Origin of the sequence: Candidatus Liberimonas magnetica (assembly GCA_020523885.1) — a bacterium.
Lineage (GTDB): Bacteria > Elusimicrobiota > Endomicrobiia > Endomicrobiales > JAFGIL01 > Liberimonas > Liberimonas magnetica.
This window is the reverse complement of the sequence record JAJAPY010000002.1, coordinates 115,344-230,686: the sequence shown is the minus strand read 5'-3', so window position 1 is coordinate 230,686 and position 115,343 is coordinate 115,344. Positions and strand designations below refer to the sequence as shown.

The following is a 115,343-nucleotide window of genomic DNA, read 5'->3' as shown; positions in this document are numbered from 1 at the left end:
TACTTATTTTAAGTTTCTTGTCAGTCAAATCTAATTTAAATTTGACTTCATCTATATTTTTCCTGTAAACAGACAAATTATTGCAACTCGCATTTAAATTCAAGTTTGGGTTGTCATAAGAACCAGACAATTTAAAATCTCCGGAAGTCGTACCTGAAACATGAAACGGCAGTTTAATTACTTTATTCAATAAAGATAACGGCAGGGATCTTAAATTTACTTTAACATCAGGATTTGGCCATATCCGGCCATTTAATTCCGCAAAGCTTTTTCCTGATAACATCTTTATATTTTGAAGTGATATCGTTCTATTTGCATAAGAGATAATCCCTGAATGGTTAAATAAAAATGATCTGTATTTTGTGTTATTTGCAGAATAATTAAATGCTACAATAGGAGACGTCAGACTTCCTACTACCAAGGCTTTCCCGTTCAATTTACCTCCGGCATCTTTTACTATGTTTCCAATAGGTATATTTGTAAATATCAAATCACCGTGTAAGGCTTTACTCCTAAAGCTTAAATCCAGTTTCCCAGTTGACAAAGTGTGCCAATTGTAATTTATAACTTCAAGTTTATCTTTTGTTAAAACAATATTAGCTAAAAAAGGTTTATTTGGCCATTTATTTACTTGAATGCCTTCAGATTCAAGCTTTCCATTAAATTTCCAGTTATGCGCATTATAATAATCACCAATTACCGTTAAATTGCCGTTTATCATATTCTGTTTCAAATAATAATTATGACAACTCAAATTAATCCGGCAATTATCCTCCTGTGAAGAGAGATCAATCCCCCCGTTCCCGGTTAAGGTCCCTTTGTTATTGTAAAAAGAAAGTTTTTGCAAAGAAACCATATCTTTTGACATATCAAAATCAATTATCCCATCACCTAAATTATCCTCACCCCAAAAAATATCTTTTAACTTAACGTTCAGCTTTCCGGTATTTTTTGACGAAAAAGCAAGCAAACCCGAAACCCTGCATTTTAGCGGAAATTTAACATCTAACAAAGGCAGAATGTTCTCAACTTTAAATTCGTTAAAAGTCATATCTACATCCCAATCTTTTTCATTTTTCCAATTCCCCTGGAAATACCAGTCTTTACCTAACGATTCAGATTTTAGCTGCCATTGTTTATTCTTTTCTATCAGCTCAGCCTTAAATGAAGCTTCATCATTACTGTTGGTCTTTAGACCAGCTGCATTTAAATTTATAAATGAATTTGACTCGGTCAAGTTCCCTTTAATTGAGATATATCCCTTTAACGGTTCAGAGTATTCTAAAAACAATACAGGAAATTCGCTTAGAGACAAATTAGTGACATCTATGTTAAGGTTCAAAGGGGTCAGCTTTCCGGTTATTTTGCCCGTTATATTTTTCCTGTCTTTTAATACTATAAAAAGCTCGTTTAGGTCATCCAAAGAAAGATCTACAATGTATTTTGTTTTAATTGAGCTCCCCTTACAGGTCAGTTTCCTGTTCTTATCATATTTGCACTCAAATTGTGTGCTTCCCAGCAGAAACCTTCTATACACTAAATCGAGCACATTTATTCTGCCGGTAAGCCCAGCCTCATCTACATTCCCGTCTAAACTTATGCTTCCGCTCATTAGTTTATTTAACTTTGAAAAATCAATAGCTGCCTTATACTTCAGATCATTGAGATTAGCACCAAACACGTCTATCTTAAAACCAAGACTTGAAACTTCTGCTTTTATTGCTTCTTTATCAAAAATAAAACTCCCCGTAGAGTTGTATATATCAAATGTTTTCCACTTTATTTTAGGCACAAAAACATTCATTTTAAATTGATTTTTGTTTGTATAATGGCAGGAAGCGCTCATATTTATCTGGGTATCATTTCCCGATATATCCACATCTATGTTTCCTCTTACGGCAGCCTTGTTATTTTCCATTTCAAGCTTAATAGCTAGTTTTTGTTGCCCAATCAAACCTGACAGGATAAATATTATTTTATCGTCTATTCTAAATGAACCTTCGCTGTTTTCCAAATCAAAATATTTATTCCGTACATTCCCTCCGCTCCAGGTTATATCTATACTGGGGAATTTTCCGGACATATCGCCCTTAACTTTATCATCTTGTCTGAAATTAAACATTTTTTGACCCGTAAATAAGACAGGCTTTTCAAAATGGATATGCTCTATGAAATTTTCTGGGTTTTTAGGTGTTTTTAAGAGTTCTACGGGGTTAATATAGACAATTACTTGCGGGCATTCAAGCACATCACTTACTTTTAAATTTTTTATGATAAGCCTGTTTACGAATTTATAATCTATCCTATCAAAGCTTATTTGCTGGTTTTGGATTATATTTAAGGCTGATTTTACCCTTGATTCAAGAAAAAACAGCCTTATATTGATAATATAAGAAAGAGATACAAATAGAAGCAGGATTAACGATATTGTGCGTATTTTCTTCCACATTATTTTGGGTCTACGACCTTGATTACACAGATTGAACTTCAGATTATGACTTCATTAGGGTTAATTAAGTGAAATCCCTTTAGGGTCACCGATTACACTGATATTAAATCTGTGTAATCTTGCCTTTATCTGAGTAATCAAAGAGCAATGAGTTTTTCAGTGCCCCCTATTTATGAAGCGCATTCAGTTCTATCTTTTGGCTTAAATTCCAAAACTTTTGCTTCATGGTTTAAGGTCACAATAATATTGATCTGAGGATCACCGGGGTTATGAGCGAACTTATTGGATAGGATGTACTCTGAAAGAGGGTCTTCAACATATCTTTGTATTACTCTTTGAAGAGGCCTTGCCCCGTATTGAGGGTCAAAACCTTTTTCCAGGAGATAGTCCTTCGCGTCCTTATCCAGTTCCAGAACAAAACCGTGCTCGGCTATCTTGCTCTTTCCTTTTTCAAGCATTAAATCCAATATTTTTATCATCTCTTCTCTTCCTAAGGGATGAAAGACTAGCGTGTCGTCTATCCTGTTCAAAAATTCCGGGTTAAATGTCTTTTTCATTTCTTCGGTTAATGTTTCTTTAATATTCTGGTAATCGTGCCCGACATCTTCCTGGACCAAAAAGCCTAAAGATTTACCTTTTGATATAAGCCTGGCTCCCACGTTTGAGGTCATTATCAATATTGTGTTTTTAAAATTAATCCTATGCCCGAGATTATCGCTTAAGAAACCGTTATCCAACACTTGCAGGAGTATATTAAAGACATCAGGATGCGCTTTTTCTATTTCATCCAAAAGTACAACAGAATAGGGTTTCCTTCTTACTTTTTCGGTCAATTGCCCGCCTTCTTCATAACCCACATACCCCGGAGGCGCACCTATGAGCCTTGAAACAGTGAACTTCTCCATAAATTCCGACATATCAACTCTTATTAGGGAATTTTCATCACCGAATAAAAATTCCGCCAAAGCCCGTGCTAGTTCGGTCTTTCCTACTCCGGTTGGGCCAAGAAAAATAAACCCGCCTATAGGTTTTAAAGGGTCTTTCAGTCCTGTCCTGCTTCTTCTTACGGCCTGAGCTATAACCTTTATCGCTTCATCCTGTCCTATGACCCGTTTTTTAAGGTTTTCTTCCATGTGGATCAGCTTTTCCGATTCTTTTTCTGTCAACCGCATTACAGGTATCTTTGTCCACTTTGAAACCAGGGAAGCGATATCCTCGGCGCTAATAACCGGCCTTGCTTCGTCTCTTGTGCTGCGCCATTGTTTTTTTGTATCATCCAAGTCTTTTCTAAGGTCTTTTTCTTTATCTCTTAGATGTGCGGCTTTTTCATATTCCTGTTTTGCTATTGCTGTTTCCTTTTCCATAGTGACTTTATTTAATTCTTCTTCTTTCACCTTAAATTCCTCAGGAGGCTGTGACGTCTGCAGCCGTGCTCTCGCCCCTGCTTCATCTATCAGATCGATGGCCTTGTCCGGCAGGTACCTGTCAGAGATATATCTATCCGAAAGTTCTGATGCCGCAATTATCGCTTTGTCCGAATAATGGACTTTATGATGATTCTCATATTTTTCTTTTAGACCGTTGAGTATCTTTACTGTTTCTTCGACACTTGGCGGTTCTACCATTATTGGCTGAAAACGCCGTTCAAGAGCGGCATCATGTTCAATATGTTTCCTGTATTCATCCAATGTCGTAGCTCCTATGCATTGAAGTTCGCCCCTGGCCAGGGCAGGTTTTAACATATTGGAAGCATCTATGGCTCCTTCTGCAGCACCGGCGCCTATCACAGTATGAAGCTCGTCAATAAAAAGAATTACCTGATTTTTCGTCCGGCGTATCTCTTCCATAATATTTTTCAATCTCTGTTCAAATTCTCCTCTGTATTTTGTTCCTGCAACCACTGAAGCAAGGTCAAGCGTCATAACTCTTTTATTATTCAATATTTCAGGCACTTCACTGGAAGATATTTTTTGAGCCAGCCCCTCTACTATCGCTGTTTTTCCGACGCCGGGATCGCCTATTAAAACCGGGTTGTTTTTAGTCCGCCTTGAAAGAATCTGAATTAAGCGCTCTATCTCGTCTTCTCTTCCTATAACGGGGTCTAGTTTTGACTCCTTGGCTAATAAGGTGAGGTTGCGCCCGAACTCATCAAGCGTAGGAGTTTTAGTTTTAGATGTTTTTGTCCCGTGATGTTTATTGTTAGCTGTTTCAGATTCCTGGTCTATTATGTTCATAAGTTCTTGTCTTACGTCATTGATCTTAACGGATAAATTCTCTAAAACCCTGGCCGCTATGCCTTCTTCTTCGCGCAGTAATCCCAATAACAGATGTTCCGTGCCAACATAAGTGTGGCCAAGGCTCTGGGCTTCTTCAACAGCCAGTTCAAGGACTTTCTTGGCCCTCGGAGTAAACGGTATTTCCCCCAAAAGCATGATGTTGTCTCCGGTACCTACCAATTTTTCCACTTCAGCACGCACCCTTTTCAAGTCTACTCCGATGTTGTATAAGACTTTGGCTGCCATTCCTTCCCCAAGAGCAACAAGCCCGAGTAAAATGTGCTCAGTCCCCACATAATCATGATTTAACCTTTTGGCTTCTTCCTGAGCGATTATTATTACTCTCTGTACCCTGTCCGTAAATCTGCTTGACATGTTTTTTACCTCACAAGTTATAGACTACAGTCCACAGACTTCAGGCAACAGACTGAAAAACTTATTCTTTTTGCCTTTACTCTGCAGTCGGTGGTCTAAAGTCTGATGTCTATTTCAGTTCAATCTCTGCCGTATTACCATAGCCCGCACAATATCTGTTTCTTCCAAAGATAAGGTTTTTTCCGTTACCTGCTGCAAATGCGCGGGCTGAATAATCATCAAAAGCTTATTTATGGCTTCCTGATCCCAGGGAATATCCAGTCCTATGTTCAATCCAAGTTTGATCTTTGACAACAGGGACATGGCTTCCGATAAACTGATGCTTCTTGCATTTTTTAAAATCGCTTTTGCCCGGTAAACCTTGTCTTCAGTCAATAGGGCTGTTCTTCCGTGCCTTAATTCGTTCCTGGCATTTTTTTCGTAGTTTATTATAGCACTTACGACATGTTCAACGGTTTTTATTACTTCGCTCTCAGTCCTTCCTAAAGTCGGGCCGTTCGTTATCTGGAACATATCTCCGAGCACTTCAGTGTTTTCTCCGTAAAGACCTCTTACAACCACTCCCAGTTTTGCCAGTTCCCTGAGCATCGGCTCTATCTTATCAGCCAATATGAGCCCGGGTAAATGCACAAGGCATGATGCCCTCATGCCGGTTCCGGCATTTGTCGGGCAGGCAGTAAGAAATCCCCACTGCTCAGAAAAGGCAAACCCAAGTTCCTGGGATAACTTATTGTCTATCGTATCTATCACCCTTGCAGCAGCTTCCAAATTTAAACCCGGCAGTATCGATACGAGCCTGAAATGGTCTTCTTCATTAACCATTACAACTACCTTTTCGTCACCGCTTATAATCAGGCCTCTTGGTTTTTTACTTGCAGCATGGTCATACGACGTTAAATGCCTTTCAATCAACAATTCCAAGTCCAACTGGTCAAGACCCGGGAAATATAAAACTTCAGGGTCGGTCAACTCATCCTGTCGTTTAATGATACCTGCTGAGCTCTCCCAAATATTTTCTAAAACGGCGTTGTTTGCCCTCCAGGGAAAAACTTTATAATCGAGGTTCCTGGCAAGCCTTATTCTAGAAGATAACACTATATCGTCTTTAGGGCCGGGCTCTATGCTTCTTTTTAACTGCTTGTTCAGGTATTCTTTTAGTTTCATGTTTATGCCGTTTATTCAAAAGAATCTTCAGTCCCTTCCGGAGGGGCTCCACTTTTTTTTATTTTCTTTATCATATCTCTGAGTTCCGCAGCCTTTTCAAACTCCTCGTCTTTTATAGCCTTGCCAAGCTCTATACGCAGCCTGCTAACTTTGTCGCTAGAAACAGGGATTTTGATTTTTGCCTGCTTGCCTATATGTTTGATGCTCCCATGTATCCTTTTTAGGAGCGGTGAAAGCTGCATTTCAAAGGATGAATAACATTTTGAACAGCCCAGGCGGCCCATTTCTTTGAATTTAACATAACTTAAGCCGCAATTCGGGCAAACTATCGATTTTGCAACCTTATGCCCGGGTATTTCCCAATCACTGAGGTTAGCTAAAAGATCAACTATTGAAAAATGCGGTTTTTCAAGTGAAAATTCTATACCTTGCTTTTTTGCACATTCTTCGCAAAGGTTTAGGTTCATAGTTTTACCATTTACTATGCCGTCTAGATGTATGTTAGCTTCATTATTGCGGCAGATATTGCATAACATAACTAACCCCAAATGCAAAATGAAAATTGCAAAATACAAAATTGTTGTATCTCGCAAAGGCGGGATTAATTTAAATGGTCCGCTATAGCGGACACCTAAATTTTACTTTTTACACTTTGCATTTTGCATTTCCTTATATAGCTACACCCGTTGAGTTTGCCAATTCCCTGAACAACTCTATTAATTTCAGGGAATATATGCCGGGATTCCCATCCCCTATCAACCTTCCATCAAATTTAACTACAGGAATAACCTCCGCGCCCGTACCTGTTAGGAAGCATTCGTCAGCTGTATAGATTGTGTAAGGCGTAAAGAGCTCTTCACTGACCTTGAGTTTAACTTTTGGCGCAAGCTCTATAACAGCCCCTCTTGTAACACCCTCAAGCGCTCCGGCTGAAGCAGGAGGAGTAATAAGCTTGTCCTTTTTAATGATAAAAATATTGTCCCCGGTACACTCAGCTACATAGCCCTGGGCATTAAGCATTATAGCCTCCTGAACACCAAGCCGTGTAGCTTCTATTTTGGCAAGAATATTGTTTAAATAGTTAAGGGATTTTATGCAGGAGTTTATAGCCTGGGGTATGTTTTTTCTGGTTGAGACAGTGGCTATCTCAAGCCCTTTTGTATACAACTCTTTCGGGTATAGAGTAATCTTATCTGCTATAATTATAATCGCCGGACCGGAACATTTAGGACCGGAACATTTTTTCGGATCAAGGCCTAAATCGCCGGTTCCCCTGGTAATAATTAATCTTATATAGGCGTCCCTTAAGTTATTAGCTCTTAAAGTCTCAAGTACGGCTTCCTGCATTTCTTCTATTTTTATCGGTATCTCAAGCATTATAGCTTTTGCTGAATAGAAAAGCCTCTTTAAATGTTCTTCCAGCCTGAAAACCCTGCCGTTATAGGCACGGATGCCTTCAAAAACACCGTCACCGTATAAAAGGCCGTGATCAAAAACAGATATTTTTGCATCGTCTTTTTCTACCAATTTCCCATTCAGGTAAATCTTCATTTTTATCCTCCAAAAATCAGTCAAGTTTTTTAATTTTTTACTAAAACACCGTCGCTCATTTTAATAATCCTGTCTGCTTTGGCTGCAAGCTCAGGATTATGAGTTACAAGCACCAGCGTTATGCCTCTGTTTTTACATTCTTCAAATATAATTTTCTCTACTTTTTCACCCGTAGCCCTGTCAAGGTTACCCGTAGGTTCATCCGCAAGAAGGATACTCGGGCTGTTTATCAAAGCCCTTGCTAAAGCAACTCTCTGCTGTTCTCCTCCTGAAAGTTCCGACGGCAAATGTTCTGCCCGATCCGCTAATCCAAGCTTGTCAATTAAACCTGTTATTTCATCTTTCATCCTGACCTGATTTTCCCATACTGGTATAGTAATGTTTTCAAGGACGGTGAATTCGGGCAAAAGATAGTGTAGTTGAAACAAAAACCCTATTTTATTCTTACGTGCACAGGAGCGTTCTTTATCGGAGAGCATTGAATAATCCTGTCCGTCAAGCACTACTCTTCCAAGGCTCGGTCTGTCCATTAAACCCAATATGTGCAAGAGAGTGCTCTTTCCTGCACCAGACGGCCCTACGATAGCTACAGTCTGGCCTGAGTCAATATTTAAATCTATTCCCCGTAAAGCGCTGACTTCGACTCCATGTTCCAAAGAAAATGTTTTATGAAGGTTCTCAGTAATTATATTCACTAAATTAACCGCCTAGGGTGGATAATTTAAATGAAAAATGAAAATTGCAAATTGCAAAATTAAGGTATTCACCTTTGGCGAATAATTCAAATAAGTCCGCAACTGCGGACACCTTAATTTTACATTTTTCATTTTGCATTTTTCATTTCCTATGTTCTAACCGTATCTTATCGTCTCTATCGGGTCAAGTTTTGTTGCCTGATAAGCCGGATAGATCACAGCTATCATAGTTATAAGTAACGCTGCTATCAAAATGCTTAGCACATCGTTCGGCAGTATCCTTACAGGCAATGTGTCTAAGTAATATACGTCCGCAGGCAAATGGATAAACTGGTATTTTTTTAATACCAGGCTTATGCCTACCCCTAAAAATAAACCCGAAAATATTCCGGTCAACCCTATAATAAGGCCTTCATAAAAGAATATTTTGCCTATCCTGTACCGTTCAAGACCGATCGCAGACAGAATGCCTATTTCTTTTGCTTTCTCAACGGTTAAAAGGAGCAGGTTTGAGATAATGTTAAATGAAGCTACAAGTATTATAAGCGTCAGGATTATGAACATCATTATCTTTTCAAGTTTTAATGCAGAAAAAAGGTTCCTGTTCATCCTTTCCCAGGAACGCACGCCATACGGGTAAGATAAACTATCTTGAAAGTATTTTTCCAGCTTAGATGCCTCATTGGGGTCTTTTATCGAGGCACCTATTCCGGTTACGGACCCATTTATATCAAACAATTCCTGGCTTGTTGAAAGGAGAATATAGGCAAGGTTATCATCGTATTCATACATCCCGGAATGGAATATCCCAGCTACTTTGAATTTTCTCATTTTAGGGACAACTGCAAACTGACCCGGAGACATAAGTATCACGTCATTACCGGTTCTTAATCTCAACTTATCAGCTAATTCCTTGCCGAGGATTATTTCATCACTTGCCAGGTCATTTAAAGGTTTCTCATCTTCAATTAAAAGGCCTTTTATATCAACAACTTTGTTTTCCATCTGCCAGTCTATGCCTTTTATTACTGCTCCGTAAGTATTGTCGTTGTTCCTCAAGATTATCTGGCCGTAGACAAACGGAGCGGTTGAATTTACTTCCTTGTTTTTTGACAGGCTTTCTTCGATTTCCTTATAATCATTGAAGCGATAGGAATTTTCTTTAACAACTACCAGATGAGGCTGAAGCCTCAATATCCTTTCTCTTATATCCTTATGAAAACCGCTCATAACCGCCAAAGTTATTATAAGAGATGCAACCCCTAGTGTAATTCCGCCTATCCCTATGACAGTTGTAAGCAGGGTAAATACACCTTTTCGGCGGGCTTTTAAATATCTTAAAGCGATAAATAATTCTAAAGGTGCCATAGTGTTTAATCCTTAAAGTTAGGCCAAAGATAACCTAAATGCAAAATGGAAATTGTAAAATGTAAAATTGCGGTATCCCGCTTTGCGGGATCAATTTTAATACGTCCGCCATGGCGGACACCTTAATTTTGCATTTTTCATTTTGCATTTTGAATTTCTTAACTTTATTTAGGCTATGGCCTTAGTGTAGGGAAGAGTATTACTTCACGAATAGAGTCGGTATTTGTAAGTGTCATTACCAGCCTGTCTATACCGATCCCTAAGCCTCCTGTTGGAGGCAGCCCATGTTCAAGAGCAATAACAAAATCTTCATCGTAAGGCTGGGCTTCGTCGTCACCCTTAGCCCGGGCTTCCATCTGCAGTTGGAAACGCCGTTTCTGTTCAACAGGGTCATTGAGCTCCGAAAAAGCATTGGCTATTTCTTTTCCGTTCATAAAAAGTTCAAAACGCTCGGTTATACCCGGCTCATCATATCGGGATTTTGCGAGCGGAGAGTATAGAGTCGGATAATCCGTAACAAAAGTAGGACCATCTAATTTGGGCAGGACCAGTTTATCAAAAACTTCATCCAGGACTTTTTTGCCCGGCATATCCGAAGGTATATCAAGCCCGAGTTTTCTTGCGGTATCAGTCATTTCTTTGGTTTCAAGAAGCGGAATAAAATCTATCCCGGTATTTTCTTTCAAGGCATCGAACATCTTGACTCTTTTAAAAGGAATGCCCATTTCAATGCCCAAGACCTTTGCGGCAGCAGAAATCAGATCTTCAGTGAGCTTCATCATATCTTCATAATTTGCATAGGCCTGGTATATTTCAAGCATAGTAAACTCAGGGTTATGAGAGCGGTCAATGCCTTCGTTCCTGAAATTCCTTCCTATTTCATATACTTTTTCAAGCCCGCCTACCACGAGCCTCTTCAAGTAAAGTTCAGGAGCTATGCGAAGGAACAGGTCAATATTCAAAGCATTGTGGTGCGTTATGAACGGCTTGGCAGCTGCACCTCCGGCTATTGTCTGCATGACCGGGGTTTCGACTTCTAAGAAACCGCGCGTATTTAATTCCTGCCTGATAGCAGTGATTAGCTGGCTTCGCTTGATAAAAACCGCTTTTACTTCCTGATTTGAGATGAGGTCAAGGTACCTCTGCCTGTACCTTGTCTCAACATCCTTTAGTCCGTGCCATTTTTCCGGTAAAGGCCTCAAAGCCTTTGATAACAAAACCCAGCTTTCGACTTTAATACTTAATTCTCCCGTCCTGGTCCTGAAAGGGAAACCTTTTAATCCAACGAAATCTGAAATATCCACCAGGTTTTTAAACGTATTGAATGACTCTTCTCCTATATCGTCTTTCCTTATGTAGAATTGCATCTTGCCGGAAAAATCTACGATATCTGAAAAACAGGCTTTTCCCATTTCCCTTCTTGAGATTATCCTTCCGCAAATATTAACGCTTTCAGAAGACATTTCACCTGTATTAATTGCCTGATAGCGGCTTAAGATATCTGCTATCTGAGTGCAATTATTATATCTCGAAGGGTATGGATTGATTCCTGAGCTCTTTAATTTTTCAAGCTTCTGGCGCCTTAACTCTATAATCTGATCTAACGGTGTTCCTGCAGCGTTATCCATATTTTTATGCCTTTCCGGGAACTATATCGTCAATTAAGTTATTTATTTTATTTTTCAATACTTCCGGATCAAATGGTTTATCTATAAAAGCCAGGACATTTGACGACATCTCGAACAGGTCTCGCATCTGCCCTTTTGCCGACAAAACCACTATCGGTATATTCCGGGTCTTTTCATTATCAAGCATTCTTGTAACAACTGTATAACCGTCTATATCGGGCATCATCACATCAAGTATGATAAGATCAGGTTTTATAACAGTCTGAGACGAGGGCAATATACCAAGTTTTTCCAATACGTCTTTTCCGCTAAAGGCACTATGCAATTCATAATTTTCGTTTTTTAACACAAAATTAAGAAGCTCAACAACATCTTTTTCATCATCTACAATCATTATTTTGAACATAACACCCCCTAAATTTAAAAATGCAATTTAGATTGAAATTATACCCAATTTTTCATTAATTGTCAATTAGAACAGTCTTTTGCAGAATAATTCAAGTAGTACAGGTTGTTAATGTCAAATTAGCTTATAAAAGACATCTATCAACCTTTTAATAAAATTATTTGAAATTTAAGGTGTTTTTTACTTGTTTTTTAATTTCCAGTCAAGGTAAGATGTAATGAAAGGGTCTATACCGCCGTCCAAAACGATTTCTGCTTGAGCTATCTCTTTATTCGTGCGGTGATCTTTTACCAGCTGATAAGGCATAAATACATAGGAGCGGATTTGATGCCCCCAGGCGATCGCACCTTTTTCGTCGTAATGTTTTTCCGTAGCTTTTCTTAATTTTTCCTGTTCTAATTCGTATAGTTTCGCTTTAAGCAGCTTCAGGCATTTTTCCTTGTTTTTGTGCTGGGACCTCTCGTTCTGGCATTGCACTACTATATTTGTAGGCAAATGAGTTATCCGTACCGCAGAATCTGTCTTATTTACATGCTGGCCGCCATGCCCTGACGCCCTGTAAGTATCTATTCTAATGTCCTTTTCTTCTATTTTAATCTCTATATCATCTTCTATTTCGGGAAGAACATCAACTGAAGCAAACGAGGTATGGCGCCTTTTATTTGCATCAAAAGGTGATATACGCACAAGCCTGTGCACACCTATCTCCGCCTGCAGAAACCCGTAAGCATACTCTCCTTTTATAATAAGGGTCACGCTTTTTATGCCGGCTTCCTCACCTGAAAGTATATCGATGATTTCGAATGAAAAGTTTTTTGCCTCAGCCCAGCGCAGATACATCCTAAGAAGCATCTCAGCCCAATCACAGGACTCCGTGCCCCCTGCTCCTGCATGTATCGCCAAAATAGCGTTGTTAGTATCGTATTCTCCGGACAACTTTGTCTCTATCTCAAGTATTTTGACCGTATTTTCAAGTTTTTTTATATTTTCTTCTATTTCTGTTTTGATCTGCTCATCTTGTTCTCCTGCATTTAATTGGTCCAATGCATTTATATCATTAAATTCTTGATTTATTTTTTCCCATTGGCTGGTTATTGCCTTAACGGTTTTTAGATGTTTTAACAGCTGGCGGGCATCTTTGGAATTGTTCCACAGGTCAGGCGCAGAAGCCTTTTTTTCAAGTTCCTGTATTTCTTTTTTCTTTTTTTCTATATCAAAGAACCCCCCTTAAATGCTCTACCTGCGCTTTTAGATTGTCAATTGACATTTTTACCCCTTTAGTATAGAAAATCCTATACTTGATTTCAGTTAGTCCCGGAAGGGGCTAATTTGTTTTTAAATAACTTTAATTTCCTATTTATGAAAGTAGAAAAAAGCATTATTAATGTTATTAATATACAGAGTTTAGAAAATAAATCGCCCCAACGAGTATAAAACGTTATTTTTTTATTTGGTTCTATCCGGCTGATAAAATAAGTTGTAGTTAATATAGGGACGATTTTACTTATTATACCGTTTGGTTCAACTATTCCTGAGACCCCCGTGTTGCCGCAAACAACTATAGTCCGCCTGTTTTCCACAGCCCGGAAGACATTCATCAGAAAGTGCTGCATAGGCGCAGAAGTTTTAAAATACCAGGCATCATTGGTTTGATTTGTAAGCACTTCGGCGCCATTTAACACTGTTTTCCTTACGATATCTCCGAAAAAATTCTCCGAACATATCGTTACTCCCCAGATCACTGATTTTACGGAAAATGTATTTAATTCATCCCCGCGGGTAAAATCACCTAGCGTATTCAATATGCTGAAATAAGGTTCTAAAAGCTTTCTAAACGGTATGAACTCGCCGAACGGGACCAGGTGGTTTTTTTTATGCCAGCCCAATATTTCTCCTTCTGAATTGAACAAAATCACGGAGTTATAATAATTCAAGCCGCCGTTATAGTAAGGAGAACCTACAAAGTGATACGTCTGGGTATGCTTGGCTATTTCATTTACCCATGAATACAACAAGGCATTTGAAGGCAGGTATCCGGGTACGGCGGTCTCAGGCCAAATTACCAGGTCGGGCTTGTGTTCCGAGGCTCTTGCGATAAGCGAATTATAAGTATCTATGATCTGTTTTTCATAGGCCGGGTCCCATTTTTTGTATTGATCGATATTTGCCTGTATGACCGCCACGCTTATATAGGGAGGCGATGAGTAACGGTTTATGATCAATTTTGAATAACCAAAAACAAGGGCAGCCAAAAAAACACATATTAATATATAAAAAGAAACCCATTTTCTTGTCTTAATAAACTGATATATGCCTACATTCACCCAAATAAGCAAAAAAGAAACTCCGTACACTCCGGTGTATTCGGCGACCTGTATGATAGGCAAAAACTTCCACTGTGAGTACCCTAACAAAGCCCACGGGAATCCTGTAAGAAGGTATGTCCTTAAATATTCCAAAGAAACCCATAAAGCCGCAGCAAATAATGAAAAACGGAAGACCGACCGGTTGGTACGTGCAGCTCTAAGAAGAGATGCCCATACCCCCACATAAAGCGCCATATAGCCGCTTAAAAGGAATAAGCAAAGGCTTGCCTGGACGGAAGAATTTGTATTGAATTTTATTAAGGGATAAATCCAGTAAATAATGGAGGCATTTGCGACAATCCCGGAAAATAAACCATAAAAAAAAGAACCGGCTATGCTCTTATTTGAAATCACCATCAACAATGGTATTAGTGCGATCCAGGCAAACAAATAAAGGTTTGGCTTAGGGAAGGATAAAAATATCAGAATTCCACTTATTAACGAAAGCGGTATATTCTGATATTTCTTTAATATATCTATCATAATTAATTTAATTTATGGCCGCCACAGCGGGAACCTTGATTTTTAATTTTTCATTTTGAATTTTTTATGGTTTCTTGATCCCATCGCTTAAAAGGACGGCTTCAGCTATTTCCCGCATGCTACGGCGCATATTCATTGCCTGTTTTTGCAAGAACCTGAAGGCTTCTTCTTCTGCCAGGCCTCTTTCCCTCATAAGGATACCTTTGGCCCTTTCAACGATTTTTCTTGTCTCAAGCGACTCGCGCGTTACTTTTGATTCTTCAAAAAGCCTGGTGTTTTCTATGGCTATCGCCGACTGGATCGCTATGGTCTGCAGGACGTTTATTTCTTCTTCGCTGAAATTGTGTTTTTCGGTCGTATAACAGTTTATGACCCCTACAGGTTTGTCCTTTACCAGCATCGGGACTGCTATCATAGAGCATAAACCTTCTCTTCTGGCTATCTCGGGATAATTATAGTTAGGTTCAGTTGTAACGTCCAGGACAGTCACCGGCTGTTTTAGTTCCAGGGCTTTGCCTGAAACCGACTGTCCGACTTTTATAGGAGGTTTTTTCGTGTAGTCTTCGGAGAGGCTTTGCGTGGCTTCGATCTTAAGCTCATGCGTCTTTTCATTATAAAGCATAAGCGAACAGATCTTTGAATTCATTGTCTGGGCAGTCATCGTCACTATCAACTGGAGTATCTCGTATAAATATGTGTTTGAAACTATACTGCGGGATAAACGTGCGATCGTTTCAAGCTGTTTGGTTTTTTTATTTGAAACCTGCAGGAGTTTTGTTTTTTCGATCGCGCCGGCTATCTGGCTTGAAATGCTTACAAGAAGATTTGACTGTTTATTAAAATCGCGCCGGCTTTTATTCTGCAGGTTTATTACCCCTATTGTTTTTGAATTCAAAATAATAGGAGCGGATAATATAGCAGCGAACCTATCTTCCGGTAAATTAGTGAATATTTTAAATCTTGGGTCTTTGAACGCATTTTTTTGTAGGGAAACGGGTTTTTTATGTTCTGCAACCCATCCGGTAATACCTTCGCCCTTCTCTAGAATCAATTTTCCCAAATGAAACGGGTGAGGAGGCCAGGCGCCTGAAAGCACCAATTTAGAATCTTCCAAGAGATAAATAAAACAGCTGTCGCATTTCAAAGTGCTCGCAAGGACTTTTGCTATCTGCTGCATCAATTCATTTAAATTGGTAGATTGCCCTATTATCTCGATTATCTTATAAAGGAGCGCAATCTCGATTTTTAAATCCTTAACGCTTGTTGTTTTTGCCTTTTTTGTTTTCATTATTTTATTCTCTTTTTAAATTGTGGTTACTACGAACTATGAACTAATAACTGATTTTCTACTTGCCGCAGCATTTTTTGTATTTCTTCCCGCTTCCGCAAGGGCACGGGTCGTTCCTTCCGAGTTTAGCCGGCATTGTTACTTCTTTTGAAACACCGCCGGCCCCAACGAGTGTTTTTTGTGCAGCAATATTCATTACATTCCCGTTCTGCGGGTTTCCTGCTATCCGGTTTACAGGGATAGGAGCACGCCTGAGCGGCTCATGAACAAGTTGAAAACGGAAAATGTATTCTATAGTAGCTTCTCTTATCCTGTTCATCATCTGCTCAAACATAGCGAAGGATTCTTTCTTATATTCCACGAGCGGATCTTTTTGCCCGTAGGCTCTTAAACCAATACCTTTTTTTATCTGGTCAAGGTCGTATAGATGCTCTTTCCAGGCAGTATCTATCATCTGAAGGAGTATCATTCTTTGGACCTGATGTAATATGGGCACGGTCAATTCTTTTTCCCTGTTACTGTAGGCCTCATTAACTTTTCCTTCGACTAATTCCTTAAATTCTTCCGGCTTCATATAATTTAACTCGTCTTTAGGAATATCCAGCTTGACCTGAAAGGTCCTTGTAAGCCAGGCACTCAGGCTTGCCATATCCCATTGCTCGGGATATAGTTTCTCGGGTGCCCAGATGAACAGTTTGTTATCTACCGATTCCATGAGCATGTCTTGAACTGTCTGAGATATATCTTCTCCTTCAAGTATCTCGTTCCTGAGCCTGTAAACAGCTTCTCTCTGTTTATTCATAACGTTGTCATAATCTAGGAGCTGTTTTCTTATATCAAAGTTCATACCTTCGACTTTTCGCTGTGCGTTCTCGATGGCTTTGCTTATCCAAGGGTGCTGAATCTCTTCGCCTTCCTGCATTCCAAGTTTCTGCATGAGCCCGGAAATCCGCTCGGAACCGAACAGCCGCATCAACTCATCTTCCAGAGAAAGGTAAAAACGCGATGAGCCGGGGTCACCCTGCCTTCCTGAACGGCCTCGCAGCTGGTTATCTATTCTTCTTGCTTCATGCCTTTCTGTACCAAGGATATGCAGGCCCCCTGCACTTATAACGAACTTCGCTTCTTCAGGGTCTTGAGGATTCCCCCCCAAGACTATGTCGGTGCCGCGGCCTGCCATATTAGTTGCAATCGTCACAGCGGCCTTTTTCCCGGCCTGGGCTATGATCTGGGCTTCCATTTCATGGTATTTGGCGTTTAAAACCTGATGCGGCACGCCTTTACGCCTCAGCATTACAGATACTTTCTCGGATTGATCGATAGAGCGTGTACCGACAAGGACAGGCTGGCCTTTTCTCCATAATCCCTCGATGGCTGTAACTATAGCTTCATATTTTTCTTTTGTCGTTCTGTAAATAACATCAGGGTGGTCTTCCCTTATCATAGGTTTATTAGTAGGTATATCAATGCAGTCTAATTTGTAAATTTCCCAGAATTCACTCGCTTCAGTTATGGCTGTACCCGTCATTCCTGCCAGTTTTTTGTACATCCTGAAATAATTTTGGAAAGTTATGGTGGCAAGGGTCTGGTTCTCTTCTGCTATTTTCAGATTTTCCTTTGCTTCAACAGCCTGGTGAAGCCCTTCAGACCACCTTCTTCCGGGCATGAGCCTTCCCGTAAACTCATCTACGATTATGACCTCGCCGTCTTTAACCACGTATTCGACATCACGGATCATGAGGTTATGGGCTTTTAGCGCTTGAGTGATATGGTGTACCCATTCCGACTGTAAATCATCATAAATATTTTTGACTCCCAGCAGTTTTTCTGCTTTTGCCGCTCCCTGCTCGGTTAAGACTATAGAATGGTTCTTTTCATCAACTATATAATCATATCCCACTGTCAGGTCAACACCTTCATATTTTGCTTTTATCTCTTCGGATTCAACTATTTTTCTCCCTTTTAAATGAGGAACTACTCGGTTACAAATATAGTATTTATCCGTAGATTCTTCCGCAGGGCCCGATATTATAAGAGGAGTCCTTGCTTCATCTATCAATATCGAGTCTACTTCGTCGACTATCGCAAAGTTAAGGTTCCTTAAGACCCTGTCCTCCTTTGAGATGACCATATTATCGCGAAGGTAATCAAAACCTATCTCATTGTTCGTAACATAAGTTACATCACACCTGTAATTGGCCTGGCGGTCTATGTTTTCCATGTCATGCTGGACAAAACCGACAGTCAACCCCATAAACTCATATATAGGCCCCATCCAGTTCCTGTCGCGTTTTGCAAGGTAATCATTCACGGTCACGACATGGACACCAAGCCCGGATATCGCATTTAAATAAACGGGTAAAGTCGCTACCAGAGTTTTTCCTTCACCTGTTTTCATCTCAGTTATTTTCCCTTGATGCAGAATGATCCCGCCTATCAGCTGAGAATCAAAATGGCGCAGGCCTATAGTCCTTTTAGAAGCTTCGCGAACGCAGGCAAAAGCTTCTGTTAAGATATCATCAAGGGTTTCGCCGTTTGAAAGCCTTTTGCGAAACTCATCGGTTTTAGCTTTTATTTGCTCGTCGCTTAACGCAGTTAGCTCTGGCTCAAGAGCATTTATAGCATCTATCCTAGGTTTCATTTTTTTAAGCATTCTTTCGTTCTGCGAACCGAAAATGGAATTTAAAATCATTTTTAACATATTTTTATTTTTTTCCTTTATATCTTGATTATTGATTGCAAATTGGTTTGGTTAATTTGCTGAGGGACAAAAAAGTGGAGCATCACTTATGATGAGCTGATTCTAACCTGCTTATACGCTTTTCGTGTTCTTCAATTTTTATATCCATTTCATTTATTCTATGCGTATTAACAACAGATTTGCGCCCTACATCTATAACATCGCGTGCAATATTATCTACCGCTGAAAGTATTTTTTGGACATCATCTTTAGTTGCCATTGTCTCCTTTATAATTTTAATATCCTCAGTATTGGATATAATCGCAGCAGCCTGATTTTGCAATGCTAATTCTACCTTGTCAAATCTTCCATCTATCTTTTGGAATCTTTCATCTACCTTGTCAAATCTTACATCTACTTTGTCCAACCTTCCTTTAAACTCATTTTTTGTTACATGATCATTATTTTTAGGATTCTTATCTTGCTTAGGCATACTTTTCTCCTTATAGAGCATTTTGGCATAGCGAAATGCCCTAAACTCTTTTAGGTTGTTTATTAATATTTCTTGTTGAAAATTATACTTCTTTAATAAGTTTTTGTCAAAGTTAGGAAACATCTAGGCTTTAATGAATTTCTGACTCCAGCTTACGGAAGAATATTTGTTATTTACAAGGTCATTTGCGAGTTTATTTTCTTTATCTGAAACTGAAGAATGCATTAGTTGCATTTTAAATACATTTTTCAACTCTTTTCTTAATGAAGAACTTAATTTATTTAAGTCATATTTACCTGGTAAATGTAAAGAACCCTGCTGCAATAGGATTTTTCCTGACCTTCTTTGACATGAACCTACAATCTTTTCTCCGTTTAAATGCAGGTCATAGTTGAACATTGTATCGACACAAACTGAATTTTTACTTGATACAAAACCATATTTAATGAACTCTGCGTTTATTCCGATATATATTAAAGCAGACCTTATAGTCGAATGCACGGCTTTATAGCTTTTTTCCTGTTCGTAAACATACGGCCAGTCAGAGGAGTTGGTAATCAATGAATAAGAAACATCGTTTTTATGAAGGACCGCTAAACCGCCGGTGAGCCTTCTTATGACCGGTAGTTTATCTATTTTACACCTGTAAAGGTCGGCATCATATATTTCATTGTATTTCTGGAAATATCCTATAGTTAAACAAGGCTTTGCCCAAGTATAAATCCTGAATACGGAGAATGGAGGTTTTGATTCTTTGCATATACTAAATAATGCCTCATCAAGGGCTATATTATAATAACCGTTTTGTTTTTTGCTTATGATGAACCTGCACTGTTTCACGATGTTCCCTTAATTTAATATTGATATTTTTCGAGATTCAAAATTCGGATTTGACTTTATATCGCTTTTTCTTCTTTGAGCATTTTTCTTTTATTCTGTATCCCGCCTGGACCGGAATACCCTACCAGACCACCTTTAGAACCTATTACTCTGTGGCATGGTATAATAGGGGCAAAAGGATTTTTTTTAAGTGCAAGCCCTACTGCACGGAAAGCTTTCGGCCTGCCGATTTTTACTGCAAGTTCTTTGTAAGACAGGGTTTTCCCTTTCGGAATTTTACTGCATGCCAGCCAAACCGCCCGATAAAATTTGGGATATAACTTCATTTTGTCTAATATTCGTTGCGGAATTTTCATTTAAGTCATTTACTACGAAGCCACATAGTTGGTTCACCGTTTTCTTTTTATGTTGTATATATTCATCTTGCCGGATTCATCAGTATAAGTATATATTTTGTTTGAATACCTGTAGTCCTGATAATTTTTGTAAACTTTCTTTATATAACCTCTTGTCTCGTCATACGGAGGCACATCATGGTATTTAAGGACAGCTTTCGGCCCTGCATTATAGGCGGCTAAAGCTTTTTCAAGGTCCCAATCAAATAATTCAAGCATATACCTTAAATATTTTGTACCACCGTAGATATTTGCCTTTGGTTCATAGGAGTCTTTCACTCCCAAACCTTTTGCAGTATCAGGCATAAGCTGCATTAATCCGCACGCTCCTTTGCACGACAAATTCCTTACATTAAAATTGGATTCTGCTTTTACTACAGCCTTTATAAGCGCCGGGTCCAGGTTATGTTTCCTGGCAGCATAACTTATTATCTCGTCATATTTTGTGTCTTCCTTACAGACATTTAGTTTACCCATTTCGGCTTTTAAATTATACGCGGTTTTGTTCTCATGCTCATTTCTGGAATAGATAATTGTTTTACTTATTTCATCCTTTGTAAATTTTATCATGCACTTATTTACATATAGCCAGTAGTTCCCGTCCGGCGACCTGTTAAAATCACCTTCAAATACTTTCCCGTTTTTCAGCACTAACTTACCCATGTCAGCAAAAGAATCCGATAAATTGATTATTAAAATCATGATTATTAGTAAATATCTCATTCTTTATCTACCCAACAGTGACACTGTTTTTGCCTTTACTTTTACTTTCATACATAAGTTTATCGGCCCTTTTCATCAGAGTTTCATTGGTATCTTCTTTTCCTGCAATGCTCGCACCTGCAGATATAGTTACGGTTATTATTTCAGATGAAATGACTAACAACGATTTTTCGATAAGCAGCCTTAATTTATTGGCGATTGCGGATAATTGACCCTCGTTAACATTTATGATAACTGCAACGAACTCATCCCCGCCCCATCTTCCCAAAATATCAAAAGTCCTGAGGTTCTTGCTCAATGTTTGTGACACCATTGCCAAGACCTTATCTCCTATATCATGGCCATACTTGTCATTTATGACCTTAAAATCATCTATATCTACGAACAAAACACCAAAAGGGATATTATACCTTATAAGCTCGGCAAACCTGGTGTGGAGGTTCATTTCGACGAAACGCCTGTTCCCTGAATGGGTCAACGGATCAAAAAGTATGAGTTTTTTTAGTTCATCTATCTCTTCAATGGAATCGACCTTACCGGAACGGTCTTTAAATATTTCAGCAGCTCCTGTTATTGCACCCTTCTCATCTCTGATCGGAAGCACTATTACGGAAACCGGTACCCTATAACCGGTTTTGTGAAGCAAATAAAGTTCTCTTTCATATTTTACGCCCGTATCTATTGTTTCAAAAAGCGGGCATGTTGAGCCGCACTGGTTAATACCGTTTTCATCTATATGCACTAGGATATTATCACAGCAAGGCTGGCTTAATACTTCAGTGCTCTTGTAACCGGTTATCAGCTGGGCTCCTTTGTTCCAGAATATTATCTTCCTGTCTTTATCGACCAGGTACACTCCGGTATCGATATTGTCAAGAAGCTCGTAAACAAATTCTTTTTTCATCATTACCCCTTTCGTGACCTATGGTTCCCTATCATTACAGGGTACCTGCACTTTTATATTTTTTCCCTTAACAGCTTATGATAACTGACAGCGAAGCGGTGAGCTTCATCCCTGATTTCCTGTAAAAGCAATAAAGGCTTTGAAGACCTGTCAAGTTTAACAGGCTCATCCCTGTTCGGCAAAAATAGCTCTTCTTCTTTTTTTGCAAGGGCTATCACAGGTATCTTTAGATTCAATTTTTCCAGGCTTTTTATCGCGCTTGAAAGCTGCCCTTTCCCTCCGTCGATCAGTATCAGGTCAGGAAACCCCCTGTTTTCGGCTTTTAGCCTGTGATACCTTCGATAAACCACTTCTTTTATCATTCCCGTATCATTGGCTCCTGTGACGGATTTTATTTTGAATTTCCTGTAGTTTTGTTTATCAGGTTTAGCGTTATGGAACCTCACCAGGGAACCCACTGAATTTGTGCCTGAAATATTTGAAATATCGAAAGCTTCTATAGTTATCGGCCATTTCTTGAGCCCTAAAACATCTTTAAGTTCTTTAAGGACATCCGTTACTTTTAGAGATAAGCTCATATCCTGAGGTTTTATCTCCCTTATAGTTACTTTTTCGTTTATCAGCTTTATCGCTTTTATCCTGTCCCTTATTTCCGAAGCTTGTTCATAATCCAAGCTCTTGCTTGCAAGTTTCATCTCTTTTTCCCATTTGCTTAGAAGCATTCCATATCTGCCTTTTAGGAAGGTTTTTATCTCGTTAATCTTTTTCCGGTAATCTTTAAACGTGATCTTTCCTACGCACGGGCCCGGGCACTTGTTTGATTGAAGATAAATACATGATTTAACCTTGTTCATATCCGGCAATGACCCGGCGCTGATATCCAGTTTGCAAGGCCTGCATTTAAAGAACCTGTAAAACCACGAGATAAGTTTCTTTATCTCCATCACATGAGGATAGGGCCCGAAATATTCATTCCCGTCATCTGTCTTATTCCTTGTCAGGACCAGCCTGGGGAAATCTTCTTTTGTCGTAAGTTTCAGGTACGGGTAGGATTTATCGTCCTTCCACATCGTGTTGAAATACGGCTGATATTGCTTGATGAGATAGTTTTCTATGATAAGCGCTTCGCTTTCACTGGATGCAAGTATAAAATCTATATGCCTCAGGAAAGTCATCATTATGCTTATTTTTGTGGTGTTGTCCTTTTTAAAGTAGGAAGCTACCCGCTTCTTGAGGTTTGAAGCTTTGCCGACGTATATTATCTTTGCTCCGGCATCTCTCATTAGATATACGCCTGGAGCACCCGGTATATCTTTTAATTTCATGAAAACCTCATTTATATCTTAATTATTTTTCTCAATAGCTTATAAAAATGCTTTGATTCCTCTATACCAAGGATCCACGCCAGGATAAAGTAAGCCGCGATACCCGACAATAAAGAGACGAACATCCCTATATACATATGGTTCATAAAAGCCACAAAAGCCAGGTAGTAACATACAACAGCCATAATAAGCCCCGCTATCCCGGCCTTCACGGAAGTTAAAAAGAGCTGGCTTATATCTATTACCTTTATCTTTTTCTGCAGATAGTACGCCAGAATAATAACATTGAACCAGGAAGAAATAGAAGCTGCCAGGGCAAGGCCCCCTACACCCATGGGGTGCATGAGCCATACAGACAGGATTATGTTGATGACCATTGCCACGGCCGCTATCTTAACCGGGGTTTTTGTATTTTGAAACGAATAGAAACCGTTTGCGAGCACTTTTGAGCCTGCATATGCCGGAAGGCCCAGGGAATAATAAAAAAGCCCGGAATAGGTAAGCATAGAACCCTCAAGGTTAAAATTCCCCCTTTCGAACAGGACCCTTGTTATGGGAAGGCCTATCACCATCAAACCTACGGCTGAAGGTATTAGTATAAAAAGTATGAATTTCAGCGAGTAGTTCAATGCGTTCTTCATAGACTCCAGGTCGTTGGTCGCTATGGACTTAGCCATCGCCGGAAGGGATACACTCGCAAGGGCAAGCCCGAAAATGGCTAGAGGCATCTGCACGAGCCGGTTTGAATAATAAAGAGCTGTAATTGAACCTTGCACAAGAAATGACGCACAAATCGTATTTACAAAAGTATTTATCTGATCAACGGATATACCTATCATTGCAGGGAGCATCAGGGCTGAAACCTTTTTCAAGCCCGGATGGTTGAAATCAAGCTTGAACCTGATCTTCCAGCCTAAAGTTTTTATCCTGGGCCATTGGACTAAAAAATGCATGAGCCCGGCAACCGTAACGCTGTACGAAAGCCCTATTATTTTATCATCAGGAGATAACAACGGTGCAATGCCGATTATAAATGCGATCTCAGCTATACTCAGCATAGCAGGCGCAACAGCCGGCAGAAAGAATGATTCAAGGGTGTTCAATATCCCGAGTGCCAGGGCTGCAAGGCAGACAAACAAAAGATAAGGGAACATTATCCTTGTAAGCTGTATGGTGAGGTCCAGTTTTGCCGGGTCTGATTTAAAACCCCAGGCTATTAACTTCACTATTTCGGGTGAGAAGAGCATACCCAGCAGTGTAAGCACGGTCAGAACAAAAGTAAGGACAGTAAAAGTTGCGTTTAAAAACTCCTGGGTCTCTTCTTTTGACTTGGTGTGGTAATATTCGCTGAAAACCGGTATAAAGGAAGCTGAGAAGGAACCTTCGCCGAGAACCCGCCGTAAGAGGTTGGGTATCCTGAAAGCCGCATAGAATGCGTCTGCGGCAAAACCAGCGCCAAACGCATGAGCTACCAGCATATCCCGGGCGTAGCCTAATACCCGCGATACAGCCGTACCGACAGCGACCTTGCTTGCCTGGTGAGTTAACTTTTCCATAAATTTATAAACCCTAAACTCTAAACCTTAAACAAATCCAAAATTCAAATAACTAAAAGTAAAACTCCGCCAGAGTCTGACGGCTTCTTTACTACGTCAACAACCTGCAAGTCGCCTTTGGCGACTGCCAAGCCATCCCTAAGCAGAAGCTTGGGGGTTTAACTTGGCGTACTAAAAACAACTGGATATTTTTTTGTCCCGCAAAGCGGGATGAATTTATTTAGAGTTTTGGATTTAGTGTTTAGGATTTTGATTTAATTCAAGACTAGAACTGTTAATATTACTCTTGAATGGTACAAACTGTTTAGTTTTTTGAATTTAGGGTTTGAGTTTGTTCTTCAACACCCATTAATATATCAAAAAACTCTCTTATGGCTCCATATCCGCCTTTTGTTTTTAATACTATATCCGATATTTTTTTTATTTTTTCATTGGCGTCGGCTGGGCATACAGAAAACCCTACATATTTCATTGCTTCCATATCATTTATCTCATTTCCTAGGTAAACTACACCTTCCCTGTTTATTTTATTTTTTATCAGGTAGTCTTTTAGCGAATATAATTTGTTTTCGACAGTCTGGATTATATCTATGCCGAGCTTTTTTGCCCTGTTTGAGACTATATGGTTTGTTTCAGCTGTTAATATCAGCTGAGGGATGTTCATCTTTTTGATTAAAATTACAGCCAGGCCGTCACTCCTGCTGACCGTTACGTATTCCTTCCCGTCTTGATCGATCATAACCGTATTATTCGTCATAACCCCGTCAAAATCATAGATTATTAGCTTGATGTCGTGTACGTTCAGTTTCATTTTATTACCCTCTTTTTGACATTACCATGACGTGTTATTTACCTGAACAGATTGTATTTTACTATACAATACAGAGCTCTAAAACCATCTATCCAACCTATTTTCTTGCCTTCTTCGTAAGTCCTGCCGTGATAAGATATTCCTACCTCATAAATCCTACATTTAGTTTTGGCTATTTTAGCAGTTATTTCTGGTTCAAACCCGAACCTGTTTTCCTCTATTTTTATTTTTTTTATTATATCGCTTTTAAATACCTTGTAGCATGTCTCAATATCTGAAAGGTTTATATCTGAGAACATATTTGACAGCAGGGTTATTAGCCTATTCCCTACAGAATGCCAAAAATACACCACTCTATGCTCAGATCCGCTGATAAACCTGGAGCCATAAACTACATCAGCAAGGCCGCTTAATATGGGTTTTAGTAATTTTTGATATTCTTCAGGATTATATTCCAAATCTGCATCCTGAATAATCACCACGTCTCCGGTTACAGCTTCAAAACCTTTCCTTATTGAATAGCCTTTCCCCATATTCCTTTCATTAAATAATACTTTTATATTATTTTCTTTTAAAGCCGCAATCATTTCCCTTGTCCCGTCACTGGAGAAATCATCTACGATAATTATCTCTTTTTCCAGAGGGACAGCCTGCACCCTTCTTAAAATCTCAAGCAGTGTGTTGACCTCATTATAAACCGGCACTACAACCGACAGCTTCATTCTAAAAACTCCTTATAAAAAGTCATTGGTGCCCTTAGAAAAAGACAACGAGAAACACAGAAATTGATTTCAAACTTAAAACAACCGTCATTCCCGCAAACAGACTGTGTCATAATTCAGTTTTGGTGTCATTCCTGCGAAAGCAGGAATCTAGTTTCCTATAATAATAAGAAAATGTAAGGAAATTGTATCAAATTTCAATTAATATATGAAGTGGAACCCATTCAGCTCATTTAAATTTTGTGACATCCCGCTATCCTTAACATTCATTCTCCGACCAATTCGGAGACTTTTATTAAGGCGGGACAATATTTACTTTTTTATTGGCCCTAATTCTTCTTTGGCTTTTTCGATCGCTTTATAGGCTTTTTCAAAACCTGGGTCAAGCCTTATAGCGATCTCCCATATTCTGATCGCATCCGAAGTTTTACCCTGTGCATACAGGATCAACCCTTCGTTATACTTTTTCTGTGCACCTTCACTATTAACTTCAGTTTCGGATTGTTTTGTAAATGTCATCGGCCTTATTACGGGCTTTTTAGAAACAGACTTTGATAATTCGTTTAATGACCCTTCTATTAACCTTTGAGCTTTCTCCTGCCACTGGATCAACTCTTTAAATACATGCTTTCGGCATATATTTAACACTTCTTCCATTTTCTTAATGCAATTCACCCATTTTGACGAGTTATAATCCTCTAAACCGCTTTCATAAATGTTTTTAATCTGGCCTTCTATTTCGTTTTCTTTGCTCTGTCTTTCTATATCGTTCAAATACCCCTTTACTTTTGCCAAATACTCTTTCAATTCATCGGCTTTGGGGTTAATAGCAAGGGCTTTTTCCCATTCATTCACAGCTTCTTTCAATTTTTGTTCCTTATAATAAACAAAAGCTTTTGCATAAGATACTTTTTCAAGGTCTATAGCTTCGTTATCTTTGGATTCATTATCCATCAGGACATTTATCTTTTCATAATATTCTTTTGCTATTTTATATTCCGGGTATTTCAAGATAAGCTGGCTGAATTTGTCGGATGCAGTCAAATATTTCTTCTTCTTAAAATACCTTTTTGCAGAAACAAATATTGACCTTATCTCTTTTTGATTTTCTTTTTTCAACTCTTTGTTTTTTTCTAAAGCCTTCTTAGCCTCATCCATAAGAGAAGTTTCTTTGACTACAACAGGCTTTGAAGCGGGGGTTTTTTCATTCTTTTCCCAGTAATACGAGAGCCCTATCCTGTGGAAAGTAGCATAGTCAACAAAATCTGCCGCATAATTCACCGCATAGCTGTTATTATTAAAACCTATCCCTGCAGTCATATTACCCTTATAATAGCCGCTTCTTAAATAAATTTTATTAAAAAACGCATACTCCAAACCTATATAACACTTTACAGCATCCTCTTCATCTGCAAAATCTGTATATATCCCTAAACTATCATAAGAAAACGGCCTTGAATAAACCGGAAGGTTTAAAGAAAAACCTAACCGATATACCGGGTTATATACCTCTTCATCGGAAATCATTGTTATTTTCGGTTGAACTAAATTTTGAATGTTAAAACCTATGTTTATTCTGCTTTGATTTTCATCTATAACAGGCCCATTGAACCCCTTTGAAGCTCCGAAATCCGCGCCAAAAGATCCGCCCCTGTAATTATATAGCATCAAATCCACATATTTGACGTTTAAACCGACATTTATCATGTACAGTTTTTTAAAAGTCTTGGCAAGCGCAACTGAATAAGCCCATTGTGAAGTCCTTATTCCTTCAGGCGCGTCATTAATATTCTGCCTTATTTCAACATTACCGCTCCTTAGACAAATCCCGGATATCGCCAGGTAACTGTCGTTTTTTAAAGGAATACCTGCACCTAAAAATCCGTAACTACTTTCATCAAAAAGGCTATAGAATGAAGCGTCAAGGTCATAGTTATTCATGTTTGCTATTAAGGCAGGATTGTAATATACAGATGCAATGCTATCCAGGAAGGACGTACCCGTGTCCCCTCTTCCATAAGCCTCAACAGACGGGCCGTGGGATAGAAATGTTGAACGAGTATCGGCAAATGATACACCGGCATTGATTATGATTATAGATACTAGAATTGTGAGTTTATTGTATTTCATACTATTTTATTATTCGTTTAAATCATTAAAACCATATCTTGACAAAATATTATTTTCATATTATAATATAATAACAAAGGAGGTTACAAAATGTTAAGAAAATTGGGACAAAATTATCAAATAGCATTGCCTAAAGAAATTATTAATAGCCTTCATCTGCATACTAACGATTATATTGATATCAGCATTAAAGAAAATAAGATAATCATTGAGCCTCAGCTTGTAATCCCGAAAGAACAAGCCTACTTCTACTCAGCCGACTGGCAAAAAGATGAAAATGAAGCAAGCCAGGATATTAAAAAAGGCAAAACGACCAAGACCAGAAACCTTAAAGAGCTTTTCAAAGAAATTGATAAATAATGCATATAGAAGCTACCCGCACTTTTATTAAATTCTATAAGAAATTGCCAGATGACATTAAAACAAGAACCAAGAAAACACTGGAATTGCTGCAACTTAACCCAAACCATCCATCCTTAGGAAATAAAAAAATGGCAGGGCAGGAATCCATCTTTGAAATAAGGGTTTCTTCTAACTACCGCATAACTTATCAAATAATCGGAGACACTGCATACTTGCGAAAAATCGGAACTCACGACTTACTGCGCAATCCCTAATAACTACCTGATTTATTATTTAATAACCAGCATCCTGCAATTATTTCTTTCTTTACGGTTTGGATACTTTTTATCTATAATACATACATAAGTTCCGTTGTAAAGCAGATTACCTGAATCATCCTTACCGTTGTATAATATTTCATTTGCCCCGGCGTTAAGATTATCAAACAAGTTACTCCAGCATAAATCTCCCAATTCAGTATATATTTTTATATCTGCTGAACCGCTTTCAGCCATGTTAAACACTATATTTGTTGCCTGAGATTTTGCGGGATTAAATGGATTAGGATAATTAAAGGCTTTCTCAACCAGGTTTTGGCTCACTGTTGAAAATGAAAACACCGAGCTCTTTGTAGTAACTCCATACTCGTCAAGGGCTTCCACCTGCCAGTAATAAACCATATTAAAACCAAGATTTTTAAGCTCGTAGGAACAGCACACATCGCTAGACATAGAAGCTTCTTTTAAAGTTTTTTTTACAGGTGCACCGCCTGAATAACCGCTCTGGTAAACCAGTATTAAGTTATTAGGGTCAGTCCCTAAATACAGATTATATTTCAATGCCCCACCTTCGGGGTCAGAGGAACTCCATTTAAGAACTACTTTTGCATTGGGAGTTACGATGTTTCCCTGGTAAGCCTCATTCTTTACGCTCGCAGGTTTTGACTTTACAACAAAACTGCTCTGAGCCATTTCATAGTCCTGCTCTAAAATATCGTTCTTTACAATATATTTGTAATAATATTTGCCGCACAGCAGAGCCACCTCTTTCTGGTAAAGTAAGGAGTTGTTCTCTTTACCAACATAATCAAGTTTCAGGGTAATCGTAGAAGATTGAGCCTGCCAGTAGAGCACTTTAGGATAACCCGATGAAACCGCATTATTGTATACATCGCAATAAAGTACCTTGAAAACAACGTTTTCTTCGCCGTATACGCACACAAAATAAGCCCGGTTTTTTAAAGCAAGAAACTTGGGCATTCCCTGGCATGGATAGTAAACCCAGTTTAAGAAATCGTATCTTACCTTAAACTCCTGTGATTCGGAGTCTTGGCTGGTTTGTCCTATTAGAGTATCTGACCCTATCCAATCGGATTTCTGTTCCATCTGCGCAGGCCCCAGATTCCCCGTTACCCCTATTTCCCCGTTTTTCTGCTCTTCACTAACCCCTGCAAATAAATAACCGGAAATAAACAATAATAATAGCAGTAATATATTATTTTTCATGATTTTAATTGTTTACAATTTCGTTAAATATCTTCAAAGTTTCCCTCGCTGCTTTTTCCCAGGTAAACAGCTTTGCTCTTTCAACAGCTTTCGATGATAAAGTTTTTTTTAAGTTTTCATCAGTTATCAGTTTATAGATGGCATTACTCATTTCGTTTATATTGGCCGGATCAATCATTATGCCCGCATCGCCGATTACCTCCGGCATGGCTGAAGTATTGGAGGTAACTACAGCACACCCGCAGGCCATAGCTTCAAGAAGCGAAAGCCCGAAGCCTTCAAATAGTGATGGAAAAACAAAGACATTCGATCCGCTCAAAAGTACCGGTATGTCTTCGGTTTCAACGTATCCTGAAAATACCACTTTATCGGCAATACCTAATTCTTTAATAAGAGTTTCAAGTTTGTTAAACTGGTTTCCCTTTGAGCCGGTTATCACAAGCTTATGTTCTATCTTATGCTTCTTTACACAATCTGCAAAAGCATTTAAAACTCCTGTCAAATTCTTTCTAAACCATGACAGGCTGCTTGTATTTATTATATATTTGCCTGATATCCCGTATTTTACTTTGGTTTTCTCTATTAATTCTGTATCAGTTATTTTTCTGAACAATTTAAAATCACAGCCCGGATAAATCACCGATATCTTTTCCGGGTTTATACCTGCAATTTCAACGATATCCTTTTTTGTGTCTTTAGAAATTGCTATTATCCTTTGTGCTCTTTTCATATGGATATACTTTGACAGATAGTAATGTATTTTTGCATGAAGGGATATACTCTTTGAATAATAATGAAGCCCTAAATCATATACCATCATCACAGTCTTTGGACTAAACGGCGGAATCATCTCTTTAGGCATAAACAACAAATCGAACTTCTCTTTATTCAGTTCAATAGGCAGCCCAAAATATGACCAAAACTTGGGATACTTTACATATCTATGCTCAAAACTAGGAGAATCTATTTTATGAACATAAGGCTTATTTGCAAAAAGTATATATGAATTCGTTTTGTCAATTTCAGCGATGGCTTTTAACAAGTTATACGTATAGTACCCGATGCCGCCTATAGTTTTTTCAGTTAATGCTTTTGCATGCACAGCTATTTTCATATTTGACTCAATTAAGTCGACAACACTATACTTTTTAAATTAATGAATGTTTGCCTTACTTCCTTCAACCTAAAGTAAGAAAATGATAAAAATATAATCCATAAAGAAATCGCATATAATATATGCCCGTTTTTTGTTAAAAACCAGACGCATACTGCAATTAAATAACCCGAAAATAAGTTAAAACCCACGCTAAACCATACTAATTTGCCATAATTTCTTATATAATAAACGAACAATATAATACCGGATTGAATTGCTATTAAATAAGCAAGAGGTAAAGCAAATTGCTTTAGACCCATAATCACAAATATGCCCATTGCGGCCCAATATGCTAAAGCTTGCACCAATGTTTGTTTGAAAATAACATTTGCTTTACCCAATGAATAAAGCGCTGACATTAATGTCATTAATATGGCTGATTGTGTAACAGGTAACGCTGTCAGGATAATTATATCATCAAGCCCAACCCATTTTTTTCCATAAAGCAGGGGTGCCCACCAGGAAGAGAAAGACGCAGTGCCTAAGATCAAAACAACGTAAATCATTGATAATGATTCAAGTAATTTATTTACATAGTTATTGAATGACAGCATGTCATTTTGCATCCTTGAAAGAAAAGACATAAATACCCTGTTTAGTATAGTTGATAAAACGCTGGCCTGGCTTACAAGCATTAAAGCTTGCTGTGCTATTCCCAAAGCGGCTGAACCTGCAAAAGAGCCCACGATCAAAGGCGGAGCCAGTATTATTAACCAAGAAGTAAAGTTAGCCGAAACGATTGGCATTGCCTTATTAAATATTTCTTTAATTCTTGTGAAATCAAAAGAAAATGTAAAGTGCATATTTTTTAATAAAACAAGATATAACAAGGGCAGAAGCCCTCTAAAAACATTTCCTACAACCAATCCCCCTGATCCCTTTTGAATAAATACCATAGAAACCGCAATAGTGTTGAAAGCAACTATTTCCAAAAGTTCTACAATGGAAACATTTTCATAACTCATCTTTCTTTCAAGCAGTGCAAGAGGAATCCTGTTAAGAGAATATAGATAGCCGCCAACTGCAGCAGAAATTATCAACGGATAAATTATCTTGTTTTTATATATAAGCACAAATATCGGGCCTGCAAAGATTACCGCTAAAACTATAATTACTAGTGCGATAACGTTTTGAAGGGTGAATGCTGCATTTAAATCTTGCTGAGAAGGTTCCTGCTGTGCTTGAATAAAGAATATACGCAATCCCCACTCCAGCAATTCTCTTATTACAATAAAAACAGTATATGAAATAAAATAAAGCCCCATTACCTCAGGCCCGAAAAATCTCGCTAAAACTATACCGCCGCCAAAATTAATTAAAAAAGAAAACAGGTGCCTAAAGAAAAGCATTCCGGCACCTTTTGCCGCCAGACGTTTTAAATTGATATTGTTTTGATTGTTATCCATATTTTAGTAAGTTGTTAACGTTTAATTTTTAAATACAACACGCAAAATAAAGATATACTCAATTTTTCCAAATACCTATTAGCAAAGCCTTCGCACTATCTTTATATTCTATAGTTTTTATCTCATTCCATTCATTTTTTTGGCACCATTTGTTCGTTTCGTCATCTTTGACAAAATACCAGACATCATCAAATTGTATTTTTTTTCACTAATCATATTGTCTAGATTTTTATTTAAACCTACAGGCAACGTGACAACAATATCTCCTCCAATATTTATCATTGATTTAAGGTTTTTTATTGCCTTAATTATCTTATTTTCATCATAAACTTCCCCATAATTATATCCGATATGTTCCAGTGTCGAAATACTTACTATCAAATCATATTTTTTGTCAGAAACATAATCAACTATGTCTTTTTTTATTACCCCTCTTCGAACAATTTCATATTCGTCTAATACATCATGATTAATCTTAAAGTAATGAGATAAAACATTCCCAACTTCCAATATCTCCTTATCCTTATTTTGCTTTACCATATCCCATACTATTGGTATTTCAATAGTTCTCTCGTTTCTCCAAGTTGTATTATACCAGTGATAAAAATAATTGTATTCTTTAGTATTGAAATTAATTCTATCCGACTTAAATATTCTTAAATACAATTCGTAAACCATATTAATAAATGTATTATATAGTCTTTTTACGCATTCTCCCTCTTTTATTGCTTTTAATAATTTAAACATTATATCTCTCATGTTTTGTTTCTAAAAAAGAATTTCAACTAAATGCATTATCAGTATTAGTATAGTATTAGTAAAATTTTCCAAGTTATCTAGTATTTCCCATTACTTCATTTTTAGGTTTTCCCAATTTATTTATTTTTAAATAAAAAATTGTTAGCATACGGCTTTTTGCCTTCAAACTGATGAATATCTGGATTAAATTCAGATATGGGATAAAGTTTCTTTCCTAAGATAAACTGACCTTCATAGCCTAATCCTTGTAAAAAAATAAACACATCTTGCATTTTATGTTTTGTTAAGTGACGTTTCTCGCATTCAAATAATAAAATAGGTTTGCCTTCCTTTATTATATCAATACCACCACGAAAGACTTCCAACTCATGCCCTTCTACATCACATTTAATAAATTTTATTGGCCTATTAATTTTGCCTTTGAAATAATTGTCCAAAGTATCAACAGGGACATTGTATGACTTATATTTTTTCCTCGGTTCAGATTCAAAAGTAGCACACTGGGAATGTTCCTGTCCATCCTCTGCTATAATAAGCTGCATTTCCCCTATTTTTGATGACATTCCTTTTTGTTCAATTATTACCCTGTTCTTATGCCAAAATGGCAATGATTTTCTTATATAATCTGTAAAAAAAGGCTGCGGTTCAAAAACATATACTTTTCCTTTATCTCCAACCTGGTTAGCCATCCAAAATGTATACCCGCCAAAATGAGCACCAATGTCAACAACTACATCACCAGACTTTATGTACTTTTGTAGACAATTTATTTCTCCAGGGTCATAATCGTATTTGTATCTCAATCCACGTAAAATATATCTTAATTTTCCCATTTATTTCCCCATATCTTAATATTTTTTTACAGCAACTGCATTTAAAGCACCACAAAATAGCAATAAAACTGGAATATTCAACAACGATTTTTCAATTAAAGTCCACATATCAGGATAATAGTTAAACATACCTTTTATTTTTGCAGGTAAAAAAGAGAGGTTTTTTGGCAAAATATTTTCTCTTCCTATCTTTACAACATCAAAACCATTTTCTTTTAATTTTTCTTTCATGGATGAAAGAGTATATTTTATGGGATGGCAGCTTTTTTTTCGTAAAGTGGCAATAAATTCAGTATAAGAATATTTGTTCGGCAAACGATAGATGAAAAAATATCCATTTTTCCTTAAAATCCTTCTAATCTCTTTTAATGATTCTTTTTCCTTCTCTACATGTTCTAATACCCCGCAGGAAAGCACCGCATCAAAAGAACAATCATCAAAAGGGAGCTTTACAGATTCATTTGTGACTATAGGTTTAACATCTAGTTTCTTCATAATCAACTTTTGAGAATTATCCTGAAGTACATCATAAGATATAACATCAAACTCCATCTTTCTCAACAAGAATGTCATGTGCCCATATCCACAACCCCAATCAAGGATTTTTACTTTTGGCAAAGGCATATATGATTTTATTTCTTCAGCCATTGACAAATAGTTATTGATTGAAAATTTAGAAGTTAAATTGTCAACATGGTCGTTCCCAAGAGACTTTTCTTCTATCGCTGTGTCATAGATAAATTGAATTAATTTATTTGCTTCTATTTTTGATAACATTTATTACTCCTTTATAATTTCATTATAAAACATAATGCATAGTATGGCGGAACAGTATTATTATTTTCAGTAGTAGTAAATGAAAAACCATGCTTATGATCTATTGGAGTAGCACTACCAGCAGTACCAACATCTAAAGTACATGTTTTATCCGGATTACCTACAGTTCCATTATAAGTATGAGTATGTGTAACATTGCCACCTACACCACCTACGCTGTAACTTGAACCTGCACCTACTATAAACCTATCCCTTAAATCCGGCGTTCCATTTGCACCGTTGCATAGTGCCCAGCCGGAAGGAATGCTTGCAACGCTACCGGACCACATTATTATCGAACCTGCAGGTAGAAGGTCGTGACCGTTTTCCTGAAGCTTGCCTGAAGCGCTTATATTCCCGCTAGCAGATAAGCTTCCTGCAGTGACGCTGCCTGTGACGGTGGCATTGCCTGTTGCATTTAGATTTCCGCTTACGTTTGTATTGCCGTTTACGTTTAGTTTATAGCTCCCTGGCGAAGTGCCTATACCCACGTTTCCACTGTTGGTGATTGTCATTACGCTGCTGAGCGTCTCGCTGCCTAAATTTGCCGAGCCGGTCATAAAGTCAATTCCGTTACCGCTTAATAACACAGCAGCAGGGTCTATACAAGCATTATATCCTGTCCATACTGTAGTATTTCCGTTATTCGTATGACGTGCATTATGTGATATATATGTATAATAAGCAGGTCCGTTACCAGTGTCACCGTTATTTTGAAATCTTCCCCAAAAACCATATGTACCGATACGTTCAGCGCTGTCATTGCCTGATATTTCCAACGATGTACCATAAAGACTTGTTGCAGTTACTGTTCCGCTTACATTTGTATCGCCGTTTACGTTTAGTTTGTAGCTCCCTGCCGAAGTGCCTATACCCACGTTTCCGCTGTTGGTGATTGTCATTACGCTGCTGAGCGTCTCACTGCCTAAATTTGCCGAGCCGGTCATAAAATCTATTCCGTTACCGCTTAATAACACAGCAGCAGGGTCTATACAAGCATTATATCCTGTCCATACTGTAGTATTTCCGTTATTCGTATGACGCGCATTGTGTGACATGTATGTATAATAGGCAGGTCCGTTCATAGTGTCGCCGTTATTTTGAAATCTACCAAAAAAACCATATGTACCTATTCGTTCAGCGTTGTCATTGCCTGATATTTCCAATGAAGCAAAAGTTTTAGTTCCGACTATGGTCTGATCGCTCGTTGTGTATACACCATTTGTAACTGTACCTGCATTCCCGGATACATTCCCGGTCACGTTTCCGGTTATTGTACCTGAAACGTTTACGTTACCTGATACGTTTAATTTGTAGCTTCCAGGGTCAGTTCCTATGCCTACGTTCCCTGATGTGTTCCATATCCCGCTGCCAGGAAAATTTGTATTTGCATTAAACGTCTGCGCTGCTGTCCATATGTTCGCACTACCGAGGTTTAAAGCAAGCGTATACGGATCAACATTTGTGCCAGAGCCACTTCTTGTAAGTGTAGCGTTCGTTGCATTGAGCACTTCATTACCTATAACTTCACCTGCAACTACCTGTGTATCCACATACTTTTTTGTTGCAGCATGCATGTTAGCTGTAGGCGTATCAACTATCACCGTGCCGCTAAAACAGCCATTTCCTGCTACGTCAAGGTTATAAGCAGGGCTTATGTTCCCTATTCCCACCTTACCAGTACCATTTGGCATTAAGAGGAGATGTTGATTTGTCCCTGTTATAATCGAACTTGATTTCATGGTTCCGTACACCTCAAAGGATGCAGAAGGCGCGGTAGTATTAACACCTATTTTACCGGCACTATCTATGGTTATTCCCGGATTTGCACCTGTCCCTGAATACGTGTATATCTGCAGCTTGGTTGGAATATATGAAGCTCCTGCCCCGCCAACCTGTGATGCCTTTATCACACCGCCATAGCCAAAACTTGAACCAGTGTTTACACCTTCAAATAATATGTTACCAAGTACCTGCGTGTCTATAGTCTGCTGCTGGGTACCTATTGTGTCTGTATTGGATTTCCTTAGGGTAAGAGCGCTTGCCGTTGTGCCGTCATCATAGGTATCTATCCCTATACCGGCTGAAGCATTTGACTTGACAGCATTTAACAACAGATCAGGACTGGTTGTGCCAATTCCTATGCTCCCGCTGAAATACTGGTTTACTGCCCAGGTGTTAGCATTGCCAAGGTTTAACGCCACTGTGTAAAGATCACCGCCTGTGCCCGCACCGCTGCGCACAAGCGTTGCATTAGTTACATTAGTTATTTCGTTTCCGACTACTGTATCCCCGCTTGCTGCCACTGTATCGTCCACATATTTTTTTGTCGCAGCCTGGCTGTCTAAAGTTGGCGCAGGAACTACTGCTCCGCCGTTAAAAGTCTGGACTGCTGTCCACGTGTTTGCATTACCAAGATTTAAAACAAGTTTGTACGGGCTCACGTTTGTCCCTACTCCGCTACGCGTAAGTGTTGCATCTGCAGCATCCACTACCTCGTTTCCTATAACCTCGCCTGCTACCACCTGGTCATCTACATACTTCTTGGTTGCCGCATGAAAGTCACTTGTCGGCGCAGGAACAGTTACGTTGCCAACAAACCTTGCCGTACCATTTACATCTAGTTTATATGAAGGAGCAGTCGTGTTTATACCTACGTTTCCCGTGCCGTTCGGCATAAGCAGTAAATGCTGGTTTGTACCTGTTATTATTGTAGTTGATTTTATAGCTCCGTATACTTCAAGAGCATCTTGCGGTGACAGCGTTCCAATGCCCACTTTGTTGTTGAAATATTGGTTGGCTGTCCAGTTATTTGCATTATTTAGGTTTAAGGCAAGCTTATACGGGCTGGCGTTTGTACCTGCTCCGCTTCGCACAAGCGTTGCATCAGAAGTGTCGACTACCTCATTTCCTACTACCTCACCTGCTACTACCTGCGTGTCCACATAACCTTTTGTAGCTGCATGCATGTTAGCTGTAGGAGCAGGAATAACTATCGGCATCGAAAACCTGGCTGAACTTGATACATCAAGAGAATACTGCGGATTGGTTATACCTATTCCAACATTTCCAACACTTCTATATATGCTGGTTCCGGATTCTGACCATACCCCTGCCCCGGTTATAGCTGAATCTACATACTGTTTTGTGGCTGCATGGCTATTAGATGTGGGATCTGCCACGGTTATTGGTTGGGTAAAACGTGCTGTGCCAGATACATCAAGAACGTATTGTGGATTAGTTGTGCCTATCCCTACGTTGCCGGCTGAAGAAATAATGGCATACGTACTAGTGCCTATAACAAAATATATTGAATTTCCAGTACTTTTTTCAATATCTTCAGAGGTTCTGGCATGAAAAGCGTAAGCTTGTGCAGTTAGCTTGGTTCTTGGGGATAAGATTTTGTCCCCTACAACAAGTTCTAGCCAAAAGTCCTTACAGCGCCAGTCAATATTTGGGGTTAAATCATATGTAAACGTCCCGCTTGATATCTTTACATCCACCGGCCCGCTAGACCAGGAAGCCACCCCCCCTGTCTCTGCCGGGTATATGCTAAATGTTAACGATTTCGTCCCGCTTATAGGCTGTCCGTATGACCTGATACTGCCTGTATAAGTCAGCTGGTTTGGAACAGCTGACTGCATATCCATTAGAAAAGTGAAACTAACGAAAACAGTGGTAACTATTAATAAAACTTTAGCTTTCATGCAAACCTCCATGAACTCAAACTATAGGTTTATTTTTAGAATTTTGGATTATCCTAGCATAAATTCCCATTATAAACCAGAAAAATATATCAAAACTTATTGAACAAAACGGGTAAGCAAAGAGGCCGGCAACAAGAAATGCCGGAAGCATACAAAAAACAGCCAATACAAATGATTTGTTTTCTTCACTATCGCTGATATTCTTCTTTAAATAGTAATACCCAATAAAGATAAGCCATAAAATGAATATAACTATTATCGCCAGGCCAATTATGCCGATTTTAAGTGCAATAGTAAAATATAAAGAGTCAATTAAATCGTACGTTGTATAATTTTTGGGTACATCAAGCTTTCCATCCAGTCCGATACCTAAAACAGGGTGTTTTATGACTGCTTTTGCGGAATCTATATACAGGTTCATACGCCCGATATCATCATGTTGACCTTTAATTAGCCCATTAAACCTTGAAACAAATTTCTGAGGAAGCCCCGTAAAAAATAGGCCCAACAGAATTATCGCTGAAAATACAACTATTTTTTTATAGTTAACCTTATATTTTCCGGCTAACAAAAGCATCACACCAACTATAAATATCCCTATCATTGTTGTTCTTGACATTAAATAAAACGGATAAACCAACATGGTTGCAAAACCGACATAAATAATCACTATAGGAATAGACTTTTTTAAAGATTCATAGTAGGATAGAAATAAAGGTATGCATAGAAGTATTACCCAGCCAAGATGGCCAAAGCCTCCCATCAAATCAGCAGTACGGGTAGGAACAAATCTCTCCAAGTACTGGTTATAATGCGCATCATAACCGATTTGTTTGCCCATAGTCTTAAATTTCATATATTCATGTGTATAAATTTTAGCAAAGAAAGGGTTTTCAATAACAAGTATGCTTAACAGGGCCACAAAAAGAAAACAGTAAAATATTAAAACTAAATACGCAGAAAGTTTTTTTGCAGGATAAAGGTTGTATGATATCAAAAATGCGGTTATAGTAAAATATGAATAAATATGCCTGAAGAATAAATGTTTATTTGATATTCCGTGCAAATAAATCTGTACAATTGAAATGATTAACAAATAGACAAGAAAAACAAGGACTATTCTATTGTTAGAATCCTTTATCAATTCTTTTCTATTTTTGTATTGTATCAAGAAAAAGATGATAAAAATCCCGAATGCTATATCCGTTATTGAAATGCTAATGCCATAAAAACGAAGATTGTATTCTCTCGGAATTAAAAAAGCTGCACTTAAAAGTATGTAGGTTAATGTGTTAAAAAGTTGCATTTCAAGTTGGGTTTGACCGTGCTGGGTTTATTTTGTGTTTTTTATTATTCCATCCCATCTGTTAGAAAGTTTTGACATGCCGATAATCAAACGTAATACTCTTTGGGAAGTATTTGTAATTGTATATTCATAAGGGATAGGATTGCTTGATATCTTTTTTCTCTCGCTCACAACGGCCTTGATCGCTTGTAAGATTACCTCGCTGTCTATACCGGTCAAAACAATGTTTCCTGAGTCCATTGCTTCAGGCCTTTCCATGGCATTTCTCATGGTTATTGCAGGAAATGAAAGAATTGAGGATTCCTCGCTTATTGTTCCGCTGTCAGAAAGCACACAAAAAGAATTCATCTGAAGATTAACATAGTCAAAGAATCCAAAAGGTTTCAGGAAAGATATCTTATTTTCAAGCTTAATATTTCTTATTTTTTCAAGGTGTTTTTTTGTCCTCGGGTGGGTTGATACGATTACCGGATACCCAAATTCCTTTGCAACTAAATTTAACGCTAAAACTAACTTCTTCAAATTTTCCTCATTATCAACGTTCTCTTCTCTATGCATGCTAACAACAAAATATTTCTCTTTCTTGAGCTTTAACTGGCTGAGTATCAGTGATTTTTCAATTTTAGCTAAATAATGATAAAGCACTTCTTTCATAGGAGAACCCGTTAAGTAAATCCTCCTGGGATGAAGTCCTTCACTTAAGAGATTCCTGCGGGCATTTTCCGTATAAACCAGATTAAAATCGCTGATATGGTCAATTATTTTTCTGTTTATTTCCTCCGGAACATTTTGGTCGAAACAACGGTTTCCTGCCTCCATATGATAAATAGGTATCTTCAGCCTTTTTGCCATTATCCCTGCCAAAGCACTATTAGTATCGCCGAGTATTACTACGGCATCGGGTTTTTCCTTTAAAAGTATTTTTTCCGATCCTGATATTATTTTGCCTATCATATCACCTAAGGAACCGCTCCGAACCCCAAGGAAATGATCCGGCTTTCTTATGCCAAGGTCCTTAAAAAAAATCTCGTTAAGTTCGTAATCGTAATTTTGGCCTGTATGTACTATAACATGGTCGGTAAATTCGTCAAGTTTTGCCATTACTCTGGCAAGCCTTATAATTTCCGGCCTGGTGCCAAGTATTGTCATTACTTTTGTTTTTTTCACTTAAACCTCCAAATAATTTGTATCCGGTTTGTTCGGGTCAAATATCTCATTTGCCCAGAAAAGAGCTATCATTTCATCATCTCCGGTATTTTCAATTGAATGAGTATAACCTGGCGGAATATCTAATACTACTAGATTTTCCCCATCTACATCATATTTTATTACTTCCTTTTTATTAATATGCCTTAACTTGATTTGTGCTTTTCCTTTTATAACGCAGAATTTCTCAATTTTGGTATTGTGATAATGGTTCCCTCTTTTTATGCCTTTTCTTGAGGTTGATATGAATACCTGGCCAAAATTACCTGACTTTAATAACTCAGCCAAATCACCCCTGTTGTCGCTCTTTTTTAATAACGGATATGAAAAATTGTTTTTTTCCAGGTAAGACAAATATGTTGCATAAAGGTATTTTGTAAGCTCGTCAGAAAGGTCAGGTATTACCAGATTGCTTCTTATGTCTCTTATTTTATTTAACCTTTCGGCAAGTTCACCCAAGGTTATTTTAAATGTCTTTTTCATGCTGTAAAAACAGTTATCATAATCATTATCTTTCCTGGTCATTAAACTTATTAGTTCGCTGACAACATCATCAATATAAACCAGCTCTACAACCTTGTTGACATCCGAAATTGTGATATCAATATTATGAGAAATATTATAACAGAATGTTGCTACAACGGAGTTATAGTTCGGCCTGCACCATTTTCCAAATACATTGGTTAACCTGTAGATATAGGTTTTCGTATTATTTTTTTTAGCATATTCTATTAAAACATCTTCAGCTAACTTCTTGCTTATCCCGTACGGATTCTGTAATGTGGCTTGATATGAAGAAGACAGAAATATTGGAATGCTTTTTTTATTATCCTGAAGAATTTGAATTACGCTTTTTGTCAGGTCAGTATTACCTGTTTTGAATTCTTCTTCGCTTTTTGGCCTGTTAATCCCTGCCAGATGGTACACAAAATCAGCATCTTTAAGATATTGCTTTAATTTATCCTCGTTGTCTTCAACATCGAACTTATATACCTTTAAATCCGCTATTCTCGACAAAGCCTCAACCAGGTTTTTACCTATAAATCCGCCTGCACCCGTAACTAAAACAGTTTTCATAAAATTTCCTTATTTTGCCAGAGCTTCTTTTACATAATCAATTTTTAATAATAATTCCTTTATTTCTTTAACATTAAGTATTGTAGTGTTGTTGGAATTATAGTCGTGCTCCTTGGTAATTTGCTTTTCACCTTCAACAAAATATTTGTTGTAATTAAGGTCTCTTGTATCTACGTAAATCCTGTAGTAATCCCCTAAATCTTCTGACTTAGCCATTTCTTCCTTATTAAGAAGCGTTTCATAAACCTTTTCCCCATGCCTTGTCCCGATTATCTTAATTTCATTCTTTGCATTAAACAACTCTAACAAAGCAACCGCCAAATTGTGTATCGTACACGCCGGAGCTTTTTGAACAAAAATATCACCCTGATGCCCATTTTTAAAAGCATACAGGACAAGGGTCACTGCACTATCTAGTGACATCATAAACCTTGTCATGTTAGGGTCAGTTATAGTCAATGTTTTCCCCGCCTTAATTTGCTCGATAAAAAGCGGAATAACCGAGCCTCTTGAAGCGATTACATTGCCATATCTTGTACCGCATAAAGTTATTTTCTTTGCATCAACAGTGCGTGATTTTGCAACCATTACCTTTTCCATCATGGCTTTTGACATCCCCATAGCATTAATAGGATATACTGCCTTATCAGTACTTAAAACTATAACCTTTTTAACTTCATGAGCTATGGCAGCATTAAGCACGTTCTCTGCACCAAGAATATTCGTCCTCACTGCCTCTATCGGGAAGAATTCGCAAGATGGCACCTGTTTTAATGCTGCTGCATGAAAAACATAATCAACTCCCTGCATGGCATAGTGAATACTGTTATACTCCCTTACGTCTCCTAAATAGAATTTCAATTTATCATTATGATAATACGTCCGCATGTCATCCTGTTTTTTTTCGTCTCTTGAAAATATCCTTATTTCTTTTATTTCGCTGCTCAAGAACTTTTTTACTACTGCATTGCCGAATGAACCAGTGCCGCCCGAAATCAATAGTATTTTATCTTTGAACATAAACCTTCCTCCTAATGTCACGATTGAACATTTATTATACAACTATTTCAGAAACTCTTTCAATACTAGGGCCATAAATCTTATATTTGTAAACAGGTATCTTGCCCATAATCTTCTGGGTTCCTGTATAAATCTGTACAGCCATTCCAAGGCCAGTTTGCTTACCCATTTAGGGGCAAGCTTGCATTTACCAGCTATAATATCAAAACACCCGCCAACGCCTATTGATATAGGCACATTCATTTCAGCCAGATTTTTAGAGATAAATATCTCCTTCAATGGGCTGCTCATTGCTACGAATAATATATCCGGTTTTTTATCTTTAATATCTTTTATGATAGCACCGGTATTGTTTAAATCAAAGTAGCCGTTGTGCTTTCCTACAATATTTATATTTGGGTATTTTGCCTTCAAGTTCTCTTCTGTTTTAAGAACTACTTCTTCTGAAGCTCCCAGTAAGTAAATTTTGTATTTTTTATATTCTGCAACAGGCATAATATCAAGCATTACCCTTGAAGCGCTTACAGGCTCTTTAACCGGTTTTCCTAATAGTTTTGCAGCATAGTATACAACGTAACTGTCTATAGTCAATAAAAATGTATTTTCATATACTGCTTTCAGATTGGCGTCTTTATTGGCTATGGTAACAAGCTCTGATGAGAGGCTGAAAAACATACGCGGTATCCTTTCTTTAATTAATTCTTCTATAAGAACAATAGCCTGGCTTAATGTATAATTACGAAAAGTCAGCCCAAACAACATGAATTTATTGTCTTTAATATCCATAATGATTTAAAGCGCTAAAGATTTATATTTAGATTTTTATAGTTTAATATTTCATTAAATATATTGCCGAGGTCTCTGCAATATTTGCTTTTTGAAAAGCGTTCAACCGAGGCTTTCTTATTATTTGCCGTTATCCTTCCCCGCAGCTCTGCATCATTTAAAAGGTACACTATTTTTTCAGCCAAAGAATCTACGTCCCCAGGCCTTTCTACAAACAGGCAGTTCTCGCCTTCCTTAAACATCTCTTCCAGTGCTCCTACCTTATTTGTTATTATAGGTAATCCGTAGGATGCTGCTTCAAGTGCCACAAGGCCGCATCCTTCTGAATACGGGGTAAAGACAAAAATATCCGCTTCAGTAAAAAATATGCTCTTATCTATTTGCGAATAATCTGTTATTATTTTAACATATTTAGTAAGCCCGTTCTCTTCGACTAATTTCAATATCTTCGAATACGCATGGTCCGGTTCAGGCACGAACACTAAATTCCTCTCAATATCGATTGGCTGGCCGCAAAGGATGAAGTTAACAGGCTTCTTATACTTGCTTAGCACTTTAGGTATAGCTTCAACAAGGTCCAACGCTCCTTTAGCTTTTGAGATATAGCTTAAATAGAACACGGTCAACCCTGTTCTAACGCTATTGCTGTTATTCCCTCCGCATGAAAACCACTGGCTGCTGCCAGGGGTTGGAGTAGGCGGTAGTCGGGAGGTCGCGTCATCGAAGGAGCCTCCGGCTCCTGCCGGAGGAGCTCCACTCTGTTCTGCTTTTTCTTTTTCAATGTCGGGGACACAGTTATATAAAGTAAAGATCTTATCTCTGGTTACATACTTGGCGAACTGGCTTTTAAATTTATCAGCTAAAACTATTAAAAAGTCCACCTTCTTCATTACAAAGTCGATATATTTCCTGAAAAACATGCCCTGAAACTCATAGAATCTGTCAAAATTTCCGCCGTGAAAATGTACGCATAATTTTCTGCCCAGGACTCTTGCTATTAAAATAAACGCTGAGTCTCTTAAAAACCCTATTCTGTTCTGGGCAAGCGGGATGTACACGAGGCCAGGCAACTTTATCAAATTGAGCAACAAGAATCTGGCTATGTTTATGATGTTATTGTAAATATTGGACAGGTCAACCTTGCCTTTAAGGTCAGTCCTCTTTTTCTTTAGCAAGGAGATAAAAATCAGGTTAAACTCTTCGTTTAAGTTCCTTGAGTTTATTATTACCTCTGTCATTTTAGCGGTCCCTTCCTGGGGTGGAGGCAAATAGCCGACAATAAGAACATTAGTTTTATGTTTATCTTGTGCCATTAGATTCCATTATTCTGTATAAATTATATTTTTTTATAATAAGTGCCGCAAAAACAGCATAAGGCATAATAAACTGAGGATATTCCAGCCAATTATCGAATAAAAATAATATTACAAGATATAAAGTGAAGATAACTAACCCATCCGCCGCCTTATTATCATAAGCGCTCTCTATTTTTGAATATGAATTTAATGTTTTAATCAGTTTTATAAATAGTATTATGACCATGAACATGCCTATAAAACCCAGTTCGCCATAAATTGACAACCAGGTTGAATACGGCTGGTTAGCAACTCCATCAGCAGAATATTTTGGCCAAAGAGGCATTATGTATTTTTTTGCATAATAAGAAGGGGTAACTGGAATGACCTTTGGCTGATGGACAAGATAATTCCCACTGACAATTGCCGATGCTCTGCTTGAATAATTGCCCGGGCCAACGCCGAATAACATCGCCGATGGCAATTCTTCCGGTAAATTCAACAAAGTACTTTTATATGCTATCACTTTTCTTGGAACATACGCGCTTTCAGATATAACAGAATTAGAGGCATAAGCAATAAGATTAATAGAGTAGTCAATGTTTTCTTTCTGCATCACATACAAAACCGCGAAAATACAGATTCCTGCCAAAACAAAGAATAAATATATCTTTTTTATTTTAGTAAAAACCAAAGCATTTTTTAATATTTCAAATGCCGTATATAAAAAGATGACTATAAAACCGCTTGCTATGGAATGCATCCCTGACGGCAAGAACCAGCCTGATAATCCTAATACAGCTATACTTATATTTTTCAGTGTTTTTCTAAAGAGACAAACCGGAAGCATCATAAAAAACAGCATCGACAGCTTTACGCCTAATATATGAGAATTCCATTTAGTAAACAATGTACCTGCAAAATTATCACCTGCGCCTAAAGACATAACAAACGGGTTCAGAGTCTTAAATCCCGACCAGGCAACCATCTGGTAATACCCTACAGGTACTTGAATGAGTGTCAGAAAAACAAAGAACTTAAATATTCCCTTATAATTGACTTTCTCTATATCTATTAAAAAAACTGCCAACAGTGTCATAAAAAAAGATCCATAAGTAGAGATTGCAGCCACAAGGTTGTTTATATAGGAATAATTAATAGTAAAACTGAAAATAAAATAAGCATAAAATATCAATACCCATTTAACAAACCACAGCGAGTATTTATCTACTTTTAAAATAAATTTTGACTTTAAAATAATGATAGATAAAAGTAAATACGGCCACAGATAACAAAAAGCCTGGAATGGTGTGAAAGATATTAATATCGTTATATACAGTAACATATTCATTTAGTATTTAAATTATAGTACTTTATTTTTCTGTAATGTTTTAATAACCCTATTTTGTTCAAAAGAATTAACAGGTAAGATTTTACGTACATTAAAGTAAAATAAAAATTGTTCTTGAAACTTAGTTTATAATACATCCCGGCAGCTTTTTTGAATTCCGACCAAGTATATGCATAACTATTAGAGCTTGTGCCATATAACTCAGCCTTTGACAGGATCAAGTCCGTATAAATAAGCTTAAAATTGTGCCCCTTGCCGTTTATAATACGCAACAAGAACTCATAATCGGCTGCTATCCTAAATCTCAGATCGTGGAGCCCAAAGAGTTCAAACAATTTCCTGTTATAAAATACGGACTGGTGGCAAACAAACATTCCCTTCCATATTCTTGAACTATCAATTTCCTTGCCTGCCAGGTATTTTATGCTTTCAACTTCGCTGAATTGCTCGGACCTACCGTAAACGATTCCAGTATTTTCGTTGAAAAGCCTTGCAACATCATTGAGAACATTATCAGAATAAAACAGGTCTCCAGAGTTCATAAAATTGAAAATATCGCCGGTTGACATCAAAATGCCTTTATTCATAGCATCATAAATACCTTTATCTTTCTCGCTTACCCATTTAGAGATATGTTTTTCATATTTTTTTATTATCTCAACAGTATTATCCTGAGAGCCGCCGTCTACGATTATATATTCAATATTAGGATACTTCTGCTCAATTAAAGAATGTATAGTTTTTTCCAAACCACCTGCATTGTTATAAGTTACGGTTATAACTGATACTTTTAACGTTTGATAATTCATATTTTATTGATATGCTCTGGATGTGTCCTTTAACCTTACAAACCCAGCACTTTTAAACCTGCCCCAACTTTTCTTTTAAATTCGCTAAATGACCTTACTTTAAGAAGTTCTTTTAAGATGTAATATGGCCTTATATAAAAACTTTTATACGCCTCTTTAAGCAATTCCGTAAGTTCTGAAGTAGTTAAAGTTTCCTGCCAGTATTCAGGCTGAAATTCTTTAGTAGGTTTTGAAGCAAATTCTTGCCAAAAATCTTTTTTAAATACCCCCTTTTCTAAACCCTGTTTATACAGCGGGGTGTCAGGAAACGGGGTTGTAATCGTTATATGGACAAAGTCAGGGTCAAGTTCTTTTGAAACTTTAATTGTTTCAAGAATATCCTCCCTTGTTTCAGTAGGAGAGCCTATCATAAAATATGCCAACGTAGAAATACCTGCATCCTTAGTCATATTAAAGGCTTCTTTTACCTGGCTTATGGTTATGCCTTTATTTAGTATCTTCAAAACCCTGTCAGTACCCGCTTCAACACCGTAATGTATCCTCTCGCAATTAGCTTTTTTTAGTTTTTTAAGAGTTTCTTCATCTATCATATCTATCCTTGCCCTTATATCCCAGCCAATTTCAAGCTTCCGGTCGATTATTTCATCGCAAACGTCCAAGACCCGCTGTCTATCAATATTAAAAGTATCATCATACAAAAGGAATTCATTGATACCCATTTTAATACAGGACTCCATTTCGTCAACAACGTTTTTTGCAGAACGAGCCCTGAATTTTTTCCCCAAGTGCGGCCTGTTACAAAAAAGGCACTGGTACGGGCACCCGCGGCTTGTTATCATGGTGGTTACAGGAGAGCGTTTTGCCATAAGAGAAGAATACTTCTTGTATGGGGTCAAATGCCTGGCAGGAAAAGGTATGCTATCAAGGTCATTTAGAACCTTTGGCTGGCCTGTACTGATTATTTTGCCATTATTTTTAAATACCAGTCCGGGTATGTTTTTTAGTTTATCAAAATTCCCGATGTTTTCAATTAATTCAACGAATGAACCTTCTCCTTCGCCAAGTACAAGCATATCGACCTGCGGCATATTTATAGTTTCATTTGGATAAATATATACATGAGGCCCGCCCAACACGACTATTATGTCTTTTGAGGTCTTTTTGACTATGCTGGCGGTTTTTATGACATCTATCAGAGTAAATGTCATAGCAGTTATGCCTACTATATCAGGCTCTTGTTGCCTTATAACTTCCTCAATACCGCTATAGTTTATTTCTTCCGCTTGTGCATCTATAACACTTACATTATGTTTAGTAAACTTTTCAATACATGACGCAATGTATAGCAAACCTATCGGAGGATTAAATCCTCTTTCTTCATCTATTATCTGTGGATTATTCCCAATTTTTGTATTTTCTGCTGGAGGGTTAATAAGCAGTATATTCATTGTTGTAGTCTTCTGTTTATTAGATCTGCAATCATCCCTATGGCAAGTATCTGTAATCCGGAAACAGTCATAAGTATAGAGCTTTTGTTAACACTGTGAAAAAATATTACATGGTAAGTTGCAATTAATGCGCCAATAATAATAAGAGGTAGGCTTATAGGCAAAAACACCTTTAGAGGGTTAAAATACATTATCGTCCGAACGATTAGTTTAATAAAAGTAAGAGTATCCTGGAACGGCTTTATTTTGGATTTACCGTTTCTTTTTTTATAACTTATTGGCACAAATTTAACAGTATAGTTATTATTTAACATTGCCAGCGTAATTGTAGTAGTAAAAGAAAAACCCTGAGGCAAGAGATTGAAATATTTTAAGGCAATGTCTCTACTAAATATCCTTAAGCCTGAATTTAAGTCTGGGATTGTTATGCCGGAAAGATAATTGGCAAGCTTACTGAGTGCCCATTTCGCGGGCCTTCTTGAAGCTTCTATGCTGGCTTTAGGCCTTTCACCGACAACCATATCAAAGGATTCTATATATTCCAACATTTTAGAGATATCTTCAGGTTGATAGGTCCCGTCCGCATCTATTATCGCTATAAGGTTGTTTTTTGCCTTTCTTATACCGGTTTTTATCGAAGCTCCGTAACCGACGGTATAGGTATTAGAAAACACTTTGGCGCCGCATTCTCTGGCAATTTTTGCGGTAGAATCCGTTGACCCATCGTCAATTACTATCACTTCGTCAATATCATTTATATGTTTTACTTGTTCTAACACTGCTCGTATAGCAATTTCTTCATTACAAGCAGGCATAATAAGCGACATTTTGATTTCCATATTTACCTCTTTTACCTCGCTAAGGACAGGTCAAAACAACTTACTCTATTAACTTTAAATTGTGTATATCCCTTATTAGCGATTATTATGTTATTTGAAGGAATATTTTTAGGCCCAAGATCAAATTCTTTACATCTGAAACAGATCTAACCGACGAAAGTATTTTAAGCAAATATCGCGGCCTAAGGTAGAAGTCTTTGTATGCCTGTTTTTTCCATCTATCCAGTTCTTTGCTGGTTAAATTCGGCAATTCCATCGGAGGCCTTTGTTTAGAAACAATTGCATAATCATTCCACTTTATATCAGCCCTCAAAAAACCAAGTGTTTTTGCTTCATTATAAAAATCAGTACCTGGGTAAGGAATGGCTATAAAAAATGCGGCAGTATCAAGATCCAGTTCTTTAGCGAAGGCAATTGTCTCCTTTATTGTTTCAACGGTTTCGCCAATATAGCCAAGCATAAATCCGCCCACGATTTTAAGCCCGGCTTCTTTGGTTATTTTTACAGCAATTCGTGCCTGATCCAGATTTGCACGTTTGTTCATCTTGTTTAATATAATTTGAGAACCTGATTCAAATCCGTAGCTGATTTTCTTACATCCGGATTTTTTAATCATATCCAATATTTCTTTGTCAACATGGTCAACACGAGATTGACAAACCCATGAAATCTTAAGATCATGCTTTATTATTTCCTCGCATAAAGCGAGCAGCCTTTTCTTGTTCCCCGTAAAAAGCTCATCGTGGAAAGAAAATTCATTAAGCCCATATTTAGTAATACACTCTTCAATTTCAGCAACAACGTTTTCTATAGATCTTGAACGGTATTCTCTTTTCCATGTGCATTCAGACAAACAAAACCCGCAGTTGTAAGGGCACCCTCTGCCGGTAATCATATTCGTTGCCTTTCCGCTCCCAACTTTTTTTGTTGGAGGCAGATAATACGCTTCTATCGGCAATAATTGCCTGGCAGGAAATGGAAGTATATCTAAATCTTCTATAAACTTCCTTTCTTTTGTAAATACAACATTGCTGTTCTCCCCACGATACGCAATACCGTCTATATTTGAATAATCTTTTGAACCAGATTCAATAGAATCCAGCAACTCTATCACTGTGAGCTCGCCTTCTCCTATAACCACAAAATCCACATCATCATGAGACAATGTCTCTTCCGGAAGAGAAGTAGGATGCGGCCCTCCTAATATTACATTTGTTTTTTGATCAATACTTTTTACTATGCGGCATATTTTCAATACTTGTTCATAAGCCGGAGTAGGCGATGTTATACCGACTATATGAGGCTTGTATTTAGAGATATTCTTCTCGATAGTTTCATAATTCAGAGATTCTCCCTCACAGTCAAGTATATTAACAGTATTCTTGGGCCTTTGCTGCATAATATATGATGCGATATACGCTAGATTGAGAGGAGCTGCCTTGCCTCCATGGCCTACAACGCCTCCGTAATTAGCAAAGGGAGGATTAACTAATAGGATATTCATTTACACACCTCATTTCCTTTTTACAATAACAAAAATTGATATACCAAGGATCTTATTAAGCAAAGCACTGCTGTCTAACATTTTCAAAAATGGCAAAATAAACACCGGTGTTTTATTTGGAGGAACCAAACCAACTGTAAACACATCTGAAAGGCAATACTCCCCGTCACACAATTGGTTTAGTAAATAATTTTTTGAAATCTTTAATGTTCCCCTCTCTTCTTTTTTTACAATACTGAATAAAAACACCATAGGGTTATACCTGTTTGGTTCACAGCATACAACATAATTCCTACTTACTCTTTTCATCTCCTTTAGAGCTTTTCTAATACTGGTTTCATCCAGATGGTGTAACAGGCCGGAACAAACTACTATATCAAATGATTTATCTTCGAAAGGTAAAGCGGTCACATCCCCTAAAACAAGGTTTTTACATGGATTTATCCGTAGCATCTCCTTAGAATAGTCCAAACCGACAACACTGAAACACTTTTCTAAATAATATGTTAGAAACCCATTTCCGCAACCTACATCGAGTATCTTTGTGCCATTAACACCTGCGTTCAGACCCTTCAAATAATATGTTATCTTGGAATAAATATATCTAATTACCGGATGCTCTGGTTTCCTTCTTTTTTCTTTTGAACTTTCCCAAAACTTTTTTTGAAATTCCAAATCCATTAAAGGGGCTCCTCTATTTGCGGAATAATAAGTAACATATTAATTATTGCATCCTTTTATCTATTAAATCTGCAAGCATACCTATTGCAAGTATCTGCAACCCAGAAAGTATTATCAATACTGAACTTTTGTTGATAGTCTGGTAAATTATTAAATGAGCAATAATTATTAATCCACCCATAGAAATAAGCGTTAAACTTATTGGCAAAAATATTTTTAACGGATTAAAATACATGGTTGTTCTGATAATCAATTGAATAAAATTCAGTGTATCATTCATTGGTTTAATCTTGGACTTTCCTCCTCTTTTATGATAGCTTACAGGCACATATTTAACGATATAATTATTACTGAGTAATGCGAGAGTAATGGTTGTAGTAAAAGAAAATCCTGCAGGCAAGATATTGAAATATTTCATAGCAACATCTTTTCGGAAAATCCTTAAACCTGAGTTTAAATCCGGTATTTTTATGCCGGAAAGATAATTTGCAAGTTTGTTTAGTACCCATTTAGCGGGCCTTCTTGAAGTTTCTATGCTCGATTTATTCCTTTCTCCAACTACCATATCATAGTGCTCGATATATTCAAGCATTTTAGGAATATCTTCCGGCTGGTATGTTCCGTCTGCGTCAATTATTGCTATAAGGTTATTTTTTGCTTTCATTATCCCATTTTTTATAGATGCTCCATAGCCGATGTTGTATAGATTTGAGATTACTTTTACGCCACTCTCTCTGGCAATCTTTGCCGTAGAGTCTGTTGAGCCGTCATCAACAACTATTACTTCATCAATACCGTTTACAGAATTAATCTGTTTTAATACGAGTTTTATCGAAACCTCTTCATTATATGCTGGAATTATCAGCGATACTTTATTATCCATTTTGTTTCTCCTTTATGCTAAAACTTTTAAGAAATAATGATAATTATTATTCATAACTTTTATGGAATAGCTAAAACTTACTGTGTCTTTGTATCACTGATGTAATCAATAGCTCTTTCTCTAAACAAATATGCTGCGATTATAAGCAGAATCGGATATATATGCAACAACATTCTATTTACACTTAGATAGTTATGCCAACTATACTGAGCTAAAACGTCAGACAAAGGCGGAAACGAATATATTAGTACCTTAACCATAAAATAGCAAACAACATAAATTACATATAATAACAGCTCTTTACTTATAAATAAGTCCCTGTTAGAAACATATTTAATAAGTATTAGCGCAAATATTAGTACCCAATTTATTCCCCACAAATCAGGCTTTTTCATATAATAAATATTTGAAATAATGCTTTTATAGATGTTAGCTATAGTATTTGTGATGAATAGTAAACCTTTTGTATTGATATTTAAAGAATACCATGCAAACAATAACATTAAAATCAATAATATTATTTCTATTATCCCTCTGCCATTTTTTAAGAATAATAATGTTTTAAACAGTCCTTCTTTTAATTTATTTTTATATTTGTTTATCAAAAATACTGCAGTTGTAAATAATAGCATATATAATAATTGAGGATATGACTTTACACCCAACAAATGCCTTAATACAAAGTAAATTCCGAAAAATATTAGAATAGAGATACTAAAATAGAGCATCTCCTTGTTTTCAATGTAATCCTCAATACAGTAATACAATACAAACACCAATAAAGGAAAAACGTAAATTATGGCTTCTAACCGTATTAATAATGCCGTCGAAATATAAAAGCCCGTTAAAAACAAAGAAATGTCTTTTCTATAAAGTTTCGTAATAACCATAACTGCGCCAACAGTTATATAATAGGTATATATCGAATTATTTAATGCCGTATTAACTAATGCAGATACAAAAGGAGTTGTTATAAAAAGCAATGCTATTAAAAATGATAATGTATTAGATACTAATGTTTTTAAATTCTGATAAATATAAATCGTTAAAGAAAGGCTAAAGAATATAAAAAACATTTCAAAATAATTTAAAGAAAATATATATCTTAAAGAATACATTAAATAAGTAAACGGCGGGTGAATGCCGCCCAAGAGCTTATAAGGGACCAACTTATAAGGGAAATAATTTGGTAGCAAAATACTGTTACTAGCAGCAAATACTTTTCCAGGTCCGTCGTAACAAATAAAACTATCATGGGTGTACTCAAATATAGGCAGATACCTTACAATGAAAGAACAAACGCATACCAGTAAAGAAAATACTGATAAATGTAAAATTATATTTAAAACATCCTTTTTATTGTACACACCGAAACGTACATGGGAAATAATAAAAAATATACTTATTGAAAATAAAATATAAAAATACATAAATGGCACGTTTATCGGCAATTTAAGAAAAGACAAAAACAACAAAAGATATACTATCACAGCTATCCCTGTTGCAAAACTCAATGACAACATTAAAAGAAAACTATTCTTTCTGCAGAAAACCAGCAAGAAACTATAGCCCAATAGATATATACCGTTATTTACAATAAATTCCATTCTTTCGCCTTATTTTTACCTAGAATAATATAGTACCCTGCATATGTACCCGGGTGACTTGAAATAAATAAATAATTAACTTTTTCGTCATTTTTTACTATCCTGACCGCCCCTCCGCCTCCCCAGCCTGCCAGTTCAAATAGATCATTTTTGCATTCTTTTGCTATCTTTTCTTGAACATCAAAAGGAATAAAAAAATTATAGCTTTTAATGCTCAGTTTTATGGGAAATGCATAGTAATATAACGGAAGTTCATACGCAAAACCACCTTCAGCAAATGGGATGATGAGTTCAGTTTTTTTATTCTTTTCATTTATATAACCATTATTTAAAACGTATCCTATACGAATACCGCCACCAATTGGAAGTCCAGCTGCACCATAGGTTAAATAAAACGGTATATATCCGTTCTCTTTAATATGTTTTTGTTCTACCTTAATATTCTTTATTGCAGAAACTACTATTCTTAAATAGCTGTTATAATAGATATTAACAGAAATCAAAATCATAAAAAGCACATAGATTTTATATTTATTCATTATCTCTAATATTTTTGTTATCACGCACTTATACATGTTTATCAATACTCCTACTATTTTATAATGTTTTTTACTCTGTTCCATATTAAGCTTGCTGTAATATGTAAACTAACTGCTAATAATACCAAAATTGCAGTATTGTACAATCCTGCTTCCTTTAAGACAAATAAACGTTTTTTTATGGAATATAAATATTGAATGATGTCTTTAAATAATAGGCCTCTTGCCCTTCCCAATACTGAAATATAGTTATAAATAGTTAATTTAAGAAAAAAATAAATATTCGACAAAAATGATTTTTTATCGCGTTTCAAAATATCGATACTGCTGCTGATAAGCCTTTCTCCAGCTATCATGTATTGGTCAACATTTGTGTTTGATATACCCCATGCATCTTTATGAACGCGATAGTAAACTAAAGGTGAATTTATATGTACTATTTTTTCAAGTTCGCTTGATTTTAAAAGAATCATGTATTCACAATATAATCCTCTTCCATCCTTATCTTTGCTAAGATCTTCAAGCCCGCCTATGCTCTTTAAATAGTTTGTGTCAAAAACCCCCATAACACCAATTGCCTTTAGCTTACCTTTGCAATATAAGTTAAGAAACTCATAACCTTTGAACTCCTGAGGTTCGATTCTAACGGGTTGTTTTGGCTTTAGAATATTATCATATATAAGGTCATATGAAGTATAAACACAAGATGGGAAATTATAATTTATTAACGATAAATTTACCGCTTCTAAAAATTGCGCCGAATACAGGTCATCATCTGCTGTCCAGGTAAAGTATCTGCCTTTGGCTTGGGAAAGCAGGAAATTCTGATTGCCCAATTGACCAAGATCTTTCTTTTGATTTATGTAACGTATTCGTGCATCGAAAATCCCTAGATTATCTGCTGAAATTGTTTTATCAGGATTATTATTGCTGACAATAACTTCAAAATCAGTAAAAGTCTGATTTAATATTGAATTTAGAGTTTCTTTTAACATATCTACCCTGTCAAAGGTTGTTACTCCTATAGAAAATAATGGTTTCTGGATATTTGTTTCCATCTATATCAAGCTTTGCAACTCATACGAAATCTGTCATTTTGACGAGCAAGGCGAGGAGAAATATTTTAAAAGTCAAGATTCCTCGTTACCTCGGAATAACAGGCGACATTAAAAATTCCCATACATTTAATTAACACCAATTATCGTTTTTAGAGCCTTACATACATATCTGACTTTTTCTTCTGTCAAATTTAATCCACATGGCAAATTAATTCCCCACGGGCTGATCTGATAGCTTATTTTGTTATATTTTCTAGCCTTTTTCGCTTGTTTGAAATTATTATACGCAGGCATTGAGCTTAGCGGATAAAAATACGGCCTGCAACTAATTTTCTTTTCTTCCATAAGTTTTATTAACTGTTCTTTTTTAATTCCAAATCGCTTGTCCAATATAACTGTCACCATCCAATAGGTATTTTTTGTCCCTTTTTCTTCATAATTTAGAGTAATACCTTTACAGTCTGATAGGTTTTTCTTATACCAGGAAAATATTCTAATTTTCTTAGATAACAATTCTTCCACTCGCTCCAACTGTGCCAATCCCAAAGCCGCCTGCATACTAGACATTTTATATTTATAGGCGATTTCGGTATTCCAGAACATTTTACCTTTCGGCCTACGCCCATGGTCCCTTAAGAAAAGGCTCCTCTGGTAAATATCTTCATTATCAGTAACCAACATCCCGCCTTCACCAGTAGTTAAAGTTTTAGAACCATGGAAACTAAATACGCCTATATCTCCCATACTGCCTGCTTTATGTCTTTTATATTCGGAACCTAAGGCTTCAGCTGCATCTTCAATAACTGCAATCTTGTGTTTTCTGGCAATTGCGAGTATCTTATCCATATCAGGCATATTTCCGTACAAGTCAACAGGAATCACTGCCTTTGTCCTTTTGGTTATGTTCTTTTCAAATGATTCTGCAGATAAACACCAGGTTTTTTCATCAATATCGGCAAACACAGGGGTTGCCCCTACATATGTAACCGGAGCACAAGAAGCGATCCATGTTATATCAGGTACAATAACTTCATCGCCTTTTTTAATGCCCAAAGACAGCAAAGATAAATGAATTGCGGAAGTGCAGGAAGGCAATGCTATGGCATATTTTACGCCTAAATAACCGGCAAATGCCTTTTCAAAACGCAGATGGTACATATTGGCATTTCCATACCAGGCATTTGTTACGGCATCTTTTACATAATTGATTTCTTTCTTTGTTATCCACGGCCCGGATACAGTTATTTGATCCATATTCACTCCTTTATGCATTTCAAGAAGCCGTCAGGAGCTTCTGTTATAAGCAGTTTATTTTCTATTTCCTTGTCAATCTCAAACCTGTCATTTGTTTTTAGGAATTCCCAAACAGCTGTCTTTGGGTTATTACCTTTATCCCATGGGCGGTCCGGGAAAAATCTTTTGGGCATGTCTTCAACATTTGTATCAAAGACTATCAGGTAACTCCCTTTTTTAACTAAAGGTGAATATAGTTGCAATTCTTTTAATACATGTTCATGCGTGTGCATTGAATCTAAGCATACAAGCACACGTTTTTTGCCTTTAGCGAATTTTCTAACCTTCCTGATTATATCATCAGCGACTGAAGAACCTTGGATCATTGTAATTCGTTTAAACATCTTATGTTTTTCTATCTCGACTCTATTGTGTTTTCGAATGTCTATATCTATTCCCAGGACTTTTCCATTACCGCCGATTAATTCAAGCATGGAAGCAGAAAATATCAATGAACCACCATGCGCAATACCTGTTTCAATAATTAAGTCTGGCTTTATTTTCCATATTATTTCCTGTAATGCCATAGTGTCTTCTGGATGTTGAATTATTGGCCTACCAAGCCAGTCAAAATTGTAAGTAAACTTATGTTTTGCCGCTCTTATCATAAATTCGCTTACATTTTTCCTGAATTCTTTATCCTTAGCCATTTCTTTTACATTCTCTTTTCTTTCTAGGTTGAACCTATTAACCGGGTCCATTTTGCTTTCCAGATTAACACAGTTTAATTCTTTTCTCATTTTTTTTAACATTTCTTTTATTTCTCCTTCATAATTTGGGTTTGTTATTATTATATTTTTAATTAAATTATCTTTTTTTAGTGTTTCTGGTGCTTTGATAAGTTTTCCTGTAACTGCCGTAAACCTGTTCTGCTTTTTCTTGTTGATGTCTATAACAAATTTAATCTTTTCTCTAGATTTATTATCTAGAGCATTTAACAAAATAATGCCTTTGGCAGCTGCTCCCCATACCGCAAAATATTCCTCTTTACCTGAATCTTTAATAATGTTAATAATTTCTTGTTTTTTAAGCAATATGTTGCTAGAGAAATTAGATAATGATTCTTCAGATAAAGACTGTTTTTCATTGATTTTTAAAGAGTGCCCTTTATATGATGCAATAACAACCAGATTTTGTCCATTAAAGGTATTAAAAATAGCATCAGTTTTTAAATCTAGATTTTCCAAAAGATATTTCAGCGAATATTTTGTAAAATAATTACAATGTTCGTAGTATATGTCCCAGTAAGCTTCATTTTTTAAAATCCAGTAAAAATCAGCAAGCTCTATTATAATTTTTGGATTATTAGCTCTGTCAATGCTTTCTAGAATGCTGTTTAAAAATATAAAGGGCTGGTCTATCTGGTCCAGTACATGCCTTATTATTACAAAATCAGCCTTAAATTTGTTCCTTTCTTTTTTAAAGTAACACGATTTAAAAATTACGTTAGCTGATTTAATGTTTCCATCATATGTAGTATCGTAACCAAAGCCTTTTGACTTTGTAGTTTCGCATATTCTTTTTAAAAAAGCGCCTTTACCGCATCCTATTTCAAGAATTGTCTTATTCTTAAGATCCCATTTTTGTTTATACGCGTCAATAAGGGAATCCATGTATTTTGTATAGCATTCTGAGTTGCTTTGTTCGTTATCATATCCTTTATTGTATTTCATTAAGCTTGAATCAAATAAAGAGTTAAAAACTATTGTGCATCTTGGGCAATAGGTTAATGCTATATTTCCCTTTTTACAATTAGCAGCTTTTTTGTAGGATTCGTATGTAACATTCTGAAAAATAGGGATATTTTTTAATGTATAAAAAGTAAATAAATTTTCTTTGTTTGAACAAGAAGGACATTTATTAAGCAAAAATTACATCTCCTTTGGGTTCTAATAATTCTTATTATTTATTAACGGCCAATTTTTGTCTTTTTGGGAAATCACTGTTGGTTTCTTTATGGGCCAATGGATAGCAAAAGCAGGATCATCCCACCTGACTCCTGAAGCGTGTTTAGAAGAGTAATATTCAGACATAAAATACTGCATATAACAGTTATCTGTCAGGGTTTGAAACCCATGCGCAAAGCCTTTAGGTATATAAAGCATTCTGTACGGAGCAGTTGTTTTTGAGCTGTCAGCAGACAATTCTATGGCGTACCATTTATGAAATGTTTTGGACTCCGGTCTAAGGTCTATAATTACATCGTATACTTTCCCCTTTATGCAACTAACAAGCTTTGCTTCCCTATATGGAGCTTTCTGATAATGCATTCCACGTAGTGTCCCTTTCTTTTTATTAAAAGAGATATTGCACTGGACAATAGGGAAATTTAAACCATGTTCTTTGAACTCTTTTCGGCAAAAACTGCGGGCAAAAAAACCTCTTTCATTTTCAATAGGTTCTAATTCAATAATATAAGCCCCTTCCAACTTAGTTTCGACGAACTTCATTTATAAACCTTCACTTCGGGTATAGGAACTATAAATTTCCCACCCCAATCCTTGATAAAAGACATTTGCTCCATAATTTCATCTTTAATATTCCATGGCAAAATTAAAATATAATCCGGTTTGTCTTCCTTTATTTTATCCGGGTGCCTTATCGGTATATGGGTTCCAGGTAAATATTTGTTCTGTTTATGGGGGCTGCGATCTACAGTGTAATCAAGAAAATCTGCCCTGATACCGCAATAGTTTAGAAGAGTATTACCTTTGGCTGGTGCGCCATACCCGACAATTTTCTTTTTATCATTTTTTAATTGAATTAAACACCGTAGCAATTTTCTTTTTGTTTCTTCAACTTTTTTTCCGTAACCATAATACGTCTTTAAATCCAATAAGCCGAAAGATTTCTCTTTCATTAACAATTTAGCAACATTATCCGTAACTATTTTTGATTTATCTTTTTTATGTTTGCTGTAAATACGCAGCGAACCGCCATGGGTAGGAATTTCATCAACATCAAAAAGTTCAAAACCATGGGATTCGAACAATTTATTAACTGTGTGAAAAGACAAATACGAAAAATGTTCGTGATATATGGTGTCAAACTGATTCTCTTCTATCATCCTGAGCAAATGCGGAAATTCCATTGTAATAACACCGTCGGATTTTAATGCAATTTCAAGCCCTTGAACAAAATCATTTAGTTTGGGATTATGTGCTAAAACATTGTTTCCAATAATTAAATCTGCCAATTTACCTGCTTCTTTCATTTTTTCTGCGTACGAGGTATCAAAAAATGTAATATCAGTAGGAATCCCCTTTTTTATTGCGACATCGGCAGTGTTTGATGCAGGTTCTACCCCACGCACAGGAATGCTGTGCTGTCTGAAATATTGTAACAGGTAACCGTCATTACTTGCGATTTCTACTACAAGCGAGCTCTTGTTAAAACTAAACCGGTTGACCATCATTTCTTCATAATTTTTGCAATGCTCTAGCCAGATATTGGAATAGGACGAGAAATAAGCGTATTCGGATGAAAATATATTTTTTGCAGTTTCAAATTCTTCTATCTGAACCAAATAACATTTTTCGCAGACATAGACATCTAAAGGATAATACGCTTCCATTTTATTTAAATCATCTTTTTTAAGAAATGCATTGGAAAGAGGAGAGTTTCCAAGAGATAAAAAAGGGACGTTTAATTCATTATCGCAGATTCTGCATCTAGCCATTGGTTTTATTCCTAAATTCTAAATATTTATTTATATTATCAATCCGCTGACTAAAAACTTCTTTAGTATTTAACCCGTCAATCTTATATTCATCTATCGAGAATTTAACTGCTTGCTTGAAATCTAAGACAGGATACCAATTCAATTTACTTAAAGCTTTTGATATATCAAGATTTAAAAGACCTGCTTCAGAGTTAGTACTTGTCTTTTTCTCAATAATGTATTTACCACTTCCCCACTGCCTGATAATTTCTTCAACAAATTGCCTAACGGAAACCATATTTTTGGACAAAGGGCCAAAATTCCATGCACCTGAATATTTTTTTTTATCGGTGTATAAAAGCGAACCAAGTGCAATGTATCCGCTTAGCGGTTCTAAAACATGCTGCCAGGGGCGTACAGATTCCGGATTTCTGACAATGACCGGTTTATTCTTTAGTAAAGCACGCATACAATCAGGAAATATCCTGTTATTTGCCCAATCTCCGCCGCCTATCACATTTCCTGCTCTTACGGATGCAATATTAGAGGTATGTTCCTGATAAAAAAATGAACGCATATAAGAAGAAGTAATTATCTCAGCTGCACCTTTTGATGCACTATATGGGTCTTTTCCGCCCATCGGATCTATTTCGCGGTAACCATATATCCACTCATGGTTCTCATAACATTTATCGCTTGTTATATTGACAACGGCTTTCACCGATTTCGTATGTCTCACAGACTCAAGGAGATTTGCAGTACCTAATACATTGGCTTGAAAGGTGTAAAGAGGGTCTTTATATGAATCTAACACTAATGGTTGTGCGGCAAGGTGAAATACTACATCGGGCCTATATCTTGAAAAAACTTTTGATAGTATCTGGTAATCTCTAATATCTCCATCAATATGAGTTATTTTCTTATTTAACCCGCAAATCACATAATTATCGTTTTTGGTTTTTGGCGGAAGCGCAAAACCCACAACATTTGCACCAAGACTCAGCAGCCATATTGTAAGCCAGGAGCCTTTAAAACCGGTATCTCCGGTAACCAAGACTGTTCTATTTTTATAGATGTTATTAAATATATTATTCATTTCCATACCTTCCAAAATGCATTATTTTCAGCCCATAACTTATTTAAATAATCCACATCCCTTAAGGTGTCCATGCATGCCCAGTAACCAGTGTGTTTATAAACCCTCAGTTGCCCGTCACGGGCGACCTTTTCTAAGGGGCCTATTTCCAAGTCACACTTATCATCTGATGATAAGTATTTAAATATACCTTTTTTAAAAACAAAAAATCCTCCATTTACAAATTCTGAACTGTTTTTAGGTTTTTCATTGAACGCTTTTACATTGTTGCCGTCAATTTTCAGCTCTCCAAAGCGCGAAGCAGGATTGATCCCTGTTAAAGTTGCTAACTTCCCATGGCTGCGGTGAAAAGCCAAAAGTTTATTGATATCCACATCTGCTACTCCATCCCCGTATGTCATCATAAATTCATCGGTATCTATATATTTTTCCACCTTTTTAAGGCGAGCTCCTTTAAGCGCCTTTTCCCCTGTATCAGCCAGAGTGATACGCCAGCCTTTTTCCTTGCCTGATTGGTGGATAAAAGATTTTTCCGGATGCCCGAGTTCGAGGGTTAAATCATTGTTCATCAGTTCATAATGATAAAAATACTCCTTAATCATTTCACCCTTATAACCCAGGCTAAGTATGAAGTCCTTATGTCCGTAGTGGGCATAAATCTTCATGATGTGCCAGAGTATAGGATGATGGCCGATGTTCACCATCGGTTTTGGACGAAATTCAGTTTCTTCCCGAAGACGAGTCCCTAATCCACCGCATAGAATTACAACTTTCATTTTTATCTCCTAATTGCTATTTTAATTGCCTTTGAATTTCAACAGCCCTTTCTTTTGCAATTGTTAATAATTCTTGTATTTCGTTAATAATATTTTTATTTTCAGCTAAATTATTTTGCTCTAACGAGTCTTTTAAGAGATCATATATTTCACTAATCCGTCCTTCATGATCTTCTACAGGCAGCAATATTTCATAAAGTAATTTATGGGTACTGTTTCTGACACAAATCTTTATGGGTTTTGATTTAAAATCACAAGGGCCAGGGCCTAAGTGCTCCATTATTACATATTTCCTACCGGTATCTACTTTAGGATCTACAGGTTCTCCACGAAATGCGTTTGGAATTTGAACATTTAAAAGGTTTAATAAAGTAGGCAAAATATCCAACGAAGAGTACATACCTTCCATTTTGTTTGCCTTAATGTCTTTGTTGACAAAAGCTACCGGGACATGATAGAGCTCATCATAAAAGTCTCTTGAGATATGAACGTTTTTTCTGATAGGCCATTCGGTTGAAGTATGGCCATGATCAGCCGTTAATACTATTAGAGTATTATCCAGGAGATCCCTATCTTTAAGCATATTTATTAGCCGCCCGACCTGAATATCTGTATATTTAACTGAAAAATCATATAAAGGATTACCGTAGTAATTATTTTTTTGTGAAGCGATCTCTGAGTATAATTCACTCATACACACAACTTCTTTTTTCACCATCTCCTCACCATTCGGAATATCATACGACGCAAAATTTAACTCATGGATATCTGCAGTATGCATCCATGCAAAGAATGGCTTATCTTTGGGCATCTTATCTATCCAATGTATAAAATTATTGAAAATATATGCTGCAGTCTGGAACTGAACATATCTATTCTGCTTAAAGACCACCCTTCGTAAGGCGTTTCCAACTGCTTTTTTAGACGCTCTTCCTTTAATGAACGAAACCACGTTATAAATTAAACATTTAATAAGCAGTATTCTTAGATATTTATCTACATTAACAGTCTGAGGATGGGCCTTCCGAACTTTAACTATCTCAAGGATCTTGTCAAATATATTTTCTTTGTTATTTAATAGGTCCAAGATATATTTTTTGTGGCCAGCATCGTATTTTATTTTAGCGCTTGTTAAAATATCTATAATACCAGCATGGTCATAGTTATGCAATAATAAAGATGGCAATAAATTATCTTTTTCAACACTTTCCTTCATAAATTTACAATACATTATCATATCCGGGAATAACACACTTAAATATTCTTCAAGAGCCTCTATACATTCTTCTGTAGATTTTTTCCCGTTTTTCAACATATTTGAAAAATATGGAATGGTGTCTCCAACATCCGCAAGGAAACGTATTAAGTCAAACAATAAAAACACATCATCATAACCCCGGCTGTATTTTGAGGGAGACCTATAATAATCATCAAAAAAAATACTGGTTCTATAGCCTTCTTTCTTAAAAACCTCTGCTATGGTGATTTCTCTGCCGCTAATACCACACGCATAACCGCCATTATCAAGAGACATAGTTGATGTTGTTAATGTAGGATAAGCAAACTCCGTTGCACATCCTGTAGAAAAAGCATTAGTTAACGTTAATCCTGATGATAATAGTTTGTCTATATTGGGGGAAGGGCTTGGATTATGCCCTCCAAAACCAAGCCTGTCATAGCGCAGTGAATCAAAGATAATAAATATTACATTCTTTTTAGTGTTATTTTGCATATTCATAATAAAATTACCTAAAATTTACACCCTTATTTCTTTCCAATAAATATTCCTGAGATATTCTTATCTGAAACGAGTTTTATTAATAAGCCATTAACTATTTTCTTAATTTCTTTTTTCTTCATTTTCTCGAAATACATTGTGGGTTCAATTTTATTTTTGTATACAACTTTGCAAAAGTATTTCATTTGTTCTCCATATATTTCACAAGAGTCGGCTTAATTTTATCGGCAAACAGCTCGCATTCTTCGACACTGATCACTTTAGGATAAGTCAACCCAAAAACTTCTTTCATTTTAGATATTGAGGTATCGGTGAAATATATCTTGCCATCTGCAATGCTATCTATACCATCATACCTTAAACTATCGGCATTTATTTTTATTGCGTTTTCTAAAGACATGCCTTCAGGAAGTAATATTTCAATCTTATCTTTATATATTTTTGAAGGATATGCACCGATCAATCCATTGGGGCCTGGAAGGTGCATATAAAATCCTTCATCAAAAATAATGCTTTGTACAATTTTAACAATATCTGAAGCTATCATCAGGTTTCTTACCGGCCCGCCCGGTATTGCTATTTTTGCCAATTTAAATATATCTTCATCAGTTAGATTATCTATCTTTTTTCCATTTATCTTGCATTCCATAAAATAAGGCGAACCCTTTGCAGAAGATTCTTTTGAAACATATGTATTTAGAAAATGGCTCCCCAGCATCATAACTTCAATTTCATCAGGTCTTACATTTTTTTTCAAAGCTATTCCAATCTTAATTCTTGGAATCAAATGATTAAGGTTTCCGGCACCAGTAAAGGGAGCAAGTCCGACACTTGCAAGGGCCGGACATACAGCATCTGAGTAACTTGAGTTAATAACCTTAGTATTTATTTTAGCATCCCTTACAGCTTTCATCAATCTGTATACAAGCGGCAAAGCTAAAGGAGTCCATACACCATAGCCAATGTTGTTGGGGTATGAAAGTTCGCCGTATTTTATGCCTTTGATAAATCTTCCTGTATAAACTATGATATCCGGTTGAATCTCTCTTAAAATATCAACGGCATGCCTGGTATCCATCAGATCAAGCTTTCTATATTTGATATTAGGGTAAAAACCCATTATACCGGCAGATACCCTACAAATGTTAATTCTGGCAATAGCCGAATCAATTGACCTAGTACCAATTATAAGTTCATCATTTTCAAGGCCCTTGGTTCTAGCAAGAAAATCCAGGACATAGCTACCCGCACTTCCAAAGCCGACAATTAGTATTTTTTTACCCATTCAGAACTCCTTGCTTTTTTGACATCTTCTAATGTATTAATGTTAAACCACTTATTTTTTTTGGCAAATATATAATGCATAGGATACTTAGCTATCACCTTATTTATTGGGAATAAATTAGTTGCTTTGTCCGGATTTGAGTTTTCGATTCTATTCAGATAGCTTTTTACTACTTTTTTCATTAATCCGACCGATCCTTCTTTCAAGCACCACAACTGCACGCTTTCTCCAATTATTTGATCCTTATTTTCTATACTATCATAGATGTTGCCATGTTTCGGGTCATAAATAAATTCCCTGACGTTTCGCTTGCCGCCTAAAGCTACTACACTTCTATACGGGTCAATATTTCTATTTAAACATACCTGATTGTACTTTCCTTCGCCTATTCTTTTATAATACTCCTTCGGTATCAAAAGATCGCCTTCAGTAATCACAACAATTCGAGAATCTATCTCTAACGCTCCTAAGGCTAGAGAGTAGCCTGAACCGTGGAATTTGTAATACTTATTATAGACAAATTTTATTTTAAGGCCGGGATATTTCTTAGTCACATAAGTTTTAATCATTTTATACTTATGTCCTACCACTATAATGATATTTTTTGCACCGGCATATACCAAAGATCTAATAGAATAGTCGATAATTCTTTTATTCTTGTTTATCTCAACGAGGCATTTAGGGATTCTCTTTGACAGTTTACCCAATCGAGAACCTATACCTGCGACCATTATTATGGCGTTCATAGATTATACTTCCTCACCCATTCAATAGTTTTTTCTATGCCTTGCTTTAATGAAACTTTTGGAAACCATCCTATCATCTTCCTAGCCTTAGAAGTATCTAACAACCGCCTTTGGGGATCGCCTTTTCTAACTAGAGAATACTCTATTTCGGTTTTCATTCCCAATATGGAAATAATCATATCAAGAAGTTCTTGAATAGTTACTTCTTCCTCAGATCCAATGTTATAGCTTACCCCGCTCGGTGATCTTTCCATAGCCATATAAGTGGCATCAGCACAATCACTCATATACAGGAAAGTCCGTTTGATTTTATCGGCATTTTTATTTATGATTATTTTTTCGTTTTTTAATATCTTGTTTATAATATAGGGTACTATATGATGCTCATCTATATCCCTGGGGCCGTAGACATTAGCATATCTTAAGTGGCATATTGTTATTTTATCTTTATGATAGTTGCCTATATGTTCAGTTAATATCTTCCCTTCGGCATATGACCAACGAGTAGTTACTTCTACAGCATCATAATGTGACGGCGTAGTTTCCTTTGTTGGTATCTCCTGCGGGTGCCCGTATATTTCAGAACTAGAAGCATTTACGAATTTTTTTACCCCATGTTCAACTGCCCAATCTATCATTACTTTTGTTCCATGGCAATTAACCATATAGGTGTCTACAGGGGCTTCGTAAAAGTATTTTGTAGGTACTATTGCGGCAAGGTGATATATCTTATCTACAAACGGCATGTCCATCTCATAAATATTCAGTATATCCCCTTCTATGAACCTAAATTTCTTGTTATCAGACACATTTTTTAGATTATTCATATTCCCCCTAAAAAAGTTGTCAATACCTATAACTTCTTCGCCATTTTCGAGGCATTTTTCAACAAGATATGAACCTGTAAGGCCGGCAACCCCTGTAATTAATGTAACCATATTCCCTCCGAAATCAAATGCCTAAAAATAACCTTTGCGCAAGAAATAAGTATAACCCGGCATTTTTTATCTTCATTGCTGCATTTTTTACATCATAAGAAATACGCCTAAACTCAGTATCTTTTGTATTCGTGTTGTAAATAACATAACTTGCATCAGGATTGCCATCCCTTGGTTGCCCGATACTTCCGGGATTTACAATCCTAAATTTTTTAAAAGCAAAAGTGAACGCCAAGTGAGAATGGCCTACGAAAACAAGCTTGTTTTTTTCATTCTTAAAATCTTCTTTCAATATTTCCTTGTCAGTGGAAGGAAATACATACTGCCAATAAATGTCGCTTGGGCCACCATGATATATATTAAAACCATATTCAGCATAATTGCACCTCGGAACAATGCTTTTTAAAAATTCTCTAGATCTTTTGTTCAGTTGTTTTCTAGTCCACATCAATGAATGGAGGCCATGTTCCGTTTTAAACCTTGATATATCATTGTCTAGTATTGCTATATCATGGTTACCCAAAACCATTCCCATTATCTTTTGATTCCGCAATACTTTTATTACTTCATTAGGGTTTGCACCGTATCCGACAATATCGCCTAGAATGATGTAACTCCTAACGCCATTTTTACATGCATCGCTCAAAACAGATTCTAAAGCTTCGATATTCGAATGGATATCCGATAAAATGCCGATTTTCATGATGATTTATTAAGCCGCTTTGCATTTTTTCGCTAACATACATCTTTTGCAATGAATTTCATAAAGCGCTCTTTTACTTCTCTCGGTGAAATTTTCGGGCGTGACAGATTTTCCTTTGTCCCTTTAGCAATTTTAATATAAATAAATGTCAAACATTTATTCTTTTTCCAGTTTGCCAGGGTTTCTTCGAGTTCGGACAGCGAATGCGCATATACCGAGTTTGTGTAACCGCAAGCAGCAGCAACAGTAGTAAAATTAACGCTATGGGAAACCGTCTTTTGCCCTCCGGTTGATTCGTGGGCATTATTATCAAGAAGAATATGCATCATATTCGAAGGCGCTATACTGCCGCTTGTCGCAATCGAACCCATACGCATAAGCAGAGACCCGTCGCCGTCAATTGCTATGATATTCTTATCCTTTCTGGCTACTGAAAGCCCGAGAGCCAGCGAGCTTATGCAGCCCATTGAGCCTACCATATAAAAATTGTTTTCAGCATCTTCAATTTCGTATAGTTCTCTTCCGGTAAAACCAGTAGTGGCCAGCAGCACGGTATTACTGTCTTTTACGCTGTCAATTGTTTTTAATACATCAATACGTGCCGGGCAAGTATCAACTTTTGTCTTTTCAATACTTATTTTATTTTGGGAAACAACTGTCTTTTGCTCCAAAAGCTGTTCATTCTCAAAAGTATCTTTTTTAACAACAAAAAAGAACGATTTATTATCAGCAATGCTCTTAGCAGCAATTTCTAATTGCTCTTCAGCTAACTTCATGTCAGCCGACAGATATTCCCATCTGATCTTCATAACATCAAGAAGAGAGGCCGTTATTTGGCCTGTGAGTTCATGTTGAGGCTCATCTTTTAATCCAGGTTCGCCTCTTAAGCTGACAAAACCAAGAACAGGTATTTTAAAAATATAATTAAGCGATGTGAGAGGCGAAACAGCATTTGTAAGCCCTGAATTCTGGCACAAAAATACGGATTTCTTGCCTCCGATAAAAGCACCGGCACAAATAGCAACCGCATCGCCTTCATTTGCCGCCATTATAAAATCGCCTTCATTAATGGCATAATTAATTAAACTTTTTAAATAAGAACACGGCACTCCGCTATAAAAATTGAAACCGTGATTATTTAACTGCTCGCCGAATTGTTTAGTGTTTAGCATAATAACCTTGATTAACTTCTAAAATTCACCGGCTTTTTGCAGGTCTACGATACTGTTAATGTCGAGCCAGGAGCCCTTAATGAATTTTACTGAAACTGGATGTAACTTCGTTATCTCGCTTAAAAGATCCGAGGTTCTCATCTGCTTGAAATTGTCCTTTTTATAAAGTATTTCCAGCGCTTTTTTTAGAACCTGAGCGCCTTCCTTATTAACTTTGAACAGCCCTATGAACTCACCTGCAATATCGTCTTTCTTCATAGACACAGAAATTGCTTCTAATTTTACCGTTTGTGCAAACAATTTTCTTGAATAAGGGACATCCGTCTTAACATATTCACGGTAACTTCCGTCTGTTTGATAATCAGCATCAACTATCACAGTAATGGCATTATCATCATTAAGCAGGTCATTAAGAATATAACTTTTAAAAATAATATCGCCAAAACTTATGACCGCGTTTTCTTTAATATCGTTTCTTACCAGATAAAGAGAATACAATTCTTTTGTAGAAGCATACTCGTCGTTATCTACATATTTTGCATTGTTTGCAATAATTTTCTCTTTTCCAAATCCCCTTACTATAGTTATATCCTTTATCCCTACCTGATTAAATTCATCTATCTGGCTTGAAAGTATGGTCTTTCCGTTTATTTTAAGAAGCGTCTTAGGTATATTTTTCGTTAGTTCGCCAAAACCTTCTCCTTGAGCTGCTGCCAATATAACAGCTTTTACCTGCTTTCCTGCTGTCGGCAGATATCTTTTTTCGGCTTCCTTAAGTTCATCAGCTCCCTGAAGCCTGAATACTTCCACAACAGAAACAATTTTATCTTCTATATTGATAAGGCTTTCTTCATCGTGAATCTGTTTTGTTAATTTCTGCATAGCACTGATAGAAGTTCTCAAGTTATGATTTGCCCAGATAATGAGGCTTATTCCTAAATCCCTGAATTCATCCGTAGGCGTTGAATAGTATTTTGTAGGCACTATAATTACAGGGTGCCTGTTCTTCCATTCTTTCATAAAATCTTCTATATCAGACGCATTTGATTTTTTACTATGAATAAGGACTGCATCCGCACCTGCTTGTCTATACGCCTCTGCCCTGCGTAATGCCTCGCTTAATCCCCACCCGGCAATAAATGCCTCAACCCTTGCTACAACTACAAAGTCACTGTCAATTTGGCTATCTTTTGCCGCTTTTATCTTTCCGCAAAATTCGTCTATATCTGCAAGTGGCTGTGTTTCGCCGCTTATAAAAGAATTTGTTTTTGGGAATAGTTTATCCTCAATACAAACTCCGGCTATCTGCCTTTGTTCTAATTTTCTAATCAGCCGTCTCACGTTGTTAAAATTACCATACCCTGTGTCTCCATCAAGCAAAATAGGTATATTTGTCGCATCGCTCATAAATTCTAATATTTCCAAAACCTGTGTCCATGAAGCTTCATTATTATCACGTACACCAAGCGCTGCGGAAATGGTAAGCCCGCTTCCCCAAATACCTTTAAAACCAGCTTCTTCTACTATCCTTGCAGATAAACCATTATGAGCTTCCATAATAAATTCCAGTTGTGTTGAATTTACTATGTTCTTAAGTTTAGTTGATTTTTTCATAAGATACCTCTGATTTTAATCTTCTTTCTGTAATAAATCTGTCAATAGCTTCTGCTGATAAAGCAGAAGAATTTGTTTGTCTTTTACCCATATATTCTTCACAATACTTATTTCCTTTTATAATCATATTTTTTGTCCATATAAATCTAAAATCTTTTTCATTTTCTAACTTCCTAAGCAAAACATCTAATTCTTCTATGCTTGTTACGTTCTCGGTGGCTTCACCATAAATCCTGAAACGCATCTCTTTATTAAGGATAACTGAAATCACTGGCCTATTAAGTAGCATTGCTTCTAAACCAACAGTTGATATTTTTAAGATTAACAGATCGCAGGCATTTATGGCATGATAAGGACTAATGTTTTTATCAATTAAAAATACGTTAGGCAGCGAGTATCGTTTAATAGCATAGTTCAATGTTACAGTATTACACGTAGGGTGAGGTTTAATAAGCAAAGCTGTATTTTGAAAATTATTCGCAAACTTCAGCAAAAAATCTGTGAGCAGCACCTGTTCGCGAACCGTAGTAAAACCTCTTGTAGAAGTAGCTGGGGTATAAAGAACATACATCCTATATGTTAAGGGCACGTTCATGCGTAAACGCGATGATTGTTGTGTGTTTTCTTTAATAAAATCAGGGAGAAGATCATACCTGCTCGATCCTACTGAAACCATCCGGTTGTTTTCTACACCCAGTTTTTCCAAATGATTTTCCTGGGATTTACCAGAAGTCAGGAATAAATCAACATGCTTGAATTTTGATTCATAAGGATAATCAAAAACTCCATCAAACCAATACATTAAAATTGGTTTTACATTCTTTGAAATATATTTCAAAACTAAATTACCTTCCGTCAAAGTCCCTCCGCCCCACAATTTGATTGCTAAGGGCGAATGGATTGATAAATATTTATTTAATGCAAGATTCAACCTATACTTTTGAGGAAATTCAACAAATATAAAATAGAATATTGACGGCCAAAGCAGCTTACCGAAAGGAACAGATTTATAGTTTAATGAAGGGTGTTCAATAAAAGATATTTTCATACTGGTTGCTTTCTTCCAAATTCTAATCATATGGATTCCACTCTGCCACAAACTTGAATTTGGGACAAATTCTTCCAGTTCTTCAGCGCTTATACCATCTTCTCTTACTTTTTTTGCACCACTCGAAGCCATCCAGCATAACGCAATAGGATTATATCCTTTCTTTTTTACTTCTTTCATTATCGGAATAATATTCTCAATATGCCCGGGTGATGAACTGCAAAGCTGGAATAATATTTCATTATTTCTTACCTTATTTTTCTTTAATATTGTCATCAATTTTACGCGCAAAATATTCGATACATAGTAAGGTTCTCTTAATATTACATTTTTGATAAATAATTTTAGTTTTCTGACTATAACATTTACCCTATGGCTTCCTAAAAGATTAACACTGATCCCTCTGTTTAAAGCAGTTAGAAGTAAAACGTCATCTTCCCACAAAGAGTCAGGATTTCTTATAATTTTAACTTCCGATATATTGTAAACATCAAATAAATGCAGGTAGGACCTTATTAAAAGCAATACATCCTGGATACGCTGTGTTGTCTCACCACCTTCAACATGTTGTATCCAGAAAAGTAATTCGTCAATATTTGCGATTTTACCGTAACTTAGTGCCTTGAACCATTCGTTAATAACCTTAATAATCGCTATGACATCATCAGAAACCGAATACAAGGTTTCCATCTCTTCAATCCAGCAAACTTCATTAACCCATGAAAATCGTTTACATGTTTCTTGAACTGCAATATTGTCAGAAGCAACAATATAATTCATTTCAGGATCTGCTTTTATTCTATTAAGCAAATTCATATCATTGATATCTCTGCAGATAATAAGGATATTTTTATTAATAGCTAAGATAGGTGTTCCTTTCTTTTCCATAATCAATGCCACTTGATTCTAAAACGATATAGGATAATAGCAATAATCGGGACTACTAATAGCATTACCAAGAGGTATCCGACAGCCATTCCCATAACAGAGTAATACCTTCCCAAAGTTAAATTACTGACCACTACTAATATGCCTGAAAGCATTGATACAAATAACAATGGATTTTTTTTATGAGCAAAAAGATAAGACGACATGGGTTGAGAAAAAGATAAAAGGAATTGTGCTATAATAAAAAGGCCCATCGGAAATGGTTTAATAAGCCGCAATGCAAACGGGTGATGGAAAATATTTAAAATACAAACAAGAGACCATCCTCCAATTGCTATTGAACCTGAAACGACCATTGTTATTTTCATAAGCTTCCAAAATAATTTATCTAATTCCACATATCTTTTCTGGGCAATCAGCATTCCAAGCTGTGGAATTTTAGGAGATGTCCAAGCGCCGGGTATAGAAGGTATTAGTGCTACAGCACTCCATGTCATACCCATTTGACCGGCAATTATAGGGCCGTGGTATTTGAAAAGAACTGGTATAAAAAAATAGAAACAAAAATAACCTACCAAAGTGCCTAAACCTATTTTCCACTGCATTGGCCACACATCTTTAAACCAGTGAATCTTCTCCTTTACCTGAAAAGTAAATATTAAGGTTTTAAAAAATGTTTTATACTGCTTGAACACAAAACTACATATAGCGATTATATTCACCAGCGTTGAAATAACAATAGCCCAGAGTTGACAGCTAAATATAATTGCCAGCCACATTGCTGTACGCGTAAACAAAGCTTGATAAAAATTATATAAATAAAGGTTTGATACCTGGTTGCATCCTTCAAGAATAGAAGTTACTGGCATTATCATAACTACTATGCCTGTAAGAAAACATAATAAAAACCACGGCATTTTCCAATTAATAGAAGGATCAGGCGACTTTAAAAAAAATATAAAACCACCCACACTCAAACCAATTATGACTATAACGGCGATGACAGCATACCATTTTAAAACAAATCTGGTCAGGCTTGCTAATCTTGATAGAGATTCCTGTTTGCCGGTTAGCGCTCCATCTTCAGTCAAAGTTAAATTTGACCATTCATGCGCGGCGAACTGTACAATTACAGTACAAAAACCAAGTTCTGCTAACGATTGTAAAGCTATGATACTATAAAATGTATAGTAATATCCCTGTAATTTTGCAGTAAAATGCGTAGCTATTAAAATTGCCGTTATAGGGGCCGCCATAAGATTAAAACCTTTGCTTAAAATTCCATAAAAAACAGGCTTATCAACATGTGCCTTTAGCATAAAAGGCTTAATGATGTTTTTGATTGCCAAATATTGGTTATTGATAGCTAATGCTATTCCCATTTATGTTAATTATTCCTTATTAAAAACAATTACAGCCCGCTGTACTTTCCCTTGCTCCAGATCAGCAAATGCAGTATTAATATTCTGAAGGTCATATGTATTTGTAATAAGTTCATTGAGCTTTAGTTTTTTCGATAAATACAACTCTATGTAAACTGGAATGTCTACATCAGGATATGTTTCACCGCCCCAGGTTCCTATGATTTTTTTTCCTACAATTAGATCAAAGGGATTTATTGAGATTCTCTCACCGTGTTTTAAATTACCTGCAATGACCGTAGTTCCTTTATTGTTTATCGAATTAAAAGCCATTTCCATCACTTCCTTAACGCCAGAACATTCAACTGAATAATCAACACCTTTACCATCACTAAATTTTTTTATTTTTGATATAACATCTTCTTTTTTTGAATTTAATGTATATTTTGCACCTATCCTTTTTGCAAACTCCAATTTTGAATCATTAATGTCAATTGCAATTATTTTTGAACATCCTATACTTGCAGCATAAAGAACTGCGCTAGAGCCGATACCGCCTACTCCGAAAACTGCAAGAGAGTGATTTGGCTGTAATTTAACAGTATTTTTAATAATTCCCGCACCCGTTGGGATAGCACAACCAAGAAGAGATGCATCTTTGAAAGGTACTTCTTCAGGAATTTTAACTAAACGGTTTTCGGAGACAACTGCGTATTCGGTAAATGTTGAAATGGCGCCTGAGTTAACTTTTATGCCATCACTTGTTACATATATTGCGGAAGGAACATCAAAACCTGAGCCCTTTATCCAAGTAAGTACTACATGGTCGCCTTTTTTGACTTTTTTAATATTTCTGCCAATTTCTTCAACTATACCGGCGCCTTCATGCCCCATTGTGTGAGGCAGGAATTTGTCGGGGCCCTTATTGCCTTTTATCTCATTTAATTGGCTATGGCACAAACCAGAAGCTTTTATTTTAACTAAAACCTGGCCTTCCTTGAGTTCAGGTATAATTAGTTCTTCAATAACAAGCGGTTTGTTTAGTTCATTTAATACTGCAGCTTTCGTTTTCATAATAACGAAACTCCTGTATTAGTTAATCAACTACCTTTAAAAAATATCTTTCTAAATGTGCCCGACATACCTATAACCTTTCATTAATTTATCACCTTGTACTTTTGAATTAAACCAGTTTCTTACTCTTCTTCTATTGTCAATAAAACCTTGAACTATTTTTACAATCCGTATAAGAATCATGCTTAAAAATGTAGCACTTTTTCCATTCAAAGGTTTTCTGGAAGATTGTTGTATAAGTTTTTGACTAGACCTGTATTCTTCCCAAAGATTCGCATCTCTATAATGAGTCTGTACCGGAAATCTATTCCAGGTTGAATTTGGGCCTTTTTCGGCTAATACCAATACCATCTGTAGCCTGTTTGATATAAAATGGTCATATACGTCGGTACCTTCAAATTCATAGAAATTCCACAAATCACGTTGAGACATATAACTTACTTCCGCAAGATACACTTTACAATCTTGAAATTTATTTAAAATATAATAGTCATAAAATAAGTTCGGCCCGAATGACATATAAGTCGCAGCTGTAAAATTTGACGCAGCATTCCATTGAAACACCCTCCCACCTACCTTAAGCATTTTTACGACATTCTCGAAAGACGTGCGTATGTCGAAAATGTGGTCGAAAGTTCCGCCGTCTATGATGAAATCATACTGACCGTATAATGACTCGGGTACGGGTTTGTTGAGATCGTGAACTATATCTGCATCTTCATATTTGCTTACGTCTATGGAATATACTTCTTTTAGTCCCAGTAAGCCAAAAAAAGTATGGTCTGAAATCGAATCGCTACCTTTTCCTACTCTGGTATTCTTATCCAAACTTATTTTATTCTCTTTCAATATTTCAGGAGAAGGTACATATCCCTCTTCCTTGAATATTCTAAGCACTTCGTCATAACTCATGCTTATAGTCTGTCGTCCCAGGCACAGCAGTTTCCCTGTAATAGGTTTGTACATGTGTTCCCTGACAATCAGTCTTGCAAGTGTTGGTACAATCATAATTCCTCCGTAATATTATTTTGTCAATTACTATGTTTTCATTTTTTACGCGGTTACTAAATACAATGGATTCCTTATTATTTATATCTCCTTTTATGATTACAAAACATCAGCAGCCTATCATTCCAAAGATGCATCTAACGGTTTAATAATCATATTTTTCATAAATTCCTCCCTACATAAAAGCGGGCTTTGATCTTCTATAGGTCGGCCGAATTTAAGCATAGGTATATTCTTTTGGTCTGGTTTAAGCCTTAGGTCGCAAAGTACTGCTGTTTTAAAATTTAGGGCTTCCTTAACTTTTTTTCTCATCTGCATGTGATTATTTATCAAAACTGTCCGTAGCCCGTAAGCTTTGGCTATATCAATAAAGTTAGGGATTGCTACTCCTTTTGTGACACATGATGCTTCGTAACGCGCTTCAAGCCAGTCTTGCTGTGTTTGTTTTATCATTCCGTATCCCTGATTGTTAAATACGAATATTTTTATAGGTATGTTATGTTTTGCTATAGTTGCCAGTTCCTGAATGTTCATTTGTATCCCGCCGTCTCCTGTTATACAAATTATGTTATTTTTCTTCTTGTTAGCGAAATAAGCCCCTATACTTGCCGGTAAAGAATAGCCCATCGGAGTATTATTAAAAGCACTGAATATCATCTGATTGTTTTTTACCTTATACCCTTGAAACACCTGAGCAACGTTATTGCCCGTGTCAGCTATAATTATATCGCCGTTTGAAGATTCCTTTGAAAGAATATCCAGAAATACATATGGATTTACCATTTCTTTTTGTTTGTAATAATCAGGTGGACAAGCCTTATATGCATGCCTCCATTCTTTTATCTTCTTCAGCCACTCGGATAAATCTTTGGTTTTAATGCTTTTTTGTTTTCTTAGCATAGCCGCCAGAAAGTCTTTAGCATCAGCGTTAATTTCAATATCAACTTTCATTCCATGTTTTGAAAATTTTATGAGTTCAGCGGGGTCTATATCTACAATAATTTTTTTAGCTTTTCTTGCGAAGGTTGAAATAGGGCTTCCTGTTGCATGAGTGTCCAATCGTGACCCAATAGATAAAATGAGATCAGAATTTTGCACAGTAAAATTGCCATATCTTGGCCCATTGAGCCCAAATCCTCCTACCAGCAACGGCTGATCATACGGAAACATGTCCATAGTTGCCCAGGTTAAGACTATCGGGATTTTTAGTATGCCGGTAAGTTCTTTTGCAAGATTTTGCGCACCTGCAAATTTAATACCTGCCCCGAGCACAACAACAGGGCGCTCTGCTTGGCTGATAAGTTTCATAACCATAGCTACCTGTTTTGTTAATTGAGCATTCTTATCTTTATTTTCTTTTCTATCAGGCCTATATGATTTTAGTTGTGCAGGTTCTATATTTTCCCTTTGGATATTATCGGGTATATCTATCAAAACAGGGCCCGGCCTTCCTGACTTTGCCAAATAAGCCGCTTTTTCCAGTTCATAACGAATTTTTTTAGGGTCATCAACTAAGACAGCATATTTTGTTATAGACTTGCACATAGCAACTACATCTGTTTCCTGAAAACCCAGTTGCCTCACTTTAAGATATTTCTTTAATCTAAATGTCGCTACCTGTCCAGTAATATACATAACAGGTATAGAATCATAATACGCACAGCAAATACCGGTTATAAGGTTAGTGGCTCCGGGTCCTGACGTTGCTATAGCTGCACCGAGATTTCCCGATACCCTTGAATATGCATCAGCCGCCATTGCTGCAGCCTGTTCGTGTTGAGTGCAAATGTAATCGATTTTTCGGTTTTTTGCCGCTGAATCTATCAAGTGAGCTGCGGCGCCGCCGGTTATGACAAAAACATGTTTAATGCCTTGTTTTGTTAAAAACTCAATTACATAATCAGATAGTTTCATAATATTTTGTCCCATCCATTCTTGAATCTTCTTAGTTTATACATATTCTTGTCCCTGCGAAGCTCGCTTGCCAATTTTTTAGAATTTATATCTTTCCAGTGGTCATGGACAACGGAGACATTTCTGCCTCCGGATACATCTTTGCCTTGTTTTATAAGCCATTCTATACAATTAAAAATATCATTCATTTTTGTTCCTGTTTCTTTTTCCATAAATGCTTTTGCCTTTTTATAGTTATCCCCTGCTTTTTTACCCGCCATAATAGTTTGATTGTGGATCTTTGTTTTTACCCATCCTGGCCCGATAATGAAAATATTTATATCTCTATTTTCAGCATCAAGAAGCTCGCACATCTTTGTGAGCATTATTTTTGATGCCGTATATGCCGAATAGAGCGGAACAGCGTTATTCGCTCCTCCCCCGGCAAAAAATATTATATCAGAAATCTTTTTAGAATTTCTGTATTTAAATAAAGAATGCAGAATCCTTAATTGTTCAATTGCATTTACATGGATAGAATTACTCCACTCATCAAAATCACAATCAAAAAACAGCCCTATAGGCTGTTCTGTGCCAGCGCAAGCTATAAAAATATCCCATTTTAAATCGATCCTTTTACATTCTTTTTCAATTTTCAATATGCTTTTTATCTCACTTAAATCACAGTATATCAAATGAATATTCTTTATGCTTACAAGCTCATTTAATTGATTTTTCGACCTATATGTTCCGATAACTGTATAACCATTTTTTACATATTCTTTTGCCAAGGCTGTCCCTATATCGCTTGTAATTGACAATATAAAGATTGTCTTTTTATTAGTCATTTATAATCTTCCTTTCCAGCCTCTTATTCTAATATTTATCGGATAATTTAATTCCTATTCCTCTAGGGGTAAAAATACCTTTTAATAACCTTAAATACATAAATATGGATGCTAATAGCGCGTAAACAATATAATTTTTCTTTAAAATATTCTTGATATTCTTTAAATATACCGGTTGCTCACTTTTTGCTATACCCCTGCTAGTATTCCAACTAGTTAAACACGAACCTTGCTGAGGCACTACGTCTCCCGTAGAGTTTGCGGTTTTGGTAGCGATGCAGATTATTATATATGCTCCATTATCCAACCCGCCTGATGACTTTGTAGCGATGTATTCAGGTTTATAATCATAAATTTTCCACGGCATATAATATTCACAAGGGTTATGCTTGGCTATCTTAATTGAATTTATTTCATATTTATTAGCTGAATAATAATCCAAAAAGAATGTTGGAGAAAACATGTAAAAACCATGATCTATATGATTAGATGACGGAACCGTATGTATTATCCGGCCATTTACTTTTAACATTTTATATAGGTTATTTAGTACATTGGGAAGGTGGAAAACGTGTTCCAAGGTTCCAGAATCTATTATAAGATCAAATTTATTTTTTAGATCTGCGGATATTTCAGGTTTATTTAAGTCAAAGATATAGTCTACTCCTTCATAATTTGAAACATCCAAAGTCACGTATTTTTCGCAGCCAAGATATTTAAAGAAAACTTTGTCTGACAAATTATCAGATTTTAGAAGCGGTTGATCTTTCATATCCGTAATAACGGGCTTAAACCCGGTTTCTTTAGCCATCTTATTAAAATAGCCTAAAGAAAAATGTATACCCTGCCTGCCCAATGCAATGGTATGTAAACCTGTAAAAGGTTTGCGTATCGCTTCTTTTATCAATAACTTAGCCATACCTCTTGCTATTCCCATTTTATTCTCCCATGATAACAATCGAATTTAGATTTATAAATTTACACTGATTTTTTATTATGTTTGTACTCAATCCTATAAATAGCTGATCTAAAACGGACCTTTAAACCAGTCACCTGGGACATCATGAGGATAGGTTTTATGTTTGGATATTTCGCCAGTATCTATATTTTTTCCTGTCATTTTTCCTGCCATATTTACTATATCTACGGCACCCTTATCAAAAACCTTTGTCAAAGCAGGGCTTGTGGGAGTCGGGCAATCAGGCAGAGCTATGCGTTTAGGAGCACATTTAAGATCATTAAAACACTCCATACTCACTCTTGCAACAACCTCGCTTGCTACTGAGAATGACTCTGCAGCCGTGTCAAGAGCCAGAAGCTTTTTTGTTTTCCTTACGGAACCGTATATCATTTCCCAATCGATTGGATTTACAGAACGAAGGTCTATTAAATCGCATGAAATCCCATTTCTACCAAGTATTTCTATGGCATGCAGGGCCTCTATGGTCATATAGGAAAGAGATACAATTGTAATATCATCGCCTGTCCGAAGTTTTTGAGCTTTGCCTATAGGTACTCTATAATCACCCTCAGGCACTTCGCCCTCAAGATTATGAAGCCATCTATGTTCAATGAATATAACCGGATTATTGTCAAATATGCTTGATAATAGAAGCCCTTTTGCATCGGCTGCAGTTGTAGGCATGACAACTTTAAGCCCTGGGATATGAGCGAACCATGCCTGAAGGTTCTGGGAATGTGTCGGACCTTGCCCCCATCCTCTGCCAAGCAAAAGCCTGATAGTAATAGGCACTGAAGTTTGTCCTCCGAACATATAATGCCACTTGGCAGCATTATTAACCAGTTGGTCCATGGCTAAGAGAAAAAAATCAAGGCGCTGATGTGTCATAACAGGCCTTATGCCGTTCATGGAAGCGCCTATGGCAACTCCGGTCATGGCATTTTCAGAAGTCGGCATGTCAAAAACCCGTTCGCTTCCGAATTTCTCTTTTAAACCCAATGTTGTACCGAATACGCCTTTAGGGTCATCAACTCCCAGACCGTAACAGATGACTGATTTATCCATCTCCATAGCCTGAACCATTGCTTCATTTATAGCTTGTGCGTATGTTATTTTTCTTGTCATTTCATTATTCCGAGTAGATTTCCGTGCAGACTTCCTTTGTATCCGGAAAAGGCGATTTTTCAGCAAAATCAAATGCATTTGCTATTTCTTTATTTATTTTATTTTCCATTTCTTCTATGTCTTTAGTAGAAATAACACCTGCTTCCAGCAAAATAGTCTCCCAAGCGCATACAGGGTCTTTTTCTTTCCACGATAGATATTCTTCCTGAGTACGGTAACCAAGGTCATTGTCAAAATTATGTCCGCAATGTTCTCTCCACCTGTAAGTATCAAACTCAAAGAAAAAGGGCCCATTTCCTTGCCTTATACCTTCAAGAACCGAATTTACTTTTTGATAGACTTCAAGCACATCATTGCCGTTACCGCACTGGCTGGGGCATCCCATGGCTGCTACCATCTCATATATCTTCCTGCCTTCCGGCTGTCGTACTTTAAGAGGTGAGTAAACAGAGTAAAAATTATTTTCGCAAATGAATAGAACCGGCAGTTTTTTAAGAACTGCAAAGTTGACCGATTCATAGAATACACCTTCTTCGATCGAACCATCACCGAAGAATACACAGCTTATTTGGTCTGTTTTCTTTAGAGTTATTGAAAGGCCGAGCCCGACACCGACAGGGATAGTGCCTCCAACGATAGCGGTGCTGCCCATAAAGTTCACACTTTTATCGATCAGATGCATTGATCCGCCCTTGCCTTTCGAACATCCGGTAGATTTTCCATATATCTCAGCTATCATCCTCTTCAAACTCCCGCCTTTTCCAAGGTAATGCCCGTGAGCCCTGTGTGTACTGATTACAAAGTCATCTTTTCTCAATGCCGTTCCCACAGCAACAGCCACTGATTCCTGTCCGGTACACAAATGTGTAGGGCAGCGCATTTTCCATTCAGAATAGCGCCTGGCTATTGTTTCTTCAACAAGGCGAATATTTTTCATTTTGTATAAGAGTTCAATAGCAACTGTTTTGTTTTTTGATATAAATTCTTTCATGTTATTATGGTATGAACCAGAAATAGTCTCCTGTATAGCCCACTTCTTTGAAGAACGCTATCCATTCATCAACGCTCATTATTGTTTTTGCGGTTAAATTCCAATTAAACATCGCTTCTTTCTCATCCTCATTGCGGTAGGCATCTACTGTAATGAAACTTTTGTTTCTTGAAACACGTTCTATTTCTTTAAGTGCCTGGCCGCATTCTTTGCGTTCCAGGTTGTGAATTGTATTAATTGAAATTACTACATCAAACGATTTATCTTTAAAAGGCAGTTTTTTTGCATTAGCTACCTGAACATGAGGTTTCATATCTTCTATAGTATTAGCTACTCCATATGCAGAAATGTCTATTCCTTTTACGGTAATCCCTGGAATAAGAAGTGCCAAATCATGGATCATAAAACCTTTTCCGCTTCCTACGTCAAGCACAGAGCTCTTTGAATTAAGCCCCCAGTAATCTTTGAATGTAGGTATAACCGGCTGCCAGAAACGAGGCATATAATTAAATCCTCCGTAGCCGTGTTTCCTGTCACCGTCAAAAAACTCCTTTTCAAACTTTCTTGCTATAGCGCGGTCTTCTTCTGTTTTTGTTGCGCCTCTTTCTTTTACATTCCTCTTTGTTTTAGGATAATTTACAAGCAGGTCTATTTCTTTTCCCATTAGTTTCTCCGTGTTTTTAGGTTAGTTTAAGTGTGATAGTTTCTTCATGGTTTTTATATTGTAACAATTGTCATCGTTCTTGATTTTTCCTTCCTTGTAAGCCTCTATTACGTCCTTTATGCCGTCTTCAACGCTAAATTTGGGTTTAAATCCTGTCTTAAGAAGTTTATCCGAATTCAGCCTGTAGGACCTGGGGTCGTTCGATTCGCTTACGATTATTTCCGCAGGGACATGTTTCGTAACGAGCTTAGCGATATCCAGGATAGTTATATTCTCAAAACCTGCGTTAAATATGCCCGTTCCCTTTTTACCAAGTTTAATAAAGTGCAGATACACAGCTATCATATCTTTTATATGCATGTTTGGCCGAGTCTGATTGCCGCCAAAAACCGTTATTTTCTTATTGGCAAGAGCCTGTACCGTAAGCATGTTTACCGATAAATCCAGCCTCATTCTTGGCGAGTAACCGCAGATAGTTGCAGGCCGGATAATGCTTATCGGTATCTTATCCATATAGCTTATCAGGACTCTTTCACTTATCATCTTTGTTTTGTTGTAATCAGAAATAGGCACGAGCGAAAGCTCTTCCGTAACCTGCGGTTCGTCTTTGACCCCGTAAACGCTGCCAGAGCTGGCTTGTATAAAATGTTTTACTCCGATTTTTATCGCTTTTTCCGCCAGAGTCATAGTTGCCAGGGCGTTTACTTCCCATGCAAGCTTTGAATTAAGTTCACCGCACGGGTCATTGGCTATATTGGCAAGATGCAGTATCACTTCCATGCCGTCCATAGGTATTTTATCCGTATTGCGAATATCTTCCTTGATAACAGTAAGATTTTTGTGTTCAGCAAGATAATTACCAAACCACATAATGTCAACTACAGTTACTTTATGGCTTTCGTCTAAAAGTGCTTTTGTAAGCAAAGTTCCAACATACCCGCATCCGCCGGTTAGCAAAATATTCATTTCAGCTCCTATTGTTTATGTATATAATTCAGATTTTGTTTTTTTAGTGTTTCCAGGTTATCTTTCACCCATTTAATCGTTTCTTCTATTCCCTGCTCAAGGGTAATCCTGTCCTTCCATCCAAGAATATCTTTCGCTTTGGAACTATCAAGTAGATATGCTGCATCTTTTCCGGGCCTGTCCGCCACTATTTCAACATTTTTTTCAAAAGAAACTCCAGTCATTTTTGCGATTAACTCAACGGCGGACCTTATGCTTATGTTTCTTGTTGTAGAAAAATGGAATATCTCTGGAGGAGTTGCCTTTCTTGCAACGCGCAGCGTCCCGTCGGCAACATCGCGAATATGTATAAAAGAACGTACAGAATGCCCGCCGCCGTGCAGCTGTAATTTTTTTCCTATTAAGAAAAAAAGTATAGTTCTTGGTATAATCCTAAACAACTGCTGGCCTGAACCGAAAACATTTGCAGACCTTGTAAAACAAACAGGAAAATTATAGCTTTTAAAGAAAGTCATAAGGCTAAGGTCACAAGCAGCCTTAGAAACCGCGTATGGAGTGCTTGGATTATAACATGTGTGTTCTTTGATTAAACCTTCGCAAGTTCCGTAAACTTCTGGCGTAGACACATGAACATATTTTTTAATAAAAGCCGAAGTTCTTAACCTGTCATGGAGCCTTATGTGAGAAACTGTATTTGTCTGGAACCAGTGTTCTGGCTTCTGCCAGCTTTCCGCCACCATTCCTTGAGCTGCAAAATTTACTATATAGTCAGGCTTGAAATCATTTATTACTTTTACTATTTCATCAAACTGGGTATTTTGATCAAGTTTATAAAATTTGTAACTATTAAGCTTCTTATTGCTTTTATATGGCAAGAAAACATCACTTATCTCGGCTGAACGGCTTATTCCTATAACTTCAATATCATGTTCAAGCAGATAATCAATGAAATTTGCTCCGGAAAACGAATTGCTTCCGATAATAACTATTTTTTCAGCCATGCTTATTTCCCTTCCTTAATCTTGATTATAAGGTCAACTATAGAATGGCATATCGCATGGTGTATAACCTCAACAGGCCCATATTCTACGGCAGGTATATAGAAATTAATTTCCCCAAGGCTGCGAAGCGGATTGTCTGCATTAAAACCCGAAAAAGTCACTATATGGCAGTTTTTGGATTTTGCCATATTAACCCCTCTTAGAATATTCTCGGATTTACCGGAACTGCTTATTGCAAACAGAACATCTCCGTGCCTTGCCGACATTTCTATAGGTTTTTCAAATACATATTTATACCCGTAGTCATTGCTTATGCAGGTTAAAAGAGAGGCATCGTTAAAAGCAGTGGCTTTTACTCCTGCGTTTTTCCATAAGTCAGTTGATATATGGCTTGAAATTGAAGCGCTCGCACCATTTCCGATTATCATCACAGTATTGCCCGAAGATGCTTGTTTAATAAGCAATTCTGAAGCCATACTGACTGCTTCATGAAATCCGATATCTTTTCCATTTACATCTGTTGCAATCACCTTGTCAATCAATAACTTCAAATTTTTGTAATACTCTTTGATTTTTTCAATCATTTTAGTAACCTTGTAATGAATTTTAACAGGTCAACTTTATTTACCGGTTCCCTGTTGCAAACTATTTGGGTAGCGATCGAACCAACAGCATTACCAATAAACGACACCATATCTTGAGGAAATCCTGAAGCAAAGCATGGGGCAACATATGCAAAAAAAGCATCTCCGGCTCCAATCGGGTCTACAACTTTGTACGCAAATGCCGGAGTCTCATGAAATCCTTCCTTATCCGAATAACTCATCGATCCGGAAGATCCCCGTGTAGTTATAATATGACTGCATTTAAGCCGGTTATAGATGGTTTTCATATGGCCTTTCAGGTCGTTAAACCTGTCATGTGTTGCATAACGCATTTCCATCTCATCAATACATACGCAGTCTGCGCTTGGATATTTTGTCACAAGGTTAAACCCGATATTAGCGCTATTTGTTTGCACATTTATAGCTAAATACCTGGATTTGGCACAAAGATAATTTATTATCCTCTTTGTCAACAACCCATGCCCAAAATCTGCAACTATTACAAGATCATACTTTTTTATGGTCTTGGCCAAATGGTTGATAACCTTGTTTTCCATATCATCAGGAATACTTGTATCATCCATGTAGCATATTTCAAATAGCTTTCTGCCGACATCATTGCTTACGAACCTTCTTTTTATTATAGTTTGAGTTTCTTTGCGCGTAAAAAACATAGGGTTGATATTACTGTTCAATTTACTTCTTATAAACCCTTCAAAAGAATCTCTTTCTCCAAGAACTGTCAGAAGGTCAACACTACCGCAGATATTAGCGGCATTGTTCGCAGTTGCAAGTGCTCCCCCCGCAAATGACTCATCGGAATGGTATTTGTTAACTACAAGGTGTTCCTTTGAAGATTTTCCTAGCGCACTGCAATAATGGTATTGGTCTATTATTGCATCTCCTAGAACAAGTATATCCAGTTTTTTAAGAGATTCTATTTTCTCAGCAACAATCTCGGCAGAATACCTCTTACTAAGCGCGTTTAAATATTTAACTGTCCTTGGCGGGTATACATCTATAAAGCTGTTTAGTAATTTCGTTGAGCTGAAAGTTATATCTTCGGTAATATAAAGCTTGCCGCCTACTGACTTTACAGCTTCTTCTTCTTCGTAGATTTTCCCGGTAACATCTTTGTCTTTTTCTTTATAATCAGGACCTTTTACATACACGTCGGGTTTTATAGTTTTAATGGCTTCAATCGCAGTCGGAGAATTTAATATAGCAACATAGTCCGTTACTGCAAGAGAAGCAAGAGTTTCCGCTCTTAAATGTTCATTAAAATACGGCCTTCCCGGCCCCCTTTTTACATATTTATCTTTTGTAAGGGTAACCACCAGAATATCGCCCTGCTTTTTTGCTTCATTAAAATGCCTCATGTGCCCCAGATGCACCAAATCAAACACGCCATGGCATTGAACTATTTTCTTGCCTTTCTTCTTAAGGCCTTCTATTATCTTAGCCAATTGATGAATGTTTTTTATTTTGCTGATTATTTTTGTTTCCATTTTAACCTCTTTCTATTTCCCTACAGCCTTTGTTCCAGGATGCGAGTGTTTAAAAGCAGCCTTAGTTATTGTTTCTTTCAGCCAATTACTCCTGTCAAGCGTTGTATACAGCTTATTAAATTCTTCAAACAATAATTCAGGTGTTACCTTGATCTTTGTACTAAATATCTTTTGATTGCCCGTTGCAAAAGAAAAGTTCTCATTTTCCTTAAACCCATAAATGCCGGAAACTTCTGAATCCCGCCATTGAAATATCAAATATGGTAAATCACTAAAAAAGGCGATCAAATTAATTCCTGACACAGTACCCATATATATAAGTGATGAGCGAATTAAAGCAAAATCTTCAATAATATTTGTACCATAATCTTTAGCAATAAGCACATTTTTTCTTTCACGCAAGCCCTCAAAAACTTCTTCTCGTAATCCAACAACAACAAAAATAATTTCCGGATATTTTATTTTGCATTTATCTATAAATGATAACCATGTCTCTGGATTAGCATTCCTTTCAGTTGAATGGACAGTATTTTTTAATGAGATGGCAATAGGCATGCTTGATTTTGGCAAATATTTTAAATAAAACCACTTTGCCCAGGAACTTTCCCTGTTTCCTATTCTGAGATAAGGGATACTTTTATTTAAATTATAAAAATCCTGTATTTTAAATAAAAGAGGTATGCCAAAATCGCTATAATCATATCTCTCAGCTAAATGTTCGCTAAGTGGAGGATAAATATGGTAGCGGCCCATATTAGTTTTTAAAAAATGATAAAATTCTTCTCTATCATTAAACTGGTAAATGGAGCCAAGGAATGGACAAACACTAAACATCTGAAAGAATTCAAGGATATAGTCCTGGGCATTTTCAGTATTAAGATTTGTATAACTGCCCGGACCACTCCTTTTCCCATCTGGATTTTCCCGATCATACAAGACACAAACATCAATTTCTTCCGCACTATTCTCAAGTTTTAATATACCCAATATTTCTATAAAAATCAAAGGATCACCAACTGACCAAGGCAAGTTTTTGAGATCCCAAACACCCAGGATACGTTTTTTATCTTTATTGGCCAGGAAAAGTAGTTTAAATAAATTATAATAGAATGTTCTGTTTATTAGCCAGGGCAATTTCCAAGATTTATAAAAATAAATGAGTTGATGTATGAATACTCTAATAGATTTTCTAATGCCATATTCACGGATTTTATTTAATATATGTTCTCTTCTTTGGAACATTTTTCACCTCTGGTGTTTCTAACTTTTAATTCTGCCTAAATCCTCTAAAATTAGCATCTTTCTGCAAGTAAAGTTTTTCTGCATTTTTAATGGATTTTACCAATTGAACGGAATAATATTTTTCAATTAATTTTGTATTAGCTTTCAATAGCTCTTTATGAAACTCGTCATCACTTAAATCAGTAAAATTTACTGAGACTAAATCAGAATTTAAATGCTTATGCTCATAAAAATCTTGGCAATCCTTCAGGAGACCCTTTTCTATCGCGTAGTAATAAAGCGGGCTGCCGGGATAAGGTGTTACCGGCCTAATGGTACGCAACTGTGCATGGTCGTCATATTTAAGCAGGAATTCCACACCAAGCCTTAGAGACTCTGCGTTTTCCCCTATATTGCCCCAGATAATATTAAAACCTGGGCTAATACCTGCCGATAGGGTGTTTTCAATGCCTGCTGTTATCTGTTTTACCGTAAGCCCTTTTTTCATGACTTTTAGAGCTTGTTCATCAAGTGACTCTATACCGTAATTGATAAAAACGCACCCGGCCTCTTTCATAAGCTTCAAAATATCCGGTTTTGCATAGTTAAGCCTACCGTTACAGAACCATTTAAATTTGAGTTTTGCTTTTAGAAAACTGTTACAAAGGCTTGATACTCTTTCTTCAGAATTCATCAATAATTCATCCTGAAAATCTATATAGGAAATCCCATAATCTTTGTTTAGTATTTGCAACTCCTCAATTATACTTTCATTTGACCTTGGCCTGTGCCCTTCATCCATTCTGTAACAAAAATTACATTTAAAGGTACACCCTCTGCCGGATAATACAAGCATGCTACGCTCGGAGTTCCTAATATTCGGCGGCCTTAATAAGGAATAATGGTCCATGGGAAATAAATCCCAGGCTGGAAAGAGTATGGAGTCAATATTTTTTATAAGTGGGCGCCTTTGTGTTTGAAGACATTTTCCTTCCTTCATGAAAGCGATGCCTTGTATCGAAGACAGTTCCTTTTTTTGTTTTAATGCTTCCAAAATTTCAATTATCGTAATTTCGCCTTCTCCGATAACTATTATATCTGCTTTGGTTTTTTTCAAAAAGTATTCGGGTTCAGGAGCTGGGCCATGACCTCCTATTATATAAAACGGCCTTTTCTTTGATTCATTGATCGCAGCAGATAATTTAAGAAGTTTTCTATATTGGTAATAACCTCCGATTATACTTACACCTACCACGTCAAATCTATTAGTATCAAGATACTTTGTTAAATGTTTCTCATCCCAATGATATACGTCCTGGTTATAAATGGCTACTTCATGCCCGGCTTTTCTGCATACAGATGCAAGATATGCAATTCCCAAAGGGAATACCGAAATATAAGAATCATTATCATAAACTACAAAGAGAATTTTCACTTGCAAAGCTCCTTACAATTTCTTTTTTAATACCCGGTTGGGACACCCCAGAATTCGCATTTACTGCATAAGGGAATTTCTTTTCTTTTTCCTTGTATATGGAATTCCATCCATTTTTTTCTTATTGGATCGTTCCATATATCAACAAGAGGGGTTTTTGTACAATTGCCTGTTATACCAAGCCCTTTGGGGTCAAACCTGACACATATAGAAACATCCCCGTTTGTTCTTATAACCATATGGCTGAAAAAATCAAGGCAAATACCTGCTTCAGGAACAGTGGGATTCCTTTTTTTATAGCCAAAACTTCCCATAGGGTTGTGCAATATCCTTGTAGCTATAATACAATTGAATATTTTATATTTTTCAACATCCATGTCTCCAAGGCACCTTATGATCACATTGGGTTTTCTATTTCCTTTGATTTTCAAGAACTCCTCAATTAGTTTATACTGTTCATCCTGTTCTTCATCTTTCTCGAACGTAGAAATAGTCAAAGTGTCAAGATTATCTATTATTTCTCCCGCCTTTTCAATTAATAATTTCCCATTCGTATCCATGCACCTGATTTGCTTGTAAAACAGCTTTGCAGCTTTTCCAAAATCAGGGTATAAAAGAGGGTCTCCGTTATTGTGAAGCTGAACTATAATACCTTCAGGAATCTGGCTTGCTATTGATTTAACCAGCTCAAAATCCATATCACCGTAATTTAGCGCTATCTCCGGGTAATCTCGGTCAACCTTTCTCCTGCCGCACATCCAGCAATTTTTGTTGCACCTGTTCGTTAACTCTATATTTACCGTATTTAGGGCATTGAAACATTTAATATTGCCTTTATTAAGCATTTTCTTTTTCTCCATTGCCTAAAACCATCAATTCTACCGACCATCTAAAATATTTTATACCGGTTAATTGAGTCAACCATCGTGCAAATCTTACAGGGATAAAAACTCCAATTATTTTTGAAATAAAAGCTAAACTCTTAAACTTCCAAAGTATTGGCAATTGCTGAAATTTCTCTGAAGTTATGCTTTTAAACCCCCATATGCTAAGTATATTCTTTATAGATTCAATTGTATAAGGATGACTATGCGTAAAATCATCATAGAAGTTCTTCATCTGGCTTTCCCAATCCGGTGTCAAAATGATTATTTTCCCACCCTTCTTCAGCACTCTAAAAGTTTCGCTCATCAGATTATTAGGGTCAGGTAAATGTTCAATTAGCGATTTATGAAAAACCACATCGAACGTATTATCTTCAAACGACAATTTGTCTACCGCAATATTACATTGTTTTATAATCAAATGCGGCAATAACTCGATACTTCTTTTCTCTATATCTACACCATAGCATTTAAAACCTGCCTTTGAGAACTCGTCCAAGAAATCTCCTCTTCCACAGCCAATTTCCAATAAATTACCGTTCGTTTTTAAATCATATTTCTTTATTAAATAAGCAATTAATTCAGATGGGTAATCTGTTTTTGGCTTTGTTTTTTCATCATAGATAACCGAAAGATAATCTTTCTGCACTTAAATATCCCTCAAAATAACTCTATGTAAAATCGGACTATTATACAAACATCCGATTTAGCCGGACTTCTTCTGAAACCATATTATCATCAAACGAGATCAAAAAATCTACGTATTGGGCAATTTCTTTTGCATCGATAAAAGTTTCGTAATTTTGACTTTTAAGCATCTTCCCCATTTTTGTTTTAACCGAACCAGGAGATATACAGTATGTCCTTACTTTATGTTCTTTAAGTTCATTATGTATAGCCCTTGACATGCCCAATACGGCATGTTTTGTTGTGCAGTATATAATTGTGTCTTTAAACCCATTATATGCGGATGAGGATCCGATATTAACGATTCTTCCCCATTTTTTCTTGACCATATCTTTACTGAATTCCTTGCAGAAAATAAAAGGAGCCCGTACATTGATATTGATACACTCATCGAAATCTTTTTCATTAGCATCATTTAAACTTTTAACCTGGAAAACACCTGCACAATTAACAAGGACATCTATCGTGCCCATTTTATGCCTGACAACCTTTATAATATTTATTATGTCTGCAGTTTTACTTAGATCAGCGGTATCATAAAATACTTTTACTTTTTTTCCAAAACTCTCAATTTCTTTTTTAAGATTAATTAGCTTTGAAGTGTTTCTTCCTGCAAGGAACATATTGCATCCACTTTCAGATAATTTTAATGCAATTTCCCTTCCTATGCCCCCACTTGCACCTGTAATAAAACAATTCTTGTTTCTAAGGATCTTTCTATTCATTTTTATGCCTCATATCTACAACAATAATATTTAATTCAATTCTTCAACTAATTCGATTTGATTGCCTTCGGGGTCTTGGCAAAAAACTACTTTCGCTTTTCCATCTGGTGAGATTTTAGGAGTACTACTAAATACAATCCCAATTTTATTCAATCTATCATACTCATAATCAAGATTGTTAACGGTTAAAGCAATATGTGAATACCCAATTCCATAAAGTTCTCTATCTGATGAAACACACGGATGCGATTCAAAATAAAGTAACTCTATCAAACCACCGTCCCTAATACTCATCTTAACTGTCCTGACTTTGACACCCTCTAAGGATAGTATGTTGTCAATAAATTCACCGCTTTCGATCATGTCTCTTTTAATTTTCAGTCCTAAAATATCCCTATAGAAACTAATAGCCTTATCCATATTATTAACGACAATACCTACATGCCTTAAAGCGTTCATATTTAATTCTCCACCGTTACTTATTTTTCGCCTTTTCGTTAGGAAAATTTTCCTTTAAATATTTATAGGTTATATTACCGAATTTGTTGAGAATATATTCAAGGTATTCAAAATCTTCAGGTTTATCAACTTCTCCAACAGTTGGCGTAATAAAAGCCAATATATTCGAACCGTGCAAAGCATGATTTTTTTGAACAAATTCTGGCCTAATGATATCAACATATCCATTCGGGCAAAAAGCTTTAGAAAATGTCTGCCGAGGTAAATTATAATATTCAGGCCTTGGATCATTTGGAAAAAATCCTTTAAAAAACCCTTTTTCATCTACTTGGAACATCTTTTGAGGAGGTTGAAAAAAATGATGTGCTGACCGCAAGGATGTAGCATCTTGCCGCTTCTTAATGGATTCTATCGCGAGGCTGGTTTGTGACGGATCGCGTAACGGGGTAGTAGGCCTTAAATGAATAATGAATTCCGGTATCATTCCTTCATTTTCTTTTAACCAGTTAATGGCATGATTAAATAACTCAAGATCCGTGGAATTATCACCAGATATTTCCGAAGGGCGAAGAAAAGGGACTTCCGCACCATACCTTAGCGCTATATCTGCAATTTCTTTTGAATCAGTTGAAACTATAGTCCTGTCGATACTTTTTGTAAGACTTGCTGCACATATCGAATAAGAGATCAAAGGATATCCTCCCAGGTTTCTGATATTCTTACCCGGAACACCCTTTGAACCACCTCTTGCTGGAATAAGAGCGATAATCTCGTGTTTATTCATTAGTTTCCCACGGAATATGCGCTCTGAGTTTTTTCGCAATGGGAACTTCTTTTGGATGTACAGTTATTTTTCCGTCGCCTATAGCTTTTTCAATTTTTCTTACGGCTCCAATAAGGGCTTTTAAACCTGCAGGTTCAATCGATGCTGCCTGGTCAGATCCATACATAGCTCTATCAAGTGTAATATGGCGTTCTAAAGAAGATATGCCCATTGCCACGGCAGCATAAGACACAGCAAGCCCTACTTCATGCCCGCTGTAACCAACTTTACATTTATATCTATCTTTCAGTGTTTTTATGCAGTTTAAATTAGCATCTTCGTCATCCATGGGATAAGTAGAAATGCAATGCATCAGCTCAAAATGGCAATCGGCTTTATTGAATATCTCAACTGCTTTATCAATGACTTTAATATCACTCATGCCTGTTGAGATAAATGTATATTTCTTTTCTGAAGCAATCTCTTTTAGCAAATCTTCATAAACCAGCATGGCAGATGCTACTTTATTATATTTGCAGTTAAACTGCCTTAAGAACTTCTGGCTTTCAATATCCCACGCAGAAGCAAACCACTCAATACCTAGTTCTTTGCAGTACTTATCAATTTCCTTGTATTCTTTCAATCCGAATTCAAGCCCTTCTTTTTGTGCTCTTTGAGTTTTTCCCCATGGGCTTTCTCTATGTGAATCCAACAATTCCTTTGTGTAGACTATATCAATTGTGCGTTTTTGAAATTTAACAGCATCGCAACCCGCATCTTTTGCAACCTTTATCAAATCCTTGGCGATATTTATATCGCCATTATGATTTATCCCAATTTCCGCAATAATAAATACTGGCATTTTATGACCTCCTCTTTTTAATTATTTTTTATTTATAAGTTATTTTAATATAATAATCTTGAGCAACTGGCGTACTCCATGATTTTAAATCAGTTGAAGAGGATGTAGGCCCGTAAATAAAATCATTTTGCGACATCAGTATTTCAGCATTTGCCTTGCCCTTGACCTTATGTATAACTATTTTGTACCATGAACCAGGGATAAGTTTATCGTAATTTAATTTAAATTTATAATCTTTAATATGTAAATTCGCAGGAATTGTTTCAGTAACTTTTGTAATTACTTGAACCTTTGGGTCATCATTGTATAACATTGCTTCAACCTCACACGGTTCATTATTTATGTTTCTCAATGTTAAGATAACGCCATCAATTTTTGGATAAACAGCTATAAACCCTTCTGCCTTATACAAGTCATCTATTGGTTGAAAAGTAGTAGGCCCCTCAACAAATTTTGAAGTAATTCTTTCGGCACCTACCCTGGGATTGTCTAGATCTGCCCAAAATATCCACGAAGACCAACGTAAATCATTCCATGGCTGAATATAATCCCATTTAATTGTAGTATCATATTCCGTATATATATCTGTGAATTTTTGGACTATCTCGGTGTGTGTCTCATAATGTTCTTTTTTTAATAGTTTATAATCCAAATAAAAAGATAACGCTGCATTTTCGAGCAATACTATTACTATCGAAGCGATAAAAATATATTTAAGTTTACCTACCATTGACTTCCAATTAACAAACACTTCGCCGCTCAACAGCAAGAATATAGTTATAGACGGTAACAGATCTGAAGGATAACGGTCTGCGTATTTCAGAAACGGGATAAAATATAACAAAGCAATAATAAATAAGATAATATTTCTTAAAGAATAATATTTAATTACAGAAAAAAATGATATTAAAAACAAAATAAATGTTCCAAGGCCAGCAGATTTAATTTTGTTATAAAAACTTACAGCATCATAGTTCCTTCTAACAATTACTGCGCGGGATATGTTCTCAAGATTTAAAGGGATGTCTTTAATAACATCTGTATTGAAAATAAAATATATTGTAGAGTAGATTGCCGCAAATAACACAATATAGTTGCTTTTGATTTTTTCCTTATATAATATTTTTTGAGAAATATATACTAAAACCAATAAGCCAAACAGCATTACCCCTCTAAATAAAATCAAAGTTGCAAAGCTTGATAAAATTATTGCATAAATATAGTATTTATCCTCGTTCGCCTTTAATATCTCAACAATACACCATAGTACCCCGATAAAAAGTATTAAAAATGGCACCATGGAATGGACATATATAGAAACATGGACATAGGTAAAGAAAATAGCAAGGATAATTGCATTAATAATGCCGATGTTACTATTAAACATTTTTTCAGATATTCTAAAAAATAAATATATTAACAACAAAGATAACAGGATATTCAAAGTTCTGCCAGCCGAATAAAACAATTGATATAAATGTATCGGGATACGAACATCGTCATTCAAACACCACATACCGCCGTTTGAAACATCCTCAAATTCCATTAAATGTTTCATTCCTGCTAAAAAAACCATAGGGCCGCTGGTCAAAACTTGTATTAATCCATAAAGTGAATATCCTTCAAACTTATAATCTTGCGAAGCCTGAACAATATCTATAGATTGATTCATTATTTGTTTTTCTTCTTGTATCGTAAATGGGTTGGTTATTCCAGGCAATCTAATAATTAATGCAAATAACATAACCAACATCAAAGCAATGTGGTTTATCTTAATATTAAATAATATTTGGAATATACTTTTATTCTTAATCATTTTCTACTCCACTCTGAAATTATCAATTACACAGTCAAGCCCTTGATTAAACGAAGTAATACCAACCGTCACATTAATATAATCAACTTTGCACCAATTCAGGCCATCTTGCTTAAAATTATCTTTAAATGGAATCTTAACAGTATTCCATTCGTTGCTCACATATTTTTTTGACCAATCAATATCTAATTCTCTCCAGTTAAAGTTACCTGTTCTTATAATGGTATAGGTATTGTCATGAAGGAAATTACCAGAGCTTCCAAAAGCCTTTAATGCTATAAACAAATGAGATTTCAGTAGTTCTGAGTAGACCACTGGGTATAAATCAATGAGTATATACTTTTTCTTTTCCAACTCGGAGATTGAGATATTTTGTGATATTGTACTTGTTACTCCTGATAAATACAAAGAGTATATTCCATCAGTTACAATACCACCTAAATTTTTAAACTCTCCGCATATATGCCAGTCAGCTGCGACAGAATCAATTTTCTCAAATGATTTATTGTTTATTTTCTCATTGTAAGTTGAAATGCCTGCTTTTTGATTTACAAAAATCACTTTAAATGCTTTTAATGCAACTTGGCTTACCGGTTTAATACCAGATGGATATACTAAAAATATACCCATAAATAATATTGACAATTTGTTGTATATTTTATTTCTTATTAACCTGTCAAAAATATATACAACAGGAATAGCTCCAAATAAACATAAAAATACATAAACAGCTAAAAAAGTATGCGGTTTAATAACAGCACCTGTATAAGGTGTTTTAAAGTATAGAATAAAAAACATTATTGTCATAATAGAAATAAACACTGCTTTTCTTTTAAAGAAACCTGCAATAATCCCTGAGACAGCTATCCAGAACATATATTTACCGGTTAAACCCTGGATTGCTTCTATTACACTCTTGCACATTATATACAAATTGCTGTTTTCAGCCTGAGCACGAGTAGTCTTCACTCCAAAAAAGAACGAAACTGTACTATAAATATATCTAGAAAATATCATGTAGGTATTAGGTGCTAGTATGAAAACTCCTGCCAAAATTGATATAAGTATATAAAATGCTTTAATATTGAAGACTCTTTCAAGTATATTTTCTTTATTGTTTGGATTAAAAAAATAGACCAGCCAAGGAAGAGCTAAAACGGGAAATGTTGTTAGCTTTAACGATATTGTATATCCAGCGAGAAAAGCTCCTAAAATAAGCCCTTTGTTAGTATCTAAATATTTTATTAAAACATAAGTTGTTAACAATAGAAAAAACATGGCAACTGCATCTGTTTTAGTCCAGGTAGCAGACTCTACAAACCATGAATTTGTAAGCAAAAATATCGCGGCAAGATAACCAGTCTTCTTGTTATATAAATCCTTACCAATCAAATATATGAGCAAACCACTAATAGTAGACAGGAAAGAATTAAATATCCTGTCGTAATAAACAAAATATGCAGGATCCATATACGTTATAGCATTTAGAAAACCCTTCAAAACACCATAAATATACAATAGCATATCAAGAAACAAATAAATGAATTTACAAGAATCCCCATAAATGAAATAAATATTAAAAAAATTCCCTGTCTTTAACATCTTCAAGGCAGAAAAAGACTGTGACAACTCATCACCCATATAACCTTTGCAGTTTAGGGAGGACCGCATTACATAAATACAAAAAATGGGTATTAGCAATATCGATATATATAAATATTCCTTATTTATTTCTTTAATTTTACGCATAACTTCTTTAAATCTTTCTTGGATACTTTTTACACACATTAGTTTTTTGAAACATTGTGATATTTTTTTGATTAATCTGAATATTTTTTTCTGAAAACAGTTCTTCTCTTTTACTTTTCTCCAATAATCAACAACATCTCTTATAGAATTCTCAAAAGTGTTTTTTCTTTCCCATCCCAAAACTATTAATTTATTATTGTTACCCAAATATCTTGGAACATCAAGAGGTCTTAGTTTATTCTCATCTACAATTATATCTATTTTTTTATTCGAGTATGCTAACATTCTTTTCAGTATATCATCAATGGATATTGTTACGTTAGAACAAACATTGTATACTTCACCTGTTTTCCCTTTTTCCATCAACAATTTATATGCAGATACTACATCTCGAATATCAGTAAAATCTCTTTCTGCCTTTAGATTGCCGACTTTTATATAATTTAAACTACTATCTTCTATATCTATAATTTGGCTTGCAAAATCAGAAAATACAAAGTTCAACGGCTGATAAGGTCCAAAATAGTGAAACGTACGTGTAAAAATAATATCCATTCCAAATACTTTTTGAAAATGCATCCCTACCTCTTCTTGAAATTTTTTACTAAGTCCATATAAGTTTTTGGGGTTTAATTCATAATTTTCAAGTATAGGCATTCTTTCTTTGTCAACAATACCATATTCTTCAGCCGACCCTGTTATTAAAACCCTAGCTTCCGGAATAATTTCATTAATTACTTTTAATAAATTAGTTGTACCGTCTACGTTTATTTTAAATAGTTTTACTGGATCAACTTCTGTTCGGCCGACATGAACAAAAGCAGCCAAATGATATATTTGATCTGGCTTAATATCTTTTAAAACTCTGTTTAATTCTTCAGAATCATTTATATCGCATTCGAATAGATCTGCTTTTTTATAATGCTCCCTATTCTTAATAGCATTGTCAATTCCTGCTATTTTGTAGTTTTCATCAGATAAGAGATTATACAAATGAAAACCTGCAAAACCGCTGATTCCTGTTATTAATATCTTTTTCATTTTAATATTATCCATTAAATCTCAAGTTCCAAACACCTTTAAAAGCGCTTAATATTTCATTTAGATTTAAGTTCGATATGCCTCTTTTTCTGTTAACAAAAAGTGTAGGAACATCAATAAACTTAAACCCTTTTTTGTGCAATTGATAGGCTATCTCGGATAAAACAATATATCCTTTAGATTTTATTTTATCCGCTTCAATGCTTTTTGCCGCTTCTAATGAATAACACCTATAACCGTTAGTATAATCCGAAATAGGAATATTTAATAATACCAAGGCGTATAGATTTGCTAATTTACTGAAAACCCTTCTTTGTAGGGGCCAACCTACAATTTTACTTTTGCTTAAATACCTAGAACCTATGACAACATCAACTTCCTTTGATTTTTGTATAATCAGAGGCAATTCTTCCGGGTTATGAGAAAAATCTGCATCCATTTCAATAATTTTATCATAGGAACCTTTATTGATCGCATATTTTATTCCTTCCATCACTGCACCGCCCCTACCATCCTTTTTTGTTCTTGTTATCAAGTTGACTCTATGATTTAACTTGGTTTGTAACTTTACAGAATGAGAAGTACCATCAGGAGAATTGTCATCCACTACGAGGATATCTATCTCAATATTCAATCTTAAAACATTATCAATTAACTTGACTATATTATCATTCTCATTATATGTTGGTATTATGACCAATATCCGCATAATATTTTTATATCACCTTAAGTTTATTTTATAAAAGCTTTTTAAATGTTTCTACAATATATTCAAGGTCAGAGGTATGCAAGTATTGATGACAACCTATATAAAATGCATTTTTTCCTATATATTCAGCCACAGGTAGTTTGCCTTCATATTTACTTTTTAAATAAAGAAAAGCTGGTTGTTGGGTAGGCATGCATCCGAATAATGGCCTATTCTCAATACCGTTTTTTTCAAGGTTTTCTCTTAACCATTTTCTGGTAATACCTTTATTGTTCTTCTTTATAACGACCGGGTATGCCAAATAACTTACATTTTTATCATAAACAGGCAGAGTGAGTATATCTTCATACTTTTTAAGCTTTTCATTTAGATACATAACATTCCTCAATCTTGCTTTGAATATCTCATCAGCTTTATTAACTTGAGAAATTGCAAGCGCAGGAGCAAACTCTGTGGTTTTGAAATTATACCCTATATACTCATGGGTAAACCTGGGGTCTAAGTCTTCTGCAGAGTCATATTTTATCATACCAGGACAAACCCCTTGGTTTCTGGTACATATAGGACAATTGCATGCTCTCCCGTTTGTTTTCAACTGCCGCATAAGCTTAAACAGTTTTTCGTCATTTGTAGTTACGCAACCCATTTCACCTGCTTGTATGTTATGTGCTATATAGAATGAAAAATCCGCTAATAATCCAAGGCTACCTGCTTTTCTGCCTTTATATATACTTCCATGGGCTTGTGCGGCATCTTCAAAAACAAATAAGTCATATTTTGATGCGATAGAGTTAATTTCATCCATATCATTAAGATATCCCATTAGATGGACAGGCAGTATACCTGCAAATTTAGAGGGTCCTTCTTTTGTTATAACCTGTTCTATCTGGCTTACTTGCAGTTTAAATGTTCGTTTATCTATATCAACAAAAACAGGTTCAAATCCCGCAAGAATAATCGCATTTATCGTAGATGCATAAGTTACAGGGCTGGTTATTATCTTTGCGCCTTTTTTTGCCTTAGGAAACTTTTCATCATAAAACAATGCCATCAAACCAACTAACAACGCAGCAGTTCCCGAGCTTACAACAACGCAATATTTAGTGCCTATATATGCAGCAAAAAACCTTTCAAATTCATTGACTTTATGCCATTCAGATATCCTGCCGCCCTTTATAACATCTAAAATGGCTTTCCTTTCATCTCTATCAATTCTAAAATCACCAACTGATATTCTTTTTATTTTCATTTTAGGCTTTATAACCCTATTTTTTAAATTCAACCAACTCCATACTTATTGAACCAAGCGGTATTTTACAATCTATCTTAACAGGCATTTTATTTTCATCGTCACTCAACCATACCTGAAGGGAACCCTGAACATATCTATTATCAACCATTTTTCTCATACGCGGCATTAACACCAGACAATTAAACTCTCCCGCGGGAATACTTATTCTTTCCTTGTATAGCACCGTTGCCAAAACAGGCCAAGTGGTATCACCCATGTGCACATCAAAACTGTATGGTTTACCAATTACTAATTCTTGTAGCCTTAAATAGTATAGAGCTGATATAACATCTTGGACCGAATTAGGTATTTTATCACTTTTTTTTGTTTCCAAAATCTTATAAGTATGTTTTGCCTGATCAAAAAGTATGGTTTCATTTCTTTTATAATTGCCTTCGCTTATTTTGCTGACAAATTTACAGGATATGTTCTTGCTTAAATCAAACCATGACTCATATATATCTCTTACTTTAAAAACATTGTCCATAACTTCAAAAGTTGATACTTCGGAAATTACATGGAAGCACTTTTTATTACCTATGTTTTCAATATTTTTAAGTTCGACTGTTGCATATCCTGCATTAACAAATTGCCAGCTTATCTGAAATTTTAGCCTTTCACCTTTACTAAAAACTGCTTTCTCATTCACATGTTTTATGTTCTTTGCAGGTTCAGTGGCACAAATATAAACCGGGCCTATTGCAAGAATACAGAATAAAGATACACAATGTATTAAATATTTTATCATTAATGACTATTCCTATACCAATCAATGGTTTTTCTAAGTCCTTCTTCAAATTTGGTTTTAGCTTTGAAATTAAATTCTTTTTCAGCCAACGAAACATCTAAACAACGGCGTGGCTGTCCATCGGGTTTCGTGACATCCCATTTAATTTTACCTTTGAAACTGGTCAGTTTTACGATTAACATAGCCAAGTCCTTTATTGATATCTCAAATCCTGCTCCGAGATTTACGGGGTCTGACTTATTGTATTTTTCGGTTGCAAGAATAATACCCTCGGATGCATCCTCTACATACAAAAACTCTCTCGTCGCCTTTCCTGTTCCCCAAATTATTATTTCCGTATCATTATTTTTGATTGCATCAAAACATTTCTTGATCAAAGACGGTATTACATGTGAAGTGTCCGGGTTAAAATTATCTCCAGGACCGTAAAGGTTTACCGGCATAAGGAATATGGAATTAAACCCGTATTGCTGCCTATAAGCCTGGGATTGCACCAAAAGCATCTTCTTTGCAAGGCCATAAGGTGCATTTGTCTCTTCAGGATAGCCGCTCCATAAATCTTCTTCCTTGAATGGTACAGGAGTGAATTTAGGATAACAACAAATAGTCCCAAGTGCAACAAATTTCTCTATTCCGGCTTGCATGGCTATTTCCATAAGTTGTGCACCCATCATAAGGTTATCGTAAAAATATTTACCCGGGTTCTCACGGTTAGCGCCTATCCCGCCTACAACAGCGGCTAAATGAATAACGATATCAGGCTTTGAGTCATTATACATTCTTTTAACATCTTCCATTTTTACAAAGTCATAATCTTCTATTTTAGGAATAAATATACTTTTACAGCCTTTTTCTTTTAGTTTCTTAACTAAGTGTGAACCTAAGAAACCTGCCCCGCCTGTTACTGTTATTCTTTTCTTATTCAAGAAATCTGACATATTATTCTCCATGTTTGATAAATAAAATAGAGTGGAAGACAGGTAAAGGTAGAGATAAAGGTAAAGAATTTATTTTTCTTTATTTTTATCTTTATCTATCCTTTAATTTGTGTGAGCTTATTTATCGCATCTGATTTCTTTAACATATCTATAATTAATACAAGAAAGCACGATAATAAAAAACTGATAATTGCTGCTAGTATAATTTTCTTTATCGTACCTCTTGCCATTCTTTTTTCCGGAAGAATTGCCCTGTCAAGTATCTGCGTTATAGATGCATTGGCACTTAATTCCAGCTTTTTGTTAAACGCATCTATTTCATTTAAGTACAGATTTGCTATATTCATTGAAATTTCAGGATTTTCAGTTATTACTCTAATTTTAATTATATTTCCTTTTTCAATTGAAATATTAGTAGCTTTTACAATTTTTTCCCTTATATTTTCCCTGAAATCAGAGGGCCAAAGCTTGACAAGATTAAGCTCATCAATGATCCTGTCTTTCATCGCACGGCTTTCTAAAATAGATATTACAAGATCAGAATTTACGGCAGATCCCGCCAAATTCTGGTTGCTGCTGTTTTTTAAGGCATCCAGGCAAAAAAAACTTGCAGTTGCTTCATATTTAGGGGTCTTATTAAGGCTGGATACCCCTGTTATCATCGACACTAATATTACTAAACTGATCACTATTGCGCGGTATTTATACAAAATAACCAATATTTCCAATAGATCTATTTCGTCATCAACATATTTTTGATTTTCCATTTAGGATTACCTCTTTATTTATTTAAATTTTCGGAATTCAGTTCATATTTTTTCGGAACAATAATAGAATCCCCGCTTGAAACTGTAACATTCCCATTTTTTACCGACTCAGACATTCCGTTTGCTTTAATGATAAAAATATTCTTTTCATCTCCGAAAGGAGTAATCCCGCCGGCGCTGTCCAAATAGTATTTCACATCATTATTGGAGGAATATCTTATTGCGTTTTGATTAAATACTTCCCCGACAATATTTACACATTCAGGGTTATTTGGAATTATAATAGAATCGTCATTTTCAAGCACCATATCTTCTTTCCCATTTATTATATTTTCAAGGCTTATAACAATTCTTCCTGTTGGTTGCTTCATCTTTAAGATATCTAATGCCTTGCTTTGTTCGTTTATCGCTTTTTCAATTCTTCTTTTTTCATTATCCGACAGTAAAGAGTTTGTGATCTTATCATGATTCTTCAAGATATCATTTTGTATCATTTCAATATGATTCTTGACAACTTTATCTTCTTTCTTAGCCTGGGACTGGCGCATAAAAATAGTGCCTTCTACAAAAGCTTCAGGTTTCAAGCCACCTGCCCTTTTTATTACCGAACTCAGTTTCTCGTTCTTTTCAAGCAGGTATTCGCCCGGATTTTGAATCTCGCCAATGACCCTGGCAATTCTGTATTTATTTTCAGTGTATGACAACCTGTTGGATTCTGTAGTTACTATAATCGAATCTTCATTTCTCAAATCTAATTCATCAGCGGCCCCCAGCTCTTTAATATCTTTAACTAATATCTCTTTTGACTTTGGTTCAGTTCCCATGCTATCATTCGATCTAAAAAGCGATATCTTCCTTGTTGTATTTCGTTTGCACAAACCTCCTGCCCTTTTAATAATGTTCGATATTTTTTCATTGTCATAAAATTCATATATCCCAGGCATTACCACGTCTCCTCTGACAGCAATAAGATCGGTATAGGGCCCGACGAACACTACATCTTCATCCTTAAGCAGTATATTCTTGCTTTCTTTGGCTTCAAAAAGATAACTGCAAATATCAAGCGTTATAACTTCCTTGCCTTTTCTGATAAGTTTTATGTTTATCAACGACCCCTTACTGTTAGGGCCTCCGGCATTGGAAAGAGCTTCTACTATCTTGGAAAACGGGCTGAGCACATACACACCGGGTTTTTCAACCTGGCCTAAAACCGTAACCCTGATAGGCTGTACTCCTACTATATTAAAGCTGACTTCCACATTTGCATATTTTTTGTTGATCTCTTTTTGGATCAAGTTTTTAGATTCTTTTATGTTTAATCCCAATAAATAGATCTCACCAATAGAAGGTATAACGATCTTACCGTCTTTATCGATCATTGCTTTGTCTGTTTCCTGTAACTTTCCTGACAGGTTTATTACAACAGAATCTCCAACCCCGAGCTTAAAATCATCATCCATACGGTAAATCTCTGTTTTAACTGTCGCAACTACAAGGTTTTTAAAATCACTGTAACCTATCCTACTCAGGTCTGAATTCATCCTAATAAAACTATTTTGCGAATTATCAGGTTCATTCTGGCTAAAGACAGCGGCCGCAAAACAGGTTAAAATGGCAGCAAACAATATTAAATTTCTTTTCATTTATCAGCTCCTCTTTTAACAAGTTAATCATGACTCCGACAAATAAGAGACCACATCTATTTCTCTTTTGTCGTTATTGTTTTTTACAATTAGAACAACCTTGTCCTGTCCGTTAACTTTTGAATAATTAAAGTTTGTGTTTTTTATATTCTTGAAAGCCAATTCGACCACATCCGACACTTCCCCGTCACCTGAAATGATAAATTCTGTTATGCCTTTTTGACACTCTGTAATTATGAGCCGCTGGATCTTTTCTCGCATTGATTTTAGGCTACTGATGGTTTGAACCGTGAAATTGTAGGATTTTTTTGCTTTCTCGCTGAAACCCTGCGGGGTTAAAAGATACTGTATTTTTTTTGAGCTTAGTTGTTTTGCTTTGATACACCCCTTATTTATAAGCTTCTTAATAATAAGGTTGGTCAAACCAAGTGAAATACCTGTATTCGTAGCAATACTTCGTTGATCAGGCATATGATTATTAGCTATTTGGTTTATTACTGCTAATTCTTTTTCCGATATTTCCATTTGTTATCCAACAAAAAACAACTTATGTTGTTCAATTATTGAACATTATAACTAAATTCTGTTTGTTTGTCAATACATTATAATAATTTAATTTATGCTATCTTACCGGTCTTAAACCAATGGATTGTCTTGATAAGGCCTTCTTCAAGAGGTACTTTGGGAGTCCAGCCAAGTGTTTTTTTAGCCAGGGATATATCAGGCCGCCTGACTTTGGGGTCATCAATTGGTAGAGTTTTATATACAATCTTTGATTTGCTATGAGAAAGCTTTATTATTGTCTTTGCTAAAGTATTAAGTGTAATTTCGTTTGGATTGCCTATATTTATGGGGCCTGTATTCTTTGATATTAATAACCTGTAAAGCCCATCAACAAGGTCTGAAACATAACAAAATGACCTTGTCTGCGTGCCTTTGCCAAAAACAGTGACAGGTTTATTGTTAATGGCTTGGTTTATAAACTCAGGGACAGCCCTTCCATCATGCCTTCTCATCCTTGGTCCATAGGTGTTAAATATCCTTACTATACGTACAGGCATCTTATGGTAATTGTGATATGCCATAGTCATGGCTTCAGCAAACCTTTTTGCTTCATCATATACACCCCTTGGGCCAATAGGATTAACATTCCCCCAATAACTTTCGGGCTGCGGGTTAATTAGCGGGTCGCCATAAACCTCGCTTGTTGAAGCTATCATAAATATCGCCTTTTTTTCTTTAGCAAGACCGAGAGCCTTATGAGTCCCAAGAGCTCCAACCTTTAAAGTTGGTATCGGGTGTTGCAGGTAATCAATAGGGCTGGCAGGCGAGGCAAAATGAAGCACTGCATCAAGTTTTCCTGAAACATGCATAAAATCAACCACATTTTGCTTAACAAAAGAGAATTTATTATTTCCAAAAAGATGCTGAATATTCTTAATATCCCCTGTTATTAGGTTATCCATAACTATTACTTTATGGCCTTTATCCAGTAAATATTCGCTTAAATGTGAACCAATAAACCCCGCCCCGCCTGTAATTAAAATTCTCATTTATAAAACCCCTTGGCAAGTAGCTAGTAGTCAGTAGTTGCTAGCTAGGGAAAAAACTTCCTAATTACTGGCTACTAGAGCCTATCTACTATTCCTTTATACCTATTCCCACATAGACAAAACCCAGTTTTTTCATCTTATCAGGGTCAAATATGTTCCTGCCGTCAATTATTATAGGATGTTTTAAAAGTTTCTTTATCTTAGCTAAATCCATGTTCTTGAATTCTTTCCATTCCGTAAGGATAACCAGGCAATCCGAACCCTTGGCTATGGCATAGGGGGTTTTCTCGTATTTAACGTCTTTTAATATTTCTTTTGCTTTATCCATTGACTGGGGGTCATAAGCCTTGATGTTTGCACCTTGTTCCTGAAGCATTTTTATTATGTCGATCGAAGGTGCAAACCTCATATCGTCGGTATCTGCCTTAAAAGAAAGCCCTAAAACTCCGATAACCTTACTTTTTAATACCCATAATGCATCTTCAATCTTCTTTACCAGAAGTTTTCTCTGTCCGTCATTTATTTTCATTACTTCTTTTAACAGATTAAAATCATAACCCAGTTTCCTGGATATCCAGGAAAAAGCTTCCAGGTCTTTCGGGAAACAAAAACCGCCAAATCCAATGCCCGCATTTAAGAATGCCCTTCCTATCCTTTTATCATAACCCATGCCTTCTGCTACTTTCGTAATATCCGCCCCGGCCCTTTCGCATATGTTAGCTACAGCATTGATAAAAGATATCTTTGTAGCCAAGAATGAATTTGAAGCGTGTTTTATTATTTCTGCGCTTTTTATATCTGTAACCAGGACCGGCGCTTTTATGGGAGAATATATCTCTCTTAAAATGGTTTCAGCGCGCTTTGACTTGACTCCTATAACTATTCTGTCCGGGTTAAAAGTGTCATAAACAGCGGAACCTTCGCGCAGAAATTCGGGGTTAGATGCCACGTCGAACGGGATATCCTTCTTCAAATTCCTTTGTATGGTCAGCTCAACCTGATTCCCCGTTTCAACAGGCACGGTCGATTTATCAATTATCAGTTTATAGCTGTTCATATTTACAGCTATTTCCCTGGCTACTGCTTCGACATACGAAAGGTCGGCCGAGCCGTCTTCCCTGGGCGGTGTGCCGACTGCAATAAATATAACTTCTGAACTTTTTATACCATCATCTATATCCGAGCTGAAAGACAATCTTTTGTTTTTAACATTCTTTTTAACAAGATCAAGCAGTCCTTCTTCAAAAATAGGCATCTTGAACTTTTTTAGAGCAGCTATTTTCTTTGTATCATTATCTATGCAGATAACTTTATTGCCCAATTCAGAAAGGCATGTTCCAGTAACTAAACCCACATAACCTGTACCGATAACGCATATTTTACGCATATAACCCCACTCACTATGTCATTCCCGCAAAGCGAGAATCCAATCTCGACGGCTTATGAAATCCTGGATGCCCCGATTAAATCGGGGCATGACAGCTAATTTGGATTGCTACTATTCAAATATTTTCTTAAATAATCTTCTACGGAGTCTTGCCAGCTTCTTAGAGGTTTAAATCCGGACATTTTCCAGTTGTAACCTATAAGCGGACAAAACTCAGGCCTTAAAGCTTTTAACTTCAAGTCCTTTTGTATGACCTTTTCAATCAATGATTTCTGAGAACCTATAATATCAGCTATTTTTACTGATATTTCATAACGGCTGGCAAACCCTGAGTTGGTCACGTGATATATGCCGTAAAGCCCGCTCTCAATCAATTGTTCTATAGCTATTGAAAGATCCAATACGTTTGTAGGGCAGCCTATCATGTCAGTGCAGGACCTTATCTTTTGGCCTTTTTGAAGCGCCTGGGCATTACCATCAATAAAATTCATCCTGTCTTTGCCAAATAGCCAAGCTGTACGGACTATATAAAACTTGTTTAAAAGATTTTTTACGAACCATTCGCCGTAGAGCTTTGATTTCCCGTAATAGCTGACAGGGCCTGTCTTATCAAATTCCTTATACCCTTCTTTATCTTTTTTATTATCTCCCGGAAAAACATAATCCGTGGATATATAAAGCATCTGGGTATCAAATCTCTGGCAGGCAAGGGCAACATTCCTTGGGCCCAGAGCATTTACTTTATAAGCCAGGTCTTGCTCTGTTTCACACAAGTCAACATCGGTTAATGCGGCGGTAAGGATAACTATATCAGGATTAATTTTTGTTATTTTTTCATAAATCGATTTCTGGTCACATATATCCGCTTTTTGTATATCTATACCGGGTATGGAAGCAGCAGGGTTAGAGTCAATACCTATAACTTCATGTTTTTTTGCCAAAACATTAGTTAATTCTTTTCCCAGCATCCCGTTAATTCCGACAATTAATACTTTCACTGAAAACTCCTAAAAATCAGGTAGAAGGGGTAAGGGTTAAGGTATACTGTTTCTTATAGTATTTTTCAAAACTTTTGTTTTTTACCTTTTTCCACCAGTCTATATTATTAACATACCAGTTAACCGTATCTTCCATGGCATCCCTGAAATTCGCTTCAGGCTTCCAATTCAATTCCTTTTTTATTTTTATGCAGCTTAAAGAATAACGCCTATCATGACCCGGCCTGTCCGTAACTTTTTTTATCAGGCTTTTCGGCTTTTTCAGTATATTAAGTATCATACCCGTAAGCATCAAATTGTTTATCTCATTTCCTCCGCCGATATTATAAATTCCGCCGTCTTTACCTTTATGAAGAACTTTATCTATCGCTTTACAATTATCCAAAACGTAGAGCCAATCACGGACATTTTTTCCGTCACCGTATAAAGGAAGCGGTTTGTTCTCTATGGCATTTGTTACGAACAAAGGGATTACCTTTTCAGGGTACTGGTAGGGCCCGAAATTGTTTGATGACCTGGTAATTATAACGGGCAGTTTATACGTAATAAAATATGAGCGCACCAGCATGTCTGCGCTTGCTTTTGAAGCAGAATAGGGGCTGTTAGGTTTTATCTGGCTATTTTCATTGAAAGACCCGCGGGAAATGCTTCCGTAAACCTCATCCGTGCTTATCTGGATATACCTTTTTATTTTATATTTCTTTACTACTTCAAGAAGCACATAGGTTCCGAAAACGTCCGTCTTTATAAAAGAACCCGGCTCGTGAATGGAACGATCGACATGTGTTTCTGCGGCAAAATTTATCACAACATCAACACTGGGGATAAGTTTATCTATCGTCTTAACATCACAGATGTCGCCTTTTATGAACTTATGGCGCCCATTTTTTTCAAGGTCTTTTAGATTGTCAAGGTTTCCAGCATAGGTAAGTTTATCAAGGTTTATAATGGAATAATTCTTGTATTTGTTAAGAATGTGCCTTATAAAATTTGAACCAATAAACCCAGCGCCACCAGTCACCAATAATTTCATTCCTATACCCTTATCCTAATTGTGTTCCTTTATCCAATTAAAGGTTTTAACCATACCCTCTTCAAAACTCACCAGAGGTTTATATTTCATTAATTTTTTGGCTTTAGAGATATCAGCCCACGTTTTTCTTACATCTCCTTTTCTGGGAGTAGTATGTTTGACTTTCATTTTCTTTTTGGTTAAATTTTCAATTATCCTTATTATATCCAGTAAAGAATTGCTGGCATGGCATGCGATATTAAAATACTCACCGGAGATCCCAGGAGTTAAAGCGGCTAGGATATTTGCACTTACTACATTGTCGATATAAGAAAAATCCCTTGATTGTTTACCGTCGCCATGCACCTCGGCTTCCCGGTCATTAAGCGCACAGCGTATAAAGATAGGTATAACAGCTGCATATTTCGAATTTGGGTCCTGGTTTGGGCCGAATACGTTAAAATACCTTAAAGAAACCGTTTCAAGCCCGAAAGTCTTAGCATATATACTGCAGTAATGCTCGGCTGCTAGCTTTGAAACTGCGTACGGTGAAAGCGGTGACGGGACCATGCTTTCCACCTGAGGAGTTTTATTATCTCCGTAAAGAGATGAAGAAGACGCGTAAACCACCCGTTTAACCTTCATTTCTCTTGCGGTCATTAAAAGTTTTAAGGTGCCGGTGATATTTACGTTATTTGTGCTTAATGGGTCATCCACCGACCTGGGGACAGAGCGAAGAGCCGCCTGATGCAAAACATAGTCAATACCTTTAAGCGCTTTTATTAGATCCTTGTCGTTTCTTATGTCGCCCTTCACAAGCTCTATTTTGTTCAAGAAAGGTTTTATATTTTCAATTTTTCCCGTCAAGAAGTTATCCAGTACCCTTACCTTATATCTTCTCCTGACAAGTTCTCCTACGATATTAGAGCCGATGAAACCTGCCCCGCCTGTTACAAGAAACTTCATAAAACCTCTTCTCTTAGCGTAGAGCGTGGAGCGTATAGCGGATATAAACTTCAAGGTCTTTCTATACGCTCTACGCTATCCGCTATACGCTGTTTATTATATCACTTCAACTTTAGACGAATCGCCTACCATTATCCGGTATGCATCTGGCTTTTTGCAGGTTTTGCATATTTCCACGTTCTGGCCAATCAGCGAATCCTCAAGACGTTTTACATCGGTTATCTTTGTTCCTTCAAGGATGATTGAATGTTCTATCTCGCTGTTTTCTATATTTACATTATTATAGATCGAAGTAAACGGCCCGATGTACGAATTAATTATCTTCGTGTTCTCTCCGATTATAACAGGACCCCTTATTGTGCTTTTAACTATTTTGGCGGTCTTGGCTATGACAACATTGCCTTCGATCTGAGATTGCGTATCAACTGAGCCTGCGGTATCGGCTTTCTGGGATTCAAGTATCAACCTGTTAGCTTCAAGCATGTCATCTAATTTACCCGTATCTTTCCACCAGCCTTTGACTATATGGGGCGTAACTACGTATTTTTTATCTATAAGATACTGTATGGCATCGGTTATTTCAAGTTCATTTCTGGCCGAAGGCTTTATATTATTTACCGCCTCAAATATATTTTTGTCAAATATATAAACTCCCACCAGGGCAAGGTCGCTTTTTGGTTTTTTGGGCTTTTCTTCAAGCCTGACAACTTTACCGTTCTTCAGCTCAGCTACTCCGAAATTTTCCGGGTGAGGGACTTTCGTAAGGAGTATCTGCGCATTGGGCTTTTTTGATTTGAACTCTTCAACAAGTGCAGGCACGCCTTCCTTAATAAGGTTATCGCCCAGATACATTATAAAATCTTCATCGCCTATGAAAGGCCGGGCGATTTTTACCGCATGAGCAAGCCCAAGAGGTGCTTCCTGTTCAATATAGGTTACTTTTATGCCCCATTTAGAACCGTCTTTTACGGCTTCCCTGATCTCATCTTTTGTATCGCCGACTATTATGCCTACTTCTTTTATTCCGCTTGCGCTTATAGCTTCAAGGCCGTAAAACAAAATTGGTTTGTTAGCAACCGGAACAAGCTGTTTTGCTGAAGTGTGAGTGATCGGACGAAGCCTCGTACCTTTCCCGCCTGATAAAACCAGTGCCTTCATTTCAGCCCCTCTTTTAGTTCTTTTTCTATCTTTCTTAGATCATAATCCATCATAATTTTAACGAGTTCCACGAACTTTGTCTTTGGCTCCCACCCAAGCTTTTTCTTGGCCTTAGAATAATCGCCTATCAACATGCTTACTTCAGCCGGCCTGTAATATTCAGGAGATATGCTCACATATTCCTTGCCGCTTTTTTTGTCTCTTGCTTCTTCGTTTACTCCTTCTCCTTCCCATTTAAGTTCTATACCGATGTGTTTGAACGCAACATCTATGAATTCTTTTACCGAATGAGTTTCATTAGTTGCAATCACATAATCGTCAGGTTTATCCTGCTGGAGCATAAGCCACATGGCCTCAACATATTCTTTTGCATAACCCCAATCCCGTTTTGAACTTATATCTCCTACTATTATTTTATCCTGCAGTCCGAATTTTATTCTTGCAACCGAGTCTGTTATTTTTTTTGTTATAAACTCCAACCCCCTGAAAGGCGATTCGTGATTAAAAAGTATCCCTGAACAAGCAAACATATTGTATGATTCCCTGTAATTCACAGTCATCCAGTGGGCAAAAAGCTTTGATACGCTGTACGGGCTTCTCGGGTAAAAAGGCGTTTTTTCATTTTGAGGGACTGCCTGTACAAGGCCGAACATCTCGCTTGTAGAAGCCTGGTAAAACTTTGCATCAGGTTTATAATACCTTAAAGCTTCAAGGAGTCTTAGGACACCCATAGCGTCGATATCTGCTGTTAAAAGCGGCTGGTCGAAAGATGCTTTCACAAAACTCTGGGCTGCGAGGTTATATACTTCATCCGGTTTTACATCCCTGATAACAGTCATGATATTTGTTAATTCGAGCAGGTCCATATATATATGCTTGATAAGTTTGTCAACTCCAATTTCCCGCAACCGCACCCTGCCAGAATCCCCGCTTCTCCTGTCCACTCCGTAAACTTCATACCCTTTATCCAGCAGTAATTTTGCCAAATAAGCTCCATCCTGCCCGCGAATACCTGTAATAATAGCCTTTTTCATTTTCATTTCCTTTCTTAACTATATTTTTATTCTAATTTCAATGATTTTATAAAAAATCAAGATAAAAATCAAATTTAGAACCATTGAATCCCGCTTTGCAGGACAATGGTTCTGATTACACAGATTAAACACCAAGATTATGGTGATTACAGAAACGGCTTTTTGACTAAATAAAACTCTGCCACCATTCTATTTTTTTATATTTTTGCCTTGATGTAAATTACACTTTTTCTATCTCAATTGTTTGAAACATGCCAAGCAGATCATTAAAAGGATTAAGTACGTATTCTATTAGCTTTATTAACGGATAAGTAAACGAAGGGACAAGCTGAACTATACTAAACCCGCCGCTCAGTAAATAACGAAAAGGCGTATGATTATATTTTTTTACTATTTTAAGATCAGGAAAATCCTGGTCAAATTGTTTCCTGTCCCTGTCAAAGATTATCCAGGGTATCGCACCGTTAGCATTAGATAACGGCCCGGTTTCTTCAAAACCCCACCCAGACTTTACATCGAAGTGTTCATGATGAAAATATTTATAAATAAAGCGTGCCATTAAAGTATTTGCAGGTTCTATCATTAGGATCTTACCTTTATTTTTTAAACACCGGCTCGCTTCCTGAAAAAAACTTTTTGGATCACTGATATGATGAAGAACGTTTATCATAACAAAAGCATCAATACTATTTTCTTTAAAAGGCATTTTTACTGCGGAAAATACTTTATCGATCCCTGGAAGTTCCATTACGTCAGAAGTTACAATATTCGGCATTATCTCTTTAATAAACCCACCGCCGCTTCCGATCTCTACAATAATTTTGTCAGTGTTATAAGTGACTGAATTTTCAATTTGTCTATAAAAATCAATATAAAGATTCTTTAAAAACACCTTCTTTTTGATGATCTTTGAATGGATGATCGTGGCGTCAGGACTGTCCAGATCATTTATTTCGTCACATTCCGGTAATCTAAGGAATTTCATCATTACAATGCTCAATTTATGGTTTTTGAATTTGGAATAGCTAATATATCTGTTGTTCCGTTTAACGGGATATATTTAAAATAATTCGTGTTATCAATTTTCTTCATAGAATTGCTGTCATACAATGAATAACCTATTGAATCAAAATATTCCGCATAGTCTTTGAATTCTAACCCGTTCTCTTTTACAAGATATAGGCCTATCTCAAAGATGATATGCGGGGCATGTTTTTTAATAGTGTTTACTGCTCCTTTAAAAACTTTTAATTCATGGCCGTCCGTATCAATCTTGATAAAATCAATTCTTTTTATTTCATTTTTTGCTGCAAAATCATCCAGGGATACTGCACAAACCCCTTCAGTAGACTTTGGCGTTCCGCCATGGATTTTATGTTCACCGCCAATGATCGATCCTCCGACATTCCAGCTTGCATACACCGAATTTACATTATATTTATCGGATGTTTTTTCTGATATGAAACATTGATTAATAATGACACGATTTGACAGTTCGGAATTAAGTTCCAGGTTTTTTTTAAGCTTTGAAAATGCATAATGTGTGGGCTCGAACGAATATACTTTGCCGTACGGGACTAACTTTGCAAATTGCAGTGTCATGATCCCGGTATTTGCCCCGATATCAAATATAATGCCGTCTTTGGGAATATCAATATGTTCATTATGTGATACGTTCTTCTGAAAATTCCCGAACAAAAACAGCGAAAGTTCCGTGCCTTCAGAAAGATCGACTTCATAATTTATCCCGCCACGGATTATCCTTTGCTTATCATTCCTGTAAATCTGATGTGTTAATTTATAAAGGAATCTTGCAAAAAATAATTTGATCTTAGTAAAAGGCAATTCATTTATTAATTCTTTCATTATAATATCCTATTAAATACTATTTAACCCAAGCCATTTAATTTTCTTAAACGCGATCCAACTCATTCTGAACAGCAAAAACCCGTGCTTAAACCTGCTGATATTGG

At 36.4% G+C, this 115,343-nt stretch carries 103 protein-coding genes and 1 pseudogene (2 of these 104 cut by a window edge); 2 read left to right on the top strand and 102 right to left on the bottom strand.

Going from position 1 to position 115,343, the window contains the following annotated elements; translation table 11 throughout:
* The 23 genes from LHV68_02485 to LHV68_02375 all read right to left on the bottom strand — a co-directional run.
* Positions 1–2,449, bottom strand: the 5' portion of a protein-coding gene (locus LHV68_02485; GenBank protein MCB4790733.1) for a translocation/assembly module TamB. 2,201 nt of this gene lie to the left of the window's left edge; the window shows 2,449 of its 4,650 coding nt (coding positions 1–2,449); its start codon is at positions 2,447–2,449; its stop codon lies beyond the left edge, outside the window.
* A gap of 170 nt (positions 2,450–2,619) precedes the next feature.
* Positions 2,620–5,100, bottom strand: a complete 2,481-nt coding sequence (locus LHV68_02480; GenBank protein ID MCB4790732.1) for an ATP-dependent Clp protease ATP-binding subunit — start codon at positions 5,098–5,100, stop codon at positions 2,620–2,622.
* Positions 5,101–5,214: 114 nt separating this feature from the next.
* Positions 5,215–6,264 (bottom strand): ATP--guanido phosphotransferase, encoded by a 1,050-nt coding sequence (locus LHV68_02475; protein MCB4790731.1) that lies wholly within the window; start codon positions 6,262–6,264, stop codon positions 5,215–5,217.
* 11 nt (positions 6,265–6,275) lie between these two features.
* A complete protein-coding gene (locus LHV68_02470; GenBank protein MCB4790730.1) occupies positions 6,276–6,800 on the bottom strand; it encodes a UvrB/UvrC motif-containing protein in 525 nt (174 codons plus the stop codon).
* A gap of 133 nt (positions 6,801–6,933) precedes the next feature.
* Positions 6,934–7,815 carry a branched-chain-amino-acid transaminase gene (ilvE, locus tag LHV68_02465; protein MCB4790729.1) on the bottom strand — a complete coding sequence of 294 codons (882 nt, stop codon included), beginning with the start codon at positions 7,813–7,815 and terminating at the stop codon, positions 6,934–6,936.
* Positions 7,816–7,844: 29 nt separating this feature from the next.
* The gene (locus LHV68_02460) at positions 7,845–8,510 is read right to left on the bottom strand and encodes an ABC transporter ATP-binding protein (protein MCB4790728.1); all 666 of its coding nucleotides are present in this window, start codon (positions 8,508–8,510) and stop codon (positions 7,845–7,847) included.
* A gap of 156 nt (positions 8,511–8,666) precedes the next feature.
* Positions 8,667–9,878, bottom strand: coding sequence for an ABC transporter permease (locus tag LHV68_02455; protein ID MCB4790727.1), 1,212 nt, complete (start codon positions 9,876–9,878; stop codon positions 8,667–8,669).
* Between the two features lie 173 nt (positions 9,879–10,051).
* The gene (lysS, locus tag LHV68_02450) at positions 10,052–11,506 is read right to left on the bottom strand and encodes a lysine--tRNA ligase (GenBank protein ID MCB4790726.1); all 1,455 of its coding nucleotides are present in this window, start codon (positions 11,504–11,506) and stop codon (positions 10,052–10,054) included.
* A gap of 4 nt (positions 11,507–11,510) precedes the next feature.
* A complete protein-coding gene (locus LHV68_02445; protein ID MCB4790725.1) occupies positions 11,511–11,912 on the bottom strand; it encodes a response regulator in 402 nt (133 codons plus the stop codon).
* Between the two features lie 180 nt (positions 11,913–12,092).
* A protein-coding gene (gene prfB, locus LHV68_02440) for a peptide chain release factor 2 (GenBank protein ID MCB4790724.1) occupies positions 12,093–13,179 on the bottom strand; the annotation gives its coding sequence in 2 pieces (ribosomal slippage) (positions 12,093–13,127 and positions 13,129–13,179; 1,086 coding nt in all).
* A 37-nt stretch (positions 13,180–13,216) separates the two neighbouring features.
* The gene (lnt, locus tag LHV68_02435; protein MCB4790723.1) at positions 13,217–14,761 is read right to left on the bottom strand and encodes an apolipoprotein N-acyltransferase; all 1,545 of its coding nucleotides are present in this window, start codon (positions 14,759–14,761) and stop codon (positions 13,217–13,219) included.
* Between the two features lie 64 nt (positions 14,762–14,825).
* Complete coding sequence (locus tag LHV68_02430; GenBank protein MCB4790722.1) at positions 14,826–16,049, bottom strand: GAF and ANTAR domain-containing protein; 1,224 nt, start codon at positions 16,047–16,049, stop codon at positions 14,826–14,828.
* A gap of 58 nt (positions 16,050–16,107) precedes the next feature.
* Positions 16,108–18,750, bottom strand: coding sequence for a preprotein translocase subunit SecA (gene secA / locus LHV68_02425; GenBank protein MCB4790721.1), 2,643 nt, complete (start codon positions 18,748–18,750; stop codon positions 16,108–16,110).
* An 82-nt stretch (positions 18,751–18,832) separates the two neighbouring features.
* Positions 18,833–19,222, bottom strand: a complete 390-nt coding sequence (locus tag LHV68_02420) for a hypothetical protein (GenBank protein MCB4790720.1) — start codon at positions 19,220–19,222, stop codon at positions 18,833–18,835.
* A 123-nt stretch (positions 19,223–19,345) separates the two neighbouring features.
* Complete coding sequence (locus LHV68_02415; GenBank protein ID MCB4790719.1) at positions 19,346–20,062, bottom strand: hypothetical protein; 717 nt, start codon at positions 20,060–20,062, stop codon at positions 19,346–19,348.
* Positions 20,063–20,118: 56 nt separating this feature from the next.
* Positions 20,119–20,388, bottom strand: coding sequence for an MGMT family protein (locus LHV68_02410; protein ID MCB4790718.1), 270 nt, complete (start codon positions 20,386–20,388; stop codon positions 20,119–20,121).
* Between the two features lie 63 nt (positions 20,389–20,451).
* A complete protein-coding gene (locus LHV68_02405) occupies positions 20,452–21,180 on the bottom strand; it encodes a lytic transglycosylase domain-containing protein (GenBank protein ID MCB4790717.1) in 729 nt (242 codons plus the stop codon).
* A gap of 7 nt (positions 21,181–21,187) precedes the next feature.
* Positions 21,188–22,087, bottom strand: a complete 900-nt coding sequence (locus tag LHV68_02400) for a sensor domain-containing diguanylate cyclase (GenBank protein ID MCB4790716.1) — start codon at positions 22,085–22,087, stop codon at positions 21,188–21,190.
* A gap of 50 nt (positions 22,088–22,137) precedes the next feature.
* Positions 22,138–23,409 carry an excinuclease ABC subunit UvrC gene (locus tag LHV68_02395; protein MCB4790715.1) on the bottom strand — a complete coding sequence of 424 codons (1,272 nt, stop codon included), beginning with the start codon at positions 23,407–23,409 and terminating at the stop codon, positions 22,138–22,140.
* Positions 23,410–23,420: 11 nt separating this feature from the next.
* Positions 23,421–24,965: a murein biosynthesis integral membrane protein MurJ gene (murJ, locus tag LHV68_02390; GenBank protein MCB4790714.1), complete on the bottom strand. Its 1,545-nt coding sequence runs from the start codon at positions 24,963–24,965 to the stop codon at positions 23,421–23,423.
* Positions 24,966–25,269: 304 nt separating this feature from the next.
* Positions 25,270–25,776, bottom strand: a complete 507-nt coding sequence (locus LHV68_02385; protein MCB4790713.1) for an HAD hydrolase family protein — start codon at positions 25,774–25,776, stop codon at positions 25,270–25,272.
* Between the two features lie 38 nt (positions 25,777–25,814).
* A complete protein-coding gene (locus LHV68_02380; protein ID MCB4790712.1) occupies positions 25,815–26,498 on the bottom strand; it encodes a glycosyltransferase family 2 protein in 684 nt (227 codons plus the stop codon).
* 312 nt (positions 26,499–26,810) lie between these two features.
* Complete coding sequence (locus LHV68_02375) at positions 26,811–28,628, bottom strand: hypothetical protein (protein ID MCB4790711.1); 1,818 nt, start codon at positions 28,626–28,628, stop codon at positions 26,811–26,813.
* 90 nt (positions 28,629–28,718) lie between these two features.
* On the opposite strand from LHV68_02375, the gene LHV68_02370 reads away from it, so the two are divergent.
* Both LHV68_02370 and LHV68_02365 read left to right on the top strand, forming a co-directional pair.
* Positions 28,719–28,988 carry an AbrB/MazE/SpoVT family DNA-binding domain-containing protein gene (locus tag LHV68_02370; protein MCB4790710.1) on the top strand — a complete coding sequence of 90 codons (270 nt, stop codon included), beginning with the start codon at positions 28,719–28,721 and terminating at the stop codon, positions 28,986–28,988.
* Positions 28,988–29,245 (top strand): type II toxin-antitoxin system RelE/ParE family toxin, encoded by a 258-nt coding sequence (locus LHV68_02365; protein ID MCB4790709.1) that lies wholly within the window; start codon positions 28,988–28,990, stop codon positions 29,243–29,245. The genes LHV68_02370 and LHV68_02365 overlap by 1 nt, the downstream gene beginning before the upstream one ends.
* Positions 29,246–29,260: 15 nt before the next feature.
* On the opposite strand, the gene LHV68_02360 is transcribed toward LHV68_02365, so the two are convergent.
* The 79 genes and pseudogenes from LHV68_02360 to LHV68_01970 form a co-directional block, all read right to left on the bottom strand.
* Entirely contained in the window at positions 29,261–30,475 is a 1,215-nt protein-coding gene (locus LHV68_02360; GenBank protein ID MCB4790708.1) for a hypothetical protein, read from the bottom strand.
* A gap of 4 nt (positions 30,476–30,479) precedes the next feature.
* On the bottom strand, positions 30,480–31,589 hold the full coding sequence (locus LHV68_02355) for a glycosyltransferase family 4 protein (GenBank protein ID MCB4790707.1): 1,110 nt from the start codon (positions 31,587–31,589) through the stop codon (positions 30,480–30,482).
* A gap of 11 nt (positions 31,590–31,600) precedes the next feature.
* Entirely contained in the window at positions 31,601–33,037 is a 1,437-nt protein-coding gene (locus LHV68_02350) for an oligosaccharide flippase family protein (GenBank protein MCB4790706.1), read from the bottom strand.
* A 117-nt stretch (positions 33,038–33,154) separates the two neighbouring features.
* The gene (locus tag LHV68_02345; GenBank protein MCB4790705.1) at positions 33,155–33,784 is read right to left on the bottom strand and encodes a class I SAM-dependent methyltransferase; all 630 of its coding nucleotides are present in this window, start codon (positions 33,782–33,784) and stop codon (positions 33,155–33,157) included.
* Between the two features lie 128 nt (positions 33,785–33,912).
* Positions 33,913–34,629, bottom strand: coding sequence for an FkbM family methyltransferase (locus LHV68_02340; protein MCB4790704.1), 717 nt, complete (start codon positions 34,627–34,629; stop codon positions 33,913–33,915).
* Between the two features lie 15 nt (positions 34,630–34,644).
* Positions 34,645–35,406, bottom strand: coding sequence for a class I SAM-dependent methyltransferase (locus LHV68_02335; protein ID MCB4790703.1), 762 nt, complete (start codon positions 35,404–35,406; stop codon positions 34,645–34,647).
* A gap of 11 nt (positions 35,407–35,417) precedes the next feature.
* Positions 35,418–39,152, bottom strand: coding sequence for a hypothetical protein (locus LHV68_02330; GenBank protein MCB4790702.1), 3,735 nt, complete (start codon positions 39,150–39,152; stop codon positions 35,418–35,420).
* Positions 39,153–39,168: 16 nt separating this feature from the next.
* Positions 39,169–40,458: an O-antigen ligase family protein gene (locus tag LHV68_02325; GenBank protein MCB4790701.1), complete on the bottom strand. Its 1,290-nt coding sequence runs from the start codon at positions 40,456–40,458 to the stop codon at positions 39,169–39,171.
* Positions 40,459–40,485: 27 nt separating this feature from the next.
* Entirely contained in the window at positions 40,486–41,625 is a 1,140-nt protein-coding gene (gene wecB, locus LHV68_02320; GenBank protein MCB4790700.1) for a UDP-N-acetylglucosamine 2-epimerase (non-hydrolyzing), read from the bottom strand.
* Complete coding sequence (locus tag LHV68_02315) at positions 41,626–42,741, bottom strand: NAD-dependent epimerase/dehydratase family protein (protein MCB4790699.1); 1,116 nt, start codon at positions 42,739–42,741, stop codon at positions 41,626–41,628.
* A 9-nt stretch (positions 42,742–42,750) separates the two neighbouring features.
* Positions 42,751–43,761: a polysaccharide biosynthesis protein gene (locus LHV68_02310; GenBank protein MCB4790698.1), complete on the bottom strand. Its 1,011-nt coding sequence runs from the start codon at positions 43,759–43,761 to the stop codon at positions 42,751–42,753.
* A 42-nt stretch (positions 43,762–43,803) separates the two neighbouring features.
* On the bottom strand, positions 43,804–44,547 hold the full coding sequence (locus LHV68_02305; GenBank protein MCB4790697.1) for a WecB/TagA/CpsF family glycosyltransferase: 744 nt from the start codon (positions 44,545–44,547) through the stop codon (positions 43,804–43,806).
* Between the two features lie 14 nt (positions 44,548–44,561).
* Positions 44,562–45,860: a glycosyltransferase family 4 protein gene (locus tag LHV68_02300; protein MCB4790696.1), complete on the bottom strand. Its 1,299-nt coding sequence runs from the start codon at positions 45,858–45,860 to the stop codon at positions 44,562–44,564.
* Positions 45,847–47,193: a hypothetical protein gene (locus tag LHV68_02295; protein ID MCB4790695.1), complete on the bottom strand. Its 1,347-nt coding sequence runs from the start codon at positions 47,191–47,193 to the stop codon at positions 45,847–45,849. The genes LHV68_02300 and LHV68_02295 overlap by 14 nt, the downstream gene beginning before the upstream one ends.
* Entirely contained in the window at positions 47,190–48,002 is an 813-nt protein-coding gene (locus LHV68_02290; protein ID MCB4790694.1) for a glycosyltransferase, read from the bottom strand. Before LHV68_02290 ends, LHV68_02295 begins: the two co-directional genes overlap by 4 nt.
* A gap of 35 nt (positions 48,003–48,037) precedes the next feature.
* Positions 48,038–49,450 (bottom strand): B12-binding domain-containing radical SAM protein, encoded by a 1,413-nt coding sequence (locus LHV68_02285; protein ID MCB4790693.1) that lies wholly within the window; start codon positions 49,448–49,450, stop codon positions 48,038–48,040.
* Complete coding sequence (locus LHV68_02280) at positions 49,447–50,289, bottom strand: glycosyltransferase family 2 protein (protein MCB4790692.1); 843 nt, start codon at positions 50,287–50,289, stop codon at positions 49,447–49,449. Before LHV68_02280 ends, LHV68_02285 begins: the two co-directional genes overlap by 4 nt.
* Positions 50,290–50,374: 85 nt before the next feature.
* Positions 50,375–51,793 (bottom strand): B12-binding domain-containing radical SAM protein, encoded by a 1,419-nt coding sequence (locus LHV68_02275; GenBank protein MCB4790691.1) that lies wholly within the window; start codon positions 51,791–51,793, stop codon positions 50,375–50,377.
* A 9-nt stretch (positions 51,794–51,802) separates the two neighbouring features.
* Entirely contained in the window at positions 51,803–52,474 is a 672-nt protein-coding gene (locus LHV68_02270) for a class I SAM-dependent methyltransferase (GenBank protein MCB4790690.1), read from the bottom strand.
* A gap of 43 nt (positions 52,475–52,517) precedes the next feature.
* Positions 52,518–53,357, bottom strand: a complete 840-nt coding sequence (locus LHV68_02265) for a glycosyltransferase family 2 protein (GenBank protein MCB4790689.1) — start codon at positions 53,355–53,357, stop codon at positions 52,518–52,520.
* Positions 53,358–53,434: 77 nt separating this feature from the next.
* Positions 53,435–54,964: a hypothetical protein gene (locus LHV68_02260; GenBank protein MCB4790688.1), complete on the bottom strand. Its 1,530-nt coding sequence runs from the start codon at positions 54,962–54,964 to the stop codon at positions 53,435–53,437.
* Entirely contained in the window at positions 54,949–55,503 is a 555-nt protein-coding gene (locus LHV68_02255; protein MCB4790687.1) for a hypothetical protein, read from the bottom strand. The genes LHV68_02260 and LHV68_02255 overlap by 16 nt, the downstream gene beginning before the upstream one ends.
* 53 nt (positions 55,504–55,556) lie before the next feature.
* The gene (locus LHV68_02250) at positions 55,557–56,561 is read right to left on the bottom strand and encodes a glycosyltransferase (protein MCB4790686.1); all 1,005 of its coding nucleotides are present in this window, start codon (positions 56,559–56,561) and stop codon (positions 55,557–55,559) included.
* Between the two features lie 126 nt (positions 56,562–56,687).
* Positions 56,688–57,815, bottom strand: a complete 1,128-nt coding sequence (locus tag LHV68_02245) for a DegT/DnrJ/EryC1/StrS family aminotransferase (protein ID MCB4790685.1) — start codon at positions 57,813–57,815, stop codon at positions 56,688–56,690.
* Positions 57,816–57,817: 2 nt separating this feature from the next.
* Positions 57,818–58,462, bottom strand: a complete 645-nt coding sequence (locus tag LHV68_02240) for a cephalosporin hydroxylase family protein (GenBank protein ID MCB4790684.1) — start codon at positions 58,460–58,462, stop codon at positions 57,818–57,820.
* 123 nt (positions 58,463–58,585) lie between these two features.
* A pseudogene (locus LHV68_02235) lies at positions 58,586–59,467 on the bottom strand (class I SAM-dependent methyltransferase).
* Between the two features lie 276 nt (positions 59,468–59,743).
* Complete coding sequence (gene rfbC, locus LHV68_02230; protein MCB4790683.1) at positions 59,744–60,304, bottom strand: dTDP-4-dehydrorhamnose 3,5-epimerase; 561 nt, start codon at positions 60,302–60,304, stop codon at positions 59,744–59,746.
* On the bottom strand, positions 60,301–61,533 hold the full coding sequence (locus LHV68_02225; GenBank protein ID MCB4790682.1) for a class I SAM-dependent methyltransferase: 1,233 nt from the start codon (positions 61,531–61,533) through the stop codon (positions 60,301–60,303). The genes rfbC and LHV68_02225 overlap by 4 nt, the downstream gene beginning before the upstream one ends.
* On the bottom strand, positions 61,526–62,611 hold the full coding sequence (rfbG, locus tag LHV68_02220) for a CDP-glucose 4,6-dehydratase (protein MCB4790681.1): 1,086 nt from the start codon (positions 62,609–62,611) through the stop codon (positions 61,526–61,528). The genes LHV68_02225 and rfbG overlap by 8 nt, the downstream gene beginning before the upstream one ends.
* Positions 62,608–63,387 (bottom strand): glucose-1-phosphate cytidylyltransferase, encoded by a 780-nt coding sequence (gene rfbF / locus LHV68_02215; protein MCB4790680.1) that lies wholly within the window; start codon positions 63,385–63,387, stop codon positions 62,608–62,610. The genes rfbG and rfbF overlap by 4 nt, the downstream gene beginning before the upstream one ends.
* A 16-nt stretch (positions 63,388–63,403) precedes the next feature.
* Positions 63,404–65,125 carry a sulfatase-like hydrolase/transferase gene (locus LHV68_02210; protein ID MCB4790679.1) on the bottom strand — a complete coding sequence of 574 codons (1,722 nt, stop codon included), beginning with the start codon at positions 65,123–65,125 and terminating at the stop codon, positions 63,404–63,406.
* Positions 65,126–65,151: 26 nt separating this feature from the next.
* A complete protein-coding gene (locus LHV68_02205; GenBank protein ID MCB4790678.1) occupies positions 65,152–65,310 on the bottom strand; it encodes a hypothetical protein in 159 nt (52 codons plus the stop codon).
* Entirely contained in the window at positions 65,307–66,410 is a 1,104-nt protein-coding gene (locus LHV68_02200; protein ID MCB4790677.1) for a hypothetical protein, read from the bottom strand. The genes LHV68_02205 and LHV68_02200 overlap by 4 nt, the downstream gene beginning before the upstream one ends.
* Entirely contained in the window at positions 66,392–67,156 is a 765-nt protein-coding gene (locus tag LHV68_02195) for an NTP transferase domain-containing protein (protein ID MCB4790676.1), read from the bottom strand. Before LHV68_02195 ends, LHV68_02200 begins: the two co-directional genes overlap by 19 nt.
* Positions 67,153–68,094, bottom strand: a complete 942-nt coding sequence (locus tag LHV68_02190) for a GDP-mannose 4,6-dehydratase (GenBank protein MCB4790675.1) — start codon at positions 68,092–68,094, stop codon at positions 67,153–67,155. Before LHV68_02190 ends, LHV68_02195 begins: the two co-directional genes overlap by 4 nt.
* 13 nt (positions 68,095–68,107) lie before the next feature.
* Positions 68,108–68,797 carry a metallophosphatase family protein gene (locus LHV68_02185; GenBank protein MCB4790674.1) on the bottom strand — a complete coding sequence of 230 codons (690 nt, stop codon included), beginning with the start codon at positions 68,795–68,797 and terminating at the stop codon, positions 68,108–68,110.
* A 32-nt stretch (positions 68,798–68,829) separates the two neighbouring features.
* Positions 68,830–69,969, bottom strand: coding sequence for a phosphonopyruvate decarboxylase (gene aepY, locus LHV68_02180; protein MCB4790673.1), 1,140 nt, complete (start codon positions 69,967–69,969; stop codon positions 68,830–68,832).
* An 18-nt stretch (positions 69,970–69,987) separates the two neighbouring features.
* On the bottom strand, positions 69,988–71,583 hold the full coding sequence (gene aepX, locus LHV68_02175) for a phosphoenolpyruvate mutase (GenBank protein ID MCB4790672.1): 1,596 nt from the start codon (positions 71,581–71,583) through the stop codon (positions 69,988–69,990).
* On the bottom strand, positions 71,567–73,519 hold the full coding sequence (locus LHV68_02170) for a CDP-glycerol glycerophosphotransferase family protein (protein ID MCB4790671.1): 1,953 nt from the start codon (positions 73,517–73,519) through the stop codon (positions 71,567–71,569). Before LHV68_02170 ends, aepX begins: the two co-directional genes overlap by 17 nt.
* A gap of 2 nt (positions 73,520–73,521) precedes the next feature.
* Positions 73,522–74,901, bottom strand: a complete 1,380-nt coding sequence (locus LHV68_02165; protein ID MCB4790670.1) for a hypothetical protein — start codon at positions 74,899–74,901, stop codon at positions 73,522–73,524.
* A 9-nt stretch (positions 74,902–74,910) separates the two neighbouring features.
* Positions 74,911–75,954, bottom strand: a complete 1,044-nt coding sequence (locus tag LHV68_02160) for a zinc-binding dehydrogenase (GenBank protein MCB4790669.1) — start codon at positions 75,952–75,954, stop codon at positions 74,911–74,913.
* A gap of 51 nt (positions 75,955–76,005) precedes the next feature.
* Positions 76,006–76,962: a class I SAM-dependent methyltransferase gene (locus LHV68_02155; protein MCB4790668.1), complete on the bottom strand. Its 957-nt coding sequence runs from the start codon at positions 76,960–76,962 to the stop codon at positions 76,006–76,008.
* 120 nt (positions 76,963–77,082) lie between these two features.
* Positions 77,083–78,876 (bottom strand): thiamine pyrophosphate-binding protein, encoded by a 1,794-nt coding sequence (locus LHV68_02150; protein ID MCB4790667.1) that lies wholly within the window; start codon positions 78,874–78,876, stop codon positions 77,083–77,085.
* Positions 78,873–79,703 carry an SDR family NAD(P)-dependent oxidoreductase gene (locus LHV68_02145; protein ID MCB4790666.1) on the bottom strand — a complete coding sequence of 277 codons (831 nt, stop codon included), beginning with the start codon at positions 79,701–79,703 and terminating at the stop codon, positions 78,873–78,875. Before LHV68_02145 ends, LHV68_02150 begins: the two co-directional genes overlap by 4 nt.
* A 28-nt stretch (positions 79,704–79,731) precedes the next feature.
* On the bottom strand, positions 79,732–80,640 hold the full coding sequence (locus LHV68_02140; protein ID MCB4790665.1) for a class I SAM-dependent methyltransferase: 909 nt from the start codon (positions 80,638–80,640) through the stop codon (positions 79,732–79,734).
* Between the two features lie 90 nt (positions 80,641–80,730).
* Positions 80,731–81,789: an alpha-ketoacid dehydrogenase subunit beta gene (locus tag LHV68_02135; GenBank protein MCB4790664.1), complete on the bottom strand. Its 1,059-nt coding sequence runs from the start codon at positions 81,787–81,789 to the stop codon at positions 80,731–80,733.
* A 4-nt stretch (positions 81,790–81,793) separates the two neighbouring features.
* Positions 81,794–82,780, bottom strand: coding sequence for a thiamine pyrophosphate-dependent dehydrogenase E1 component subunit alpha (locus LHV68_02130; GenBank protein MCB4790663.1), 987 nt, complete (start codon positions 82,778–82,780; stop codon positions 81,794–81,796).
* Positions 82,781–82,784: 4 nt separating this feature from the next.
* On the bottom strand, positions 82,785–83,444 hold the full coding sequence (locus LHV68_02125) for a class I SAM-dependent methyltransferase (protein MCB4790662.1): 660 nt from the start codon (positions 83,442–83,444) through the stop codon (positions 82,785–82,787).
* Between the two features lie 21 nt (positions 83,445–83,465).
* A complete protein-coding gene (locus LHV68_02120; protein ID MCB4790661.1) occupies positions 83,466–84,410 on the bottom strand; it encodes an SDR family oxidoreductase in 945 nt (314 codons plus the stop codon).
* Positions 84,411–84,418: 8 nt separating this feature from the next.
* A complete protein-coding gene (locus LHV68_02115; GenBank protein ID MCB4790660.1) occupies positions 84,419–85,411 on the bottom strand; it encodes a GDP-mannose 4,6-dehydratase in 993 nt (330 codons plus the stop codon).
* 2 nt (positions 85,412–85,413) lie between these two features.
* Positions 85,414–85,995, bottom strand: a complete 582-nt coding sequence (locus LHV68_02110) for an SIS domain-containing protein (protein ID MCB4790659.1) — start codon at positions 85,993–85,995, stop codon at positions 85,414–85,416.
* Positions 85,992–87,524 carry a PfkB family carbohydrate kinase gene (locus LHV68_02105; protein MCB4790658.1) on the bottom strand — a complete coding sequence of 511 codons (1,533 nt, stop codon included), beginning with the start codon at positions 87,522–87,524 and terminating at the stop codon, positions 85,992–85,994. Before LHV68_02105 ends, LHV68_02110 begins: the two co-directional genes overlap by 4 nt.
* Before the next feature lie 12 nt (positions 87,525–87,536).
* Positions 87,537–88,766, bottom strand: coding sequence for a hypothetical protein (locus LHV68_02100; GenBank protein MCB4790657.1), 1,230 nt, complete (start codon positions 88,764–88,766; stop codon positions 87,537–87,539).
* A gap of 25 nt (positions 88,767–88,791) precedes the next feature.
* Positions 88,792–90,180: a B12-binding domain-containing radical SAM protein gene (locus LHV68_02095; GenBank protein MCB4790656.1), complete on the bottom strand. Its 1,389-nt coding sequence runs from the start codon at positions 90,178–90,180 to the stop codon at positions 88,792–88,794.
* Between the two features lie 26 nt (positions 90,181–90,206).
* Positions 90,207–91,025 (bottom strand): radical SAM/SPASM domain-containing protein, encoded by an 819-nt coding sequence (locus tag LHV68_02090; protein MCB4790655.1) that lies wholly within the window; start codon positions 91,023–91,025, stop codon positions 90,207–90,209.
* A complete protein-coding gene (locus tag LHV68_02085) occupies positions 91,018–91,713 on the bottom strand; it encodes a class I SAM-dependent methyltransferase (protein MCB4790654.1) in 696 nt (231 codons plus the stop codon). The genes LHV68_02090 and LHV68_02085 overlap by 8 nt, the downstream gene beginning before the upstream one ends.
* A 40-nt stretch (positions 91,714–91,753) precedes the next feature.
* Complete coding sequence (locus tag LHV68_02080) at positions 91,754–92,476, bottom strand: SDR family oxidoreductase (protein MCB4790653.1); 723 nt, start codon at positions 92,474–92,476, stop codon at positions 91,754–91,756.
* A gap of 30 nt (positions 92,477–92,506) precedes the next feature.
* Positions 92,507–92,935: a VOC family protein gene (locus LHV68_02075; GenBank protein ID MCB4790652.1), complete on the bottom strand. Its 429-nt coding sequence runs from the start codon at positions 92,933–92,935 to the stop codon at positions 92,507–92,509.
* Between the two features lie 16 nt (positions 92,936–92,951).
* Positions 92,952–93,719, bottom strand: coding sequence for an acylneuraminate cytidylyltransferase family protein (locus tag LHV68_02070; GenBank protein ID MCB4790651.1), 768 nt, complete (start codon positions 93,717–93,719; stop codon positions 92,952–92,954).
* On the bottom strand, positions 93,712–94,560 hold the full coding sequence (locus LHV68_02065) for an N-acetylneuraminate synthase family protein (protein MCB4790650.1): 849 nt from the start codon (positions 94,558–94,560) through the stop codon (positions 93,712–93,714). The genes LHV68_02070 and LHV68_02065 overlap by 8 nt, the downstream gene beginning before the upstream one ends.
* Before the next feature lie 28 nt (positions 94,561–94,588).
* Complete coding sequence (locus tag LHV68_02060) at positions 94,589–96,376, bottom strand: glycosyltransferase family 39 protein (GenBank protein ID MCB4790649.1); 1,788 nt, start codon at positions 96,374–96,376, stop codon at positions 94,589–94,591.
* A gap of 3 nt (positions 96,377–96,379) precedes the next feature.
* On the bottom strand, positions 96,380–99,166 hold the full coding sequence (locus LHV68_02055; protein MCB4790648.1) for a GDP-mannose 4,6-dehydratase: 2,787 nt from the start codon (positions 99,164–99,166) through the stop codon (positions 96,380–96,382).
* Between the two features lie 7 nt (positions 99,167–99,173).
* Positions 99,174–99,875, bottom strand: coding sequence for a polyprenol monophosphomannose synthase (locus LHV68_02050; protein ID MCB4790647.1), 702 nt, complete (start codon positions 99,873–99,875; stop codon positions 99,174–99,176).
* Between the two features lie 28 nt (positions 99,876–99,903).
* Positions 99,904–101,124 (bottom strand): DegT/DnrJ/EryC1/StrS family aminotransferase, encoded by a 1,221-nt coding sequence (locus LHV68_02045; GenBank protein MCB4790646.1) that lies wholly within the window; start codon positions 101,122–101,124, stop codon positions 99,904–99,906.
* A 16-nt stretch (positions 101,125–101,140) separates the two neighbouring features.
* On the bottom strand, positions 101,141–101,914 hold the full coding sequence (locus LHV68_02040; protein ID MCB4790645.1) for a DUF3108 domain-containing protein: 774 nt from the start codon (positions 101,912–101,914) through the stop codon (positions 101,141–101,143).
* Positions 101,914–102,852: a GDP-L-fucose synthase gene (locus LHV68_02035; GenBank protein ID MCB4790644.1), complete on the bottom strand. Its 939-nt coding sequence runs from the start codon at positions 102,850–102,852 to the stop codon at positions 101,914–101,916. Before LHV68_02035 ends, LHV68_02040 begins: the two co-directional genes overlap by 1 nt.
* Before the next feature lie 95 nt (positions 102,853–102,947).
* The gene (locus LHV68_02030) at positions 102,948–103,619 is read right to left on the bottom strand and encodes a hypothetical protein (protein ID MCB4790643.1); all 672 of its coding nucleotides are present in this window, start codon (positions 103,617–103,619) and stop codon (positions 102,948–102,950) included.
* Between the two features lie 14 nt (positions 103,620–103,633).
* The gene (locus tag LHV68_02025; protein ID MCB4790642.1) at positions 103,634–105,262 is read right to left on the bottom strand and encodes an SLBB domain-containing protein; all 1,629 of its coding nucleotides are present in this window, start codon (positions 105,260–105,262) and stop codon (positions 103,634–103,636) included.
* Positions 105,263–105,289: 27 nt separating this feature from the next.
* A complete protein-coding gene (locus LHV68_02020; protein MCB4790641.1) occupies positions 105,290–105,787 on the bottom strand; it encodes a hypothetical protein in 498 nt (165 codons plus the stop codon).
* Positions 105,788–105,879: 92 nt separating this feature from the next.
* On the bottom strand, positions 105,880–106,815 hold the full coding sequence (locus LHV68_02015) for an SDR family oxidoreductase (GenBank protein MCB4790640.1): 936 nt from the start codon (positions 106,813–106,815) through the stop codon (positions 105,880–105,882).
* Between the two features lie 88 nt (positions 106,816–106,903).
* Entirely contained in the window at positions 106,904–108,202 is a 1,299-nt protein-coding gene (locus LHV68_02010) for a UDP-glucose/GDP-mannose dehydrogenase family protein (protein ID MCB4790639.1), read from the bottom strand.
* Positions 108,203–108,297: 95 nt separating this feature from the next.
* Positions 108,298–109,200: a dTDP-4-dehydrorhamnose reductase gene (rfbD, locus tag LHV68_02005; GenBank protein MCB4790638.1), complete on the bottom strand. Its 903-nt coding sequence runs from the start codon at positions 109,198–109,200 to the stop codon at positions 108,298–108,300.
* Between the two features lie 16 nt (positions 109,201–109,216).
* Positions 109,217–110,233, bottom strand: coding sequence for a dTDP-glucose 4,6-dehydratase (rfbB, locus tag LHV68_02000; protein MCB4790637.1), 1,017 nt, complete (start codon positions 110,231–110,233; stop codon positions 109,217–109,219).
* A 15-nt stretch (positions 110,234–110,248) separates the two neighbouring features.
* Positions 110,249–111,178: an SDR family oxidoreductase gene (locus LHV68_01995; protein ID MCB4790636.1), complete on the bottom strand. Its 930-nt coding sequence runs from the start codon at positions 111,176–111,178 to the stop codon at positions 110,249–110,251.
* A 96-nt stretch (positions 111,179–111,274) separates the two neighbouring features.
* Entirely contained in the window at positions 111,275–112,336 is a 1,062-nt protein-coding gene (locus LHV68_01990; protein ID MCB4790635.1) for a glucose-1-phosphate thymidylyltransferase, read from the bottom strand.
* Positions 112,333–113,370: a GDP-mannose 4,6-dehydratase gene (gene gmd, locus LHV68_01985; GenBank protein ID MCB4790634.1), complete on the bottom strand. Its 1,038-nt coding sequence runs from the start codon at positions 113,368–113,370 to the stop codon at positions 112,333–112,335. Before gmd ends, LHV68_01990 begins: the two co-directional genes overlap by 4 nt.
* A gap of 220 nt (positions 113,371–113,590) precedes the next feature.
* Entirely contained in the window at positions 113,591–114,358 is a 768-nt protein-coding gene (locus LHV68_01980) for a class I SAM-dependent methyltransferase (protein ID MCB4790633.1), read from the bottom strand.
* An 8-nt stretch (positions 114,359–114,366) separates the two neighbouring features.
* Positions 114,367–115,236 carry an FkbM family methyltransferase gene (locus tag LHV68_01975; protein ID MCB4790632.1) on the bottom strand — a complete coding sequence of 290 codons (870 nt, stop codon included), beginning with the start codon at positions 115,234–115,236 and terminating at the stop codon, positions 114,367–114,369.
* 12 nt (positions 115,237–115,248) lie between these two features.
* Positions 115,249–115,343, bottom strand: the end of a protein-coding gene (locus tag LHV68_01970) for a glycosyltransferase (protein ID MCB4790631.1). The gene runs 1,309 nt beyond the window's last position; the window shows 95 of its 1,404 coding nt (coding positions 1,310–1,404); its start codon lies off the right edge, out of view; its stop codon occupies positions 115,249–115,251.

Coding starts and splice junctions, on each gene's coding strand:
- LHV68_02455 (MCB4790727.1), bottom strand. CDS start 9,878: ATGGCACCTTTAGAATTATTTATCGCTTTAAGATATTTAAAAGCCCGC.
- LHV68_02310 (MCB4790698.1), bottom strand. CDS start 43,761: ATGTTCAAAGATAAAATACTATTGATTTCGGGCGGCACTGGTTCATTC.
- LHV68_02015 (MCB4790640.1), bottom strand. CDS start 106,815: ATGAGAATTTTAATTACAGGCGGGGCGGGGTTTATTGGTTCACATTTA.
- rfbB (MCB4790637.1), bottom strand. CDS start 110,233: ATGAAATTATTGGTGACTGGTGGCGCTGGGTTTATTGGTTCAAATTTT.
- LHV68_02245 (MCB4790685.1), bottom strand. CDS start 57,815: ATGGATCAAATAACTGTATCCGGGCCGTGGATAACAAAGAAAGAAATC.
- LHV68_02385 (MCB4790713.1), bottom strand. CDS start 25,776: ATGAAACTGAACGTACACGACATCAAGCTAATAATCTATGATTTTGAC.
- LHV68_02345 (MCB4790705.1), bottom strand. CDS start 33,784: ATGTTTAAATTATTAAAAGCAATAAAAGAGGGAGAATGCGTAAAAAGA.
- LHV68_02150 (MCB4790667.1), bottom strand. CDS start 78,876: ATGAAACTATCTGATTATGTAATTGAGTTTTTAACAAAACAAGGCATT.
- LHV68_02285 (MCB4790693.1), bottom strand. CDS start 49,450: ATGAATATACTGCTTATTAACCCTCCAGCAGAAAATACAAAAATTGGG.
- LHV68_02295 (MCB4790695.1), bottom strand. CDS start 47,193: ATGAATATGTTACTGTATATAACGATATTAATATCTTTCACACCATTC.
- LHV68_01975 (MCB4790632.1), bottom strand. CDS start 115,236: ATGAAAGAATTAATAAATGAATTGCCTTTTACTAAGATCAAATTATTT.
- LHV68_01980 (MCB4790633.1), bottom strand. CDS start 114,358: ATGATGAAATTCCTTAGATTACCGGAATGTGACGAAATAAATGATCTG.
- LHV68_02300 (MCB4790696.1), bottom strand. CDS start 45,860: ATGGCACAAGATAAACATAAAACTAATGTTCTTATTGTCGGCTATTTG.
- LHV68_02050 (MCB4790647.1), bottom strand. CDS start 99,875: ATGCGGATATTGGTCATAATACCAACATATAATGAGAATGATAATATA.
- LHV68_02035 (MCB4790644.1), bottom strand. CDS start 102,852: ATGTCAGATTTCTTGAATAAGAAAAGAATAACAGTAACAGGCGGGGCA.
- LHV68_02210 (MCB4790679.1), bottom strand. CDS start 65,125: ATGAATATGCAAAATAACACTAAAAAGAATGTAATATTTATTATCTTT.
- lysS (MCB4790726.1), bottom strand. CDS start 11,506: ATGGATAACGCTGCAGGAACACCGTTAGATCAGATTATAGAGTTAAGG.
- murJ (MCB4790714.1), bottom strand. CDS start 24,965: ATGGAAAAGTTAACTCACCAGGCAAGCAAGGTCGCTGTCGGTACGGCT.
- LHV68_02265 (MCB4790689.1), bottom strand. CDS start 53,357: ATGGATAATAAAGTATCGCTGATAATTCCAGCATATAATGAAGAGGTT.
- LHV68_02260 (MCB4790688.1), bottom strand. CDS start 54,964: ATGGAATTTATTGTAAATAACGGTATATATCTATTGGGCTATAGTTTC.
- LHV68_02110 (MCB4790659.1), bottom strand. CDS start 85,995: ATGATTGAAAAAATCAAAGAGTATTACAAAAATTTGAAGTTATTGATT.
- LHV68_02045 (MCB4790646.1), bottom strand. CDS start 101,124: ATGAAAATAAAAAGAATATCAGTTGGTGATTTTAGAATTGATAGAGAT.
- LHV68_02375 (MCB4790711.1), bottom strand. CDS start 28,628: ATGAAATACAATAAACTCACAATTCTAGTATCTATAATCATAATCAAT.
- LHV68_02030 (MCB4790643.1), bottom strand. CDS start 103,619: ATGGAAAATCAAAAATATGTTGATGACGAAATAGATCTATTGGAAATA.
- LHV68_02330 (MCB4790702.1), bottom strand. CDS start 39,152: ATGAAAGCTAAAGTTTTATTAATAGTTACCACTGTTTTCGTTAGTTTC.
- LHV68_02270 (MCB4790690.1), bottom strand. CDS start 52,474: ATGGATTTGGAATTTCAAAAAAAGTTTTGGGAAAGTTCAAAAGAAAAA.
- LHV68_02380 (MCB4790712.1), bottom strand. CDS start 26,498: ATGAAGCTGTCGGTTGTAGTGCCGGTTTATAATGAGGTCAACACACTG.
- LHV68_02255 (MCB4790687.1), bottom strand. CDS start 55,503: ATGAATAAATATAAAATCTATGTGCTTTTTATGATTTTGATTTCTGTT.
- LHV68_02340 (MCB4790704.1), bottom strand. CDS start 34,629: ATGGGAAAATTAAGATATATTTTACGTGGATTGAGATACAAATACGAT.
- LHV68_02305 (MCB4790697.1), bottom strand. CDS start 44,547: ATGGATATTAAAGACAATAAATTCATGTTGTTTGGGCTGACTTTTCGT.
- LHV68_02205 (MCB4790678.1), bottom strand. CDS start 65,310: ATGAAATACTTTTGCAAAGTTGTATACAAAAATAAAATTGAACCCACA.
- LHV68_02315 (MCB4790699.1), bottom strand. CDS start 42,741: ATGAAAACTGTTTTAGTTACGGGTGCAGGCGGATTTATAGGTAAAAAC.
- LHV68_02010 (MCB4790639.1), bottom strand. CDS start 108,202: ATGCGTAAAATATGCGTTATCGGTACAGGTTATGTGGGTTTAGTTACT.
- LHV68_02400 (MCB4790716.1), bottom strand. CDS start 22,087: ATGATGAAAAAAGAATTTGTTTACGAGCTTCTTGACAATATCGATACC.
- aepY (MCB4790673.1), bottom strand. CDS start 69,969: ATGCTAAACACTAAACAATTCGGCGAGCAGTTAAATAATCACGGTTTC.
- LHV68_02365 (MCB4790709.1), top strand. CDS start 28,988: ATGCATATAGAAGCTACCCGCACTTTTATTAAATTCTATAAGAAATTG.
- LHV68_02190 (MCB4790675.1), bottom strand. CDS start 68,094: ATGGTTACATTAATTACAGGGGTTGCCGGCCTTACAGGTTCATATCTT.
- LHV68_02410 (MCB4790718.1), bottom strand. CDS start 20,388: ATGAAGTTATATCCCAAATTTTATCGGGCGGTTTGGCTGGCATGCAGT.
- LHV68_02170 (MCB4790671.1), bottom strand. CDS start 73,519: ATGGAAAAGAAAGGAACACCTATCTTAGCTATTAATAAAAATATCCTT.
- LHV68_01990 (MCB4790635.1), bottom strand. CDS start 112,336: ATGAAGGCACTGGTTTTATCAGGCGGGAAAGGTACGAGGCTTCGTCCG.
- LHV68_02025 (MCB4790642.1), bottom strand. CDS start 105,262: ATGAAAAGAAATTTAATATTGTTTGCTGCCATTTTAACCTGTTTTGCG.
- rfbC (MCB4790683.1), bottom strand. CDS start 60,304: ATGAAGTTCGTCGAAACTAAGTTGGAAGGGGCTTATATTATTGAATTA.
- LHV68_02395 (MCB4790715.1), bottom strand. CDS start 23,409: ATGAAATTAAAAGATATACCGGGTGCTCCAGGCGTATATCTAATGAGA.
- secA (MCB4790721.1), bottom strand. CDS start 18,750: ATGTTAAAAATGATTTTAAATTCCATTTTCGGTTCGCAGAACGAAAGA.
- LHV68_02195 (MCB4790676.1), bottom strand. CDS start 67,156: ATGAACGCCATAATAATGGTCGCAGGTATAGGTTCTCGATTGGGTAAA.
- LHV68_02115 (MCB4790660.1), bottom strand. CDS start 85,411: ATGGCTGAAAAAATAGTTATTATCGGAAGCAATTCGTTTTCCGGAGCA.
- LHV68_02480 (MCB4790732.1), bottom strand. CDS start 5,100: ATGTCAAGCAGATTTACGGACAGGGTACAGAGAGTAATAATAATCGCT.
- LHV68_02200 (MCB4790677.1), bottom strand. CDS start 66,410: ATGGGTAAAAAAATACTAATTGTCGGCTTTGGAAGTGCGGGTAGCTAT.
- LHV68_02060 (MCB4790649.1), bottom strand. CDS start 96,376: ATGATTAAGAATAAAAGTATATTCCAAATATTATTTAATATTAAGATA.
- LHV68_02100 (MCB4790657.1), bottom strand. CDS start 88,766: ATGTTCCAAAGAAGAGAACATATATTAAATAAAATCCGTGAATATGGC.
- LHV68_02355 (MCB4790707.1), bottom strand. CDS start 31,589: ATGAAAATAGCTGTGCATGCAAAAGCATTAACTGAAAAAACTATAGGC.
- LHV68_02070 (MCB4790651.1), bottom strand. CDS start 93,719: ATGAATAAACACGAGATTATCGCTCTTATTCCAGCAAGAGGTGGTTCA.
- LHV68_02360 (MCB4790708.1), bottom strand. CDS start 30,475: ATGAAAAATAATATATTACTGCTATTATTATTGTTTATTTCCGGTTAT.
- LHV68_02090 (MCB4790655.1), bottom strand. CDS start 91,025: ATGCTTAATAAAGGCAATATTAAATGTTTCAATGCCCTAAATACGGTA.
- LHV68_02020 (MCB4790641.1), bottom strand. CDS start 105,787: ATGGAAATATCGGAAAAAGAATTAGCAGTAATAAACCAAATAGCTAAT.
- ilvE (MCB4790729.1), bottom strand. CDS start 7,815: ATGAAGATTTACCTGAATGGGAAATTGGTAGAAAAAGACGATGCAAAA.
- LHV68_02185 (MCB4790674.1), bottom strand. CDS start 68,797: ATGAAAATCGGCATTTTATCGGATATCCATTCGAATATCGAAGCTTTA.
- LHV68_02135 (MCB4790664.1), bottom strand. CDS start 81,789: ATGACAAGAAAAATAACATACGCACAAGCTATAAATGAAGCAATGGTT.
- LHV68_01995 (MCB4790636.1), bottom strand. CDS start 111,178: ATGAAGTTTCTTGTAACAGGCGGGGCAGGTTTCATCGGCTCTAATATC.
- LHV68_02145 (MCB4790666.1), bottom strand. CDS start 79,703: ATGACTAATAAAAAGACAATCTTTATATTGTCAATTACAAGCGATATA.
- LHV68_02280 (MCB4790692.1), bottom strand. CDS start 50,289: ATGGAAATCAAAATGTCGCTTATTATGCCTGCTTGTAATGAAGAAATT.
- LHV68_02370 (MCB4790710.1), top strand. CDS start 28,719: ATGTTAAGAAAATTGGGACAAAATTATCAAATAGCATTGCCTAAAGAA.
- LHV68_02405 (MCB4790717.1), bottom strand. CDS start 21,180: ATGAGATATTTACTAATAATCATGATTTTAATAATCAATTTATCGGAT.
- LHV68_02155 (MCB4790668.1), bottom strand. CDS start 76,962: ATGATTGTACCAACACTTGCAAGACTGATTGTCAGGGAACACATGTAC.
- LHV68_02120 (MCB4790661.1), bottom strand. CDS start 84,410: ATGAATATTTTGCTAACCGGCGGATGCGGGTATGTTGGAACTTTGCTT.
- LHV68_02430 (MCB4790722.1), bottom strand. CDS start 16,049: ATGAAAACAAAAAAGGCAAAAACAACAAGCGTTAAGGATTTAAAAATC.
- LHV68_02105 (MCB4790658.1), bottom strand. CDS start 87,524: ATGGAAACAAAAATAATCAGCAAAATAAAAAACATTCATCAATTGGCT.
- LHV68_02040 (MCB4790645.1), bottom strand. CDS start 101,914: ATGATAAAATATTTAATACATTGTGTATCTTTATTCTGTATTCTTGCA.
- LHV68_02055 (MCB4790648.1), bottom strand. CDS start 99,166: ATGAAAAAGATATTAATAACAGGAATCAGCGGTTTTGCAGGTTTTCAT.
- LHV68_02165 (MCB4790670.1), bottom strand. CDS start 74,901: ATGGGAATAGCATTAGCTATCAATAACCAATATTTGGCAATCAAAAAC.
- LHV68_02130 (MCB4790663.1), bottom strand. CDS start 82,780: ATGAAAGAATTTATATCAAAAAACAAAACAGTTGCTATTGAACTCTTA.
- LHV68_02275 (MCB4790691.1), bottom strand. CDS start 51,793: ATGAATATCCTATTAGTTAATCCTCCCTTTGCTAATTACGGAGGCGTT.
- gmd (MCB4790634.1), bottom strand. CDS start 113,370: ATGAAAAAGGCTATTATTACAGGTATTCGCGGGCAGGATGGAGCTTAT.
- LHV68_02475 (MCB4790731.1), bottom strand. CDS start 6,264: ATGAAACTAAAAGAATACCTGAACAAGCAGTTAAAAAGAAGCATAGAG.
- LHV68_02335 (MCB4790703.1), bottom strand. CDS start 35,406: ATGTTATCAAAAATAGAAGCAAATAAATTAATTCAATTTATCTATGAC.
- LHV68_02445 (MCB4790725.1), bottom strand. CDS start 11,912: ATGTTCAAAATAATGATTGTAGATGATGAAAAAGATGTTGTTGAGCTT.
- rfbF (MCB4790680.1), bottom strand. CDS start 63,387: ATGAAAGTTGTAATTCTATGCGGTGGATTAGGGACTCGTCTTCGGGAA.
- LHV68_02240 (MCB4790684.1), bottom strand. CDS start 58,462: ATGATAAGAGCGGCAAAACATAAGTTTACTTACAATTTTGACTGGCTT.
- LHV68_02470 (MCB4790730.1), bottom strand. CDS start 6,800: ATGTTATGCAATATCTGCCGCAATAATGAAGCTAACATACATCTAGAC.
- LHV68_02420 (MCB4790720.1), bottom strand. CDS start 19,222: ATGCCTAAGCAAGATAAGAATCCTAAAAATAATGATCATGTAACAAAA.
- aepX (MCB4790672.1), bottom strand. CDS start 71,583: ATGAAAAAATCAACTAAACTTAAGAACATAGTAAATTCAACACAACTG.
- LHV68_02225 (MCB4790682.1), bottom strand. CDS start 61,533: ATGGCTAGATGCAGAATCTGCGATAATGAATTAAACGTCCCTTTTTTA.
- lnt (MCB4790723.1), bottom strand. CDS start 14,761: ATGATAGATATATTAAAGAAATATCAGAATATACCGCTTTCGTTAATA.
- LHV68_02290 (MCB4790694.1), bottom strand. CDS start 48,002: ATGAATTATCAAACGTTAAAAGTATCAGTTATAACCGTAACTTATAAC.
- LHV68_02325 (MCB4790701.1), bottom strand. CDS start 40,458: ATGCAACTTTTTAACACATTAACCTACATACTTTTAAGTGCAGCTTTT.
- LHV68_02065 (MCB4790650.1), bottom strand. CDS start 94,560: ATGCCAGTATTTATTATTGCGGAAATTGGGATAAATCATAATGGCGAT.
- rfbG (MCB4790681.1), bottom strand. CDS start 62,611: ATGAATAATATATTTAATAACATCTATAAAAATAGAACAGTCTTGGTT.
- LHV68_02140 (MCB4790665.1), bottom strand. CDS start 80,640: ATGGGAATAGCAAGAGGTATGGCTAAGTTATTGATAAAAGAAGCGATA.
- LHV68_02125 (MCB4790662.1), bottom strand. CDS start 83,444: ATGGGAAAAGAAATAGACCTGCTTGTAAATTATCCTAAAACAAAGAGG.
- LHV68_02350 (MCB4790706.1), bottom strand. CDS start 33,037: ATGGATAACAATCAAAACAATATCAATTTAAAACGTCTGGCGGCAAAA.
- LHV68_02080 (MCB4790653.1), bottom strand. CDS start 92,476: ATGAATAGAAAGATCCTTAGAAACAAGAATTGTTTTATTACAGGTGCA.
- LHV68_02160 (MCB4790669.1), bottom strand. CDS start 75,954: ATGAAAACGAAAGCTGCAGTATTAAATGAACTAAACAAACCGCTTGTT.
- LHV68_02075 (MCB4790652.1), bottom strand. CDS start 92,935: ATGAACGCTTTAAGGCATGTAGGTATTGTCGTTAATAATATGGATAAG.
- LHV68_02250 (MCB4790686.1), bottom strand. CDS start 56,561: ATGGAAACAAATATCCAGAAACCATTATTTTCTATAGGAGTAACAACC.